Source organism: Pseudomonas sp. NPDC089734 (assembly GCF_044748865.1).
Taxonomy (GTDB): domain Bacteria; phylum Pseudomonadota; class Gammaproteobacteria; order Pseudomonadales; family Pseudomonadaceae; genus Aquipseudomonas.
The window spans coordinates 230,687-317,110 of the sequence record NZ_JBIVGV010000004.1; the positions used below are offsets into that span (position 1 = coordinate 230,687).

At 58.1% G+C, this 86,424-nt stretch carries 80 protein-coding genes, 2 tRNA genes and 3 pseudogenes (1 of these 85 running past the window's edge); 46 read left to right on the plus strand and 39 right to left on the minus strand.

All coding sequences use genetic code 11. The annotated features are described in order from the left end of the window. Positions 1 to 919, plus strand: the 3' portion of a protein-coding gene (locus ACIPY9_RS07530) for a LysR family transcriptional regulator (protein ID WP_400698821.1). Its footprint begins 50 nt before the window's first position; only the last 919 of its 969 coding nucleotides appear in the window; its start codon lies off the left edge, out of view; the stop codon is at positions 917 to 919. Between the two features lie 50 nt (positions 920 to 969). Here ACIPY9_RS07530 and ACIPY9_RS07535 read toward each other — a convergent pair whose 3' ends face one another. Next, positions 970 to 1,926 carry a LysR family transcriptional regulator gene (locus ACIPY9_RS07535; protein WP_400698824.1) on the minus strand — a complete coding sequence of 319 codons (957 nt, stop codon included), beginning with the start codon at positions 1,924 to 1,926 and terminating at the stop codon, positions 970 to 972. 294 nt (positions 1,927 to 2,220) lie between these two features. Between ACIPY9_RS07535 and ACIPY9_RS07540 the strand changes: the two genes are divergently transcribed. Together ACIPY9_RS07540 and ACIPY9_RS07545 are read left to right on the plus strand one after the other, a co-directional pair. Next, on the plus strand, positions 2,221 to 2,781 hold the full coding sequence (locus ACIPY9_RS07540) for a flavodoxin family protein (RefSeq protein WP_400698826.1): 561 nt from the start codon (positions 2,221 to 2,223) through the stop codon (positions 2,779 to 2,781). Further along, positions 2,778 to 3,077: a superoxide dismutase gene (locus ACIPY9_RS07545; protein ID WP_400698829.1), complete on the plus strand. Its 300-nt coding sequence runs from the start codon at positions 2,778 to 2,780 to the stop codon at positions 3,075 to 3,077. The genes ACIPY9_RS07540 and ACIPY9_RS07545 overlap by 4 nt, the downstream gene beginning before the upstream one ends. An 85-nt stretch (positions 3,078 to 3,162) precedes the next feature. Here ACIPY9_RS07545 and ACIPY9_RS07550 read toward each other — a convergent pair whose 3' ends face one another. Beyond that, entirely contained in the window at positions 3,163 to 3,540 is a 378-nt protein-coding gene (locus tag ACIPY9_RS07550) for a winged helix-turn-helix transcriptional regulator (RefSeq protein ID WP_400698831.1), read from the minus strand. Positions 3,541 to 3,652: 112 nt separating this feature from the next. Here ACIPY9_RS07550 and namA point away from each other — a divergent pair, with 112 nt between their 5' ends. Beyond that, positions 3,653 to 4,693 (plus strand): NADPH dehydrogenase NamA, encoded by a 1,041-nt coding sequence (namA, locus tag ACIPY9_RS07555; protein ID WP_400698834.1) that lies wholly within the window; start codon positions 3,653 to 3,655, stop codon positions 4,691 to 4,693. A gap of 53 nt (positions 4,694 to 4,746) precedes the next feature. Here the strand turns inward: namA and ACIPY9_RS07560 are convergent, their stop codons facing one another. From ACIPY9_RS07560 to ACIPY9_RS07575, 4 genes and pseudogenes are all read right to left on the minus strand, one after another. Beyond that, the gene (locus tag ACIPY9_RS07560) at positions 4,747 to 6,429 is read right to left on the minus strand and encodes a phospholipase D-like domain-containing protein (protein ID WP_400698837.1); all 1,683 of its coding nucleotides are present in this window, start codon (positions 6,427 to 6,429) and stop codon (positions 4,747 to 4,749) included. A 157-nt stretch (positions 6,430 to 6,586) separates the two neighbouring features. Continuing rightward, positions 6,587 to 7,906, minus strand: a complete 1,320-nt coding sequence (locus tag ACIPY9_RS07565; RefSeq protein ID WP_400698840.1) for a hypothetical protein — start codon at positions 7,904 to 7,906, stop codon at positions 6,587 to 6,589. A 58-nt stretch (positions 7,907 to 7,964) separates the two neighbouring features. Further along, positions 7,965 to 8,231, minus strand: a pseudogene (locus ACIPY9_RS07570) (IS3 family transposase); the annotation flags it as partial. Continuing rightward, positions 8,228 to 8,593, minus strand: a complete 366-nt coding sequence (locus ACIPY9_RS07575; RefSeq protein ID WP_400698843.1) for a hypothetical protein — start codon at positions 8,591 to 8,593, stop codon at positions 8,228 to 8,230. The pseudogene ACIPY9_RS07570 and the gene ACIPY9_RS07575, both read right to left, overlap by 4 nt. Positions 8,594 to 8,750: 157 nt before the next feature. On the opposite strand from ACIPY9_RS07575, the gene ACIPY9_RS07580 reads away from it, so the two are divergent. The 4 genes from ACIPY9_RS07580 (at position 8,751) to ACIPY9_RS07595 (ending at position 11,818) form a co-directional block, all read left to right on the plus strand. Beyond that, positions 8,751 to 10,349 (plus strand): ATP-dependent nuclease, encoded by a 1,599-nt coding sequence (locus tag ACIPY9_RS07580; protein ID WP_400698845.1) that lies wholly within the window; start codon positions 8,751 to 8,753, stop codon positions 10,347 to 10,349. Further along, positions 10,342 to 10,983: a UvrD-helicase domain-containing protein gene (locus ACIPY9_RS07585; RefSeq protein ID WP_400698848.1), complete on the plus strand. Its 642-nt coding sequence runs from the start codon at positions 10,342 to 10,344 to the stop codon at positions 10,981 to 10,983. Before ACIPY9_RS07580 ends, ACIPY9_RS07585 begins: the two co-directional genes overlap by 8 nt. A 183-nt stretch (positions 10,984 to 11,166) precedes the next feature. Further along, entirely contained in the window at positions 11,167 to 11,412 is a 246-nt protein-coding gene (locus ACIPY9_RS07590; protein ID WP_400698851.1) for a hypothetical protein, read from the plus strand. 181 nt (positions 11,413 to 11,593) lie between these two features. Beyond that, positions 11,594 to 11,818, plus strand: a complete 225-nt coding sequence (locus ACIPY9_RS07595) for a hypothetical protein (protein WP_400698853.1) — start codon at positions 11,594 to 11,596, stop codon at positions 11,816 to 11,818. A gap of 112 nt (positions 11,819 to 11,930) precedes the next feature. On the opposite strand, the pseudogene ACIPY9_RS07600 reads toward ACIPY9_RS07595, so the two are convergent. After that, positions 11,931 to 12,166: pseudogene (locus ACIPY9_RS07600) on the minus strand (IS3 family transposase); the annotation flags it as partial. A gap of 214 nt (positions 12,167 to 12,380) precedes the next feature. Between ACIPY9_RS07600 and ACIPY9_RS07605 the strand changes: the two are divergent. Then, the gene (locus ACIPY9_RS07605; protein WP_400698856.1) at positions 12,381 to 12,686 is read left to right on the plus strand and encodes a hypothetical protein; all 306 of its coding nucleotides are present in this window, start codon (positions 12,381 to 12,383) and stop codon (positions 12,684 to 12,686) included. A 38-nt stretch (positions 12,687 to 12,724) separates the two neighbouring features. On the opposite strand, the gene ACIPY9_RS07610 is transcribed toward ACIPY9_RS07605, so the two are convergent. Further along, entirely contained in the window at positions 12,725 to 13,129 is a 405-nt protein-coding gene (locus tag ACIPY9_RS07610; protein ID WP_400698859.1) for a DUF2251 domain-containing protein, read from the minus strand. Between the two features lie 229 nt (positions 13,130 to 13,358). On the opposite strand from ACIPY9_RS07610, the gene ACIPY9_RS07615 reads away from it, so the two are divergent. Continuing rightward, positions 13,359 to 14,546 (plus strand): MFS transporter, encoded by a 1,188-nt coding sequence (locus ACIPY9_RS07615; protein ID WP_400698862.1) that lies wholly within the window; start codon positions 13,359 to 13,361, stop codon positions 14,544 to 14,546. Here ACIPY9_RS07615 and ACIPY9_RS07620 read toward each other — a convergent pair. After that, positions 14,543 to 15,061: pseudogene (locus tag ACIPY9_RS07620) on the minus strand (SDR family NAD(P)-dependent oxidoreductase); the annotation flags it as partial. The gene ACIPY9_RS07615 and the pseudogene ACIPY9_RS07620 sit on opposite strands and share 4 nt — an antisense overlap. Before the next feature lie 159 nt (positions 15,062 to 15,220). Further along, on the minus strand, positions 15,221 to 16,093 hold the full coding sequence (locus ACIPY9_RS07625) for a glycoside hydrolase family protein (RefSeq protein ID WP_400698865.1): 873 nt from the start codon (positions 16,091 to 16,093) through the stop codon (positions 15,221 to 15,223). A 520-nt stretch (positions 16,094 to 16,613) separates the two neighbouring features. Here ACIPY9_RS07625 and ACIPY9_RS07630 point away from each other — a divergent pair. After that, entirely contained in the window at positions 16,614 to 16,844 is a 231-nt protein-coding gene (locus tag ACIPY9_RS07630) for a hypothetical protein (RefSeq protein WP_400698868.1), read from the plus strand. 53 nt (positions 16,845 to 16,897) lie between these two features. Beyond that, the gene (locus ACIPY9_RS07635) at positions 16,898 to 19,597 is read left to right on the plus strand and encodes a glycoside hydrolase family 3 C-terminal domain-containing protein (protein WP_400699102.1); all 2,700 of its coding nucleotides are present in this window, start codon (positions 16,898 to 16,900) and stop codon (positions 19,595 to 19,597) included. Positions 19,598 to 19,613: 16 nt separating this feature from the next. Here ACIPY9_RS07635 and ACIPY9_RS07640 read toward each other — a convergent pair whose 3' ends face one another. Next, entirely contained in the window at positions 19,614 to 20,264 is a 651-nt protein-coding gene (locus ACIPY9_RS07640) for a TetR/AcrR family transcriptional regulator (protein WP_400698870.1), read from the minus strand. A 27-nt stretch (positions 20,265 to 20,291) separates the two neighbouring features. Then, complete coding sequence (locus ACIPY9_RS07645) at positions 20,292 to 22,337, minus strand: sigma-54-dependent Fis family transcriptional regulator (RefSeq protein ID WP_400698873.1); 2,046 nt, start codon at positions 22,335 to 22,337, stop codon at positions 20,292 to 20,294. Positions 22,338 to 22,523: 186 nt separating this feature from the next. On the opposite strand from ACIPY9_RS07645, the gene ACIPY9_RS07650 reads away from it, so the two are divergent. From ACIPY9_RS07650 to ACIPY9_RS07660, 3 genes are read left to right on the plus strand one after another with little or no spacing between them, the layout of a single operon-like run. Continuing rightward, positions 22,524 to 23,546: a Gfo/Idh/MocA family oxidoreductase gene (locus ACIPY9_RS07650; RefSeq protein WP_400699105.1), complete on the plus strand. Its 1,023-nt coding sequence runs from the start codon at positions 22,524 to 22,526 to the stop codon at positions 23,544 to 23,546. Continuing rightward, the gene (locus ACIPY9_RS07655) at positions 23,543 to 24,349 is read left to right on the plus strand and encodes a TIM barrel protein (protein WP_400698876.1); all 807 of its coding nucleotides are present in this window, start codon (positions 23,543 to 23,545) and stop codon (positions 24,347 to 24,349) included. The genes ACIPY9_RS07650 and ACIPY9_RS07655 overlap by 4 nt, the downstream gene beginning before the upstream one ends. Positions 24,350 to 24,400: 51 nt before the next feature. Next, the gene (locus tag ACIPY9_RS07660) at positions 24,401 to 25,321 is read left to right on the plus strand and encodes a sugar ABC transporter substrate-binding protein (RefSeq protein ID WP_400698879.1); all 921 of its coding nucleotides are present in this window, start codon (positions 24,401 to 24,403) and stop codon (positions 25,319 to 25,321) included. Here ACIPY9_RS07660 and ACIPY9_RS07665 read toward each other — a convergent pair. After that, complete coding sequence (locus tag ACIPY9_RS07665; protein WP_400698882.1) at positions 25,314 to 25,946, minus strand: TetR/AcrR family transcriptional regulator; 633 nt, start codon at positions 25,944 to 25,946, stop codon at positions 25,314 to 25,316. The two genes, ACIPY9_RS07660 and ACIPY9_RS07665, sit on opposite strands and share 8 nt — an antisense overlap. Before the next feature lie 97 nt (positions 25,947 to 26,043). On the opposite strand from ACIPY9_RS07665, the gene ACIPY9_RS07670 reads away from it, so the two are divergent. From ACIPY9_RS07670 to ACIPY9_RS07735, 14 genes are all read left to right on the plus strand, one after another. Next, positions 26,044 to 26,775: a nitroreductase family protein gene (locus ACIPY9_RS07670; RefSeq protein WP_400698884.1), complete on the plus strand. Its 732-nt coding sequence runs from the start codon at positions 26,044 to 26,046 to the stop codon at positions 26,773 to 26,775. Positions 26,776 to 27,109: 334 nt separating this feature from the next. Then, positions 27,110 to 28,993 carry a 3-dehydroquinate synthase gene (locus ACIPY9_RS07675; RefSeq protein WP_400698887.1) on the plus strand — a complete coding sequence of 628 codons (1,884 nt, stop codon included), beginning with the start codon at positions 27,110 to 27,112 and terminating at the stop codon, positions 28,991 to 28,993. Then, complete coding sequence (locus ACIPY9_RS07680) at positions 28,990 to 29,874, plus strand: UbiA family prenyltransferase (RefSeq protein WP_400698890.1); 885 nt, start codon at positions 28,990 to 28,992, stop codon at positions 29,872 to 29,874. The genes ACIPY9_RS07675 and ACIPY9_RS07680 overlap by 4 nt, the downstream gene beginning before the upstream one ends. After that, the gene (locus ACIPY9_RS07685) at positions 29,871 to 30,629 is read left to right on the plus strand and encodes an EboA domain-containing protein (protein WP_400698893.1); all 759 of its coding nucleotides are present in this window, start codon (positions 29,871 to 29,873) and stop codon (positions 30,627 to 30,629) included. The genes ACIPY9_RS07680 and ACIPY9_RS07685 overlap by 4 nt, the downstream gene beginning before the upstream one ends. 48 nt (positions 30,630 to 30,677) lie before the next feature. Further along, complete coding sequence (locus ACIPY9_RS07690) at positions 30,678 to 31,562, plus strand: TatD family hydrolase (RefSeq protein WP_400698896.1); 885 nt, start codon at positions 30,678 to 30,680, stop codon at positions 31,560 to 31,562. Then, a complete protein-coding gene (gene eboE / locus ACIPY9_RS07695) occupies positions 31,559 to 32,785 on the plus strand; it encodes a metabolite traffic protein EboE (protein ID WP_400698899.1) in 1,227 nt (408 codons plus the stop codon). Before ACIPY9_RS07690 ends, eboE begins: the two co-directional genes overlap by 4 nt. Continuing rightward, positions 32,775 to 34,214: an alkaline phosphatase family protein gene (locus ACIPY9_RS07700; protein WP_400698902.1), complete on the plus strand. Its 1,440-nt coding sequence runs from the start codon at positions 32,775 to 32,777 to the stop codon at positions 34,212 to 34,214. The genes eboE and ACIPY9_RS07700 overlap by 11 nt, the downstream gene beginning before the upstream one ends. After that, positions 34,193 to 35,338 (plus strand): hypothetical protein, encoded by a 1,146-nt coding sequence (locus ACIPY9_RS07705; RefSeq protein ID WP_400698904.1) that lies wholly within the window; start codon positions 34,193 to 34,195, stop codon positions 35,336 to 35,338. The genes ACIPY9_RS07700 and ACIPY9_RS07705 overlap by 22 nt, the downstream gene beginning before the upstream one ends. 13 nt (positions 35,339 to 35,351) lie before the next feature. Further along, the gene (locus tag ACIPY9_RS07710) at positions 35,352 to 37,754 is read left to right on the plus strand and encodes a hypothetical protein (protein ID WP_400698906.1); all 2,403 of its coding nucleotides are present in this window, start codon (positions 35,352 to 35,354) and stop codon (positions 37,752 to 37,754) included. Between the two features lie 57 nt (positions 37,755 to 37,811). Continuing rightward, complete coding sequence (locus ACIPY9_RS07715) at positions 37,812 to 38,750, plus strand: hypothetical protein (RefSeq protein WP_400698909.1); 939 nt, start codon at positions 37,812 to 37,814, stop codon at positions 38,748 to 38,750. Between the two features lie 18 nt (positions 38,751 to 38,768). Continuing rightward, positions 38,769 to 40,061 (plus strand): hypothetical protein, encoded by a 1,293-nt coding sequence (locus ACIPY9_RS07720; protein ID WP_400698912.1) that lies wholly within the window; start codon positions 38,769 to 38,771, stop codon positions 40,059 to 40,061. Between the two features lie 3 nt (positions 40,062 to 40,064). After that, the gene (locus tag ACIPY9_RS07725; protein ID WP_400698914.1) at positions 40,065 to 41,897 is read left to right on the plus strand and encodes a hypothetical protein; all 1,833 of its coding nucleotides are present in this window, start codon (positions 40,065 to 40,067) and stop codon (positions 41,895 to 41,897) included. Between the two features lie 32 nt (positions 41,898 to 41,929). Further along, positions 41,930 to 42,991 (plus strand): hypothetical protein, encoded by a 1,062-nt coding sequence (locus ACIPY9_RS07730; protein ID WP_400698916.1) that lies wholly within the window; start codon positions 41,930 to 41,932, stop codon positions 42,989 to 42,991. A gap of 151 nt (positions 42,992 to 43,142) precedes the next feature. Further along, on the plus strand, positions 43,143 to 45,302 hold the full coding sequence (locus ACIPY9_RS07735; protein ID WP_400698919.1) for a TonB-dependent receptor family protein: 2,160 nt from the start codon (positions 43,143 to 43,145) through the stop codon (positions 45,300 to 45,302). A gap of 36 nt (positions 45,303 to 45,338) precedes the next feature. On the opposite strand, the gene ACIPY9_RS07740 is transcribed toward ACIPY9_RS07735, so the two are convergent. Continuing rightward, positions 45,339 to 45,887 (minus strand): cupin domain-containing protein, encoded by a 549-nt coding sequence (locus ACIPY9_RS07740; RefSeq protein WP_400698922.1) that lies wholly within the window; start codon positions 45,885 to 45,887, stop codon positions 45,339 to 45,341. Positions 45,888 to 46,007: 120 nt separating this feature from the next. Further along, complete coding sequence (locus tag ACIPY9_RS07745) at positions 46,008 to 46,751, minus strand: gamma-glutamyl-gamma-aminobutyrate hydrolase family protein (RefSeq protein WP_400698925.1); 744 nt, start codon at positions 46,749 to 46,751, stop codon at positions 46,008 to 46,010. Positions 46,752 to 46,878: 127 nt separating this feature from the next. On the opposite strand from ACIPY9_RS07745, the gene ACIPY9_RS07750 reads away from it, so the two are divergent. Beyond that, positions 46,879 to 47,751, plus strand: coding sequence for a LysR family transcriptional regulator (locus tag ACIPY9_RS07750; protein WP_400698927.1), 873 nt, complete (start codon positions 46,879 to 46,881; stop codon positions 47,749 to 47,751). Here ACIPY9_RS07750 and ACIPY9_RS07755 read toward each other — a convergent pair. The 5 genes from ACIPY9_RS07755 to ACIPY9_RS07775 all read right to left on the minus strand — a co-directional run bounded on the left by ACIPY9_RS07755 (position 47,731) and on the right by ACIPY9_RS07775 (position 53,059). After that, a complete protein-coding gene (locus tag ACIPY9_RS07755; protein ID WP_400698930.1) occupies positions 47,731 to 49,044 on the minus strand; it encodes a sensor histidine kinase in 1,314 nt (437 codons plus the stop codon). The two genes, ACIPY9_RS07750 and ACIPY9_RS07755, sit on opposite strands and share 21 nt — an antisense overlap. A gap of 76 nt (positions 49,045 to 49,120) precedes the next feature. After that, positions 49,121 to 51,181: a maltose alpha-D-glucosyltransferase gene (gene treS / locus ACIPY9_RS07760; RefSeq protein WP_400698933.1), complete on the minus strand. Its 2,061-nt coding sequence runs from the start codon at positions 51,179 to 51,181 to the stop codon at positions 49,121 to 49,123. Between the two features lie 113 nt (positions 51,182 to 51,294). Then, a complete protein-coding gene (locus ACIPY9_RS07765) occupies positions 51,295 to 51,870 on the minus strand; it encodes a LysR substrate-binding domain-containing protein (protein WP_400699108.1) in 576 nt (191 codons plus the stop codon). A 35-nt stretch (positions 51,871 to 51,905) separates the two neighbouring features. Continuing rightward, positions 51,906 to 52,166 carry a LysR family transcriptional regulator gene (locus ACIPY9_RS07770; protein ID WP_400698936.1) on the minus strand — a complete coding sequence of 87 codons (261 nt, stop codon included), beginning with the start codon at positions 52,164 to 52,166 and terminating at the stop codon, positions 51,906 to 51,908. Positions 52,167 to 52,453: 287 nt separating this feature from the next. Continuing rightward, on the minus strand, positions 52,454 to 53,059 hold the full coding sequence (locus ACIPY9_RS07775) for a DJ-1/PfpI family protein (RefSeq protein WP_400698939.1): 606 nt from the start codon (positions 53,057 to 53,059) through the stop codon (positions 52,454 to 52,456). Positions 53,060 to 53,159: 100 nt separating this feature from the next. Between ACIPY9_RS07775 and ftrA the strand changes: the two genes are divergently transcribed. Continuing rightward, entirely contained in the window at positions 53,160 to 54,113 is a 954-nt protein-coding gene (ftrA, locus tag ACIPY9_RS07780; RefSeq protein WP_400698942.1) for a transcriptional regulator FtrA, read from the plus strand. Between the two features lie 8 nt (positions 54,114 to 54,121). On the opposite strand, the gene ACIPY9_RS07785 is transcribed toward ftrA, so the two are convergent. The 10 genes from ACIPY9_RS07785 to ACIPY9_RS07830 are packed head-to-tail and all read right to left on the minus strand — an operon-like array spanning position 54,122 to position 66,373. After that, entirely contained in the window at positions 54,122 to 55,282 is a 1,161-nt protein-coding gene (locus ACIPY9_RS07785) for a serine hydrolase domain-containing protein (RefSeq protein ID WP_400698945.1), read from the minus strand. 3 nt (positions 55,283 to 55,285) lie between these two features. Further along, positions 55,286 to 56,440, minus strand: a complete 1,155-nt coding sequence (locus ACIPY9_RS07790; protein WP_400698948.1) for an iron-containing alcohol dehydrogenase — start codon at positions 56,438 to 56,440, stop codon at positions 55,286 to 55,288. Between the two features lie 31 nt (positions 56,441 to 56,471). Beyond that, entirely contained in the window at positions 56,472 to 57,116 is a 645-nt protein-coding gene (locus ACIPY9_RS07795; RefSeq protein ID WP_400698951.1) for a LysE family transporter, read from the minus strand. 49 nt (positions 57,117 to 57,165) lie between these two features. Beyond that, positions 57,166 to 58,950: an FAD/NAD(P)-binding protein gene (locus tag ACIPY9_RS07800; protein WP_400698954.1), complete on the minus strand. Its 1,785-nt coding sequence runs from the start codon at positions 58,948 to 58,950 to the stop codon at positions 57,166 to 57,168. A gap of 5 nt (positions 58,951 to 58,955) precedes the next feature. Further along, positions 58,956 to 60,965 (minus strand): 2,3-diaminopropionate biosynthesis protein SbnB, encoded by a 2,010-nt coding sequence (gene sbnB, locus ACIPY9_RS07805; RefSeq protein WP_400698956.1) that lies wholly within the window; start codon positions 60,963 to 60,965, stop codon positions 58,956 to 58,958. 10 nt (positions 60,966 to 60,975) lie between these two features. Next, positions 60,976 to 62,292 (minus strand): SidA/IucD/PvdA family monooxygenase, encoded by a 1,317-nt coding sequence (locus ACIPY9_RS07810; RefSeq protein ID WP_400698959.1) that lies wholly within the window; start codon positions 62,290 to 62,292, stop codon positions 60,976 to 60,978. Between the two features lie 56 nt (positions 62,293 to 62,348). After that, on the minus strand, positions 62,349 to 63,329 hold the full coding sequence (locus ACIPY9_RS07815) for an ABC transporter substrate-binding protein (protein ID WP_400698961.1): 981 nt from the start codon (positions 63,327 to 63,329) through the stop codon (positions 62,349 to 62,351). Then, positions 63,326 to 64,474: an NAD(P)/FAD-dependent oxidoreductase gene (locus ACIPY9_RS07820; protein ID WP_400698964.1), complete on the minus strand. Its 1,149-nt coding sequence runs from the start codon at positions 64,472 to 64,474 to the stop codon at positions 63,326 to 63,328. Before ACIPY9_RS07820 ends, ACIPY9_RS07815 begins: the two co-directional genes overlap by 4 nt. A 14-nt stretch (positions 64,475 to 64,488) precedes the next feature. Then, positions 64,489 to 65,988, minus strand: coding sequence for a methionine--tRNA ligase (locus tag ACIPY9_RS07825; RefSeq protein WP_400698967.1), 1,500 nt, complete (start codon positions 65,986 to 65,988; stop codon positions 64,489 to 64,491). Further along, positions 65,981 to 66,373 carry a cupin domain-containing protein gene (locus tag ACIPY9_RS07830; RefSeq protein ID WP_400698970.1) on the minus strand — a complete coding sequence of 131 codons (393 nt, stop codon included), beginning with the start codon at positions 66,371 to 66,373 and terminating at the stop codon, positions 65,981 to 65,983. The genes ACIPY9_RS07825 and ACIPY9_RS07830 overlap by 8 nt, the downstream gene beginning before the upstream one ends. Positions 66,374 to 66,970: 597 nt before the next feature. On the opposite strand from ACIPY9_RS07830, the gene ACIPY9_RS07835 reads away from it, so the two are divergent. Next, on the plus strand, positions 66,971 to 67,426 hold the full coding sequence (locus tag ACIPY9_RS07835; RefSeq protein WP_400698973.1) for an antitoxin Xre/MbcA/ParS toxin-binding domain-containing protein: 456 nt from the start codon (positions 66,971 to 66,973) through the stop codon (positions 67,424 to 67,426). Continuing rightward, entirely contained in the window at positions 67,426 to 67,986 is a 561-nt protein-coding gene (locus ACIPY9_RS07840; RefSeq protein WP_400698975.1) for an RES family NAD+ phosphorylase, read from the plus strand. The genes ACIPY9_RS07835 and ACIPY9_RS07840 overlap by 1 nt, the downstream gene beginning before the upstream one ends. Here the strand turns inward: ACIPY9_RS07840 and ACIPY9_RS07845 are convergent. Together ACIPY9_RS07845 and ACIPY9_RS07850 are read right to left on the minus strand one after the other, a co-directional pair. Beyond that, positions 67,876 to 68,859 (minus strand): MDR family oxidoreductase, encoded by a 984-nt coding sequence (locus ACIPY9_RS07845; protein WP_400698978.1) that lies wholly within the window; start codon positions 68,857 to 68,859, stop codon positions 67,876 to 67,878. The genes ACIPY9_RS07840 and ACIPY9_RS07845 overlap by 111 nt on opposite strands. A gap of 46 nt (positions 68,860 to 68,905) precedes the next feature. Continuing rightward, entirely contained in the window at positions 68,906 to 69,553 is a 648-nt protein-coding gene (locus ACIPY9_RS07850) for a TetR/AcrR family transcriptional regulator (RefSeq protein WP_400698980.1), read from the minus strand. Positions 69,554 to 69,680: 127 nt separating this feature from the next. On the opposite strand from ACIPY9_RS07850, the gene ACIPY9_RS07855 reads away from it, so the two are divergent. The 7 genes from ACIPY9_RS07855 to ACIPY9_RS07885 all read left to right on the plus strand — a co-directional run bounded on the left by ACIPY9_RS07855 (position 69,681) and on the right by ACIPY9_RS07885 (position 76,269). After that, positions 69,681 to 70,757: an NAD(P)H-dependent flavin oxidoreductase gene (locus ACIPY9_RS07855; protein WP_400698983.1), complete on the plus strand. Its 1,077-nt coding sequence runs from the start codon at positions 69,681 to 69,683 to the stop codon at positions 70,755 to 70,757. 115 nt (positions 70,758 to 70,872) lie between these two features. Beyond that, positions 70,873 to 71,640 carry a molybdate ABC transporter substrate-binding protein gene (modA, locus tag ACIPY9_RS07860; RefSeq protein ID WP_400698986.1) on the plus strand — a complete coding sequence of 256 codons (768 nt, stop codon included), beginning with the start codon at positions 70,873 to 70,875 and terminating at the stop codon, positions 71,638 to 71,640. Continuing rightward, positions 71,641 to 72,321: a molybdate ABC transporter permease subunit gene (gene modB / locus ACIPY9_RS07865; protein ID WP_400698988.1), complete on the plus strand. Its 681-nt coding sequence runs from the start codon at positions 71,641 to 71,643 to the stop codon at positions 72,319 to 72,321. A gap of 3 nt (positions 72,322 to 72,324) precedes the next feature. Beyond that, complete coding sequence (modC, locus tag ACIPY9_RS07870) at positions 72,325 to 73,413, plus strand: molybdenum ABC transporter ATP-binding protein (protein WP_400698991.1); 1,089 nt, start codon at positions 72,325 to 72,327, stop codon at positions 73,411 to 73,413. Positions 73,414 to 73,475: 62 nt separating this feature from the next. Then, positions 73,476 to 74,510 carry a DNA topoisomerase IB gene (locus tag ACIPY9_RS07875; protein WP_400698993.1) on the plus strand — a complete coding sequence of 345 codons (1,035 nt, stop codon included), beginning with the start codon at positions 73,476 to 73,478 and terminating at the stop codon, positions 74,508 to 74,510. Between the two features lie 181 nt (positions 74,511 to 74,691). Further along, positions 74,692 to 74,777 (plus strand) — tRNA-Leu (locus tag ACIPY9_RS07880). Positions 74,778 to 74,952: 175 nt separating this feature from the next. After that, positions 74,953 to 76,269 carry a DUF6161 domain-containing protein gene (locus ACIPY9_RS07885; protein WP_400698996.1) on the plus strand — a complete coding sequence of 439 codons (1,317 nt, stop codon included), beginning with the start codon at positions 74,953 to 74,955 and terminating at the stop codon, positions 76,267 to 76,269. Between the two features lie 268 nt (positions 76,270 to 76,537). Here the strand turns inward: ACIPY9_RS07885 and ACIPY9_RS07890 are convergent, their stop codons facing one another. The 3 genes from ACIPY9_RS07890 to ACIPY9_RS07900 form a co-directional block, all read right to left on the minus strand. Beyond that, the gene (locus tag ACIPY9_RS07890) at positions 76,538 to 76,963 is read right to left on the minus strand and encodes a hypothetical protein (RefSeq protein ID WP_400698999.1); all 426 of its coding nucleotides are present in this window, start codon (positions 76,961 to 76,963) and stop codon (positions 76,538 to 76,540) included. 132 nt (positions 76,964 to 77,095) lie between these two features. Beyond that, positions 77,096 to 77,287 carry a hypothetical protein gene (locus tag ACIPY9_RS07895; protein WP_400699001.1) on the minus strand — a complete coding sequence of 64 codons (192 nt, stop codon included), beginning with the start codon at positions 77,285 to 77,287 and terminating at the stop codon, positions 77,096 to 77,098. Positions 77,288 to 77,652: 365 nt separating this feature from the next. Beyond that, positions 77,653 to 77,913: a DUF1652 domain-containing protein gene (locus tag ACIPY9_RS07900; RefSeq protein ID WP_400699004.1), complete on the minus strand. Its 261-nt coding sequence runs from the start codon at positions 77,911 to 77,913 to the stop codon at positions 77,653 to 77,655. A gap of 402 nt (positions 77,914 to 78,315) precedes the next feature. On the opposite strand from ACIPY9_RS07900, the gene ACIPY9_RS07905 reads away from it, so the two are divergent. Together ACIPY9_RS07905 and ACIPY9_RS07910 are read left to right on the plus strand one after the other, a co-directional pair. Continuing rightward, positions 78,316 to 78,480 carry a hypothetical protein gene (locus ACIPY9_RS07905; RefSeq protein WP_400699006.1) on the plus strand — a complete coding sequence of 55 codons (165 nt, stop codon included), beginning with the start codon at positions 78,316 to 78,318 and terminating at the stop codon, positions 78,478 to 78,480. Between the two features lie 301 nt (positions 78,481 to 78,781). Beyond that, positions 78,782 to 78,919 (plus strand): hypothetical protein, encoded by a 138-nt coding sequence (locus tag ACIPY9_RS07910; RefSeq protein ID WP_400699009.1) that lies wholly within the window; start codon positions 78,782 to 78,784, stop codon positions 78,917 to 78,919. A gap of 52 nt (positions 78,920 to 78,971) precedes the next feature. Here the strand turns inward: ACIPY9_RS07910 and ACIPY9_RS07915 are convergent, their stop codons facing one another. Continuing rightward, entirely contained in the window at positions 78,972 to 79,160 is a 189-nt protein-coding gene (locus ACIPY9_RS07915; RefSeq protein ID WP_400699011.1) for a hypothetical protein, read from the minus strand. Positions 79,161 to 79,380: 220 nt separating this feature from the next. Between ACIPY9_RS07915 and ACIPY9_RS07920 the strand changes: the two genes are divergently transcribed. Continuing rightward, a complete protein-coding gene (locus ACIPY9_RS07920) occupies positions 79,381 to 79,590 on the plus strand; it encodes a hypothetical protein (protein WP_400699014.1) in 210 nt (69 codons plus the stop codon). A gap of 43 nt (positions 79,591 to 79,633) precedes the next feature. Here the strand turns inward: ACIPY9_RS07920 and ACIPY9_RS07925 are convergent, their stop codons facing one another. The 3 genes from ACIPY9_RS07925 to ACIPY9_RS07935 all read right to left on the minus strand — a co-directional run bounded on the left by ACIPY9_RS07925 (position 79,634) and on the right by ACIPY9_RS07935 (position 81,577). Beyond that, positions 79,634 to 79,891 carry a DUF1652 domain-containing protein gene (locus tag ACIPY9_RS07925; protein ID WP_400699017.1) on the minus strand — a complete coding sequence of 86 codons (258 nt, stop codon included), beginning with the start codon at positions 79,889 to 79,891 and terminating at the stop codon, positions 79,634 to 79,636. A 194-nt stretch (positions 79,892 to 80,085) separates the two neighbouring features. Further along, positions 80,086 to 80,159, minus strand: a tRNA-Cys gene (locus tag ACIPY9_RS07930). 203 nt (positions 80,160 to 80,362) lie between these two features. Then, a complete protein-coding gene (locus ACIPY9_RS07935) occupies positions 80,363 to 81,577 on the minus strand; it encodes an aldose 1-epimerase family protein (RefSeq protein ID WP_400699020.1) in 1,215 nt (404 codons plus the stop codon). A gap of 221 nt (positions 81,578 to 81,798) precedes the next feature. Between ACIPY9_RS07935 and ACIPY9_RS07940 the strand changes: the two genes are divergently transcribed. From ACIPY9_RS07940 to ACIPY9_RS07950, 3 genes are all read left to right on the plus strand, one after another. Continuing rightward, positions 81,799 to 82,335 (plus strand): RNA polymerase sigma factor, encoded by a 537-nt coding sequence (locus ACIPY9_RS07940; RefSeq protein ID WP_400699023.1) that lies wholly within the window; start codon positions 81,799 to 81,801, stop codon positions 82,333 to 82,335. Beyond that, on the plus strand, positions 82,332 to 83,270 hold the full coding sequence (locus ACIPY9_RS07945; protein WP_400699026.1) for a FecR family protein: 939 nt from the start codon (positions 82,332 to 82,334) through the stop codon (positions 83,268 to 83,270). The genes ACIPY9_RS07940 and ACIPY9_RS07945 overlap by 4 nt, the downstream gene beginning before the upstream one ends. Before the next feature lie 103 nt (positions 83,271 to 83,373). After that, positions 83,374 to 85,734, plus strand: coding sequence for a TonB-dependent siderophore receptor (locus tag ACIPY9_RS07950; RefSeq protein WP_400699028.1), 2,361 nt, complete (start codon positions 83,374 to 83,376; stop codon positions 85,732 to 85,734). Positions 85,735 to 86,424: the final 690 nt, after the last annotated feature.

Consider the following 86,424-nt stretch of genomic DNA (forward strand, 5'->3'; position numbering starts at 1 on the left):
GGTAACGACTGAATCCGTACTGACACTGGCCACAACGATCGACCCCGGGATTGCCCATGCCTTTCTGGTGACGGCACGTTGTGGTTGTTTCATGCAGGCAGCTCGCAGCCTGAATCTCAAATCGCACATCTTGCGCAAACACCTGGCCCAGCTTGAAGGGCAGTTGAGATTTCCGCTGTTCAGGTATCAGGGCAACGCCTTGACGCTGAGCAGGGAAGGACAGAGCCTTCAGGCACAATTGATTTCCATGAGCCATGAAAGAATATTGCCCGTGGCACAACAACCACTGGTTCGTCTGGCGGTGGCCGAATCGATCCTGCATGACATTCTGCAGCGCGAACTGATTACGCTGCTGCGACGTAATGCCAGGATACGCCTGGAAATTATTGTCCTGGACAGCGTGCAGGCCATGCAGTCGGTCAGTGCCGATGTGGCACTGTGGTTGTCGGAGCCCGACTCGGCCATGGCCGCGCCCTGTTTCGTGACAACCCCTCCCGTTCGCCTGGCATGCCTTGAATACCTGCCGCACATTGCCAAGCGTTACTCACGCGTGGCTGCACGTCCGGACAGCCTGGAAGACCTGACGGATTACATGCTTGCCCAGCGACCGCAGGAGAGGGACCTGCAAAGCCTGCGCCCCTGGCATGCCTTTGTCGAACAGCGGCTTTTCGGGGTAGTACGCGTGCCTGCTTACGACCTGATGCTGGAAACCATCCGTTGCAGTGCCTGCATTGGGCTGTTTCCTGCCTACATGACCCGTTTCGACCGGGGGCTGGTCGCATTGCCGGGCCTGTTCAGTGACAGCATGCGTCTTGAAGTCTGGATGGCAACCAGCGCGCATGCGGCCCATAGCGAACCGGTACAACTGATCGCAGACCTGATCCTCACTGCGTTTCGTGATCGTGGCGACTGGTTCTAGCCTGAAAGAGAGAGGTCGACTCCTGGACCAGCGCTGCGGTTGCGACCCGGCTAAGCGCTGAACGCGCCCAGTTCACGGTGAGAAGCATGCAGAACATCACTGTCCTGAAAGACCGCCAGCAGATGCTCCAGCGTCACCTGAACACGTGGCGCCAGAAGCGCCCTGTGCGGGTACTGCATGACCATTTCATAGGTGCCTGGCAGGTGCTCTTTCAGGAGGATGACCTTGAGCTTGCCCTGGCGTAGCGCTGCGAGCGCAAGGTGCACGCCCACCCGTGCAATTCCCAGCCCGTTGCACGCGGCATCAACCAGTGATTCTGGCGCAGACAGCGTAAGAGAGGCTGTCGCCGCGGGATCATAGGTGGTGATGCTGCCATCCCTGGACTTGAAGCTCCACGGCGTGACTCCGCCCCCGAGAAAGCGCCTCGCAATAAGTCGATGTTTCATCAACTCTTCGGGGCTGTTCGGAGTGCCGAACGCCTCCAGATAGGCGGGGGAGGCAATGAGCACCGCATTCATTTTGAAGATAGGGCGTGTCACCAGAGCCGAGTCCGGGATTGTCCCGCCCCGGATTGCAATATCGTAACCATCGCGAACGATATCGATGACGCGATCATCGAAATCGACCTCGACGGCAAGATCGGGGTAACGCGCCATCAACGCGGGGAGGGCGGGCAGCAGGTGCTCTCTGCCGAACGATGCACTAGTCGATATCCTGACGCGGCCGCTCACTGACGCTCGTTTGGCCGCCACGGTATCCACCGCAGCATCCAGTGCTTCAAGCGCAATTCGTGCCTGGCGAAGAAAGACATCGCCTTCCTCGGTCAATGTAAGGGAACGTGTCGTCCGATTCATCAACCGGACGCCCAGCGTCGCTTCCAGGCCTGCCACGTTCTTGCTTATTGCCGCGGATGTTACGCCCAGAACACGGCCGGCAGCAGCAAAACTGCCGAAGTCGACGGCGTGCACAAAAGAAATGATTGCCCGGACGCGTTGTGAAGAGTCCATTCCTGACCGCCTGATGAAGAGGGCTTCGATTGAAGCCAGACAGCGCCGATTATAAAAAGCCAGTTAAGGATCATTCAATCCGGTTCCAACTTTTGGTCATTAATGCGCCGGAAGATACAGATGAGTACGACCGGTCATTCTGATACACGAATGAGGTATTTGCCGAATGCTGCCAGTCGATGATTCTCAACTTTCAGTCATGAGTGGTTCAACCTGTCCGCAACTTTTGGGCTGGGACTGGGTGGGTGAGAATGCGCAGGCACTACTTACTTCAACCAAAGGCGCAGAATCCGAATGCTCATCACCATTATTTACGATAGCGGCTACGGCCACACCGCAAAGCAGGCTCAAGCCGTCGCGGAGGGCGTCCAGCGTGTGGCAGGCGCCAAGGCTGAGTTAGTAGCCGTCGCGGATGGCGATACTCCCTGGGACAAACTGGCTGCCAGCGACGCCATCATCTTTGGTTCACCCACCTACAACGGAACCATCAGTGCCCGGCTCAAGCAATTGATGGAAGATTCCACACGTCCCGCCTGGCTACCTCAGACATGGCGCAACAAGATTGCTGCCGGCTTCACGAATTCCGGCGCCATGCATGGCGATAAATTGAACTCGCTGGTCACCATGGCACTGTTTGCCGCCCAACACGGAATGATCTGGGTAGGCCTGGACATCTTTCCCGGCAGGACAGCAGAAGAAAAGAACCGCGTCGGCGGCTGGCTTGGAGCCATGGCTCAATCGAATGATGAGTCACCTGAGCTCTCGCCGATCAAGAGCGATCTGGAGACCGCGGCCTGCCTGGGGCAGCGTGTTGCCGAAGTGGCAGGACAGTTCAAGGCGGGGGCCCAGGCATGAAATTCCTGTGCCTCGATATTCCGCTACCGGGTTCCAGCCCGGAACAGTACCAGCCTCATCTTCTTGAAGAAGTGCGTCACGGCTGGCAACTCTACAAGTCTGGCTTTGTGAGGGACATTTACTTCCGGCAGAACCGTACCGGCGTCGCCATCATTGCGGAAAGCGAGTCGATAGCTGACGCCCGACAAGCCCTGGCCGAGTTTCCTCTTGCCAGGTTTGGCCTTATCGACTGGGAAATCATTCCGCTAGGCCCGTTTCTGGGCTGGGAGTCGCTTTTTGCTTCCAGTGAGTCTTGAGCGCTTCTGTACCGCTTTATCGTTAAAGACGCCGGCCCTATTGGAGGGCCAGCGTCTTTAACGGCATTTCATTCAGAATACTCGCTCAATCCTGAGTGACAGTGGCCGCCAGTCGCCTGAATTCCAGAATAGCGTTCTCATGCACAGCCCCCCATTCACGCATCGCACTGATCAAGGGCACAAGCGTGCTACCCAGCTCAGTAAGGGAATACTCAACCTTGGGCGGGACCTCGCGATAGATCTCACGGTGGATCACCCGATCGGTCTCAAGTTCTCTCAACTGTAGTGTCAGCATGCGTTGCGTCACTTCAGGTATGAGGCGTCTCAGCTCGTTGAATCGTTTGGTGCCAGACATCAGGTGGAACAGGATGAGCGATTTCCACTTGCCGCCTATGACATCAACGGTAAAGGTCACCGGACAGGCGAACGCCTCGATCTCACCGTGGGGAATACCCAGTTTCACCGAAACCTCCTAAGTATAATAATTGTGCCTACTGCACAAAAGTGTGCGTACTTACGTAAATCGAATGCTCAAGTTAGCATGATTCCACCTCAACACATATGGAATCCGCTTCATGAGCTTGCTGCTGTCTCCTTACGAAATCAAAGGCCTGAAACTGAGAAACCGTGTCGTCATGTCTCCAATGTGCATGCATATGGCTGCCGAAGACGGCTTCGTCACGGACTGGCATCGAGTTCACTATGGCGCACGTGCCCAGGGACAGACCGGTCTGATTTTCCCCGAAACACTGGCCGTTCACGCAGAAGGCCGAATTGCTCCTGGCGACCTTGGTATCTGGAGTGATGATCACATTGCAGGCCTGAAGGGACTCACTGATCTGCTTCACAGCTTTGGTGCCAAAGCGGGGGCTCAAATTGGTCACGGTGGCCGCAACGCCGATCTTCCAGGCATTACACGTATCGCACCATCGGCCATCCCGTTCACCGAAAGCAGCCCAGTCCCACGAGCGCTGAAAGCCTCGGAAATTCCAGGTTTGGTGAAGCTCTATGGTGATGCTGCACGACGTGCAAGCGAGGCAGGCTTTGATGTACTGGAAATCCATACCGCGCATGGCTACCTGCTCAATGAGTTTCTCTCGCCCCTGGCCAACACCCGTGAGGATGAATATGGAGGAGACGCCGAACGCCGCTATCGTTTTTTGCGCGAGATCATCGACGAGGTCAAAGTGCATTGGGGGGAGCGACCACTGTTCGTCCGTATCTCCAGCACGGATTACACCGAAGGCGGCAACACCCCAAAGTCATTCCTGGAATATGGGCGGTGGATGAAAGAGCAGGGCGTTGACCTCATCGACTGCAGCTCGGGTGGCATCAAGATGATCAAAGTCCAGACCTATCCGGGCTATCAGGTACCGGCTGCCGAGCTGCTGCGCAAAGAGCTTAATATCGCCACCGGGGCAGTAGGCCTGATTCAGAGTGGGCGTCAGGCGGAGGAAATACTGCAGAACGGTCGAGCCGACCTGATATTCGTGGGGCGGCAGATGCTACGTGATCCGTTCTGGGTGCGCAGTGCAGCCGATGATCTGAAGGAAGCCATTGAGATTCCGGTTCCGTACACGCGGTATGGATCGGTATGGCTGGATACCAGAGCCTGACGGCTGCCGGGCCCACCAGGCTATAGATGGCGTTCAGTTCTTTGCCACGTGTTTCACGGTGCAAAAAACTGGCGTCGGGCGGAGCGCTCGGTGTTCCCGAAACTGTCTCGCCACCAATCGTCTGTACGCAGAGGTTTGACAGGAGGATCGCCGGGCCGACGCCATTGCAACGACTCCCGGAATGCATGGTGACTCCATAGCCGCATGAACTCCCCCAGGTAAATATCGGCAACACGCTTGTCACCGCGCACCACGACCATGTTTTCGTCGTTTTTCAGGATGGAGGCGGCACTGAAATTGGCGGAGCCTGCGATAACGATAGGGTCGTTACCAAGCGGATCGATCAGCATGAACTTGTCATGCACATAACGGACGTTGGCATTGAGTCCTGACAGACGCTCCTTGACCCAGCCGTCGATGCTGTTGGTCCGGATGAAATTACCGATTGCAAACACGTTCTGAGGCATATTGCGTAGCTTCTGAATACTTTCTTCTTCGGTCTTTTTCTCAGGACTCTCTTTCATGGGGCGCGTTTTCTGCTCCATCAGCGCCAGACGAAAAGGCGCATTTGACGTCTGGTAAACCTTCTTGAAAATATCATTCATCCCGAATGCAAAGGTCATCATCAAGCCTTGCCTGGCCTTCATGGCATACCCGGCATAAAGATCAAGAGACTCCAGGGTCGTGCGAGGGCTGAAGATGGCTGTTGTACCTTTGCCTGGCAAAGAAGAGTCGGGCAGGGGAGTGATTGATTCTACTGCCTGGGTCAATGGGGCATGCTCAGGATCGTTCTTGAGGACAGACCAATACTCCAGGTATTTCGACGCAACTTCCGGGATCTTGATCAGGTGTGCTGCATTGGAATGACCAAAGATTCCACCTTTGGAAAAATTAGTCCCACCCGTCCAGACTGAAACGGGCTTTCCATCGTGCAATCGCACAATGAACTTATTGTGTGAAATGACGCTTTTGGGGCGGGTACGCTCAACACTGAAAGGCGTGAGCCCGGCCGCCATGACGGCATTCCGGTTTGTCTGCCCTGGCACCCCGTCACTGTTTTCCCGACCGTCATAGATGATCTGAATATCGACACCACGATCAATCGCCCGCTTCAGGGTGTCGAGAAAAGGGGAAAACGTGAACTCGTAGGCTGCAATCCGAAAGCTGTCATGATCAGGATCTGCGCTTTCTATGAAGTGAGTCATGGCCTCATAAAGGCCCCTCGACAGCCAGACAAAGGCCGGATTCTCAAGATACCCCTTTCCCGGCGCGACCTTTTCGGGCGCGCGATCACCGAATCGTCGTGCATATTCCTGCGAAGCCGCTACACCACGATTGAAATAGATCGCGTGCTCACCCGTTTCGGGATTCTCGGAAGTGATGTTGAACACGACTTCGGCATAAGTCGTGAGCACCTGCGGAGTGCCTTTGCGCGCCAGGACTCTGTAGGTGTAACGATGATCGGGTTGAACACTGTAGTCAGCCCACTGAAAACTCTGGATCGGGTGTTGCTCCGAACTGTATTCCGAACCGGCGGGGAAGCCCGGGTCCGTCTCGGCAAAAGCCTTCATGCCGTTCAGGAACATCGCCTTGCCACTGGTGTGGTCAGTTCGGTGAATGGAAAACCCCAGAAAGCCATCACACTCGGACTCAGGCAGATCCATCCCCAGCGATATCACGTAGGTGCCTGCTATGGCTTGAACCTTCAATCCACCGGATTGCTTGATGATGCGCATTTTTCTGAGTTTCCTGTGTGGAGTCAACCAACGCATTCTGCGTTGCCTCTATCTGTCCTCATCGCTGATGTTCGTCGAGTAGGGCTTGCGGGGCATCCGCAAGCCCTACCTCTGGCATCGCCCTCCCAAAGCAAGGTTCATAACACGCTCTAAGTTCTCAGACATCGTCCTCGATGATCAGGACCACATCGTAGGTGTCGTCGCCGACACCCGAAAGTGCGTTGGTCATCTGGGTGACCTTGATGCCACCGCCCCTGGCGGTTACGGTGACGCTCTGGTCCGAGGTAAGGCTATTGTAGATGGATGCCACATCAGTTACAGACTCATTGATAGATAATCCTTGGGCATTGTCTGCAGTGCGATGGACCTCGTAGGCGGTATACAGATTTGAGAAGGTGGCCGCACCATCCACAGCGCGCCCCTCACCTACATACTGAATAAAATTCAGAAGACAACCGAGCCCCTCCATGACCTTGTTGTCATTGGTCAGCTGGAATGCTGCGATATGCATCACCGGCTGATCGGGAATGATCCCGCCGCTCCCGTTTTCGTCGTAGTAGGTGATGCGGTTCACGCTGGGGATGATGTTGGTTGTCCCTTCAGGCTTGCCCAAAATGTCCGGGAGTTGGCTCTGGTCTACGTTGTCATCGTACGCATTGAAGATCCGGAGTGTGAGGACTGATGAAAGATTCACCACTGCGAAGCGGATGATGTAGGTCGTGATGAGAAAAAAATTGATCACATAAAAGATCAGGAACAGCACAATGCCGACGATCAGGCCTGTACAGGCGCAACCGATGATATCGGTCACAGTTAGTCCTGCAGCTTCGGTCATCTCCGTGTCGATACTGACATCCAGCGATATGTCGGGAATCTGTTCATTCAATTCCTCCAGCGTCTCGTTCTGAATACTCTGGTCCGCCGACTCAATCTCACTCACATCCCAGTCCGGCAAATCGTCGGATCCGATCTGCGACACACGCTTGAGCATGTTCTTCATGTAGCCGACCACAAGACTGGTCAAGGCTACTGAGGTCAGCAATTCCGCGCCATTAACCACGTAAAACCCGACACCGTGGGCCATGCTGGTGTTGAGATCAGTGTTGAAAGTGTTGACGAAGACATACTTCGAGATCGCACCGTCTGGCAGCTGGGACTTGAGAGAATCCGGCACATCGCGCGCGATCATCAAAAACTTCGTCGCACCACCGGAAACCTCATATCCTGGATTACCTTCGCTGTCATGAACCGGAATCCATTGATTCTCGTCTGCCATGGCCTCATTGAGCTGAGCCATTGACTTGCCGCCATTCATGATCAGGTCCAGGAGTGGCGTTACCTGATTCTGGCCACCAAGAATGTCGTAGACCAAGCTTGCAACCGTGCTGCTTTGGGCGCTGTTAGCGGGGTCCTGCATCAGATAGCCGCTTGGCACGCCGAAATACTTGAGACTGACCGAATTGTCGCTGCCTTGCATATCGCATCTCCTGGTTTGGCGTCATTAATGGCGCGCCTGAAAATATAGTTTGGGTTCTACCCATTTCCACGGACGGTTTGAAAAGGGCTGAAAACTTCAGATCTTGCCGCGCGACTCTACGACGCATTCTTGGGTTATGGAACCGCTCGATGCAGTCGAATAAATCCGCCCGTGCTTCATCACGGGTTCTATACGACCGATGGGCACACGCTCGCGCTTGAGCTGACGAAGAAACCTTCGCAGGCTGCGTTATCGCCACAATACCTGACGGCACTCATGCTGCAGAACTGGTGAATTGGCTGCCGCGATCGGAATGTAGAATCACTGACCACTTGCTGTACAGATCGTGTATCGGATAACAGACCAGGGCAGGTACTGCTTCAACAGCCGCAGGTACTGGTCACGGGTGCGCGGATCAATCTGTGGAAGAGATGCTATTGCAACTGTGCCGATTCGGGCGACCAGATTATCGGTCTGGCGACGGCTTTGGAGCCAGAGGGCGTAACCGTCCAGTAGAACCAGAATCGCCTCGAAGTGGCAAGCCAAGATGACGTAATCAATATGAACATCTCGACTTTGGGCATAGGTGTAGAAAGCCTGAATCGCACGCAGGTGCGCTGCGACGGTGTTGTATGCGCGATGCTTGAGTCTGAGCTGGACGTAGATAAATGGGACCAGCTGGGGCAAGGGCGCTGCTGGACCATCCTGCACAAGCAGTGGCACGCGCTAATTCGCGGACTGAACTGACGATCTTGCTCGGCAGTATTCCCTGTGTGGCGCCATCGAATACACTCTGAACACTCGCCCGGCCACCTGGACGGGGCTCCTCCAGCAAGGAAAGACGATGATCACGAAGATCAAGGTGAAAGGGTACAGAATCCATCGGGACTTTGAGCTGGAACCGAACCCAAGGATCAATCTACTTGTCGGTGGAAACGACGCGGGTAAATCCTCGTTGATGGAGGCTATCGCCCTAGCGATGACGGGGCGCATTGGGGGAAGGCCTGCCTCAGAAGAGCTCAATCCTTACTGGTTTAACACAGCGGTAGTCTCGGAGTTTTTGGACGATCTCCTGATTGGGGAGGCGGCTTGGCCCACAATTGAGATTGAGCTGTTTCTGGAAAATCGACCTGACCTCCAAGCTTTGTGCGGGGTGCATAACAGCGCAATTCCTGCACAGGCTTGCCCAGGCGTGGTGCTCCGCGTCGTACCCAACCCTGAGTACGATGCAGAGCTTCAAGCATGGACGGAAAACCCATCGATGCTGCTCCCTGTGGAGTATTACAAGATCGAGTGGCGCCATTTCGGGGATTCAGAGCTCACCCGGCGTCCACGAGATCTGTCCATTGCGATCATCGACTCACGCACGATCAGGACGTTCGGTGGCGTCGACTACCACCTTAGGCAAATATTGAATGACCACTTGGAGCCCTCCGAGAAAGCCTTGATCTCCTTGGAGTACAGGCAGGCAAAGTCAGCTATGTCAGATGGAGCCCTCGCTGCAGTTAACGAGCGTTTGGGACAGCTGGAAGCCTCACTGCACCGGCAACCTCTCAAAGTGGCCATGGATCAGACGTCCAGGACATCTTGGGAGTCGGCTGTCACTCCGCACATGGACAATGTGCCTTTTTCGATGGCGGGCCAAGGCCAGCAAGCCTCTATCAAAATCTCCCTGGCAATGGGCCGGCATGCCGACCGCACTAGGGTGGTGATGATCGAGGAGCCGGAGAATCACCTATCCCACACCAGCATGGTCACGCTTCTGAATCGCATTGAGCGGCTCGCAGGGGAAGAACAGCAGCTGTTCATCAGCACCCACAGCACTTACGTGCTCAATAGGCTAGGGCTAGATTCGCTCAAGTTGATCAATCGGGATGCTGTCACAACGATCACAGGGCTTAGCCCCGAGACCGTGGGGTATTACAAGAAGCTTCCAGGCTACGATACGCTTCGCATGGCGCTCGCTGACAAGCTGGTTCTCGTCGAGGGGCCGTCCGACGAGATCATTTTTGAAAGAATCTTTCATGATCTTTATCACGCGACACCGATGGCATGCGGCATTGATGTGCTCAGCATGCGCAGCCTCTCCCTGGCCCGATGCCTTGAGCTCTGTTCTCGACTCGGCAAACGGGTTGCAGTTCTGAGAGACAACGACGGGCAGGATCCCGCGGCACTTCGAGACGCCGTCGAGGAATGGCTTGATGGCGAGTATAGAGAGCTCTTCATCGGCGAGGTGGATGACGGGCACACATTGGAACCTCAACTGATCCGTCACAATGGAGAGGCCGCACTGCGGGACATTCTGGCCATTCGTGCTGACGCTCGCCTCGAAGTCTGGATGACCAGAGAGAAAACAGAGGCAGCCATTCGAATCGCTGAAAGTGGACAACGCATCGTTGCGCCCGCGTACATGGCAGCCGCGGCAGCTTTCATCCATGGCTAACCATCTCACTCTTGCCGTCGCAGGCTCTCGCAAGACTCAAGGTTTGGTCGAGCATTGTGCTGCTTTGGCACCTACTCGTCGCGTGCTCGTCGTGACCTTCACCCAGCGGAATCAGCATGAGCTTTCAGAACGCCTAGCTAAAGCTGTTGGCCTGCAGACCAATGTGGAAGTGATGGGATGGTACACGCTGCTCATAAGGCATTTTGCTAGGCCCTTCCTACCATTTGTCTTCCCGGGTCGCCGAGTACAAGGGTTCGACTACGAAGGGATCCCCAATCGTTTTGCAACGGGCGAGGAGCGTTTTTTCAACACAGGTGGCGCGCTGTATGCCGCTGAACTCGGGAAACTCGCCAACCTCTTGGTGGAACAAAGCCACGGAGCACTGCTGTACAGGTTGGAAAGTCTGTATGACGAAATTCTTGTGGATGAGGTTCAGGATCTCAGTGGTTGGGACTGGGAACTACTAGAAAAGCTGTTCGCGTCTCGCATCGACATCCGTATGGTTGGTGACATTCGGCAATCAGTGCTTTCGACCAGCCCCCGAAGCCGGAAGAACCGACAATATGCTTACGCTCAGGCTCTTGCTTGGTTCCTTGCCAAACAGAGACGAGGCGAGATTGAGATCGAATTTTGAAACACAACTTGGCGCTGCTCGCCAGGTATCGCGAGGTTCTCAGATACCATCTTCAACCCCGCATGGGGCTTCCCGGAGACGCAGTCGCTCAACGAGGTTACGACTGATCACGACGGTGTATTCCTGCTCGCCCAGCGCAACGTTCTTGCCTATGTCGAGAGATTCCGCCCGCAGTGTCTGCGCGTGAACGTCAGGTCAGGCACTCGGTTCGACCTGGATTACATCAACTTCAAGGTTGCCAAAGGCGCAACCTACGAGCGTGTGTTGATCATCGCAACCGGCCCTATCGCAACGTTCTTGCAGCGAGGCACGCCGCTTGCCCCTGGGCCTGCGGCGACATTCTACGTGGCGGTTACCCGGGCACAGCAAAGCGTAGCGATTGTGGTGGATCGTCCAGGGCAATCCCTCATTCCATACTGGGAACCATAAGGCAATAGGGGCAGCCAAGGGGAGGGAGTGGTGGTCGCGAGAAGTGACTATGAAACCATACCTCAACCTTGTCGACCACCTGTCCGCTTGCGTGCCACCTGGTAGCCAGAGCGTTGAAGGTCGAAGCAGGCGGAGTAGAGTAAATGGCATTCCAATCTGTGATGACAGAGGAGGGCCTGCAATGACACACAACCTTGATCTTCACTTTTTCACCAGCGAGCAGCTCAAGGTTCACGACCTTGATATCGCAACCAAGGTGCACCAAGCCACGGTCGCAAGCGTCATGCGCCGGGTAAAGCACATGAACTCTGGGCAGATACTCAACGCCTCAAGAGAAAATGGCAGGGTGATGCTCTGGCCGCAGGAAAAAATCGAAATAGTGCTTAAACATATTGGTGAGTTGTAGTGGTCAACTAATCCCGGACACGACATGTTGAACTGGTGCGGTTGAATCCAGTTGTAGCGATGCATCAAGTAATGACTGATGTCTCGGTGCGCTTCTTGAACCGTCATGTAGCCACAACTCGACGCGCGTAGAGATCCAGAACGACAGCCAGGTAATGCCATTTCCCTTGAGCCCAGATGTAGGTGATATCGCCACACCAGAATTCAAGATGTTCGGAATATCCGGCCGCTCGACCGTCGCTTGTTTGTAGGCATGTGATCCAGGTTGCTTGTTGAACCGCCCGATTTGCTCGCCATCTTCCTGCATCATCGACACGATGCTGCGGCTACCGACAGCGCTTCGACTTTCTCAGCGTTTGGAGTTCGACGTCTGAGACGGTGGGCTAAGCCCATCGCAAGGTGAGATGCTTGGGTCCGGCGAAGCGCTGCTCAAAGATCCAAAGATCGCAATCGGGGAAGGCATTATCATTAAGACATTATTTAACATAATGTACATTATGCGTAACAATGTATTTCATGATAACCTACGCCAGCCGCTACCAAACCCCATTCAAGGATGACCCATGAAACGCACCCTGGTGTTCATACTCGCCTGTATCAGCTCATCTGCTGAGTCGGCCAGCCCGGTCACGTCAATCACGAAACCTCTGAGCAAGCACATGCATACACTCAGCAATGCATTTGCATGCACAATCATGGCCGATACGGCGGGTATCAATAAAGCGCCTCAATGCCGCGACAACAATAAACCAGCGCCCACAGACACTCGTGAGTTCGATAAAGCCGCTGACAAGAAAACCCTGCGCGAATGCATGAAGCCCTACAATTTGATCGACGACGATGTCCGCAAATGCATGAAGGGATTTTGAATCAGAACCCGCCTGATGCTGACCAGACGGGTCATTAGTCAGGCAAACAACTCAAGCATCGTATCTTTCCAGTCATGCCCGTTGACGGACCAACTGGTGCTAATCGGTGGTGGGAATCCTGTGCGGCAGCAACCCTGTTTGCTCGCAAAATCATAAATGGCGTGTGGGGAGCCATTGATCAACAGCACGGCCTTCTGGTGATCCATAGACCAGCCGATTTTGATATTCACGGGCTTGCTGCGGTCGGTTACGTCGCTTACGTCATATATGTGCAATGCATCCTGAATCGGATTACCGGGCGCCTGGGTGTCCAGGGCGTAGAAATAACCGGTGCCTTCGTCGTCTTCAAACACTACGACAAAGTGGCCTTCCTGCGCCGGCGCTTCGAGCACCACCGCCTGGCCTATGTTCAGCTCACTTTCAGAAGCCAGATAAATTGGCATATGCATTGTTTCCTTATGAAGTCAGTTGAGAGACTGCGTTCATTATGTTGAGTACCCATCAGCGTCCTCTATGGGAGCGTTCGGGTGCATATGCAGGCTATTTCCGAATCACCCGCGATCATGAAATCGATATCCTTTTCATACTGACTCAAAGGCACGGGACTTGTTAGCATGCGCGCCCCAGTCATCTGGCGCGCCTTCATAGGCACGTGCCATAAAAGGACTTTCATTGAATACGTCTGCCCTGCCCCAACGCCCAGGTCCTGGCAAGATCACCTTGCTGGGTGTTCTGCAAATCCTGTCGTGGGGCGGTTCGTTCTATCTGCTCGGCGTCCTGGCAGATCCTATTGCGGCCGATACCGGCTGGCCTCATCAGTGGGTTCTGGGAGGTGCCTCGATCGGTCTTTTGGTTGCCAGCCTGCTATCGCCCTTGTGTGGTCGTTTGATTGCGCGAATCGGTGGCCGAAAGGTGCTTGCCGCCCATGGCCTGATACTCGCAGCCGGCCTGGGGCTCATGGCTGTTGCGCCGTCGCTGCCGGTGTTTCTATTGGCCTGGGTGATCCTCGGTGTGGCGATGGCGACAGGACTTTATGATGCGTTGTTCACGTCACTGGGCGCGACTTATGGGTTGCAGGCGAAGCCGATTATCGTTGGTATCACGCTGATTTCCGGGTTTTGTACGACCGTGATCTGGCCGGTGCTGGCCCTGATGGAGCACTGGATGGGATGGCGCATGACCTGCGCGGTGTTCGGCGTGACGGCGCTGGTTTTTCTTTACCCGCTCTATCGTTTTGCCCTGGACGAACATGTTCCTGCACCAGCTAAACATGCAACGGGAACCCGTGAGGGCGCGCCTCTTGCGCCGTCGATCTATTGGACCATGACAGCCTTGTTCGCCATTGCGGCGGCCTTGATGACCTGTATTTCCATCGTTCTGCTCACTGTATTGCAAGCACGTGGCCATAGCCTGTCGGTCGCCATTGGACTGGCGGCAATGATTGGACCGGCGCAGGTGCTGTGTCGGGTGATCGACCTGATGGTTAAACGCCAAGCGCCTATGTTTACGGCCCTGCTCTCCAGCGGCATGACCGCCGTCGGGCTACTGATCGTCGACTTCGCTCCCGATCTGGTCGCCTGGGGGCTGGTGTGTTACGGCGCGGGTAACGGCTTGCGGGCCATCGTCAAGAGCACTCTGCCTCTGGTCGTGGTGCGGCCAGCCGATTACGCCGTGGTATCGGGCCGCATGGCGCGACCCGCTCTACTCGCTCAGGCCATGGCCCCCATTGCCTGTGGTTACCTGATCTCGACATGGGGAAGCGAGGCCATGATCCATATGCTCACCGCCCTCGCATTGTTGGCTTTCGGCTTGTGCCTGTGGCTGGCGCGGCTGGTCAGTCGAAATCCTGTGGCAGCCTAAACAATGTCATCGACCACCCCGCCATCCACTCTCAACGCTGCGCCTGTCGTGGCCGAGGCCTGAGGCGAACAGACGTACACGATCATGTTAGCGACTTCTTCCACGGTGGCTGCGCGCTGGATGATCGAGCTGGGACGATGCTCCATCACGAAATCCTTCGTAACCGCTTCAAGCGACTTGCCGGTACGCGTCATTTCGCCTTTCATCATCTGAGCAACGCCATCGGACAGTGTCGGCCCGGGCAGAACGCTATTAACGGTTACGCCGCTTCCGGCCACTCGTTTGGCCAGACCGCGAGCCAGAGCCAGTTGAGCGGTCTTTGAAACGCCGTAATGAATCATGTCGGCCGGGATGTTGCGTGCGGACTCGGAGGAAATGAACACCACCCTCCCCCAGCCAGCCTCAACCATTGCCGGCAGCAAGGCACGACTGAGGCGAACGCCTGACATCACGTTGGTTTGCCAGTAGTCATCCCAGACGTCATCAGCGGTCTCGAAAAAATCCTCCGGCCCATAAGGCGGTGTCTGTCGACGCCCCCCCGGCGACTGCAAAAAAGTGTGGGTAACACGTTAATGACCGATCAGGCACGGATAAATGCCCATTTCGGAGAGATATATCTGCTCTTCAAACAGGCAGGCACACAACACTTATTCCAGGCAGCCCGAAGAAAAAGTTCACTCCACAAATGGCAACGAAAGATAATACTGCCCCAACTCGGTCAGCTTACCCTCGTCACCCAGCAAGCTTGAGAAATGCGGATCGTCGCTCATGCGACCGGTGAACCAGGCATATCGAAACACATCGGCGCGGCTCTCGCAGATGGCAACCATTTCGGCCATCTGTTGTTTCTGTTTTTCCAACGAGTCGATCTGAACGCCATCCTCCACTGAATGCCAGTTGGCGAATTCGGTTACCCAGAATGGCTTGCCGTACTTGGCCAGCCTGTCGAGCATGCCCGAGAGCCCGTAGTCGTACCAGTGGAAAGCCAGGTAATCGATTTGCGGGTCTCTGTTCTGGTTTTGTGCCCGATAGGCTGCATAGAAGGCGTCGAGCCAGGCGACCGGGTCGCCATAGCCGCTCAGGGTTCCCCAGTTCATGGCGGGGCCTGCCAGTTTTACATTCGTCTGGGCGGCAATCTGCTCCAGTCTCGGCCAGAACTGAGCCGCTGCCTCGGGTGTCATGTTCGCCTGATCGACAAGGTTCGGCTCATTGATGACCAGCAGGTAACGAATATCGGGGTGAGCGAGCAGATACAGCTTCAGCTGGCCGTCATCCATATTGGCATTCCAGACCATCGGGATGAAGTCCACCCCGTACAGGGAAGCGTAATCATAGGAAGCCAGTCGATCGTGCGGTTTCGGGCTCCAGTTGTACCACCAGCTTATTCCGGGAGCCAGGGCACTCAAGTCCGCAGGTGAGGCGATGTCATACGCAACACCCCGCTTTGCACTTTTTGTGGCAGACCATGCCGGTGTCGTGAATGTACACAATACCAGCACCCAAAGGACGACAACACAATGTGCTCTTGAGGCGATTTTCAAGTGCATGACCTGGTCCCGGAAAGTTTTCCTGACAAGAGAATCCCACAACTTTTACACATTACAACGCGTCATGAATCTGAATATTCAACCCATTAACAACCTTTCGACTGACACACCGACAGGCAATTAAAAAAACATAAATTCATGCCATTTAAATCCATGCATGGTCCAGCAATATTTCAACGCAAGAAGCATATCAGACCGCTAAACCTAATAACAATTAGGTTTAGCGATTGGCAACAAATCATCAAATTTCTGGTTTTTACGGCATTAAAAATACGAATAAATCATATTAATTAGCAATAAAGCACTAAAAAGCCACCTTGATCGTTCAAAAAACGTCCAAAAATGAAACGTAGCGAAAAGCCACCATTTCAGAAATGGCGCATGAAATATATTTTTCCCACGCTGAACTTTTGTCTGATTACCCAGACTTAACGTTCAGCTTAAACATCAGCCCGCTGTAACTTTGACAGCCGACTAAACACTCCTCTTCTTAATCGAGAATGAATCGATGAGCCGACTCATGCTGTCTGTTTTTAGTGCATTACTTCTTGGCGCAACCAGTGTCTGTGCCATTGCTGATGATGCCGGGACACCCTCTTCGCAACAGGACGTTCGTATCCAGGTCGAGAAACAAAGGGATCAGCTTTCCGGTGCCAGTCGCCTGAAAACGACGGTTGAACAGGAATCCTCCGCACTGCTGGAGGTGCCCATAGAAACAGAGGACGCCCCCGCTCAGGTGCAACAGCCATGAGCCTTCGCACACACGACGTCTTTATCTCCATCCCTCATCGTCAGTCAAAAAGGATGCCGTCCTTGTCAGCCTTCAAACACACCCTGGGCTTGAGTGTATTGGCCATCAGCGTTGCACAGGCCAGCGTTGTCATGGCGGCCACACCCATGACCGGCAACGAAGTGGAAGCCCGGGTCGGGGCCGTGCTGGATAACATGAGCCTCAGCGAAAAGATCAACTTCACCCGCGTGGATGACGGACGCATGATTCCTCGCCTGAGCAAATGGGGGATGGAGGGTACAGTCGCCTACGACTCGTCCATGGGCGTACACGTCAACAATGCGACATTTGGTGCCCAATACCCGGCCCAGTCGGCACTGGCTGCAACCTGGAGCATCAACCGCGCCAAGGAGTTCGGTCTGGCCATCGGCTATGAGACCCGGATCTCCGGAGGCCAGCAAATGCTGTCACCCGGCGTCAACCTGTACCGCACGCCTTATGCCGGGCGGACCGCCGAATATGTGAGCGGCGAAGACCCGTTCCTTGGCGCGGTGCTGGCCCCGGCCATTGCAAACGGTATCCAGGTGCAAGGGATACAGGCGGCGGGCAAGCACTATGTCGCGAACGAGCAGGAAGCCAACAGGCATTACGTCGATATCAAAGTCGACCAGCGCACCCTGCGCGAGCTGTATCTGCCGGGCTTCGAGTCCATGGTCAAGAATGCCAATATCGCGTCGATCATGTGTGGCTACAACAAGATCAATGGCGACTATGCCTGTGAAAACCATCATTTGATCACCGACGTACTGAAGGGCGAATGGGGTTTTCAGGGCTTTGTGATGAGCGACTTCAACTCGGTGCAGGATGCCTTCAAAGGGGCCTGGGCCGGAACCGATATCGACATGCCGTCCGGCCTGCAATTCACTGAAGCCAAGCTGTTGCCGTACCTGTGGAGCGGGCAACTGACTCAAAACGTTATCGATGACAAGGTCCGGCGCAACCTGCGAGGCCTGGTGAGCTACGGTTTCGATAAGCAATTGAACAAGGCCCAGACGCTGGATCATCCGGAATACGGCATGCGCGCGGCGTTGAACATGGCCCGCGAGTCGGTCGTTCTGCTGCGCAACGAAAAGACCACCAGCGGAACCCCGCTGCTCCCTCTGGCCCGGGACGCAAAGATCGCGGTGATCGGCGATCTGGCCTTGCAGCCCCCGGCTTCGCCGTTCGGCACCGCCAACTCGCCACCCAACAGCTACGTGACCGAGCTCAGTGGCTTGCAGCAACTGGCTTCCAGCAGCTTGAATGTCGAGTACCTGCCTGAAATGAGCCTCAACCCGAAAGCGTCCGTCTGGTATCAACCCTCCAGTGGCCAGAACAGCATCAGCAACAGCGGCGTGAAAGCGGAGTATTTCTCCAACACCGAGCTTGCTGGCTCCCCTGCCCTGACCCGCGTAGAACCGGGCGTGAACCTGAACTGGGTCACCAACACCAATACCACCGACACCGGCAGCACGACTGTTTCAGGCTTCAACCCCGCAGCCGGGGCGTTCTCGGCACGTTTCACGTCCACCATCAAACCGACCATTTCCGGTGAGCACGTCTTCAAGGTTCGTGCCGACGGTGCCTACAAGCTGTGGGTGAACGACGAACTGGTGCTGGAAAACGACGGCACACAACAGTCGTTCGACCTGGTCAATGCGCTGGTGACCTCGGGCAAGACTGCACGGCTGCAAGCTGGCAAGGAATACAGCGTCAAGCTGGAATACCGCCGCTTGCAGGGGAACTTCACGACATTCCTCGGCGGCCTGGCAGGTGTTCAGATGAGCTGGGCATCCCTGCGTCCACCGAAGGACCTGTCTCAATATGATGCCGTCGTGATCGCGGCCGGCACCAACTATGAATATGAAGGCGAGTCGATTGACCATGCCTACGAACTGCCCGAGTACCAGTCGGACCTGATCACCTACGCGACCAAGGCCAACCCCAATACCGTCGTGATCCTGCACAGCGGCGGCGGATTGGACATGCAGCCCTGGGCCAACAAGGTCGGGGCCAGCCTTCATGCCTGGTTCCCGGGCCAGCAAGGTGGTCAGGCCATTGCTGAAATTCTGTACGGCAAGGTCAACCCTTCGGGCAAGCTGCCTATCACCATCGACAAGAAGATCCAGGACAACCCCAGCTATGCGTCCTATTCAGATCCGAAGCTGTATCGCGGTGACAACGCACTGACTGAAATGACCTACAGCGAAGGCATTTACCTGGGCTACAGAGGCTACGACAAGAAGCATGCGAAGCCGCTGTATCCTTTCGGCTACGGGCTTTCCTACACCACCTTCGATTACAGCGACCTGAAACTGTCGACCAATGTCATGGCCCCCGGTAACACCATCGACGTGAAATTCACGGTCACCAACAGTGGCGACAAGGCCGGTTTCGAGGTTGCACAGCTCTACGTTCGTCCCGTGACGCCTGCGGTCGATCGCCCGGAAAAGGAACTCAAGGGGTTCACCAAGGTGTACTTGCAGCCAGGCGAGAGCAAGACGGTCAGCATCCCGATTGACTCGCGCTCGCTGGCCTACTACGTCGACGAGACCGCCAGCTGGGATGTGGATGCCGGCAAGTTCAAGATTCTGGTCGGGCCGGACTCGGAAAACCTGCCTCTCAACCGTACCTTGATCACATTGTTTCCCGAGCACCTGACCACCCGGGACAGCAACCCGCTGCCACTGCCATTGCGCAAGGCGGTACAGGTCAGCGCAACACAGGCGTTCTGACGCTCTGCATTCAGGCTCAAGGACGAGCCTGAATGTCCTTCTTCAACCGGTGCAGGTAGCGGTCGAAAACGGCCATGACATCCACGTCTTTCGGGTTTCTCAGCCACTGGATCTGCAAACCGTCCATGACCGAAAAGAGCTCCTGGGCCAGAAGTTTCACATCGGCGTCTGCCCGGATTTCTCCAGCCTCTTTCAAGGCAGTCAGATGCCCTTGTGCATGCAAATGAGTGATCTGGAATTTCTCCTGATACCAGGACCACGCCGGGTGCGCCCGAGAAAGGCTTTCTGTATTCATCACCATCGAGGCCTGGCACTCGAAGGCGTCTTCGATACTGAACCCCATGCTCATTCTCACGAACTTGAGGAAACCCTCAAGCGTCATCTCGGTGGTCAGTTCCTGAAACCGGGAAACGACCCGTTGATCCCTGCGCTCCAGCAGCGCATTCAACAAAGCCTCTTTATTGGGGAAATGGTGCAGCAAACCGACGGTTGTAATGCCGGCCAGTGTCGCAACATCGCGCATCGAGGCGCTGGAATAACCGTCCCGGGCAAAGATGACGGTGGCCGCATCCAGCAAGGCCTTTCGGCGCATCTCCCCCTTGGGTGCCCGCCGACGCTTCGGCGCAACATCTTCGGCCGGTTCGCTCCCTGATTCGTCAACTGCCATAAAAACCTGATAACACGCTCATTCAATTTATCCCAAGGGCGGCACACGATACGCTAGCCCTGCCGACATCGCCAAATCGGTCTGGCGAAAGTCATCCGCCCGGATCCCGAACCGGTTCATCTTGTTGTACAGACCTCCCCTCGACACTTTCAGATGCCTGGCAGCCAGGCGAATGTTTCCGTGAGTGTGTTTCAAGGCCCCGATAATGGCATTCATTTCCTGGGTGGGCAGATCTGCTCCCTCACTGTATTCGGGCCTGGAAGTGAGCGATGGGCGAAAGGATGCCTGCATGATTTCCAGTGGCAGATCACCCGGCTGAACCAGCTCCGTGTAGGCCAGATTGGTGGCGCGCTCAAGGGTATTTTCCAGCTCTCGCACATTTCCCGGCCAGGCGTACGCCATGAGTGCGTCCATTGCAGGAGTGGAAATGCCCGATACCGCCTTGCGCAGTGACCGGGCACACCGCTCGAGGAAATGCCGGGCCAGCAAGGGAATGTCTTCCTTGCGCATCCTGAGCGGAGGCACGGTCAGGCTCAGCACATTGAGGCGGTAATAGAGGTCTTCCCTGAAGGCCCCTTCCCCCACGGCATGGCTCAGGTTGCGATGCGTGGCCGCAATGATCCGCACATCCACCTGCCGGGACTTGCTGGCACCGACACGGGTCACCTCCCCCTCCTGTAGAACCCTCAACAGGCTGACTTGCGCATCGAATGACATGTCACCGATTTCGTCCAGAAAGATCGTGCCCCCATCGGCCAGCTCGAACTTGCCCGCCGCCCCGCCTCGCGCCGAGCCGGTGAAGGCCCCTTCCACGTGACCGAACAGTTCGCTCTGCACCAGATCCCGTGGAATGGCACCGCAATTGACTGCCACAAAAGGGCCGCTGCTGCGGTCACTGGCGTTGTGTATCGCTTGGGCGAACAGCTCCTTGCCGGTGCCGCTCTCGCCCAGGATCAAGGTGGTCGCCTCGCTGCGGCTGGCAATCCTGCCCAGGCGCAGCGCATCCTGTATGCCACGGGAGCTCCCTTGAATGGTTTCAAAGGTGTGGCGGGCCTGAGTACCCATGATCCGGCGAGTAATCTCGCGGATGCGCCGGTTCTCCCGCAACGACACGATACGGCCGCCCTGCCCGGTCAGGCACACCGAAACCAGACAGGCCAATTGAGTGCCATCGTGCAGTTGAAAGGTGCAGTCCAGGTCGCGCAACGCTTCACCCTGACGCTGCATGATGTCCTCGTTCAACTCACTGTGCCCCAGTTGCTGGAACGGACAGTCCAGCAGCTCGGGGCCTGCCCGGAACAACTGTCGGGCATAGCGATTGAGCGCCTTGATACGGCCTTTGTCATCCAGAACCACCAGCCCTTCATTGAGCACTTCAAGAACGCTGCGCTGCTCATCGAGCAACATCTGCAAGGCCATTTGCCGCGAAACAGCTTCAGCGGCCGCCTGAACGGTGCCCAGGGTGTGAAAATGAAACCAGCCCGGTTCGGCAGTCAGGGTCAGGATCGCCAGGGTGTCGCCATTGGCATTGCGGATCGGAGCTGCGGCGCAATGCATGCGACGCTGACGCAGGCCACTGGCGAAGTTCTCGTCGGCCAGCACATAGACCAGACGGTCTTCGGCTATCGCCAGCCCCGTGCAATTGGTGCCCTGCACGGACTCTGACAGGCGACTGCCCACCGGCGTGATATCCAGCCCACAGAAACTCAGGGTCGTGCCGTCAGCGTCGGTGAGGTTGATATGACCTCTGGGGTTATAGGCGAGCAAGCCGCGCATCACTTCCTGTGCGGTCTGGATCAACAAGGCATGGCCAGTGAGCTTTTCAGCCAGCACCTGCGGGGGCACAAAGCGGTATCGGCCGTCGTCGGGGTCGATGCCCCTGTCGAGACTGCGTCGCCATGAAGCCCAGATGACAGGCCGGACCCCAGGGTGAGGCTCGACCCGCCCGGCCACACATTCAGCCCAGGCCTGCTCCAGAACTGGCATCGGGCCTTCACCCAGGGCCAGCGGCCCGATGGCGGTGATGTAGTCCAGTTCGTTCTGGGGCAGTGTCAGGAAGGAATGATCAACCATGGTGGAGGCTCAACATGTTCATATCTTGGACATGTCAGTGTAGACATGTCTTTTTAATAGACACTTCCGTTTTTCAAAATCCGAACTTTTTACTTATCTATCAACATGTTGCCAAATGGCACAGGGCTTGCTCTGCCCTTGTCAGGGCGAATGACTTCGCTCGACCTCCATAACAACAAGGAACGCATGCATATGAGCAAGATCATTCGCCTGGGACTCATCGGTGCAGGACGCATGGGCAGTTTTCATGGCCAGACGGCCGCCCTGCATATTCCGGGAGCCTGCCTCGCCGCCATTGCCGATCCGACACCGGGGCAAGCCGCTCGTCTGGCCGAGAAACTGAACGCTCAACAGGTTTACACGGACCCGCAGCAGTTGCTGGACGATCCGGACATCGATGGCGTACTGATCGCAGCACCGGCCCGTAGCCATGCCGAGCTGGTGATTGCCGCCGCGCGTGCCGGCAAAGGCATCTTTTGCGAAAAGCCCATGGCTATTACGCTGGACGAAGCCGACCGCGCCATTGCCGCAGCCGCCGATGCCCGGGTGCCGCTGCAAGTGGGTTTCAACCGGCGTTTTGCCAGAAGCTTTCGCCAGGCGCATCTGGACGTGGTGGCGGGCCGGATTGGCACGCCGCAACTGCTGCGCTCGGTCACCCGTGACCCGGCGCTGAACAATCCGGCCGGTATCGGGCAATGGGTCATTTTTCTGGAAACCCTGATCCATGACTTCGATGCCCTTCTCTACCTGAATCCCGGTGCCCGTGCCATGGAAGTCAATGTCATGGCTGACGCACTGGTGGCACCGGCCTACAAGAGCAAAGGCCTGCTCGACACCACCGTGGTGACGATTCGCTTCGATAACGGCGCCATCGCCACCGCCGAGGCCAATTTCCAGGCGGTTTATGGCTACGATGTGCGCGGCGAGGTCTTTGGCAGTGCGGGCATGCTGACCATGGGTAGCGTCGCTCAGTCCGAACTGGTCCGCTATCTGGCCGATGGCATTCAGGCTGACACCCAGCGCATGGACACCGACCTGTTGCGCGATGCCTACATCGCCGAGCTCAATCACTTTGCCGAGTGCCTGCGCAGTGGTGAAAAACCGTTGGCCAGCGGTGAGGATGCCCGTGCGGCCCTGGCCATTGCCCGCGCCTGTATCGAGTCGGTTCAACAAGGCAAGACGGTTCGGGTACCAGGAGCCTCCGCATGAGCACCTGCCCTTTCAAACTGGCCATCAGCGCCGAAATGGTGTTTCTCGACCTGCCCTTCGTGCAGCGTGTCCAGCGCATTCATGAGCTGGGCTTCAGTGCCGAAATCTGGGACTGGACCACCAAGGACATCGCGGCCTTGCGCGCCACCGGCGCTGACTTCACCTCCATGACCGGCTATATCTCGGGCAACCTGACAGACCCCGAGGGCATTCAGCGCCTGCTGGACAGCGCCCGGGAATCACTGACCGTTGCCGAACGCCTGAACTGCCCCAGCCTCAACCTGCACGGCACGGGGCTGGGGGAAAAAGGCCTTCCGGTCAAACCCGTCGGCCATGTCAGTGGCCGAATGTGGTTGAGCGCCTGCAAGACCCTGGAAAAGATAGCCCGGCTGGGCGAGGACCATGGAAAAGTGTTCCTGCTGGAAAACCTCAATACACAGGTTGACCACCCCGGCACGCCTTTCGCCAAGGCCGAAGACACCCTGGCCCTGATCGAGGCCGTGGACAGCCCGCATCTGAAGATGAACCTGGACCTCTATCACGCGCAGATCGGCGAAGGAAACCTGATCGAACTGATCCAGCGGACCGGAACCGCCATCGGTGAAATCCAGGTGGCCGATGTTCCCGGACGCCAGGAGCCCGGTACGGGCGAGATCCATTACCCGGCCATTGCCAGAGCCCTGCACCGCATCGGCTACACAGGCGTCGTGGGGCTGGAAGGCTGGGCCAGCGGCGATTCAACCCTTGCACTGGAGCGTTTCCGTCAGGCGTTTACGCTGGAGGAGACTCCGCAGTACGCCTGAGGCCACTACAGAGATGAATTTCAACTCAATAAGAACAAGAGGAAAACCATCATGCCTCGCTACTCACTGCCCATGGCCTTTCTGATGCTGCTGTTCAGTCACGCCGTTCTGGCCGACTACCGGATCGGCGTCAGCATCGCCAAGGTCGACGACAACTTCATGACCTATGTACGCAACGGCCTGAACGATGCTGCAAAGAAAGAAAACGTGCAGATTCATTTCGAGGATGCCCAGGGCGACGTGGTTCGTCAGCTCAGCCAGGTCGAAGGCTTTATCAGCCAGAAGGTGGATGCGGTGATTGTGCTGCCGGTCGATACCGCCGCAGCCAGCCAGATCACCCGTGCCGCGACCACGGCCAAAGTACCGCTGGTCTACGTCAATCGCCGCCCCGATCAGCCCACACTGCCCGCCGGTGTGGTGGCCGTGGCTTCGCAGGATACCCAGGCCGGGCAGTTACAGATGCAGTATCTGGCCGAGAAAATGGGCGGCAAGGGCAATCTGGCGATCATCATGGGCGACCTGGTGCAAAACGCGACCCAGGGGCGAACCGAAGGGGTCAGGCAAGTCTTGAAGAACTACCCCGACATCAAGGTTGTCGGCGAGCAGAGTGCCTTGTGGCAGCGCGACAAGGGCATGGACCTGACCAGTAACTGGTTGCTGGCCGGCGTGAAGATCGACGCCATCGTGGCCAACAATGATGAAATGGCAATCGGTGCCGCCATGGCCTTGCAACAGGCCGGACAACGCTCAACCCCCGTGGTCGGCATCGACGGCCTGCCCGATGGCCTGGCCGCGATCAAGCGCGGGCAACTGGCGGCGTCAGTGTTCCAGGATCCTCAGGCCCAGGCCAGCCAGGCCGTCACCGCCGCGCTGCGCCTGATCAAGGGCGAACCTGTGGAAGCCGATATCTGGGTGCCGTATCAACTGATCAAACCGGATCAGGTATCGACCTTCGCGCAGCACTTCAAATAGCGTCCGGGCGTGGCTCCCGGGACAGGTAGTTTTCAAGCAGTGTGACGACTTCTGCCACGAAGCCCGGACTGCCCAGCAGGTCGGGCCGGTCGGCTGTCACGGTGTGGATGATTGCGTGGGCAGAAACACTCATCAGATAAATCGAAAGCGCCGGGTCGGGGACGTTCTTCATGAACGGCATCAGCACCTCGGCGAATTGCCTGCGAAGCTGATCCGTGTCCTCTGCCATGTGCCTCACCGTGCGTGGCAGCTCTTCATGAATGGCCTTGTGTACGGCCGGTGCGATACGGTGCTCACTGACGATCATCTCGACGAGCAAGGTCAATGCTTCGCGCAGAGAAGCCTGATGCGGCACGAGTTCCAGTGCATTGAGCAGGTCGGAATGCGTGGCCACCGCGTGACGCCGCTGCAACTCGGCAATCACGGCCTCCTTGTTCGGGAAGAACTGATACAGCGAACCGATATTGACGCCTGCACGTTCGGCAATGGCATTGGTCGTCAATGCTTGCCAACCATCGCGGGTCAAAATGTAAGCCGCAGCCTGAACAATCGCATCGACCGTGGCCCGGGAGCGTGCCTGAGCCGGGATTTTCCTGGGCTTGACGGGTGATCGGCTTTTGCTCACAGACCGCTCCAGAACATGAGTTTTTAAAATATAAGCTTTAACTTACGATTTTGAGGCATGAAAACACAACCCCACCATGCCCTTGAGTCGTTCAATCATGAAAACACCCGCCCTTGCTCCTCAATCCTGGGAACATTTCCAGTCTGCGAACCGTTTTCGCAGAGCCATCCGCAAATTCAATTCAACGCCCCTTGCAGAAGATGACGTCAAGGCGTTGCTCGCTGAAGCGACCTGCGCCCCCTCAAGCGGAAACATGCAGCCTTACGAACTGCACTGGGTCCGGGAACCGTCCTTGAAGGCGCGCATGGCAACAGCCTGCAATGGGCAGAAAGCCGCGGCATCGGCGGCAGAGTTCATTGTCTTTGTGGCAAGTCCCGCACTCGGGCTTCGTACCGCCAGGGCTCAGCTTGAGCATGTCGAACGCTCCGCAGCGCTGGGACAGGACTCAAAAGCCTACTACCGCAAACAGGTCGGGATGTTCCAGAAGATCCTGGGAATCGGGTCTTCTGCCTTGTGGTCACCGCTGGTCCTGCTTGCCGCCCTGATTCGCCCCACCTTGTCCCTGATTCCCATAGGTCACATCGGCAGCCGCCAGTGGGCCGCACGCAACGCCATCTTCGCAGCCCAGACCCTCATGCTGGGAGCGGCTGCCAAAGGAATCGACTCCTGCCCGATGGAAGGCTTTTCGGCTTCTCAGGTTGCCAGCCTGCTCAAACTGCCACGCGGGTCGGTGATTCCATTGGTGGTCGCACTGGGGTATCGCGCCGATGACGCAAGGATTGAAGAACGCTGGCGTCAACCCATGACTGATCTGGTGATTGCGCATTAAAGAAACTATTCAATAGCAGCCGGACCGTTCCATTATCGGCTGCTGTAACTTTCACAAAGTGATAACAAGTCTCATTAATAAATGTAAAACCGTTTTATTACCCTGCTATCCCTTCTTGAAAACGGTCTTGCAAAGCCCGGAACTTCCTCTGCAAATTCTGTCATTTCACATACTTGCAAAACGCTAGCACTCAACTACATTCCTATTCATTCGAGCCCTGAGCCCTCAGGTGCCCTGCCCGTCTGGTTGTATCGACAGGAGTAATGCCCGCCCCGGATGCTGTTTGAACTATCTGACAAGGACATTGAGTCATAACAACCAAGAGGGATGCTTGATGAAGCGTGGCCAGTTGTATCGTGCGCTCTCGAAAACAGGAGCGGCAGGAAGTTGGTGGCTGTCGTTACTTTGTTTTTCGGGGCTGGTAATCGCCAGTTTCCTGTTGTTTGGTCAACAGATAGAACACTTCCTGTCGGGTTTAAGCCTGACTATTCCGTCAGACCCCATCCAGAAGTTGAATCTCGCCCTGCTATTGATTGCATTGCTTGCATTCGACGTCGTATTGCCTGTGCCGTCCAGCATGGTGGCGCTGTTGGCCGTCGCCCTGCTGGGCAGTCTGGGAGGGTATTTCGTCATTTTCATCGGCCTTTGCCTGGGGGCCGGTATGGGCTATGCACTCGGCGCTGGCTACTTGCGTTTGCTCTCAAGGCGTCTGGCAGTCAGTAACCGTCGTCCGGGGCAACTGGCCTATCAGCTCAATACGCTTTCGTTGATCTGCCTTCGTGGCGTGCCGGTACTGGCCGAAACGTCCGTCGTGGCCGCGGGCATGCAGCGTTATTCGCTGCGCCAGTTCCTGGTGGTCACCACCCTGGCCAATGCCGGACTCGCCCTAGCCTACAGCGCCATAGGCACCTACCTCATGGAGCAGGATGCCCTGCTGATCACGGTCCTGGCCAGCATGGTACTCCCCGGCCTGTTCATGGCAGGACGCAGCCTGGTCAAAGGCGTGAAGAACCGGGTTTCCAAGAACACGGACCGTCCGCTGCAAGGCCGATTCGAGGTCAGTTACGACTACCCGGTGGTGTTTACCGATCACCTGTTCGACCCGGCCAATGACTGCCTGCACACACAGCTCACGGCACAACAGACAGGGCCGGTCACGGTGCTGATCTTTGCTGACGAGCAGCTTCTGAGCGCTTCACCCCACTTGCTGCCGCAAATCGACACCTACTTTGCTGCCTACCGTCACGACTTGCGTTTGCAGGCGCCCCCCATCGCGGTGCCAGCCGGAGAACTGAGCAAGACCCCGCACGTCCTTCATCAGTTGTATGAGCACATGCTGCAACAGGGGCTGGACAGGCATTGCTACGTGCTGGCAATGGGCGGTGGCGCCGTACTGGATGCGGTGGGTTATGCCTGTGCCACCTTCCATCGCGGCATGCGCCTGATCCGTATTCCTACCACAGTCTTGGCACAGAATGATGCCGGTATCGGGGTGAAGAACGGCATCAATGCCTTTGGCCAGAAGAACCTGCTCGGCGCTTTCTGCCCTGCCAATGCCGTCATCAATGACTTCCAGATGTTGCGCAGCCTGTCACACCGGGACTGTATCGCGGGGCTGGCCGAGGCCGTGAAAGTCGCTGTCATCAAGGATTCAGCCTTTTTCCAGTGGATGGAGCAACACGTCCGGGAGCTGGCGACCTTCGAGCACGGCGCCAGTCGCTACGCCATTCGACGTTGCGCAGAGCTGCACCTGGGGCATATCACCGGCGCGGGCGATCCCTTCGAGCGCGGCAACGGTCGACCGCTGGATTACGGGCACTGGTCCGCCCACAAGCTGGAAAACCTGAGCAAGCACCGCTTGCGCCATGGTGAAGCTGTTGCCGTGGGCATGGCGCTGGATGCGCTTTATGCCAATGCGACAGGCCTGTTGTCGGACACCGACACCGAACGCCTGCTGCATGTGCTCGTCCAGCTGGGTTTCTGCCTGAACCCGCCGGAACTGTTGCTCAAGGACTCGCAAGGCCGCTCGCTGATCGTCCAGGGGCTGGAAGAGTTCAGGCAGCACCTGGGCGGACAACTTTCCATACCGATGCTCACCCGTCTGGGTGAATCCACCGACCTGCACGAGATCGATTTTTCGCTGATGGAGCAGGCCTTGCAGCGCCTCTCCTCCTACAGCACTTCGTCTCTCACCTGGACCAAGAGTTGCCCGGAATGAGCCCGATTGCCTTGAAGACCTGGATGACCCTTGGCCGTGTTTCCAATCTGCCGACGGTATGGACCAACACCCTGGCCGCTGCCCTGCTGGCCAGCAGCGCCGGAGCCCTCGCCCCGCCATCGATCGCGGTCTGGGTATTGCTGCTGGCCGTCCTGTCGGTGCTCTACCTGTTCGGCATGTTTCTGAATGACCTGCTGGACGCCGACTGGGACCGGCAACACGACAATCCGCGCCCCATCACCCTCGGGCTGGTCAGCCGCCAGCAGGTCGCGTTGGCCACCGGCGTTCTGATTCTGCTGGCAGCCGTATCGGTACTCGGCCTGAGCCAGTTGATCGAAGAACCCGACTGGCTGCTGGGCAGCGCGACATTGCTGCTGGGCTTCATCCTGGCCTACAACCTGTTGCACAAGAAATACCCCCACAGCGTCTGGTTGATGGGGGCCTGCCGCTCGGCGCTTTACCTGACGGCAGCCGCAAGCCTTAGCGTGCCTTCGCAACCCATATGGTTGTGTGCATTGCTGCTGGGCGCCTACATCAGCGGCCTGACCTATCTGGCAAGACAGGAACATCGCAACCAGTTGGTCAGCCGCTTTCCGCTGATTCTGATGCTGAGCCCGCTGATCCTGGTCAGCTACGCCAGCAATGCCATGTTCTGGCTGGTACTGCTGATCTGGCTCGGCTGGCTGGGACGCAATTACTGGCGACACCTGGCCGACCCGCAGCATCGTCAGATACGAGCCTTCATCGGGGCCGGTCTGGCGGCATTGCCGCTGTTCGACGCCATGGTACTGGCGCTGGCGGAACAACCCTGGGCCAGTCTTTTCTGCGTGCTGGTGTTTTTCCTGCTCCCTCGCTTCCAACGCTGGATCAAACCGACATGAGCATGAACATGGCCCCGAACGGATGTGAGGCACTTGAGCTCAGGGAAGACATCCTGTCCGAGCAACGACAACGCTTCACTAAAAAGCTGCAACTCCCGGAAGTGAACTGGTGGGAAGACGCGCTGCAACAGGTCGCGCAACAGCCGGACGCCAATACCCTGATACGCCTGAGCAGCCAGTGCAAACGCCATCTGGTCGAACAGGACACGGCCGATAACGTCACCTGGACGAAAACCCAGAAAGCCCGGGTACTGCTGCTGGCCGAAGCCCTGAAACATCAGGCACCGGCCGAGCGGTCGCCGTTGCTGCGCCAGTTCTTTGCCTGGGGAGACGATCAGGAAAAGATTGCCATCCTCAAGGCGCTGGACTGGTTCGATGCCACCGGGCAATGCCTGGACCTGGCCCAGCAAGCCGGTCGCACCCATAACAGCCAGGTCTTTGCCGCCCTGGCGCTGGATAACCCTTTTCCATCCAGTCACTACGGGGAGCGCGCCTTTCATCAACTGGTCCTGAAAGCCTTGGGCATGGGGCTGGATGTCCAGCGTCTGCTCGGCCTGCCGGAGCGCCGCAGCAGCGGGTTCAACCAACTCGCTCTGGACGCGATGGAAGAGCAACTGGCTGCCGAACGCCCCGTGTCCACCGGGCTGGTTCATGTCATCGCCTTTGCGCTGCTGACGGGGCCTCAACACCAACGGCTTGCGCAACTCATTCAAGCGCAGCGTCTGCCCCCTGAATGGGCAGAACACTTTCGTTAACGCCTGACACGCTCCCCTTATCCCCTTTCTGTTCTGCGAGGACGTTCCATGCTGAAGTACTTCGATCCGCACATTCATATGGTCAGCCGTACAACCGACGACTATCAGAACATGGCCGCCGCCGGCATCACCGGGGTCATCGAACCTGCCTTCTGGCAGGGTCAGGCACGCACCAGCGTCGGCAGTTTTGTCGATTACTTCGACACCCTGCTCGGCTGGGAACGCTTTCGCGCCAGCATGTTCGGCATCCATCACTTCTGCACCATCGGCCTCAACCCCAAGGAGGCCAATAACCTGTCGATTGCCAATGAGGTGCTGGAAATCCTGCCCCGCTATCTGGTCAAGGACGGCGTGGTGGCGATCGGTGAAATCGGCTACGACGACATTACGCTCGAGGAGGACCGCTTTCTCTGTGCTCAACTGGAGCTGGCCAGGCAGTTCAATCTGCCTGTACTGGTCCACACCCCGCATCGCGACAAGATTGGTGGCACCAAGCGCACCCTGGCCGTGATCCGTGAAGTCGGTATTGCCGAAAACCTGGTCATCATTGACCACTTGAACGAACTGACCCTGCCTCTGGTGCTGGACAGCGACTGCTGGCGCGGCCACTCGATCTACCCCAACACCAAGATGTCGGAACAGCGCATGGTCGCGCTGCTCAAGGAATACGGCACCGAAAAAATGGTGGTCAACAGCGCCGCCGACTGGGGCATCAGTGACCCGCTCAAAGTGCCCAAGACCGGTCAGGCCATGTTGGCGGCCGGGTTCACCGAGGCTCAGGTCGAACAGGTTCTGTTCCACAACCCGGTGGACTTCTTCGCCCAGAGCGGGCAACTGGACAAGAGACTGGTCAGCACCCCGCTGCCCATCGACCAGCGTAAACAATGGCAGGAAAACTCGGCCCTGCGTGGCCAGGATCCGGTGGTCAAATGAGTGCCGCCACCGGTTGGACCGCCGCCCGGATCGGCTATTGCAGCAACGTACACCCGGCTCCCGGGCTGGCCGAGCTCTGTGCCTCGATCGAGCAGCATTTCCAGGCCGTACGCCAGCAACGGCAACTGACCGAACAGGACAGCGGACTGTGGATCAGCGCCCAGGCCGCGCAGGAGCTACAGGATGTAAAGGCGCGCAAGACCTTTCTGGAAGTATTGAAACGTTCCGGCTTGCGCCTGACCTCCCTCAACGGTTTTCCCTATGGCCAGTTTCACCAGGGCGCGGTCAAGGCCGAGGTGTATCTGCCCAGTTGGGCAGACCCCGAGCGTCTGGCCTACAGCCTGCAATTGGCGGAGATTCTGGCGCAGGCCTTGCCGGCCGATTGCGATCAGGGCGTGATCTCGACCGTGCCACTGGGTTACGCCGCGCACTGGAGTCCGGAGCATCAACAGCGTGCCGAACAGTTTCTAGGGCAATTGACGTCCTCCCTGGCGAGACTTCGCCAGGAAACCGGCAAGAAGATCGTGATCTGCCTGGAAATGGAGCCTGACTGCGTGCTTGAAAACACCACGCAGGCCATTGCGTTCTTCCAGAGTCTGCAAGCACGCGATCCCCATCATGAGCATCTGGCACTGTGCTTTGATGTCTGCCATCAGGCGGTGGTCTTCGAGCACTGCTACGAGTCCCTCGAGAAACTGTGCAAGGCCGGGATTCCGGTGGGCAAGATCCAGTTGTCCAACGCGATGATCTGTCACCTGCCCGCCAAGGGCGACACGCGCCGTGAACAGGTGCTCGATGCGCTGGGGCATTTTGTCGAGGCCACGTATCTGCATCAGGTCAAGACCCTGGACCCGCAAGGCCGGTTGAAAGCCTGGGCCGATCTGCCTGCGGCGCTTGCGAGCCCTGGGCAAGGCAAGGAGCTGCGGATTCATTTTCATGTGCCGCTGTTCAGCAAGCAGCTGTTGCTGCCTGAACTGAGTGGCAGTCAGCACGCCCTGGCCCAGACCTTCGACTTCCTGGCAGACCATCCCGATTTCCAGCCCGTGCTGGAAACGGAAACCTACAGCTGGAACGTGCTGCCTTCCACGCTACGGCCACAGACCGAACAGGCCTTGTTGACGGGTATTGCTTCCGAGTTGCAATGGGTCGAAGAGCAACTGCGCCAGCGGGGATTACTGCGGCCTCATACCCACCAGCAAAAGGCCTATGCGGATGCGAGCTGACCTGCCGCCATTGTTGCTGATCAATGTGGTGGGGTTGACGCCCGGCTTGCTGGGTGACGCCACGCCGCATATCAACGCCTTGCTTGAACACGCGCAGATGGCTCATCTGCAACCGGTCTTTCCTGCCGTGACGTCCACGGTGCAGGCGTCCATCCTGACCGGCCAGCCGCCCTCGAAGCATGGCATCGTCGGCAATGGCTGGTATTTCCGCGATCAGGCCGAGGTGCGTTTCTGGTTGCAACCCAACGACCTGATACAAGGGGAAAAGGTCTGGCACGCCCTCAAGCGTGAGCACCCCGATTTTCGCATCAGTCAGTTGTTCTGGTGGTTCAACATGTACGCCGACGTGGACGCTGCCATCACGCCACGACCTCACTACCCCGCCGACGGACGCAAGATGTTCGGCCTGTATTCTTCGCCAGCCTCCTTGCACGAAGTCATCGAGCAGCAGATTGGCGAGTTCCCGTTCCCGGGCTTCTGGGGGCCGGCCGCCGGCATCGCCTCCAGTCGCTGGATCGTGGATTGCGCCATGGCCGAATTCAGGCTCAATCGCCCGCACCTGCAACTGGTCTATCTGCCGCATCTGGATTACAGCCTGCAACGCGTAGGGCCTGACCACCCCTCGATTGCCGATGAAGTCAGGGCCATCGACCATGAGGTCGGGCGTTTGCTGAGCTTCGCCAGACAGCAAGGCGCCAGGGTCATGCTGCTTTCGGAATACGGCATAGAAGCCGTCCAGCAGTCGGTGTCCATCAATCGGGTGCTACGCTCGGAAGGCTTGCTGCAGGTGCGCCAGTCCCTCTCCTGGGAGTTGCTCGACCCCGGTGCCAGCGCAGCCTTTGCCGTGGTGGACCACCAGATCGCCCACATTTATGTGAAGCGTGCTCAAGACATCCCTGCCGTCAAAGCCCTGTTGCAACGCCAGCCAGGCATCGAGCAGGTGCTGGACAAGGCCGAGCAGCACGTCTGGCAGCTCGACCACCCGCGCAGCGGTGAGCTGGTCGCCGTTGCAGAAGCCGGTTACTGGTTCGATTACTACTACTGGTTCGATGATCGCAAGGCTCCGGATTTTGCCCGTACCGTGGACATCCACCGAAAACCCGGTTACGACCCGCTGGAGCTGTTCATCGACCCGGCCATCCGTTTCCCCAAACTGAAAGTGGCGCGCCGTCTGCTGCAGAAAAAGCTCGGCTTTCGCTACTACATGGACCTGATTCCCCTCGATACCCGACTGATTCGCGGCAGCCATGGACGCTTGCCCAGCGATGAACAGTCAGGTCCGTTACTTATTACAGATTGCGAACTGCCCTTGCCGGAGCGTCTTCCGGCAACGGCCGTGAAGCAACTGCTCCTGGAGTATTTCCGGGGGCGCCATCACCGTGATCAGGCCGATGCCAAGGAGATTTCATGCGGCGAGCCCTTTATGTAAGCGTTCTGACAGCTGTGGCAGGTCTGGCTCAGGCCCAGACCCCAGCCCCTTTCGACTGTACCAATCTGTTCAAATTCGGCGCGAATCCCGGCGCGACCTGGACAGCCTTCGAGCAAAGCCCTGAAACCATGGCCTGGAACTGGTTTGCCTGCCTGAACCAGCCGGCCGCCCAAGGCAGCATCAACCGCCTCTGGGAAACCCTCAAGCCTACCGATCAGGTCTACCTGAGCAACGGTGCACAACCCCTGCCCTATGCCGAACGCGAAAAACTGCCCATTGCAGTACAAGCCAAGGCGCTGGAAATGGGCATGAATATGCAGCGCGTCTTCCAGAACCTGGACAGCGTGCAACAGGTGGACGGGTTGATCCTGCAAATGGGCAATCAGGTGCCCGAGGCGCAACGCGGCAAGCCCGTACGCTTTCACTTGCAGATGAGTGAAGACACCTTCAATTACATCGTGCAGCAGCAGGTCTATAACGCGAACGGTCAGGCTGCCCTGACCAGTAACCTGAACTTTCCCTCGACAGCCTGGGAGTTGAAAACCTCCTGGCTGTGGATCGGTGCGGATCAGGCCTTCATGAAGCAGTTGAGCGACGATGGCTATTACATCATTCAGGCCTATTACCTGGAGGATGACGAAAAAACCTACAACGTGGGTTATGCCGCACTCAGCGGCATGCATGTCATCAACAAGTTGTCACCCAACTGGGTCTGGACCACTTTCGAGAACAAGCACAACAGCAAATACAGCGTGACCAATGCCGCCCCGGCACAACCGATGACCAACAGCACCGGCCCCACGCCGGCGGCACAACCGGTCAACAGCGCTTTCCAGGCCCAATACCCCGGGCTGGCCCAGTACGAGCTGATCGGCGTCCAGTACCAGAACAGTGGCCAGCTACTGGCCAACTCGCAGTTAGAGTCTGCCTTTCAAAGCAACTCCGACTGTCTGGCCTGCCATAGCACGGCGGCCTACTCCAAGACCAAGGGTTATTTCAACTTTGCACTCCCGGAAAAGGACGGCATCGCTTACCCGCTCAAGGAACTGCCCGACTCGGCCTATGCCGGCTACGAAAAACTGGACTTCGTCTGGTCGCTGAAACGCGCCCATTGGAAACGTTAAGGAGCATGACCCTATGAGCGTGTTGAATTTCCCTCGCATCTATCTCAACGGCCACATGTTCTGGAACCCGCCGACGGCGAATAACAACGACATGTTTCCGCTCTACGATGCGGTCAAGATGCAAATGAACTGGCCATTCCTGGCCGAGTACGGCGTCACCCCGGCCAACGCCAGCAGCACGCTGCTGCCCTGGACCATCGCGCCGATTCCCAAGGTCCCCGACTATGTATTGCAAGTACCGACCAACTCCGGCGCAAGCGGTATTCCCGGTGAGTGGAACCTGTTCGGTGACAATGGCTGCGGTACGGTGGGCTACAAGGACATCCAGTCCCTGATCATTGGTGGCGAGCTGCAGAACAACAGCTACATCAGCCAGGATGACCTGATCAACAAGAGCTACCAACTGGTGGGCAACCCCTTTGGCAGCACTGCACAGACACCCGCCCGCTTCGTTGATGTGAGCCCCTGGCAGAACACCTTTACAGCCCTGTATTTCGACAAGCTGGTGCTGGGCGACAGCCAGTGCGGGCTGACCCTCAACCGCCAGTACCGCATGCTTGATCGCTTTCTGAACTTCAACTGGGCAGCATTCGGTGGGTTGAACTATGTCACCACCACCTGGCAGAGCTGTTTCCCCAAGGAAAACCTGCAATGGGTGACAGGCAACTCGGTGCTGCTGCAGAACCTTCAGCAGCAGATGGAGCAACAAAACGCCCAAGGTTTGATGTTCCGTTTTACGACTTACCTGACTTGCTACGACAGGAACGGCATCTTCAACGACTATCCGCCTTTTATCACTCACCCCACCCCGGGCGAAGATCCGGCGAAAATAATGGCCGAGATGCAGGCCATGTATCAGAAAGGCCTGGATAACGTTGCCGATATCTTTTTCAACCCCGCTTACAGCCGAACTGCCGGCACACTGGGATTATGGTTCGAGGATGAGTTCCCGACTGCACCTGCCGGACAACGTCTGGTTCCAGCCTCACCTATCAGTGTTTACAAGACCACACCGGGCGATACGCCCCTTCCGCCAGGGGCGACAATCCAGCTCGGTGTGATTTCGGCTCAGGTGCTGCCCGATAGCAACACGCTGTCGCTGGACCTGGGAACCGGTTTTCCGTTCTATCCGGTCGACAAGAGTGCACCGGTTCTCGTTGCAGAGAAATTCCAGGCCGGAGACTTCCAGGTGGGAGTGCGTAGCAACGGGCAATTCAACCCGGTCGCGAGCTTTGGATTCGATCAGTATCAACAATCGGCCTTCGACAAACGCTCTGGCATTCTCGATCTTGCCCTGACGCCCGATGCCATCACCACGCTGCAAAGCGGGCCACTGGAGCTGCAACTGCAAGGCTCGACGCCTTCGACCGCAGCCAGCCAGCAGATGTGGACCGCCGAAGTCGTGGAGAGCGCCAGTTTCATTGATGTCGGCGATACCAAGACGCTGAACATCATGGTGCAGTATGACGGCAAGCCAGCTCAGAACACTGTGATCTGGGTAGCGGAGTACAACAACGCCTTTTCGGTGACGACCAGCGATTACTATCTGGCATTCAGTAATGCAGCCGACTTCACGCTGTTCGATAACTACCCGCCCGGCTATGAACAGAACACATCCGTCCTGCCGCAATTCCTCAATATGCCGCCAGTATTGAGTCAGGCAAGCGATGGTAGCGGTCGCCAGCTTACTGAAATCCTTCCTCCACTGATGGCAAGCGCACTGAAGGCCGCTACTGATACCGGGGTCAGCTATCAATCCTACCTGAGCAACCCGACAGCGCTGGAATTGACGCCTTGCCTGTCGCTGTCCAATGCCGTCGCCCGACAAGGCACGCTGGAAGGCAAAGGTGCCAGCTCAGTGAATTACAGCGTGACCTCGATCAAGACCGATGCCAATGGTATCGCTCAATTGACGTTCACCGCCCAGGCACCCGGCTTCCCGACCCTTCGCTTCTTCGTGCAGGAAGGCGCGCAACCGCCCGAGATTCCGTTCAGCTTCAATTACATGTCGGCCTATACCGATTTTCTGGCGCCGCTGCGGGTCCTGCCTCAGGAACCTCAGTTGCAACAGGATTTCATCGACTATTGGAACGGCATCTGCACCCAACAGGATGCTCGCGTGCTGATCTGGGAGCAGTTTATCTACCCCCGGATTCTGGAGCCCTTCTATTACCTGTACCCGATCATGAGCAAGTACATGCCGCTCAATTCCCTGTCGCGCATAGAAGGCGCGGTCGACCAGCTGATCGTCTTGATCAGCAAGCCGTATCAGGAGGAAAGCACGCTGGCGATGCCCATCACCCGTGACATGCCGCAAAGCCGTCGAGCCGTGCTGGAGCTGTGGGCGCAATCGCTGGTGAAGCTCAACTATCCGCCCATGCCGTTGAGCATGAGTGACTTCCAGAAAGGCTGTTAAGCACAGGCAGGAACGCGGGTGGTCGATCGGCCACCCGCCATTTCAAAGGAGTGTCGTATGAAGCCCAGCATTTTGATCAGGCTGTTCATGTTGTCGACCTTACTGGCGTGCAACATTTCATTCGCCCAATCTGGCAGCCCCGATATCTATCCCACCAGAGGGGTCCACAACACTGCCGGTTGCAATGAACTGAACGGCAACTGCATCGCCAAACGGCATGCGACCGACCCCAGCGACCCGTTCTTCCCGGCGTACTGGGTCAGCGACTGGACGATGTATCGGGTCATGAACAACTACCAGACCAATCCACCGCCCTACAGCGACCCGCCCAGCACCCTGAAACCTGGCGATTACAGCGTTTCCAGAGGCACGAGCTATTACGACACCACCTACATCCCGGCCGATGGCGATGGCTACGGCGCGATGATGGAGCACTACGAGAAATACTGCCTGCCGATCTTCCCGATCAAGGACAACAACTACACCTGCTCCTTTGTGTCGCTGGGCAACAAGGCGTACTTCCTGACCTACGAGCAGGACCGTCCCAAGGACATGCCGGCCTGCTGTCTGTTCTCGCCCATGAACCACCCTCCGCGTCAGGACTTCATCCAGCATCTGCCCTATAGCGTCGACCGCAGCAAGAACCTGAACGCCAGCGTTCAGGCCTATTCCATCAATGTTAAGGGGCCGGAGGGGCCGATTCTGTTCGGCTACTCATTCTTCAAGAACGCCACCCGCGATGCGACCGGGCAACCGCCCTATCGCCACCCTCAGTCCTTCTTCTTTTCAGGCGATGTCTCCACCGCCAATGCCCCTATCGTCAGCCAGAACTACACCAACTTTCGGGTGAGCAAGCCGGACCCGGCCACGACCTGGGACCAGGTGGCGAAAATGTGCCCGACAAATCCCCAGCCCTGCCAGCTGTTCAATCCGCCCAGCTCCTTGAGCAACGGCAAGAAAGCGCAATGGAACAGCATCATGCCTGACAAGCCCTGACAGACAAGGACGAATGCCATGAATACTCGATTTCCTATTGGGCTGACGCTGCTGAGTCTTGTCAGCCTGCCGACCCTGGCCCTTGAACAACCGATGCCGGATGTATCGGTGACGAGTCTGAATTGCCAGCTTCCCGGCAACGCCCCGGCCGCCAAAAGTGGCCAGGAGGCCTTCGACCTTTACAGCTGGCAGATGTTTATCGCGCTGAACTGGCCCGTAACGGATGGTCAGCGTGGCATCCCCGATTGCAACAAGAAACCGGGCGATGCGGGGTACACCGTCTGGCAGAGCTACAAGAACGTCAATGAAATATTCCCGGCGGACGGCAGCAATCCAGGCCCCTGGAACACGCCGCTGACAGGCCGGAACCTGGGCATGATCAATATCTCGGCCCTGAAAAACACCGGCGTACTCCAGGCGGTCGACCAGGCCGTGGGCGGCTGGCTGATTGATCAGCACGGTAACCCGACCTACTACGACATTTCAGCCAACGAAGTTTCGTACAACTACATCGTGGCCAACAACTTCTACAACGCCGATGTCGTGTCCAAGGCCAGCAACATCTCCTTCCCGAACGGGGTCATCGAGGTCAAGTCCAGCTGGCGAATCCTCACAGATACCGACAATGCGAGCCATTACCTGACTGTTCACTCAAAGGTCGACCTGTTCAATGCCCAGGGCCAGCGCACCGGAGCTGTAGCCGATGCCTATCTGGGGCTGGTGGGCCTGCACATCATCACCAAGGTCAATGGCTATCCGCAGTGGATCTGGTCCACCTTCGAGCAGGTCGACAATGTTCCGCCCAAGAAGCTGTCAGGAGGCCAATGGGTCGACAATCCGACTTCCGGCATCCATTACTCCTACTTCAACGCCGACGCTCAACCTGCCAGCCTCAACCAGTCACCGTGCGACTGGCAGACACAAGGCGGCAAGATGGTATGCGTGCCCAAGGCCGGCACCACCTTCCAGACGCCGAACCCGCTGAACCGGGTGACGCCGATTGCTACTTCCACCGACCTGATCAACAAGGCCTTCCAGTTCGCTCCCGGCCTGCAACAGAGCGCCTTGAAGTACTACCAGCTCGTCACGACCCAGCGCCCGTTCAATCCGAACAACCCCGGCAATCCGCTGGGTCAGCCGACACCGGCACTCTCGGCCAACGTCACGATGGAAAGTTATATCCAGGAAAACAGCAGTTGCATGACGTGCCACTCCATGGCGACACCGGTCGGCAGTCCTTACAAGGCTGACTTTTCCTACCTGTTCAAATTTGCACAGCCCGCCGCTCAAGGCGCCAAGGACGAGAAATAGATCATGAGCATTCTCAATGGACCACGCGTGAACTTCTGGGGTGGCATCAGCACGGATGTGAGTGTGCCGAACAACTCACCGACCATTCCTCAAGGTGAAGGCACGTTTAACCTGTTCGATGTGACCACTTCGACCATTGCTCCAGAGGCCCAGCCTTACACCGACGAACAATTGAACGAAAAGATCAATGCGCCCTCCAGCGATGCGCCCGCCTCCGGTTACACCAACGGGGGCTGGAATCACTATGGCCAGCATCTCGTCGAAATGGACACGCAGATCAGTTCACAGGGCAATCCGGGGGCTATCAGCAAGCAAGGTGACCTTATTGGGCAACCCGTCTATCTGCTCGGTTCACTGGACCCGGCAACCGGCCAGCGCAGTTCCTCCGGCCCGATGATGGTGGACCTGGACCCGACCTCGGTGGTCACCACCCAGATATTTGTCGGCGGTCTTCAGATCGGCGGCAACAATAATATCCAGTTACTGATCAACTGCGATGCCGTGTGCAGCAGCCTGGATGTGAAACAGCGCATCCTGGGGCCCGCAACCATGGATGCACCCGGCTCTTACGCCCTCAGCGGTACATTCCAGCTGACCTTTCCACTGGACAGCATCGTCAGTTACAACCAGAGCAGCGAAACCCTGAAATCGATCATCGAGGCCCCCGGCGCAACCGGAATCGTCCTGCGCTTCGTCATGTTCGAGATGTGCCCGACCCTGACCACCGCCCAATTGAATGCCGATTATGTAGCAAAGCGCTACACACCCAACCCAAGTATTGGCAGGGTTATCGGCACACTGGCACCGGCCTTTGCCGACGAGCCTGTCATCTGTCCGGCAGGCCGACTGCTCGTCAACCAGAACACAGGAAGTACCGGTTTTGCAGAACTAAGCGACAGCGGGCTATTGAGCATTGATATGGTGAATCTCATTCCCGAGGAGACGTTCAGGACTGATCGCACGGCCATCACCAGCCCCATAGGCCCCAATGCCGACTATGGTCCTGTCAGCTTTTGCGCTGGCACTACCCCCCTCACGACCCTGACTCAGGACAATGAATATCTGCAAAATTATTACCTGTACGGCGGTATCGTGGATTTGCCGCTTGATGCAGACACTGCACAGCAGGTCAAAACCCAGTCATTGACCATAACGGCTCCAGACGAGGTCATGAACTATAGAAATGATCCCCCCGCGAAGACGTCTCTACAAATCGCCGAGTCGCCCTACAGACTCTACACCGACCAGCGAAATATCTATCTGGAAGACCATCCTGACGGCCTGACGATTCCGTTGCAGGTCAGGTATCTGGGTGGACCTGTGCCTTCCGACACCTCTATTAAAATAGCCATTGGCGCCAGCCTTGATTGCCTGAACTATCCCCATTTGGTTTCCGTACCCGCCAATCAACATTCGGTCAATGTCACTGTCACTCTCAAACCGAATACTGAAAGCCAGGCGGGCTTCAGCGTATTGACCTATACCGCTTTGAATAAGGCGGGTAAACGTATCTCGCCGTACTTCACCAACTTCACCAACTTCCGCAAATACGCCCAGACAGACTTTGGAATTCCTCAAGGCAGCACCATTACCTGGGATCAGGTGTACCCCAACGTGCTGCGGTTTCACTATCTGGCCTTCCCTGCCATGTCTCGTTACGTGCCGCTCAACCAGCCAAACGCAATCATGGCGGCGAAGGACACCATTCTGCGGCGCATCTCTGACACCTACAAAGGCACCACCCTCTATATGCCGGTCGTTCGCTCGATGTCGCCCAGCCAGCGTGCATTGCTCAGCGCCTACCTGACAGGTACACCCTGGCAGCCGCTGCCATGAACGTCTCTCGTACTCTGACCATGGAGAGTCCCATGACCGTACCCATTGAAGTGCCTGCGCACCCGGTTGAACGTCTGTGCGCCAGCACCTTCATTGCCGAAGGCCTGCTCAACCCTCGAGGCCTGTGCACACGCCCCGATGGCAGTCTGCTGCTGATCGAAGCCGGATCAGGCCTGCCCGATGCGCCGTTCAGTGGACGTATCAGCCTGTTGCGCCCGGCTCCCGAGGCACCGGGCTCCTGGTTGCCAGCCGAAATCCTGGCCCAGGGCTTTCGCGCCATGAACATGCAGCCGCGCATGTTGCGTGATGAAATCATGGGGCTCTCGGACGTCGCCCAGGGTGACGGGCGTTATCTGGTCAGCCAGACCGATTATGTGCAGGGCTCAAAGATTCTGGACCTCCAGTATTCGCCGCCCGAACCGGTGTTCCACAGCCAGGGCAACCTGAACGCCTTGTGTTATCACCCGTCACGTCGCAGTTGGCTGGCGGTCAAGCCCGATACCAACCAATTGGTCGAGTTCACCGAGCAGGATGGTGAACAGGTGCTGGCCCAGTTGCCCGATCTGGCTCAGGGGCAGGAAGCGGTACCTGTGACCCTGGTTTACGAGCCTGCCACCGGAGCCGTGCTGATCAGCCTGTTCTCCGGGGAGTTGCGTGCCGACCCGGCGAAACAAGGCATCGACTTTGTCGACAAGGCCGGTCAGGTGATCAGAGTCTGGCCCGACAACGGCAAGATCGAGGTGCTGATCAGTGGTCTGCAACTGCCCACCGGCCTGGCCCTTCGCCCGGATGGAAGCGTGCTGGTGCTGGAGTTGTGTAACCGACTGCTGCAATCTTTGCGCCCTGAGTGGGCGGGCGAACCCGTGCATGGCGGGTTCGAGCGCTTCAGCGGCCGGTTGCTGAACTGCAACCTGCAAAGCCGGGAAATCACCGTTCTGGCGACCGGGCTCGATACGCCTTCCAACCTGTGTCTGCTGGAACAGGCCGTGATCGTCAGTGAAGGGATGGGATTGAGCGGACGCCTGTTGCCCAATCAGGTAAATGACGTGGTTCCATTGAGTGGGCGGCTGCGTCGGGTTGAGTTGCCCTGGTAACGGTCTTTCGCGAATGAATTCGCTCCTACATGCATGGACAGAAGCGGTTCATTCGCGAATACAAATCTTTTGCAAGTGACTTCAATGCCCGCACCGGCATCGAATACCTACTCTGCGACGGCACGCCCGCCGTTCTCACGAAACAAGGTTCATGCACTTGCAACACATTCCCCCTTTCCCGCTCTCGCGCCTGAGTGCTGCGAGGCTGCTTGGCTTCAGTGCCGCCCTCGCCTGCGCTACGCTCGCCAACGCTGAAAGCATCGTCAACCTGTCGAACATCGAGGTGTCTGCCGATACCCAGAGCGCTGCCGAGGTTGCGCAGGAGGAAGCGAAGAAGGTGCCCGGTGCCACCAATGTCGTGGACCTGGACAGCGTCGAGCAAGGTCGTGTGGCCAACAACGAAGACGTCTTCAAATACCAGCCGGGGATCTACGCCAAGGCCGCCAACAATGAAGGCGCGAAGATTTCCATTCGCGGCTCGGGCATCAACCGGGCACCAGGCTCCCATGCCTCCGGCCTGTTTGAAATGCTCGACGGCCTGCCGCTGACCGGCCCCGGTGGAACGCCTTATGAACTGAAAGAACCTCTCTGGCTGAGCCATGTGGACGTGCGTCGGGGCGCCAACGGTTTCGATCAAGGTTCTCTGGCGCTGGGCGGTTCGGTCAACTACCTCACCCGCACCGGCTACAACGCGCCGAAACTGCAACTGCGCTACGAAGTCGGCAGCCATGGCTACACCAAACGCCAGATCAGTTCCGGTCAGGTGCTGGGGGATCTGGACTATTACGTCAGCCTGACCGACTCGAGCTATGACGGTTTCCAGGACCAGAGCTCCGGCAACAGCAAAGGCATCGCCGCCAATGTCGGCTATCGCTTCAACCCGAATATCGAGACCCGCTTCTACTTCCGCTATCGGGAAACCGACAACGATACGCCAGGCCGTATCACCAGGGACCAGATCCGCCACGACCCGCGGGCAGCCAATACCCTCAACGTGGCCCGTGACTCCAAGCGCCTGCAACCGGGCAGTACCTGGCTGGCCAACAAGACCACCTTCTATCTGGATGACAACGCCAGGATAGAAGCCGGTCTGGTCTATCACGACTATCCGATGGACCTGCGCGAAGGCACCAACCGGCTCAAGGTGGCCTACACCGATGTCAGCGGCACCCTGAACTACATCCGTCAGGACGAGCTGGCCGGTCATCAGAGCATCACGACCATCGGCCTGCGCACCACCAAGGGCCTGCCGAACAACGGGGCATCCGAATACGTGCGGATTCCCACCGGTAACACGGCCGGTTATGCGGTCGGTGCCAAGACCCGGGATTACAGCTACCTGGGCTCGGACACCGTATTGCACATGGGCAATGACCTGGAACTGGTCCCCGATCTCTGGCTGACCACAGGCGTTGCGGCCATCTACACCCGTCGCGAGACAGAAGTCACTTACCCTGAGGTCAACGAACCGGTCAGTACCCATGACTGGGACTACGCTGCCCGCCTCGGCCTGCGTTATGACTTCACCCCGCAATTGCAGGTGTACGGCAATCTTAGCCGCTCGGTCGAACCGCCTCATGCCTGGTCGATGATCTGGGGCTCGAACAGGTTCTTCCCTGCCGGAAGCGGTGCCGCGACCGGGTTGCAGAGCGTCGGCGTCGAGCTTGATAACCAGACCGCAACCACCCTTGAACTGGGCGGACGCGGTGAAGCATGGCTCGGACGCTGGGACCTTGCGGCGTATTACTCGCAAGTGCGTCACGAACTGCTCACTGTCGAAACACAGGCCGCCACCCAGACCACGTCGCAGATCATTGCCGAATCCAATGCCAGCCCGACCATTCACCAGGGCATCGAGGCCAGTCTGGACAGTACGTTGTGGCAAGGCGGCGCTGCCGGGAAGCTGGCCTTGCGCCAGGCCTACACCTACAGCGACTTCCACTATCGCGATGACGACCGTTTCGGGGACAACCAGCTGGCGGGTATTCCCAAACACTATTACCAGGCCGAACTGCGCTACAGCCACCCCACCGGCTTTTATGTCGGCTTGAACACCGAGCATGCGTCAAGGATTGCCGTGGACTACGCCAACTCCTATTACGCAGATCAATACACACTGCTGGGTGCGACGCTGGGCTATGCATCGCCCAGGGATGACTGGCAAACCTGGCTTGACCTGCGCAACCTGACCAACAAGCGCTACGCCAGCACCGTCACGCCGGGCTATGACGACAAGGGGCTGGATGTGGCCCGTTCGACGCCGGGCGATGGCATGGGCGTTTATGCCGGGGTGTCCTGGAGCCTTCGTTAAGACGGTGTTCCCCATCACCTGATCGATGGGGAACGCCTAGAAGTTCGCAGGCGTGTTGGCACTGATGATCTCGGCCTCGTCCTGCCCGATGTTGCGGAAGCGATGGGGCAAGGTGCTGGGGAAATAGTAACCGTCGCCAGCATTGAGGATGTTGGCCTGGCCATCGATCGTCAGCTCGACTGTCCCACGGGTCACCAGCCCGCACTCCTCGCCTTCGGCATGCACGATGGGCTCGTCACCGGAACTGGCTCCCGGCGCATATTGCTCACGCAGAAAGCGCATCTGCCGGCTTGGCAAGGTGGCCCCGACCAGCAGCAGACGCAGGCCGTTACGACCGAGGTCGGGCTGGTCATTGGCACGGAACACGTATTGGTCCTGTCCCGGAGGCTGATCGAAGGTGAAGAAATCCGCCAGGGTCATGGGGATGCCTTCAAGGAGCTTCTTGAGAGAACTGACCGAAGGGCTTACCCGGTTCTGCTCGATCAACGAGATCGTGGCATTGGTCACACCGCTGCGTCTGGCGAGCTCGCGCTGGGATAACTTGTAGCTTTCGCGCACAAGCTTGAGTCGTGCTCCTGTGTCCATGGCCGCCTTGTATGAAAAATGGTCGGAGAGTAGGCGCGGCTCATGGTGCCGACACCACAACCCCCGCAAAGGCCGCGTATTAAATCACGTTTGTTTGCGTGCGGAACATGACCACGGGGTTCAACGTCGGGCGTAAGCCTGGCAAGCCTCACGAAATGCCTGAAACAGACGCAGCGACACCGGATTTTCCATGAACTGCCACTCGGGATGCCATTGCACTCCCAGCACAAAGCCGCTTGCACCCGGCATGGAAACCGCTTCGACCAGACCGTCCGGTGCCAACGCCTCGGCCCGTAAAACGGCGGCCAACCGGTCAATACCCTGACTATGCAAGCTGTTGACCTCGAAGCCGGGAGCCAGATCGAGTGCTTCGAGCACACCCCCCGGTTGCACCTGCACGGCATGCTGAGCGGCATATTGCTCTGCCAGCGAATCACTTTGCGGCTCGCGATGGTCCAGGTACCCCGACAACTCATGAACCCGCTGATGCAGGCTGCCCCCCAATGCCACGTTCAGTTCCTGAAAGCCACGGCAGATACAGAAAACCGGCACGCCCTGGGCAATCGCCTGCCTGAGCAAGGGCAAGGTGTTGCGGTCCCGGAACACATCATGCTGAGTGCCTTCAGCACTCGCAGGCCCCTGATAGTGACGGGGCTCGACATTGGAAGGCGAACCCGTGAACAGCAGGCCGTCCAGATGAGCCAGCAACTGCGAGGGTTCGGTTGGCGTGGTCAGCGCAGGCAGCACCACGGGAACCCCGGCGAAAGCCGCGGCTTCGACATATTTGTCTCCTGCCGTATGGGATGAGTATTTACCCAGTTGCTGACGGCAGGCCGTAACGCCTATCAGTGGAAGACGAGACATGATTCAGCCCCCTTGACGGTGAAACCAGGGCGCAGACAGCGAACGGCTATCGCGCAGGATGGCAACGAGTCTAAGATAGTCATCAACGCAATGGGCATGGGCATTCAGGCAATGAAAGTGTGCAGCAATGCAATATGAGATCACTCATGCCGACCTGTCACTGGTGCTGGCACTGGTGCGAGGAGGCACGCTGGCGCGGGCCGCCGAGCTGCTGCATGTCGATATATCCACGGTCTTCCGCTCCATCAGACGGCTGGAAGCGGCCCTGGGGACGGCGCTGTTCGAGAAGAACCGGCGCGGCTATATCCCCACCGACACCGCCCAGGCCATGGCTGAACAGGCCGAGCATGCAGAACTCGCGCTCAACGCTGCTCGCGTGGCCCTGCAACAAGGTGAGCAGGTTGTCAGCGGCACGGTGCGCCTGACCTGCACCGACGCCGTCCTGCACAGCCTGCTGATGCCCGCCCTCGCCCGTTTCATGCCCTCCTATCCGGCGTTGGCGCTGGAACTGGCCACCTCCAACAGCTTCGCCAATCTCAGCCGTCGCGATGCGGATATCGCCCTGCGCCTGACCAATACCCCACCCGAGCACCTGATAGGCCGACAACTGGGCTCCACCCACTATGTCCTGTGCGGGCACCCGGATTATCGAGAGGCACTGCAAGATACACCGACGTCCGTACCCTGGATCAGCCCGGATGACTCCATGCCGGATCACCCATCGGTGATCTGGCGCAGACAAGCATTCCCGGCGGTGGTACCGCGTTACCGGTGCAGCAGTATGTCGGCTGTTTCGCAACTGGTAGAAGCCGGGCTTGGCGTGGCGGCCATCCCCGACTTCATGGCCCGTCACCTGGCAGGTATCGACGTGCTGAGCCCGCCGCTGGATGGATGCAGCACCGACCTCTGGTTCCTGACGCGTCCCGATTGCCGGGCATTGCGCTCGGTACAGGTGCTGCTGGATGAGCTGACACCGCTTTTACGCAAAGCGTTGGGTTGAGACGTCAACGGATGCAGAGGCCGCCGTATTCAACCGTACTTCAAACCGGCAGCCATTCGGTTCCCGGCTGGTCAACAGCACTTGCCACTGCTGATTGATACAGATGCGTTTAACCAGCGACAGCCCCAGCCCCAAACCGTCGCCACGTTGTTCGTCGCCTCTGATGAAAGGCTGAAACATTTCCTGCTGTTTCTCGGCAGGAATCCCGATGCCGCTGTCCTCGACCACAAAGCTGTCGACGTCCAGGATCAGGCGGATAAACCCCTGATCGGTGTAGTGCCAGGCATTGCGCAGCAGGTTGCCCATCACCGAATGCAGCAATGTGGCGTTATACAAGGTGCTCGAGGTGTCCACCGGTTCGTAGATCAGTTCCAGGCCTTTTTGCCGGATGGGTTCACCCCAGAGCTCAGCCAGTTCATTGGCCGCCATCCGCAGGGTCGAACGCGGTCCCTGTTGAGGCTGATTGCTTTCGGCACGCGCCAGCAGCAGGAAGGTTTCCACCAGTTGCTGCATCGCGGTACTGGCCTTGGCAATCCGCATCACCTGCGACCGGGAGCGGGAATCCAGGCTCGGGCTTTCCAGCAGCAATTCACTGGAGCTGATCAGCACCATCAAGGGGGTCCGCAACTCGTGGCTGACATCGCTGGTAAACAGCTTTTCACGGTCCAGGGCCTGCCGTAACTGCCCCTGGGTCTTGTCGAAGGCCATGGCCAGCGTACCGACTTCGTCCTGGGCATAGTCCGGCGCCAACGCCGGAACGTTTCCGAAACATCGCTCACGCTGCCGGACCTGACTGGACAGACGGATCACAGGAGCCATGACTCGATGAGCCAGCAGACGCCCCAGGAGAATGGCCAGCAGAACGCTCAGTACAAAACTGATGAAGGCGATACCCCAGAAAATGCGTTCGCGCTTGATCGAGCTGCGCAGATCGCGCAACAACACATATTTGCGACCGCTGACCGACTCGACCATGGCGTAGTAGACATGCTTGTCGCGAGTAAGCTCATGAAAGCCCTCTGTCAGCTCCGCAAGGTCCGGCGTCATGGCCAGATCACCGACGCCGCCCTGCACATAGAACAGTGAACGCCTGTCAGGTCTGTGGCCCCAATCCTCAGCGTTGTCCATGACCAGAAGCCGGTGCAGGTCGCTGCCGAGGGTAATGATTGCCAGTCTTTTTTCGACGATATGAACGGTCGCCACGACGCCAATGGCAAAAACCCCGGCAATCACAGTGCTCATCAGTGCAAAGACCATGACGATGCGTTGCTTGAGGCTATGTTTTGTATCCATGGACGACTTGACTCGACTGCCTGATATCACCCCGGTCAGGGCCACTGATTATCAGGCAGAGGATGTAGTTATTTCGTCAAGGCATGCTACTGACCACCCGCAGCGCCAACCCTTCATAGGCATCCAGGGTGATGGTGAACTCCCCCTGATCGGTCAGGTCGCCTTCGACCCGTTCATTGATGATGTCCACCACAGGCCCCGGTGCGATATCCGGCAGGTGAAGGGTTTCGACAATGGGCTGGGAGCTGAAGTTGAGGGCCGTTATCTGCGTGCCTTTGCCGGCGGGCAATTCATGGACCATGACCAGCAGGCCGGGATGTTCTACATCCGGGATCAATATCTGACGGCTGGCAGCGATGTCATAGGCCCGACGGACAGCGAGTATCTTCTTGAGCTGCGAAGCAAATGAGTCAGGGCGTTTCAACTGACTGACCAGACTGCCGTACAGGGTTCTGGGCCGAGGCATATGCCCCGCGGAAAACTCCGCTTCCGGATCAAGGTCCACCAGATCGTAGGCCCCGCGATGAATCCAGCGGGTGTCGCCATCCTGCATCAAATGCTGAACCTGCTCGGCTGGCAACGGCAATGCACCGACCAGGTCCCAGCCGGACAAGGCGAAAACACCGGGCTGCATGGCGTTGTACATCACCAGCAACAGATGAATGTGCTGAATCTGCCGGATGTCGGCCTCACTGATGCTGTCGAGGTCACGAATCCCCAGGGCTGCGGTGATGATGCTGGCGGTGGTGCACGAAACACCATTGGTGACGAACTTGAGGTTGTAAGGGGCGTGCTCCCCCGCCAGGCGCTCATACATTTCTTCGCGGATATGTTCGCGCAGGATGTTGCCGGGAAAGGTCTGCCCCTGATAGTGATAGGTGTCGTGGGCATGCAGGGTCCAGAAATGCACCAGTTCCAGGGTCAGCTCATCGTGATTTTGCAGGGCATGGATCAATGAGGCCGGGTCGATCCCGAAGAGGTGCGTCTGGCGCAGCATCAGGCGCAGGAACTCGGTGGTGCCGGTCAGCAGCGCGTGCTGGTAGGCCGGGCGGGTAATGAAGTCATAGGACAGGTCGGCCCCGCCATGGGACATGGCTGCAATGTCGTCCAGCGTCAGGTTAAGTTCCTGGAAACTGAACCCTCCGGCCTTGCGGATCGCCCCGCCCAGCAACTGGTTGCCGGTGATCGACAAGGGGTGGCTTTCGGACCAGGCCGTGCCTTCGGCCTTGCGCTCCACCCCCAGGAAACCGTTGGCATCCAGACGTAGCACCCTGGCCCCCATGGCATCGATGGCATGCAAGGCGTCACCGATGATCATCTGTTGCGCCGCAAAACTGGGATCGAGCCAGTTGAGCGATGGCTGGCCATCCTTGAAGTAATGCAGATAGACCCAGCGTCTGGCCTTGCCGTCGACGCCCTGCACCACGGCAGTAGCGCTCCAATCGGTTTCCTTGACGCCCGGCTCGAAAAAGATGACGCGCTGCAATTGTCCGACGATGTAGTGCTTGTCCCTGAGTTGATCGACCACCTCCGGCATCAGGTTGACGGAATCCTCACCGGCCGGCACCTCCGGCAACAAAGGCCAGTCTTCCTCCCGGATCTCGACCATGTGATACAGGCCGGGGTAATCCTCGTAAGCCATTTCCGCCAGCCGGAAATCCGCTCCCTTGCCGGTGTGGGACGGAATCACATCATCGATGATGACGGCGTTGTGCGCCGCCGCAATGCGACTGAGGCTCAGCAACTGGGCTTCGGTCCCCAATTGAGGATCGATGTCGAAACTGATCCGGTCAAAATTGCCGTCGATGCTGGGCGTCCGGTTCTTTCCCTGAAGCCCGCCGGACAACTTGAGCGGCCCGTTATGAATGCCCTGTATCCCGATTTCGGACAAGGCGTGCCAAAGCGTCTCGTCTCCCAGCGCTTCCAGCACCGAGCCCCCTTCACGGGTAATGATCGAGGCCGGATAGGCCGTGAACCAGACCGAAGCGATCGCCGAGGCATCCCGGGGACGGGCATGGGCGAAAGGCCTCTGCCATAACCGGCCCTGCCCGCCATAGGCCTTGGCACGCTGCCTTGCGGTATTGAGCATCGATTGTGCAACCAGCCAGTCCAGGTACTGCTTGTCCGGTGTCGTCATAACGTTCAGTCATCCACTGCCTGAGGGTGGCTCAGAACAGCCCGCATGCGGGCTGCCCTGAATTCATTACCTGTTGTTATGAGCCTTGTGGAGCCGAAACGTTGCATTTGCCTTCAGGTCGCCAGCTGCGGAACGGCCATGACCGAAGGTTTCTTCAAGGCTTGCAACACAACATTGGCGGCGTTGGACAGCAACGAGGCCGGGCGTGCCACAACGCTGATATGGCGCATGATCATCAAGGGTAGCGGAATCTGCTCCAGATCACGGAAACGCCCCGCCAGCAACGCGCTGGGCAGGATCGAGATGCAATGCCCCCTGGCAATCAAGTCCAGCAATGTTTCCAGGCAACTGAGCTCACCCCGGTAGCCAAGGCGCAATTGGCCCGAGGCCATCTGATTGTGCAATCGCTCCATCCCTGGATGGCGCCAGGCCACATAGCGCATGGTCTGGGAAAGCTCGGCAAAGGTCCTGACAGCAGGAGACCGGCCCTTGGCGGTGACCAGTACATAATAGTCGGACCAATGATGATGCTCGACATAGTGCTCGCCCAGCATCGTATTGGGCAGGATCAGAATATCGGCCAGCTCTTTTCTCAGAGGCTCCAGCGAGGGGGTCTGTTCGTTGCCGTGCAAGACATTCAGGTGGATGTTGGGATAGGCCCGGGCGAGAAAATCCAGCGACGCATCCAGGCTGGTTTCATGGATATGTGTGAAATAGCGAATGGTTACAGAGCCGCTGGCCTCATTTTTTTTAGTTGTTCAAGTGTAGCCATGATGTTTCCAAGCGTTTGAGTGATGACCTTTCCTTCTGGTGTGAGGGTGCAGCCCGTGCGGCTGCGGATGAAAAGGCGCTTCTCGAAGAAGTCTTCGACCTCCTTGATGGCATAGCTGATATTGGACTGACTGCACCCCAGGATGGCAGCGGCCTCCGAGAACGAACCATGCAACGCAACGGTTTGAACGACTTTGAAAAAATGGGTTTTCATGTTTCCTGCACTCTGGACATGGCAATAGTGGGCGCAAGCCTGCAATTGAGCAGGTTGGTGAAGGGAATATGGAATCCCCCGCGGACGAAACTCCTGCCTGCCTTCAGGCAGGACAGGAGTTTCGTCAGGCAGAGTAAAGCGACCACCGCCTTTCTCAGGAATGACGCGGCACCTGCGCGCACGTGCCGTTATCGGCGATTTCCTTCACGACTGAATACAGGTCGGCCACAAGGGATATCGGCACCGATACTTCTGAAAAGCAGAGGAAAGCGGAATGACAGGATGGCTTAGTCGTTTTCGGTCCAGTCGAAGTCTAGTTGCAGAGCCGTGCGTTCCGCCAGTTCACGGCTGTGCAGGCGCTCAACCAGGTGCAGGCTCATATCGATCCCGGCAGAAATGCCTGCCGACGTGACAAAGGCGCCCTCATCGACCCAGCGCAGGGTGCTGAGTACGTCGATGGACGGGAACATTTCCTTGAGGTCTGCGATGTCTTCCCAGTGGGTAGTGACCTGTTTGCCTGCCAGCTTGCCGGTCTTGGCCAACATGAAGGCACCGGTGCAGACGGCGGCAACCACACGGCCCGGAACGGATTGATCGCTGATCCAGTGGATGACGTCGGGCTTTTCCAGCTCCGCCGTGACGACACCGCCCGGCACGATGAGGCAGTCCATGGCCGGATGATCGTGGATCGAGTAGTCAGGGTCGACCTTGAGCCCGGCCCTGGCACGAACCGAAGCGGTGCTTCGGCCGATGGTGAACACGTTGAACAAGGGCCGGTCGTCGCGGCTCTTGCGTGCATTCATGCGCGTAGCGGTGGTGAATACTTCATAGGGCCCAGCGAAGTCCAGGACTTCGACGTCGTCGTAGACGTAAATGCCGATATTGAGTGACATGAAAAAGGGGCTCCAGAGTACTTGGTGACAGACTTCAGATTACCCAGTAGGATCACAGCGAACTACTGTCGGTAATGCCAATATCCGGTAACATCCCGCCATGAAAAACCATCTTGTCGTCGCCCTCATCTACAACCAGCTCTGCACATTCGAATTTGGCTGTACGGTTGAAGTCTTTGCGCTGAAAAGACCCGAGCTGGGCGTGAACTGGTACGAGTTCGCCACCTTCCCGGTGGATGACGGCCCGATCACTGCGGCGGGTGGTATCACGATTGTTCCGACCCCGGGCGAAGTCCTGCTGGAGAACGCCGATACCATCATCGTGCCCGGCTGGCGCGGGGTGGAATCCGGTGTGCCGCAACGCCTCATCGAACAGTTGCAGGCAGCCCATGCCCGTGGCGCACGTATCTGCTCGATCTGCACGGGTGCCTTCGTGCTGGCTGCCGCCGGATTGCTCAACGGTCACAAGGTGACCACTCACTGGCGTTACACCGACCTGCTGGCCACCATGTATCCGGGCCTGACCATCCAGCCCAACGAACTCTATGTCGATCAAGGCAATATCGTCACGGCGGCCGGTTCTGCGGCAGGCCTGGACATGATGCTGCATCTGGTGCGCAACGATCACGGTTCCCGGGTCGCCAACATGGTGGCGCAACGCATGGTCATTCCGCCCCATCGCGAAGGCGGCCAGTCACAGTACGCTTCCCGACAACTGGTCGCGGCCAGCGACGGGCCGATTTCCAATCTGATGGACTGGATTCGCAGCGACTTGAAACGCCCGCACACGATCAAGGAAATGGCCGCACGGGCCTCGGTCAGCACCCGGACGCTGCATCGCAGTTTCATGGACAGTACCGGCCTGACGCCTTATGACTGGTTGCTTGGGGAGCGCATCGCGTACGCCAAGGAGTTGCTGGAGTCTTCGCGGATTCGTCTGAGCGAAGTCGTGGACAGGGCCGGTTTTGGCTCCGAAGAGTCCTTTCGTCGGCATTTCCGCAATCTGGTGGGCATCAGCCCCAGCAGTTACCGCAAGCAGTTTGCCAGGGCCTGATGAAGCGTTCAGGCCTGACCGGGCCTGCAACCATAGATCGCCTCGACCAGCGCATCGGCAAACTCGCCCCATGCGCCCGCCACGGCCGTATTGGTCAGAACGACCATACTGATTCCGGCGATCGGGTCGACCCAGTAATGATTGCCGTATAGGCCGCACCACGACCAGGTGCCGGTCCCCTGCGGGTGCCTGGCAAGCACGGGATCGGTCAGAACCACCGGTCCCAGGCCGAATGCCCAGCCCGCCCCCCTGCCCGGCATGACGGTATCGCCAATGGCATTGCCCAGAAGACACGCGGTGGAATCCGTACCGAGCAAGGGAAAGCCGCCCTGCCTCAGACACTCAAGCAGGCGCAGGTAGTCATCGGCAGTGCCCAGCAGCCCCGCACCACCGGAAGCATAAGCCTGCGGATCACGGGCACGAGCTGTCGACAGCCAGGCATGACCGCTGTCGAGCACCAGCACATCATCGTCGTTCATCCGCTCAGGCCCGTCCGGGCCGTCCTTGTAGGCACAGGCCAGCCTTTCTTTGCCACACAGATCAAAACCTGTCGCGCTCATGCCCAGAGGTTCCGTCACCCAGCGAGCAATCGCCTGAGGCAGCGACAGCCCCGTTGCCTGCTCAATGACCGCCCCCATCACATCCGTGGCCAGCGAGTACCCCCAGCCCTGCCCCGGCTCGAACAACAGCGGCACGCTCGCCAGTCGTTCGAGATTCTGCTGCAGCGTCAGGGGCGCACGGTCCAGTCCGTCCGACACGCCGGCCATGACATAAGCATTGCCGGGGGGCTGCTCGAAGCCGTAGCTCAGGCCGGATGAATGCGACAGCAATTGCCGCAAGGTGATCGACGGCTCACGGCCATCGACCAGTCGCGGTCGAAACTGCCCGAGCCAGTCGGTCACCGGCCCCCCCAGCGACAGCACCTCCAGTTCGCAAAGGCGCAAGGCCGTGACCGACGTCAGCAGCTTGGTCAGGGAAGCCAGTCGAAACGGGGTGTCCCGCCTGACCGGCACACGATGCTCGCGATCGGCCCAGCCTCGGGCCGATGCATACCGAATCTCGCCCTGCTGAGCCACCCGCAATACACCGCCGACAATCGTGCCCCGGTCGACAGCGTCATGCCAGGTTTCAGCCAGACGCTCGATGACCTGCGCATCGATGGACGGCATGATCTAGAGCCCCCTGACTGCGTGGCTGAAAATCTGCGAGTAGACCTGCGCCGAGTGACGAATCGGGTTGGTGTGCGAGCAACCATCCTCGAAAGACATGCGACCGATCAGTTCCGCATCCCCCTCATCGATACCAATGGCACCGAGCGTATGCGGAATGCCGATCTGCTCACGCAGCTGCAACACCCACTCCATGACACCTCGGAAGCCCGGCGTGGGCAAACGCAGATCCACCGCCAGATCGTCCATCTGCCGGACCAGTGCCGATTCGTTGGCTTTCAGCACATAAGGCAACAGAATCGCATTGAGCAGACCATGATGCTGGTCGTACAACGCCCCCAGCGTCTGCGCGATGGCATGCACGCCTCCCAGCCCCCGCTGAAAGGCTGCGGCGCCCAGGCTGGAAGCCACCAGCATGTGCTGACGGGCTTCAAGATCCTGACCGTCGGCCACGACCCTGGGCAGGTAGTGCTTGATCAACTGCATGCCCTTGACCGCAGCGGCTTCGGCCAGCGGATGATAGACCGGCGAACAGTACGCCTCCATGCAATGGGTCAGCGCATCGGCCCCCGTCGCGGCGGTCAGGTGAGTGGGCAGGTCCAGGGTCAGATTGGCATCCAGAATGGCAATGCGCGGCATCATCCGGATATGCAGGATGGTGCGTTTGACACGTGCCTCCTCATCGGTGATCACCGAGGCCCGCCCGACCTCCGATCCCGTACCGGCCGTGGTGGGCAAGGCAATCACCGGAGCAATGCCCAGAGGATCGACCCGCAGGTGGTTCTGGTCCTTGTCCTCGAAGTCCCAGAGCGGGCGGGACTGCCCCGCCATCAGGGCCACCGCCTTGGCGGCATCGAGTGCGGAGCCCCCGCCAAAGGCGATGACGCCGTCATGATCGCCTGCCTTGTAGGCCTCCAGCCCCTGGGCGACATTGCCGCCGGTAGGGTTGCCCTTCACCTGGTCGAACAGCCCGCAATGCCCCAGCGCCTCCCGGCAATCGGCCACGGCACGGTGGATCATGTCGGTGCTGCCCAGAAACGTGTCGGTAATCAGCAGCGGGCGCTTGATCCCCGTCACCCGACACGCCTCGGCCAGTTCCCTGACACGCCCTGCCCCTACTCGCATCGCCGTAGGGTAGTTCCAGTCGTTCGTCTGCATGTGTCTATTCCTTCATGAATGCGGGAGAGGTTCAGTTGACAAGGCCGGCTGGCAGCAAGCCGATCAGCAGGCGCAAGCCGAACGCAACCATGAACAGGCCGGTGATGATGTCGATGGCTTTCTTCATCCGCTGATAGCGCTGTTGAACGGCCGGAATCGAAAACAGGGTCGCCAGCAGTACGAACCAGGAAATGGCCAGGACCGCAATGATCGAGACACCGGCCGTGCGCACCCACATCGGCATGCCCGGCGTGGTGACGGTCGTGAATACGCTGGTGTAGAACGCCAGCGCCTTGGGGTTGGTCATGTTGGTCAACAGCCCGAAACGGTAGGCACGCCCCAGGCTGCCGATTCCCAGGGACTGGATGTCCCGGGGCGCGGGTTGATTGCCCGCACTGCGCAGGCTCTTGCTGCCCAGCCAGGTCAGGTAGGTTCCACCGAGCAATTGCAAGGCCGGTTGCAACCAGGGCAGTTGCTGAAAGATCAGCCCCAGACTGGTGGCTGCCAGCAAGGCCCAGATGATACTGCCCGAGGCGACGCCCAGACCGGCACAGATACCCTGTTGTCGGGACTGGCTGAACGACAGTTGCGTAATGACCAGAAAATTCGGGCCAGGGCTGATGATCAAAACGATGAAAGCACCGGCAAGCGCAGTCAACAACGTGATCTCGTACATGGAGAGATATCCTTTCAATTCAATGAGTGATGGAGGTTTCGGTTTTTCGTTAAGGCCGGACGGCCGCTGTTTTCTTCGTGCCTAAAGCGCTCATGCACGACTCGACCGCCCGGCGCGCTTCGATCAGCGCCCGGCAGGCCGGGTCTGGCGTCGGGGCGTAGTGGTTGTAGAACGTGCAGCCTTCGACGGCAGGCCCCAGCACCCAGAGCCTGTGCTGCACCTTGCCGTCAGCGCCCAGCGCCCGCCCGACGCTGTCCGTCTCAATGCCGTCGGCGGGACAGGCATGGGCCGCACGCACCATCCCCTGGCGCTGCAAGTCCCGGACAAGGGGCTGATCGTTGTGCAACAGGCCGCTACGGGGGACACGGGCCTGGATCACGCTGTCGAACACGAGGTCCGAATCGCTTGCTCGGTCCATGGGCGGTAGAACCGTGACGACTCCCGCGTCGATCAATGCCAGCAGGTCTTCATGACGCTCCTTTTGCGGGCCGCCGACCAGACGGTTGGAGAGCGCCGCCCAGGTGCCATAGAACGCTTGCGTCGAGCGTTCCGTCAGGCCCTTGCGGTCAACCAGCATGCGCAACAGGTCGCGGTAATCGCGCCAGACCTCCAGGGCCTGCTTGAGCGGGCTACGTGCAGTGCCTCGACGACTGAGCGCCAGGTCATGCTCGATCCACTCACGGAACCAGCGACTGTAATCCTCGGGATTGCCGTGCCAGCGCTGGGTGACCAGCCATTGCCCCGGCTCGAACAGCCCCCATTGCCCGGCAAGCCGGGAAAAGAGTGCCTGTCGGGCCAGAGGGTCATTCGCCTCGCGAAGCCATTGCTGAATGCCCGCCAGTTGCCGAGGCGCTTCCAGACGAACCCTGGCCTGATAGAACACCCCGCGCATTTCGTCCTCGATCAGCGGCAGAATGTCGTGCTCAAAATCCAGTTGCCCGTTCGCGCGCTGTCGCCGCAAGGCCGCAATGGCCTCCGCCGTGAAAAACAGCCGAGGCAAGATCGGCTCTGTACCGGGCTCGCCCTGTGGCCGGGCGTGAAATGCCAGCCCTGAGCGGGAAAACAGGTAGATCTTCGGCTCACGCCCTGACGGCATGTAGCGCCAGCCGGCTACCCCGTCGGCAGGTACATACCGCCCGCCTCGCCCCTGAGTCAGGGCTGCCACGGTATCCATGGCGGTAAGCCCCAGCCCCTCGATGGCCACACGCTCACCGACGACTTCCGGTTCGGTCTGCCGGACATGGCCAGTGGTGAGAAACACCGCCTCGGTCGTGAGCTGTCGGCCACAAGAGGTTCGCAACCTGAAGCCCGGACCGTCTGGCAATGCCTCGCAACGGATGACCTCTTCAGCGTAATGGCGGACCTGAACATGGGCCGGACACTGCTCAAGCAGAACGCGATAGCTGTCCTGCAAGTAGAGCCCGAGCAACTTTCGCGGCACGAAATCGCCAAACGCAACCGGACGCCCACGTCCTCTGTCACAGGTATGTCCCCGCTCATCCAGGTGCACACCCTGTGCTGTACACCATTGCAGGAAGGTCATGCCCGCCGGCTCACAGACCGGAAACGCGCTTGAAAACGCCGAGAGCTGGCCGGCCATGGTGTTGAGCATCAGATAGTCCGGCTGTTCAATACCGTGCAGGCCGCTGCCGGGTGTCCGGGGGTCGAAGAGTTCGATCAGCCAGTGCTGCGCCGGGTCCTGGCGGGTCATGCCGATCAACTGTTCCAGAATGCTCAGCCCTCTGGAGCCCATGCCGATCAGGGCGACCTTGCGTGTTTCAGGTTCATCGCCCGGAAGGCTGTCTGCACGGCAATCAATGGATAAAGACTGCATGGGCATCACCACCGGTTCGATTCGAAAAAGAAACGGGGCACAGACGTGGCCGAGCATTCGTCGATTGCCTGACGATAAACCCGCTGCCCCACCGCCAGATCCAGCACCCCGAGGCCAAAGGGCGAAAAGATCACCGGCCGGTCGGGGTTCAGTTCGATCTGGCCCAGCATCAATTGCGCCAGGGTGCCGGTGATGAACGAGCAGTCCTGATACTGCTGCACCGCAAGGTGCACGGAGGTCTGGGCCTTGAGGCAATGCTCGACGTCATCGAGGATATTGTCGGCCTGGGCAATGATCTGCGGGCCGAGGTCACGCAGCGAGATATTGAGAATGATCTGCCCAAGGCGGAGCGGATAATCCTCGATATAGGGACTTGGCGCGGTGGTGGCGAACACCACCACATCGGCCTGCAGACAGCTTTCCAGGTCCGCGGGATGACTGTTCAGTTGATGGCGGGTCGAGGCATGCTCGATCAGTGCCAGCGCAGACTCGACATGTTTGTCGAACACGCTGATCTCGGCCATTTCCCAGCCATCGCTGACAAACATGTCCAGAATCGTGCGGGCAATGAAACCCGCGCCGATAAAGGCGATTCGACGGACACTGCGCTGTTGCCGGTTCAGCCAGCGTGCCCCCAGCACAGCCGACGCCGCTGTGCGCATGGCGCTGATGCGTGAAGCTTCCAGGCAGGCGAAGGCATAACCGGTCAGCGGATCGTTGAGAATCAACACCGCCGAGGCGCGCTGCAACCCCGATTCGATATTGCCGGGGAAACTGGAAATCCATTTGATGCCACTGACCGGCTGATCACCTGACAGGCTGGCCGGCAAGGCGATGATGCGGTTGGCCGGTGCCTGGGGAAAACGCAGGAAGTAACTGTCCGGGTTGATGGAGCGTCCCGCCTCATGTTCCAGGTAGGCACGCCGCACATCATCGATGCAGGCTTGCGGGTCGGTCGCCAGAATCCGGGACACCGCCTCGCCATCCACCACATGAAAAGGCGTCTGGCGCAGTCGCTCGGCCGCCAGCCAGGTGGTCCACTCGGGCACGATCGGCATGTCGGCCAGGGTCATGTCCAGCACTTCACGGCCAAAGCGCTGCTCGACCCATTGATCGTCATAAAGCGTGTCCAGATAACGCTCTCCCCAGTCCGGCGACAGGGCCACCACCACCGCACCGGGTTCGATCCGTTCACGCCAGGCATGCACGGCGGCAATCACCGTGGCTGTGGAGCCGCCGACCAGCAGCCCCTTGGTACGTGCCAGTACACGACACATGGCCACGGTGCGCGATTCCGGCACCATTTCCAGGGCGTGAATGCCTTCGGCACTGAAGATCGGCGGTTTCTGACTGGTACCGAGCCCCGGAATGAAACGCCGGCTGGCCGGGGTGTTGAAAGTCACCGATCCGACGCTGTCCACGGCGATGATCCGGGTGGTCGGATGATGCCGCTGGAAATACTGCACGCAGCCCATCAGGGTACCGGTCGTTCCGGCGCCGACGAACAGATAATCCACATGCCCGAAGTGCCGGGCGATCGAACGGGCGGTCGTCCGTGCATGGGCTCGCGGGTTGGCCGCGTTTTCATACTGGTTGAGCCACACATAGCGCGGATCGCTGCTGAGCTTGTCCCGGATCAGGGCAATGCGCGTTCCCAGAAAGCCGCCGTTGGCATCCGGTGTATCGACCTGGATCACTTCGGCGCCATAGGTGCGCATCATGCGGATGTTGTGACTGGAGCTGTTGGGATCGACCACGCAGGTGAACCTGATCCCGCGTTCGGCACAGATCATCGCCAGAGCCACGCCCAGGTTGCCCGAGGATGACTCGATCAGGATGGTGTCCGGACCGATCAGGCCACGGCCTTGCAGATCGTCCACCAGGCCGATGGCAGTCTTGAGCTTGATTGAACCGGCCGGGTTGAGCGATTCCATTTTCAGGAAAAAGTCCTGTCCGACGCCCGAGACCTTGAGAAAAGTCTGGTCGTGAACGATATCGGAAAGAGTGTCGTACATGAGGTTCACTTCACTGTGTCAGAAGCGGAGCATCGATCGGGGTGTTGAGGCTGTGCTCGAGTGCATGGGCGATACGTTCGGCTCGCAACGCCATCAGGGAGAACGACTGACTGTCACTGATGCCATGGCTGCGCTCGGACAACCCGTTGACCCAGACGCTGACATCGCACTCGCCCCGGGTCGCGACGTTGTAGTCCCGGTCGATGACCAGACCGCCATCAATGTCCGCCTTGAGCCATGGCTGCAGATTGCTCAGCAGCGGCGGAATCAGGTATTGCTGATAGCCCGTCCCCAGCACGATCACGTCCACGTCGAGTGTCTGGGTGCGCTGGCTGAAGGTGTCGGTCAGGACCACCCGGTAACCGTCCTCGGTCTTCTCGACCTGAGAAACGACCTGGTAGGCATAGGTCTGCAAACGCTTGCGACCGGCAATGGCGTCCTCATAGATCAGCGAAAACAGCTTCTGGCTTTCGTCCGGGTCGATGCCGGCGTAGTTGGTGGAACGGCTCCAGTCCAGAAAGCGATGGCGAGCGGCATGATTCAGGCTGTGGAAGTAATCCACATGGTCCGGCGCGAACACCCGGTTGGGAAACTGGCCCAGTTGCGTCAACTTGAAACCTGCCGAGCGGTGCACCGAATGCACCTCGATGTTCCTGTCACGCCCGATCAACTCCAGTACCGACTCACTGGCACTCTGTCCGGAGCCCAGCACCAGCCAGCGTTTGGGCAGGCTGTCACCCAGGGCGTTGAGTCGTGTCAGGAATTGCGAGGTGTGGAACAGGGTCGGGCTCAGTAGCGCCTGAAACTCCACAGGCACTCTGGGTGCGCTGCCACTGGACAGCACGAGATTGCGTGTATTGAAACTGGCGTCTGGGGTCTTGACCTGAACCGCGCACAGACGCCCGTCGCGGATCACAGGCAGGATTTCAGTGACCGGGGCATTGAAGTGTGTGTGCCGGTCCACTTGCCGGGATACCCAGCCGACATAGTCCGACCACTCATGACGACTGGCCGGACGCCCCAGCAGGCCGAAGTCGAACATGCGCCCCTGACTCTTGAGGTACATGGCGAACGAAAAACGGCTGCGGGGATTGCGCGGTGTGACCAGATCACGAAAGACATGGTGATTGATATCCGTGCCCGACAGCAGAAGTTCGCGGTGCCATTGCGTGTCCTCTGCGGCTTCCAGATAACGGACATCAAGCGTCGACAAGGAACCGCCCTCTTCCCGTGCGTCCTCGAATACACAGGAAAGTGCAATGCCGGCGGGCCCAAAACCGATGCAGACAGCATCGGTATCCATCGTGTGCGGTGCTAAGTTACCCATGAAATAACCTTCCTTAGAACGGGAATGAATGGCTGTAGGCAGATAAAGGTGTTGCGTTACTCAATGACCGGTACGAGCCCTCTCTCGCCCAGCCTCCAGACACGGTTGAATGCCCCTCGGCACTCGCCTTGATCGAAGCTGACAAGGCCCAGTGGGGTGTTGAACGAGGTGCTGTTCAGGGCATTCAAGAGTTCCGACTTGCGCCATGTGTTGTTGGCCAGTACCGACAACACGTAAAACATCAGCATGCTTTCGCGGTAGTAGGTTTCCGGCCTTGCGCCGAACAGCATTTGGTGGAGTACGTGACCAGGGCACTGCGAGGTCTCGGTATCGCCACAGGCCACGCCGAAGCCGACGACATAGGTATTGCAATCCTGCGCCGCAGCGACGCCCAGATAGGGCGATGCCGCATCGTCGGTCAGCACCAGAGGCCTGGTGCTGCCGGCCTGGCGTCTTGCCTGCCAATGTTCGCGGCTGGCCTGTAGGCGACCGGCAAACACTTCGACCTGTGACTGCTCGCGCTCGAAGACCCGATGCAACCCCGCATGTGTCGCAGCCCGGGCAATGGCCTGGGCCAGGGCCTGACCATGAGCGCTGTCATCGGCGTCAATGTGCAGGGTGTGCCATTGACGGGCTTTCAGCCATGCCAGCAGGTCCCCGGCCAGTTGTCGGTCCGACGGACAAAAGCGAAAGGCGTTGTGATGCTCGAGCGTCAGGCAGTCGATGGTGGCGGCCGGGGTCAGCAAGGCAATGCCTGCCTGGCGATAGAGCGCCGCCGCACTCACGGCCGCATCGGAAGAGAAATGCCCGACCACCAGGTCCGCGTCCCATTCGATCATCTGCCGCGCCACCTCGGCCCCTCGCCTGGCGTCGGCCCCATCGTCGAGAAAGTGCCACTCCACCCTGGCCAGCCCCGGAATGAAGTTACGGGCAACCGCCAGAGCCCTGAGAAAGGTTCGGGCGTGAGGCGTGTCCTCAGGGTTGAATAACGCACTGACGCCGACCCGCAATGCACGCGGTTTCGGTAATGCCGTCATGGTTGTACCCCCGGACTGGCAGCCTGACCCCGGCTGCGCTCTGGAGACAGGGCCGCCCAGTCACGGTTCGGCTCCTGACCCGCCAGATGGCAGCGCAACTGATCAAAGGCAATCTGCGCAATGCCCGGCGCGAACTTGAAACCAAGCCCGGACATCCCGGTCGCCATGTACACCGGACTGTGTGGGTCGCAAAATCCCACCAGCGGCCGGCAATCGGGGCTGTAGCTGTCAAAGCCCGGCAGTACATCCAGTACGCAGACCTCGCCATCGGAGACAGATGTCGACAATTGCGCCACACGCTGCCCCGCATCCCTGGCATGACGCTCATCGGGCTGCTCCAGGCTTTCGGGCCATGCGCCGCTGTCCCGCAAGCCACAACCGGTCTGGACGATAGCGCGCGTCAGGGGAATTCCGTAAGTCTGGGTGACCGCATCGATGACCGGCATCGGCCAGGTGCTTTCGGTCATGACCCGTGCCAGGGGGATCGAGCGGGTTTCGAGCCCGAAATCCATTTCGGGCAACAGGCGTTGACTCCAGGCCCCGGCCGCCACGACGACCGCCCGGCAACGCAAGGTCGCACTGCCCAGCTCGATACGGACATCATGGCTGGACCGGCAGTCGATGGACTTGACCTCGCAGTGCTCCAGCAACAGCCCGTATTGGCGAACCACATTGCTCAGCAGGGCCACCGCCTGACGCACATTGCCCACGCAGGCCCGAGGCTCGAACAGGTTGATCCGCGCTTCGCCCTGGCCGTGCGGATAATGCACGCCGTCGAGTTCGTCCGTACCGATCAGGTGCATGGGATAGCGCACCCTGGCGTGTTGCCTGATCGCGCTCCAGATGTTTTCCAGTTGATCGGGAGCCGTGCGGTAGATCATTCCGGTACGGCGCAACGAGCTGGAATAGGTGGTGGCAAAGATGCCCTCTTCCATCAAACCGATGGAGTAGGCCGCCAGCTCCATCAGCAAGGGGTCGGTGTCGTACAGACGCACCAGCCCGCCGGAGTAGCCGCTGGCCCCCAGGGCACCCGCCGCACCTTTGTCGATCAGCGCCACGGATATACCGGTGCTGCTCAGTTTCGCGGCAATGCTCGCGCCCACGATACCGGCGCCAATGACGGCGACTTCATAATCGATGAACATCGAAATGTTCCTGTTCAGATGGAGTATTCAGCGGCCGAGCCAGACATGACCGTGGCATTGACCCGCGCTTCGGGCAGCCCGAATGCCGTGATCAGGCGTGCCGACATGTCGGGGATCAGTGACTTGCCGATCACCGCGATGAACGCGGCCAGGTGAATGACCGGACGCCCTTCGGCAAGTCGGGTACGGGTGATGGCAATCACATCCAGCAGCACCCGGGCCATCCCCTTCATGGAGAAATGCCCGGGGTCCGACGCCTTGCTCCATGAAAGACGCAAGGCCTCCAGCAGCCCCGCGTCCTGCCCGCAGATCCCGCTCCACCAGCAGTCGTCGCAGCGTTGTCCCGCGTCCAGCAGGGCCGGGAAGAATTCGTTGAATACCCCCTGACGCCATGCCAGGAAGTGCGCCAGACGGAAATCGCCTTCGCTTTCTTCCGGAGCGATGCTGGCCAGGTACAGGCGCGCGCTGTCTGCGCAGGCTTCACGGGCCAGGTCCCCCACCCAGATGGCATGGTTGCGGCTGGTCGAAAGGTTCAGGCCGTCAAGCTTGAGAAACTGGTTCGGCATGAAACGCTGGTTGACCCTGATGTCATCCAGGGTCGCCAACTGGGCCGGATAGACAATGGCGTGGCTGAATACACAGTCGAACCCCAGAAAATGCACCAGCGTCCCCTGCCCCGACTGCCAGTACTGGCGAAACAGCTCGGGGCGGCCAACGCGATCGGCATACTCACGGAAAGCCGCCATGTAACCCGCCAGCCCCATGAACCAGGTGTGCACGCGGCAGGAACCGTCGGTTTCAAGGTCCAGCCCGCCGTCTTCCGGGCGTGTCACGCCCCAGTCATGCAGATGCTCCAGGGTGTCGCGCAGCCAGTTGTCCAGCGGCTTGCGCCATTGGCGGCCCAGCAGCCTGTCGCGCAGGACGGGCTTGAAGGCTGCCAGCTTCATGAAGGCGCGATGCGTGCCTTTCCACTGCGAAGGCTTCCTGCACAGTTTGCAGTGCAGATCGGTCATCCGTTCGGCATCCGGTGCCTGCGCACAGTTCTCGCACTGACTGGCATCGGACTCGGCCCCGCAGTAATTGCAGTTGCCCCGGGCAAAGGCTTCATAGCCCCATACGCGACAATCCGGGCAATACGGCTCCTGCGAATCGCGAAACTCGATATAGCCTGACTTGCGGACCTTGCCGAATACCTCGCTGACGGCCTGGGCGAACCAGGGGTTGTCGTAAGGCCGCATCCAGTTGTCAGGCTTGATATTGATTGCTGCGAGCGAAGCTTCTATCCGGTCGGAATTGCGGTTGGCCAGTTCCACAGGATCGACTCCCGACTCCAGGCCTTTGCGCAGCATGTAGGACTGGTAATCGTCGGAGTAGGAAACCAGTACACAGTCGTGGCCACGCTGGCGTTGAACGCGGGTGAAGACATCGGCCGCCAGGAAAGGACCGGCAATATGCCCGATGTGCAGGTCGCCGTTGGGGGTCGGCGGCGTGATGGTCACGATGTACTTAGTCATTGAGGCACCCTGTCGTTTCGTTGTGTTGCTCGACAAAGGCACTCACGTAATTCATGTCCCACCAGACCACGTAGAAATGAAAGTCCTCATCGGAATCATTGATGACGTAATGGTTGGTGTGTTTGGGAATCGCCGCGATGTCCCCGACGGCAAACTCCATCTCACGCTCACCGACCACCAGGCGGGAACGCCCCTTGATGGCGATGAAGATTTCCTGATCGATCTGAGTGTGGGCTTCACTGCTCGTGCCGGGCCTCACGACGCACCAGCCACCGGCAAACGGCATCGGATAGCCTTCCCATGGCAGTAGACGACTGCCATCGAGCCCGTACTCGTGAACCAGGCCATCAAAGTTGGTCTTACGGTGAATCTCGAACTTTTCCATGCTCAAACCCGTGCGTTGTAGACGGGCAAAGCATGAATATGGCGAAAATTCCTGGCTATCCGGACGCTGGATAAGTCAGGGAGCAGAAATCGATTCTTTAGATGGAAAATGACGAACGACCAGCGCTGTGCAGCGCCTGACCTGGGCGATGGGCGCTATCGGAACTTCGCTTTTTCGCGTCGGAACATTAGAAGCAAGGCAGCTGGAACTGCCTTCAACTTCCGTAGGAAAACGCTTGAATGGAAAGCGTGGCAGGGTCTTGAGCATGCAAGCAGTGCGTAATGATAGTCACTATCACCGATGCTGATAATGGATTGTGTCGGATGGGTGTTACCGTTGCCGCGATGACTGAACACGTGAATGGGCCTGCGAATCCGCGTCGCAGGCCTGGCTACCTGCTCTACTTCATCACTCCTTTGGTTAGATCTTTAAGCCATCTCACATCAGTGCGATGGCTTTTTTTTGCTCCCGAAGCTTCGGCCCTGGTGCCTCTGTGACTGCCCTTCGGGCAACCCGCCGTAACAACTTTCAACTTGAGGAATGGGCTGGGTGAGATAGGTTTTTGAATGTTTCTCACGTCACAAGACAGGCATTTCAATGTCCACCCCATCTGCTCCCACCCTCCGAGACGCCGAGTACGGTGCCGAATTCTGGCTCATTGCCAATCAGGTCGGTAAACGTACCGAAAGCGAGCGCCTGATGAATATCCAGTCAGGCTTTGCCCCCGGCTGGATACGCTCGATACGCGAGGCTTTCCGGCTCAGCAGCGAGCAGCTTGAAAGACTGCTCAATGCATCGACCTCCACCCTGGAGCGCCGCCAGCGTCAGCAACAGCCTCTGGACACGGTCGCTTCGGAGCGTCTTGACCGGATTGCGATGATTGCCACCCAGGCCATGGAGCTTTTCGAGACACCGGAGCTTGCCCGTCACTGGATGCTGACAGCCAATGCAGCCCTGGATCAGCAATGCCCTCTGTATCGCTGTGAAACCGAGATCGGCGCGATGCAGGTCCGCAGGCTCCTCGCCGCCATTGCCCATGGCGGGGTCGTTTGATGGAAGTCTGGAGAATCACGGCGGCACGATTTGCCACAGACCTGAGCGGCCAGGGCGCGGCACTGTTTGGCGGGCGCTGGAATCACATGAAGCACAAGGCGCTTTACGTCGGCATGACCCCGGCGATCTGTGCACTGGAAACCTTCACTCATTGCACCGAAGTCCCGCGCTTTGCATTGAAGCTTGTGCAGATAAGGCTGCCGGACGAGCCGGAGCTCTATCAAGAGGCCGATGTGAACCTGCTCGGTGACGGCTGGGCCCGCAAGCCGGCCGATATCCGCAGCATGGACTTCGGCACTGCCTGGCTCAGACAAGGGCAGCAACTGGGACTGATCGTGCCGTCCTCGGTACTGCCCCAGGCTCGTCACATCATGGTCAACCCGTTGCATCCCGCCGCTGAGCGAATCGAGATACTGGCCGTCATGGATTTCTCCCTGACGGCCCCGCACTCAACGACGGATATCGACCACCACGCGACCACGCACCTGCCCGGCAATCAACTGCGGTGCGATATCGATGACTTCGCTCAAGCCAATCTCGCGGCTGATCAGTGGCAATAGCGATACATCCAGGTCACGGGCCAGCTGTGCCCAGGCCTCCAGGCGGTCCTCGCGAGGCCGGGTGACGCTGTCGATACCGGCCAGTGTCACGCCTCGCAGAATGAAAGGTGCAACGGAGCCCGGAAACTCCATGCCCTGCGCCAGACCGCAGGCTGCCACGATACCCCGGTAACGAATACCCGCGCAGACGTTGGCCAGCGTATGGCTACCGACCGAGTCGATGGCAGCAGCCCATTGTTCCTTCGCCAGCGGCCGCCCCGGCTCGGACAAACTGGCCCGATCGATGATCTGCGCCGCGCCCAGTTGTTTCAGGTAATCACTCTCCGCCGGGCGGCCGGTAGAGGCCACGACCCGATAACCGAGCCTTGCCAGCAGGGCGACCGCAAAACTGCCCACACCGCCATTGGCACCGGTGACCAGGACATCACCGCTGTCGGGCGTCACGCCATGTTTCTGCAAGGCGATGACCGCCAGCATTGCGGTATATCCCGCCGTCCCGATGGCCATGGCCTGGGTCGGCGTGAACGCTTCAGGCAGCGGAATCAGCCATTGACCTTTCAGCCGGGCCTTTTCAGCCAGACCACCCCAGTGCCCCTCTCCGACACCCCAGCCATTGAGCAACACCTGATCGCCTACCTTGAATTCCGGTGTATCGCTGCTTTCGACTGTCCCGACCAAGTCGATCCCCGGCACCATGGGAAAACTGCGCACGACCGGGCCTGCCCCCGTGATTGCCAGGGCATCCTTGTAATTGAGGGTGCTGCTGGAGACTCGAACCGTGACATCGCCCGGCGGAAGGTGTGTGTCATCGATGTCCGACAGGCTGGCGTGATAGCCCTTGTCGTCCTTGTTGATCAAAATGCCTTTGAACATGGAAACCTCCAATTTAGACCGATCGTCTTTAAATAGGCCCGAGCAATCACTGCGGCAGTCCGCGGAGAAAGCCGGCAATAAAGGTATTCAAGGGGATATCGCCTCTGACCAGGCGGGCACGCAATACGGCACCTTCCCATCCGATCCAGAAAAACGCTGCCAGCTCGTCACAATCCGCATTCACAGCCAGCTCACCCGCCTGCTGCGCAGCCTTCAGGCAACGAGCGAGCTTCGATTGCCAGTCCTGCAGAATCTGCTCCAACGCCTCACGAAAACCATCGGGCAGCACACTGATCTCCTGCCCCAGATTGCCCACCATGCAGCCGCGCCGGTACTCATGCCGCGCCATGCCACTTTTGGCGCTTTGCACAAAGCCCACCAGACGCTCCAGCGGAGACAGCGACTCATCCAGCAGCCAGCGGTCCAGACGACGGGCGAAGTAGTTGGCGTAACTCTCCAGCACCACCCGGCCAAAGGCTTCCTTGCTTTCAAAGTAGTGATAGAAGGAGCCCTTGGGAACACCCACTTCCTTGAGGATGTAGTCGATGCCCGTGGCCATGAACCCCTGCTCGGTCAGGACCTCAAGCCCACGGCGGATCAGGGCTTCACGGGTTTCCAGGTTCGCGCGGTCGACCTTGGGCGGACGGCCCGGGCGTCGGGGTTTATCAGCGAGTGAAGCAATGGATGTCGTCATGGCGGCAATATTAGACCGACCGTCTCAAAAGTCAAACCGGCATCCTGTGCAGCGGACGCAAGGGTTGCCAAACACGATGACAGCGCGCTCAATAGCCGTTTGACTGCCTCGACATGGAGCCTGCGGAATGAGTGTATGGCCAGATAAACGCATCCTTGATCTGTTCTCGATCCAGTTGCCGATCCTGCAAGCGCCCATGGCGGGCGCAACCGGGTCGGCCATGGCGATTGCCGTCGGCAACGCCGGCGGTCTGGCCTCCCTGCCCTGCGCAATGCTGAGCCCGGAACAGATTCGCGAGGAAGTGGCGCTGATCCGCCAGCACAGCCGTGCGCCCCTGAACCTGAACTTCTTCTGCCACACGCCTCCCGCCCCTGATCCGGAACGGGCCGAACGCTGGAAACAGGCCCTGCAACCTTACTATCAAGAGCTGGGGGCCGATTTCGAGGCACCCACGCCGGTTTCCAGCCGGGCACCCTTCGATGCGCAGAGTTGCGCACTGGTCGAAGCCCTCAAGCCTGAAGTCGTGAGCTTCCATTTCGGGCTTCCCGAGCCTGCCTTGCTGGATCGGGTCCGGGCGACCGGTGCCAGAATCATTTCCTCGGCCACGACCGTGGACGAAGCCGTATGGCTTGAGCGCAACGGTTGCGACGCAATCATTGCCATGGGCTATGAGGCCGGCGGCCATCGCGGCATGTTCCTCAGCGACCAGCTTCATACCCAGGTCGGCACTTTTGCCCTGATACCGCAAATAGCCAATGCCGTCAGCGTGCCGGTCATTGCTGCAGGAGGCATTGCCGAAGGCCGCAGTGTCGCCGCCGCCTTCATTCTGGGTGCCTCGGCAGTGCAAGTGGGCACCGCCTACCTGTTCTGCCCGGAAGCCAAAGTCAGTCCACTTCATCACCAGGCATTACGCAGCGCCAAAGACAGCCAGACGGCATTGACCAACATTTTCACGGGACGCCCGGCACGGGGCATCGTTAACCGGATCATGAGCGAAATGGGTCCCATGAGCGCCATGGCTCCAGACTTTCCTCTGGCCGGAGGTGCGCTGACCCCGCTTCGTGCCAAGGCAGAGCCTCAGGGCAATCCGGGCTTCATGAACCTGTGGGCTGGTCAGGCAGTGGGCATCAAACACGAGCTATCGGCTGCCGCCCTGACACGGCAACTGGCTGAAAACGCTTTGAAAATACTGTCCGGCCATTGAAACATTGCTTCCCTGAGGGGGTGTCATCGCTATATATTTAAATACATAGCGAATGGCCGCTAATCGTTTTCGCGTCCACCTCCCCCCCTCAGCAAGACACCCTGGAGCTGTTTCCATGCGAGTTTCCCTGCCACGCCTGCCCCTCAAATCGCTTGCCATCGCCCTCGCCGCCCTAGGCATGTCCTCGGCCTTTGCCGATGAAGTGCAAGTTGCCGTCGCCGCCAACTTCACGGCACCAATCCAGGCCATCGCCAAGGATTTCGAGAAAGATACAGGGCACAAGCTGGTTGCGGCCTTTGGTTCGACGGGCCAGTTCTATACCCAGATCAAGAACGGTGCCCCCTTCGAGGTGTTCCTGTCTGCCGACGACACGACACCCGCCAAGCTTGAGCAGGAAGGCGATATCGTCAAAGGCTCACGCTTCACTTATGCCGTCGGCACCCTGGCACTCTGGTCGGCCAAGGGCGGTTATGTCGACAGCAAAGGCGACGTGCTCAAGGCCAACCGGTATCAGCATCTGTCCATCGCCAATCCCAAGGCAGCGCCTTACGGCCTGGCTGCCACGCAAGTGCTGGGCAAGCTGGGACTGACCGATGTCACCAAAGCCAAGATCGTCGAAGGCCAGAACATTACCCAGGCCTATCAATTCGTTTCCACCGGCAATGCCGAGCTGGGTTTCGTCGCCCTGTCGCAGATCTACAAGGACGGCAAGCTCACCAACGGTTCTGCCTGGATCGTACCGGCCGAACTGCATGACCCCATCAAGCAGGACGCGGTGATCCTCAATAAAGGCAAGGACAACGCCGCCGCCAAGGCGCTGGTCGAATACCTCAAGGGGCCTCAGGCGGCCAGCATCATCAAGTCTTTCGGGTATCAACTGTAAATGCCGCTGGGAAGTGCCGATCTTGCCGCCATCTGGCTGACGCTGAAACTGGCGTCGCTGACCACCGTCATATTGCTGGTGATTGGCACTCCCATCGCCTTATGGCTGGCCAGGACCCGCTCCTGGCTCAAGGGACCGGTCGGTGCGGTGGTTGCCTTGCCACTGGTGCTGCCGCCGACGGTCATCGGTTTCTATCTGCTGCTGTTGCTGGGGCCTAACGGCTTTGTCGGTCAGCTCACGCAAAGCCTGGGGCTGGGTACTCTCACGTTCAGCTTTACCGGGCTGGTGATCGGCTCGGTCGTGTACTCGATGCCTTTTGTCGTGCAGCCGCTGCAAAACGCCTTCGTGGCCATCGGGACGCGCCCGCTGGAAGTGGCTGCAACCTTGAGGGCCGGCCCCTGGGATACCTTTTTCAATGTGGTGCTGCCACTGGCAAGACCGGGATTCATCACCGGTGCCATTCTCGGTTTTGCCCATACCGTGGGCGAATTCGGCGTGGTGCTGATGATCGGCGGCAACATCCCCGAAAAGACCCGTGTGGTGTCGGTGCAGATATTCGATCACGTCGAATCCATGGAATACCTGCAAGCCCACTGGCTGGCGGGCGCCATGCTGGTCTTTTCATTTCTGGTTCTTCTGGCGCTCTACTCAAGCGGCAAATCCAGAGCAGGTTGGAGTTGATTCATGGCATCGTCCATCGCCGTGCGCCTGCACATGGCCTTTCCTTCTTTCAACGTGAACGTCGACCTGTCCTTGCCCGGTACGGGCGTGACGGCGCTCTATGGCCCATCGGGGTCGGGCAAGACCACCTGCCTGCGTTGCATTGCCGGGCTGGAAAAAGCCCAACAGAGTTTTATCCGGGTCAATGACGAGGTCTGGCAGGATGCTGACAAAGGGATCTTTCTTGCACCGCACAAGCGTCCGATCGGCTATGTCTTTCAGGAAGCCAGCCTGTTTGAGCACCTGACCGTGCGCGGCAATCTGGAGTTCGGCCTGAAGCGCATCCACAAGAGCCAGCGCAGCGTGCAGTTGCCGCACGCAACCGAATTACTGGGCATCGATCATCTTCTCGATCGTCTGCCAGACAGACTTTCCGGCGGAGAACGCCAGCGTGTCGGCATTGCCCGCGCCCTGCTGACCAGCCCCCGCCTCATGCTGCTCGACGAACCACTGGCCGCCCTGGACAGCAAACGCAAGAGCGAGATCCTGCCCTATCTGGAGCGCCTGCATAACGAGCTGGAAATCCCCATGCTCTACGTCAGCCATTCGCAGGATGAAGTGGCGCGTCTGGCCGATCACCTCGTCCTGCTCGAAGAAGGCAATGTTCTGGCCAGCGGCCCGATAAAGGAAACCCTCGCCAGGCTTGATCTGCCTCTGGCCATGGGCGACGATGCTGGCGTGGTGATAGAAGGCACCGTCAGCGCCTATGACAGCCACTACCAGTTATTGACCGTGACGCTGCCCGGCAGCCAGCTGCCGCTGACCGTGGCCCATGCCGAACTGGCACCGGGCAAGACCTTGCGCGTCAAGGTTCAGGCCCGGGATGTCAGCCTCAATCTGCAGGCGGACAACCAGAGCAGCATTCTCAATCGACTGCCCGTGACCGTGGTCAGCGAAATGACCGCGGACAATACCGCACACATGCTGGTGCGACTGGATGCCGCCGGAACGCCCTTGCTGGCGCGTATCACCCGCTATTCCTACGACAACCTGCGGCTTTATCCAGGGCAGCAACTCTGGGCACAGATCAAGGCTGTCGCGGTACTGGCATGAAATAATGGGCACCTCATGGGGTCGGCATGGTCAGTGGAGATAACCGCCCCGGAAACGTCCCCATGCCCTGTCTACCTGCCTTGCCTGCCCTGCATTATGTCGATGACACCCTGCCCGGCTTCACCCGCCGGGTCCTGAGAGGCAAATTTGCCTACTTCGATACAAACGGCCAACGCCTCCGCGATGAGGTCGAGATCGCACGCATCAATGCCCTGGCCATACCGCCGGCCTATACCGACGTGTGGATCTGCGCCGACCCGGCCGGGCACCTGCAAGCCACGGGGCGCGACGCACGGGGTCGCAAGCAATATCGCTATCACCCCCACTGGCGAACCCTTCGCGACGAGAACAAGTATTCACGCCTGATCGATTTCGGCCATGCACTGCCCAAGGTCCGCAAACAGATCGAAACGCAGTTGGCGCAACCCGGCATCGGCCGCGAGAAAGTCATGGCGACAGTCATTTCACTGCTGGACGCGACCCTGATCCGCATCGGCAACAGCCGCTACGCCAAAGAGAACCGCTCATACGGCCTGACGACATTGCGCAACAAGCATGTGGAGGTACGCGGCACACAAGTCCTGTTCGAGTTTCGAGGCAAAAGCGGCATAGAACACCGCGTCAGCATCAAGGATCGGCGCTTGGCCACCGTGATCAAGCGCTGCATGGAATTGCCGGGGCAGCACCTCTTCCAGTATCTGGATGATGACGGAGAGCGCCATACCGTCAGTTCCTCGGATATCAATGCCTACCTGCAAACCCTCACCGGCGCAGACTTCACCGCCAAGGACTATCGAACCTGGGCAGCCAGCGCACTGGCACTGGCCACCCTGCGCAAGCTGCACTGGGAACCGGAGGCCGATGCCAAGAAACACATCGTCGACATGATCAAGGCCGTATCCCGCCAACTGGGCAATACACCTGCCATCTGCCGCAAGTGCTACATCCACCCGGCCGTGCTCGAAGGATTCCTGCTCGGCGACCTGGCAAAGCTGCCCAGAACCCGGCAACGCAAAGGGTTGCAGCGCGAGGAAGTCGCCCTGACGCACTACCTGCGCAGTCTGACGCAACGTGCCGAAAAATCAGAAGACCAGTAGCCATACCCACACACCGGCTCATTGACCAGAACCTGCAGCATCCTCACAAGCAATATTCGTAGCCCCATGATTTACAGAGACTTTTCATTTCGCACCAAAAGTAACATCTTGTGCCATCTGAAGGCCTTGCGCGCTTGCTTCATGGGGACGGGATGTATATATTCGCTGCCTTGGCGCTACCGCCCCGATGGCGAAATTGGTAGACGCAAGGGACTTAAAATCCCTCGTCCTCTGGACGTGCCGGTTCGACCCCGGCTCGGGGCACCATCTATCAATCAAGGGCTTGCATGAGGAAACTCGGCAGGCCTTTGGTGTTTTTACGGTCTGCAATCCCTGGCAGCACAGCCTGCTTCTTGATGGACTGGAATCATCCCCTTCCTGAACGCTCGATGGCATTGCTCAGTACAACTGCTGCAGACATGTTTGAAAATGGAGTTTTAACGTGGTCGATAGCGTAGATGTGTCACTGCAGGTGAACGATGACGTGCCTCGCAGGTTTTCAGTCTCTACATGTGAAAAGTGGATTCAGGACGAGACGCAAGCCTGGGGCTGGTTAAGAAACGTCGAAAGAAATATTAGTGGATTTACAAGAGAGCTTTATAGAGCCTTATTCCACGCTCCCCTTTCAGAACTAAAAACAACGCTTGCCGCAAATAATGAGAAAAGCATCATCCTGAAAATAGGTCGTGATGCCTTGCCTTACGTTAGCAGCACCAGTGCTGACGGAATACTCATAAACAATGTCCGAGAACATTATGGTCCGATTGTCGCCGCCATCGCTTTGGTGTACCTGCACCCTCAAAATCGTACAGCATTCAACAATAGCAACTACCTATTGCAGGAAATAGACAGTTACCCTTACGAGAAAAGCCTCGGCATACACATCGCTATACAGAATCAGACTACTTACGAATTCACCAGACAGTCCCACATGGACAGACTGCACTCACTATCTGAGGAGTTCGAGTCTCGCTCCCAAGAAGTCAAGAGAGCTATCGAGTTTGAGGCCACTAACGTTGAGATTGACGCAATGGCCATGAAAGACAAGGTTCACAAAGACTCGATCAAACTCAAGTCCACTTTGAGACGAAGAGCGGCCTCCTATAAAAGGTATGCCAGACGAGCTGCCGCACTGGCAGATAAAGAGTTTCAGGATGCCAAGCGGGACCTGACGAGTGCCAGGGATGCATTCAATCTCAAGATAGACCTCGACACCTCAGTCTCTTACTGGGAAAACAGAAAGACCAGTCACACCAAACAGAAAAGATGGTGGCTAGGCATCGCAACCTCATTGATGCTCCTCATGTTTTTGGGGGCCATCTTTTTTCTCGATATAAAAGAGTCAAAACATGATCTCCCACAAAACGCAACGGCTGCCAAAGTAGACACAGCAGAAAAAGCAGAAATAAAGGCAGCGATTATACCCGCAGAGCCAAACGGCACGACCGCCATTGTCAGCGCGATTGCCGAGCTGACAAAAGCGGCATTGCTCATTACCTTGATAGGCGTCGGGATAAGAATTGCCCTCAGGCAATTCAACACGCATTCACAGCTTGCACTTGAGGCCGAAGAAAGAATCACATTTACCAAGACTTACCTGGCACTCTTGAACGAAGGCAAGCTGAAGGACGAAGCGGACCGGAAACTGGTGCTGGAGTCACTCTTCAAACCTTCCCAGGCTATTGCTGGCCCTGAGGTAGGTTTTTCGACACCGATAGAACTTATCTTGAAAACCATCGGAGACAGACGTCCCACTTGAAACACATGTCCCGGATTTGATGAGAAAACTTACCCAGAGTTTCAAGCTCTGGGTAAGCCCATCAGCGGCTAAGGGCATTCACACGTGGTCGGGCCAAAAACCGGACCGCTGCATGGGTCCTTGGATGGACCAAATACCGGACATGCGGCTTGAGCGTTCAGCGAGAAACCACACAGCAGCACTACAGCCAACATCATTTTCTTCATTTTCGACCTCCTGGTCAGTGATAAAACAGTCCGTGTCTTTTTAGGTAGCGGCATACCAAGGGTCAGGCCGTCGTTCTTACAGGGTTCTTGGTGAGTTCCTGTACCAATTGCGCAGCGGTCTCTTGCAATGCAGCCGTCGTATTCGCTATCTGAGCCTGAAGCCCTGTGACTTGCGCCATTTTTTCCTGCTCAGACTCCGTTTTGCGAGCCTGAACTTGTGCCAGCATCTTTTGCTCGGCAGCAAGCTGTTTTTCGAGCTCCTTGATCCGTTGCTGAAGCATCGACGCTGTCAGACTCATTCCGCCACCACTACCTCCCCCGGCGGCTCCTGACTTCTGGCTGCCCTTGCTATCGCTTGCAGCCTCGACAACGCCCTTGTCTTCGCTTTTGCTTTTCTCGGACTCATTGGCATCATCCACGCCCGCGACAGCAGAATTGATTTTAATCTGCATAACCGCCTGACTTGACTGATTGATCGATATATTCATCCCACTCCCCCGAAATGTATCCATATTGTACATTTTTGTACAAATGTATCGGCAGGAGCCCAATAACTTTAACGCCCCACTCTTCAGGCTCTGTGCGACGAGATTGACCAGAGTTTCGCGACCTTGCCCTCCTTACAAACCCGATGTTTTCCTGCGACGCGACTGCCACCCAGCGACGACAAGCACAAGCCCTGGAATGAACAATCCCACAGCCGTATAGCCAAATGCGCCTTGACCTGATGCGCCAATGGCAGCGAATACAGCGCCCATCGCAACCAACGGTACGCCAGCGAAGTAAAACGGATTCCTGATACCCTTGCTCATGCTGTTCCTCCTGATGAACAATCATTTAAATATAAAGCTAGGCAAGGCCTGATCGCTTGCCTGAGAAAAAACGTGTTGCGAAGGAGTGAAACACGACATGAACTGAGCATCAACACCCACAACAATGGGTGAAATGCGGTTAAGGTCTGGAGAGCTCAAGAGAAACCATGGGGACTTTATGTCGCTGATCTTGCTCGCAAGCTTCAGCCGTTTTATTGGCGTATGACCAGAGCGCTACCTGTCAAATCGCAAGAGGTTTTTCTCGCCCGGATCTATTGCGCTGCTCATCACCGTCATAATTGGTCGTATTGAACGGCTTATACGGCAGTGCTGAATAAATCCGGTATCTGGCGCTGGCGATAGCCCTACCCCTGCCGCTTGACCTCTTCCTTCCCGGAAGTCAGCGCTCGTCTTGCCTCATCCTTGATCTCTCCGACCAAAGCAGCGATGGCACGGCCACCACTGAGCTTGGCCGTCGAAATTCCGGTCATTGTCAGCTCTCTGACATGGGTTTCCGGATTTTTCAGTTCGATGGTCATCAATCCGTCTGAGGCAATGGTGCATTTGCAGATGGTGGGCCTGAAGGCTACTTCCATAACGTGACGCAATTCGAGATGAGAAAGCATTTGACCGTCCTTGTGACGCTGTTGAGCGGATTAACACTTCAGTCTAGCCCAACATTTGCATTTTCCTTGCGACCATGGACCTCACACGCCTTCATGCCGACTCATATGTGCTCAGGGTTTCTGCGTCAATATAGTTATCCTTATGATTTTCAATGCATCGTGGATACTTCAACCCTCTGATTTTCAATGACTGTCTAAACTTTCACGCCATAGCCATAATGGCTTCCCATGGCCTGGAGTCCTCCCGACTGCATGAGCCGGTCAGTTTTTTTCAGAAAAGCGCTTTGTTTGTTACTCAATGATTCTGCTGCGTCGTTCACAAAAAATCTGATTGAACCAACCCGATGGAGAACTCTCAATTTCTAGACCCTGATCAATTGATCATTCCGCCTGGAGGCGATCATGAGAAACAGTTCCGATATGAAGAAAAAGGCAACGCCGCCGTCGAATCAATCAGGCGAAGTCGAGCGCGACAACGATGCGCATCGTCCAGACGGCTCCTCTGGAACAGAACATGATTCCACGGCCCAAAAGACTGCCCGGAATGAAGGCAAACACTCAAAGTGAGCCGTCAGGTTTTTATTCACGTCATGCGTGATTGATATCCGGATTGCGACTCAGGACGAATGGCAATGCACACAGAGCCTTCCTGCACTATGTTCACAGTGCCTGCATATGGCTGGTCGCAACTTGCGTCAAAAGGAATCGAGCCCTGCAAACCGACAAAGTATTCATCGTCATGAAGGAGTGCCAGATGAATCGCATTGCCTTGCTTCTACTTTCAATCCTCGTGCTCTCTCCCATTGCAGTGGCAAAGCAGGCCAATAAAGCCGTCGACCATTTGAAAAAACATTGATCGGGAGTGTTCATGAAAAAAGTCATGTTGCTGTGTATTTTCCTGACAGTATCGGGTTGTAGCTACTTTTCGTTTCAGGAAGACAATTGCACCGACAATCCGCAAGCGCTGGGTTGCGACGGTGAGCACGCCACGGGGCACAAGCGCTAAATAGCACGGTACTCCATCTGCACTGCCAACAGTTTCGACTGCTGGCAGTTCCCTATCCGCCTCTTGCCACCTGTCGACGCTGTACACGACCAGTGACTCTGGAAACGACATACGTCCAGCTCAAGAATCCCATCCCGGCAATGATAAATACGGCCGGGCTGCGAATCAGGACAAGACCGCCAATCAGCATCCCCAGGCCCAGCGCACCAATGACCCAGGCAGTCAAAACTGTCAGGCTCATATAACCCTCCTTTGTCATGAATATTGGCCGCACTCTGGTATTCCTGCGTGCTGACCGGCTTGTAAGGGTGGGTGGTTATTTGAGTGGTGCGGTTCCATATGCGATGAATCAACGGATTCTTGATAGACAACCTTCAGGATGAAACCAAGACGCCCACCCTCCTCATTTTCAAAGTTTTCACGCATAATCCGCCGAAATTGAGGGTGTGTGGATATGCAACATGCAAAGTGAGACAGGAAGAATCCTGCGCACTGATTTCTTCTCGGCAGCAGAACAGATGATCGCAAGAATCAAATCCCATTCAGGGAGAACGGACAGAATCCTTGAAGCGCTTCTCGCCCGAATCGGAAACATGCGGGTGCTGCAACTCATCACGCTTGATGAGGCGAAGGAGCTACGGCGCAGAGCAAACAGCGCGATGCTTGAATGAACAACAGATAGCCCGGCCCAGTGCCGGGCCTTTCGTTCATGCCCTACCCCAGCCGTCTCATGGACAACTCCATTTTCCCCATGAGATCCCTTTGCTCTCGCAAGGAGAGCACCAGACGAGCGATCGATCGACTGTTTGACAGCTCGGATAAAGGCATTCCCGTCACATACAACTCGATATCACCTGACTCAGGATGGGTCAGCTTTACCGAGAAGCTATTGTTCGTAGCAATGACGCATTCGCACCTGGAAGGCAAAAAAGCCGTTTCAAGGACTCGCTGAAGATCGGGGTTTGAATACATGGTGCGCTCTCTTCGGAAAGAATCGTTTCACCCAGCATAGACAAGCTTCACGTCAATCTGTTGCCGATCATCGGCACATAATAAGCTGCCGCTACACACCTGGCCGAGAGTTGCACAACGTTGCGGAAACAATGGGCACTTTCCCGCGCCCAATAAAAAACCCCGTAGACGTTAATCTACGGGGTTTTCAATAGTGGAGGCCGAGGTCGGAATCGAACCGGCATAGACGGATTTGCAATCCGCAGCATAACCATTTTGCTACTCGGCCTCAGTACGTTCGATGCTCTATAACAACATCAACCGCATTTGAACTCTTTGGAATCCAGCTTTAGCTTGATTCTCAACCCATTGAATCTTAAGGGTTTTTCTCGTTCCTGAATCAGGAATGGACGCAATTCTGGACTGATTGACCGGGCATGTCAACAACGAGAATGAAATAATTGCGAACATGCCCATTGAATCCGTCGGGAATTACTCTTTATTCAGATCCACCAAGGGTTCCTTGCGCACTTCGGTTGTGCGACCGTCCTGAATGCCCTTGATCTGGCCCAGTGCGGTGTCGACGGCGCCCTTGTCTGCCAACAGGCTGTAGTGGATCTGGAACTGACGCTGTTCTTTCGGTGCGATGGTCGGTACGAGTTTCAACGGACGCTGGTAGCGGCGGTTATAGGAAAAGCTGGTGCCCGGTTCCAGCCCGGTGACATAGCCCTGACCGCGGGTGTCGGTGTTTTTCCAGAGAGAGAATACCGGTAGCTGACGGGTATTGAAGCCAACGGATACGCCGAGGCTTCCAGCCTTGTTGTGCAGTACCGTAAGGGTATCGCCCTTGGCGTCACCATAAGGCACGACGTTATAGACGGTTTCGTCGTAATCCGGCGTAGGGCCACGGTAGGTCTGCCAGTCAGCCAGGTCGCCCTTGGCCTTTTCGTTGAAAGGCGAAACTTGCTGCACCGGGGCCTCGAAACGTGCGCCCTCTTCCAGGAATGGCGTGCTGAAGTTGCTGTGGTACAGCGCCTGGTATTCCTTCGGATAGTCGCCGTTATTGGTCAAGGTATCGTTGAGGGTGAACGCCGCGCTGCCAGGCTCGGTGACCAGTTCGGTCTGGACCGAGAAGTCGACTTTCTTGAAGGCCTGCTCCTTCAGCTCGCCCTTGAGGCGGATGGCATAAGGCGGTTTTTCGTCGATGTGCAGGGTCACTTTATTCGCCGGGATGTTTGCTGCGCGACCGTGCAAGGTCAGAAGCTCCCCCTTGTCCATGCCCGGATGGCCGACCCATTCATAGCCACAGCGAGTCACCAGTTCGTTGAAGCCTTCCAGCCAGCCCAGCCCACCGCGACCGTTCAGTTCGATGAACGCCGGATTGACGACTTCTTTTACCGGCGAGTCCCAGCCCATGCGCACATCACCGACCGAGGCGTTCAAGACGTTCATGCCCCGTGTCGGCACCACCGAGAGTTTCAGGGTGCCGTTATCGATATCGATGATGCTCACCCCCTCCTGACGACCACCGTGCAGTGTGCGCATCGTCACCGAAAACGGTTTGTCGGTCTTGATCCCGAGCTGGGCGCTGGTGATCTGTTGATTCTGTGCGGCCTTGTCGGTATCGAGCAGCACATAGTCCCAGGCAAGCGCATTGGAGGCAGAGGCGATGGCGGTAAGGCCGAAAAGCCAGGCGAGCGATTTCATGACGGGTGGTCCTTATTGGAATTATGGGAGCAACTGAACAAGATTAATCGTTTCAGCTACGCAAGAAGTCTAGTCAAAATCCCCAGAGTCGTGAAAGAGAATTGCGCAGGGCGTTTCAATAATCTGATGCGCCCTCACAATTGAAAACGTTTATCGTTCACGTCTAAACTGCGCCCTTTCCTCTGGCTGCCCTGCCCGTTATCACTCCCGAGACCCTCGCAATGACCGACTCTTCCGCGCACCTGTACACGTTTCTGGGGATTCGCCAGGAACTGGTCAGCTACGCGGCCAGGATCACCGGTGATCGCATGCAGGCCGAAGACATCGTGCAGGAGGCCTGGATTCGCTTCGCTCCACAGCAGGCCTCGACCCGAACGACCATTGAACAACCCTCGGCCTACCTGTACCGGATCGTGCGCAATCTGGCACTGGACCTCATACGCAGTCGTAGCCGCGAACAGGCACACCAGGTTTCCCCGACAGGCTGGCTACAGCCAGTACACATCAATGACCCTGCCGACCTGTGCCAGCACAGCATGACCCTTGACCGGTTATCCGGTGTCCTTGAGGCCATGCCTGAAAACAGTCGCCGCGCACTGGAGATGCACCGTTTCGGCGGCTGTACTCTGGCGCAGATCGCCGAGCAACTGGGCGTTTCCCTGACCACGGCACACCGGCTGCTGCGTGATGCCCTGGTGCGTCTGGCCCGTGAAGTGGACGATCCGGATGACCTCGACGACAAGGATCCTTCACTGTGAGCCTTGAAGACGATGCGCTGGAACAGGCCAGTGACTGGCAGATTCGCCTGCAGGAAGAGCCTGAAGCACGCGAGGCGTTCGAGCGCTGGTTACAGGCCAGCCCTGAACACCAGGCCGCCTGGCGGAAGATGGAAAGACTGTGGCATTCGCTTGGCGAGTTATCGCCCGTCGTAGAGCCTGCTGCCCTGCCCATTCCGCCTCCACGGAAACGAAGGGCCACGCATGCCTGGGCAGGCTTTGCTGTGGCTGCCGGGCTGGCAGCAGTCGCGGTACTGATGGCACCGCAGTTGACGCTCGGTCTTCGTGCCGACTACCAGACTGGCGTCGGAGAGACCCGGGCCGTTCAGCTCGCCGACGGCTCCATCATTACCCTGAGCCCGCAAAGCGCTCTGCGTCGGATCGATGGCAGTACCCGGCACGTAGAGCTGTTGCAGGGACAGGCCTACTTTCAGGTCGCGCCCGATCCGCAACATCCATTCATTGCAAAGGCTGGCCAGATGTCCGTGCGAGTGCTGGGCACGGCCTTCGATCTGGATCTCAAGGACCATTACGCCGAAGTCGCCCTGGAACACGGCCAGGTGCAGGCCGAAAACGAGCAGCCGCCGCTCAGCGAGCGTTTGATGCCCGGTCAGCGTCTGAAATTCAGTTGGCCCTCCGGCAAGATCGAGCGCTCCAGCCTTGATCCTGCCCAGGTCGCGCTCTGGCGCACTGGCTCGCTCTTCGTCGAAAACCAGACCGTTGCCGAAATCACCGACCAGCTACAGCGCTATGCCAAAGGCTGGATAGTGATCGCCGATCCGGCCTTGAAACAGCGACGCATCACCGGCGTATTCGACCTGAGTAACCCCGATCGTGCGCTCAAGGCATTGGCGCAATCCCTGGCCGTTGAAAGCCGACAAGTGACCCCGTGGGTACACATGTTAGGAAATTTCTGACTTTTTTATACGCAGGTGGAAAAAATCACGTCGGCCTACGTCTTTCATGACCAATTTGAGAAAACATCTCAAATGCAATTCAGACGTATAAAGGATCGTATCAATGTCGCGCGCCCCTGCATTGCCGACTCTGGCCCTGCTCATCATGCTGCCGATGGACACGGTTCTGGCGGCCGAAACGCCAGATAACCTGCACACGGCACACTATGCCCTCTCCGCTCAGCCACTGGCCTCGGCGCTGGCTCACTTTGCCAGGCAGAACAACCTGCAACTGAGCTTCGATGCCGCACTGGCACAAGGCAAGATGGCACCGGCAGTCAATGGCCAGTTCAGTGAGCGGGAAGCGCTGGCCCGACTGCTCAAGAGTTCGGGACTGAGCTGGACGCTGACGGAAGACCGCATCCTGCTGCTGTTCCCGCAACCGTCCAGCGGTTCGCTGGATCTCGCACCTTCTCTCATTACTTCCAATGTGTTCACCGAGCAGGCAGACGGCGCAGTACAAGGTTACCGGGCCACACGCAGTGCCACCGGCAGCAAGACCGACACGGCCCTGCGTGATATTCCGCAATCGGTCCAGGTGGTGTCGCGCAAGGTGATCGAAGACCAGCAGGCCAATAACCTCGCCGATGCCCTGACCAACGTCAGCAGTGTGCAGCGCAGCAATTCCCACGGCGGCTCCTCGGAGAGCTTCGTGATTCGCGGCTTCAAGGCCATCAACTATGCCGTCGACGGCATGCTGATCAACCCGTTGGCCTCTCGTCCCGAAGCCTTGCGGGACCTGGCCGATATCGAGCGGGTCGAAGTGCTCAAAGGCCCGGCCTCGGTGCTTTACGGTCGCGGCAACCCCGGTGGGCTGATCAACCTGGTGACCCGCAAGCCTGGCTTCACGCCAGAAGCCCGGGTCAAGGTCCAGGCGGGTTCTTATGATTTCTATCGCCTGGAAGCGAGCGCCAGCGGCCCGCTGGACGAAGCGAAGACCCTGGCGGGTGGCATGACCGTCGCCACGCAGACCGACCGAGGCTTTCGCGACACCTTCCGCGACAGCAAGCGTACCTATCTGGCACCCACCCTGCGCTGGGAACCCAATGACACGACCCGGGTCGATGGCGGCATGGAATACATTGACCAGACCAGCCCGTTCGACCGGGGCCTGATCCCGGTCAACGGCAAGATCAACATGAGTGCCGACCGTTATCTGGGAGAAGCCTGGGCCAGGGACAAGGCCAACAAGTTTGCGGTCTGGTATCGCGCCGAGCATGACGTCAATGATTGGTTGACCCTGCGCCAGATGACCCGTTGGGACAACTCACACAAGGATCGTTATGTGGTTGACCTGCGCAGCCTGGGCTCGGATGATCGCACTCTGGCCCGCCGCGCCACAGACGGTGAAGAGCGGATCAAGACCCTGGACATGCAATTCGAGGCCATCGCTCGATTCACCACCGGCGGGCTGGCTCATACCGCGCTTGCTGGCTTTGAATACATCGACGGTAAGCGCCGCAGCCGAAGCGACCGCGCCACGCTGACCTCCATCGATATTTTCAACCCTGTCTACGGTGCCACGCCCGGTCCTTTTGCATTCAATGAAAAAGCCAGTTTCGACCTGACCGCCTACAGCTTTTACCTGCAAGACCAGATCGATCTGAACGAACAATGGAAGTTGATCGTCGGTGCCCGCTACGACGATACCCGGCAAAGAAATACTACTCTTGGTACTGCTGACATCACCCGAACCGACGTCGCCCCCAGTAAAGTCTCGCCACGAGTCGGACTGGTTTACCAACCTGCCGACTGGCTCTCGCTGTACGCCAGTTACAGCACGTCATTCAGTCCGCAGAGCGCCCTTCAGCGTAATGGCAGGCCTCTGGACCCGGAAGAAGGTGTCCAGTATGAGGTCGGTGCAAAATTCGACCTGATTCCGGATCGTTTGAGCGCCACACTCTCTGCCTTTGAGATCACCCGCCAGAACGTCGCTGCAACCGATCCCGATGACGACAATTACTCGGTGCAGACCGGTGAACAACGCGTACGCGGTATCGAACTGGACGTCAGCGGCACCCCGCTGGATGGCTGGGAAATCATTGGCAACATCAGCGTACTGAATGCCGAAGTGACCAAGGACACCACCATTGAGGTCGGCAACAAGCTTGAAGGCGTACCGACCCTGAGCGGTTCACTGTGGTCCAGCTACCAGTTGCAGGAAGGCCCGTTGCGGGGCCTGGGTTTTGGTGCCGGTGTGATCGGCGTCGGCGAGCGTCAGGGCGATATCGACAACAGCTATGATGTGGGCGGCTACGCCCGGTTCGACGCCAGCCTGTTCTATGACGTGGATGAGAACATCCGGGTATCGCTCAATGGCCGCAACCTCACGGACCGCAAATACATCGAAACCGTTGCCAATACCGATGGTAACTATGCTGGCGCGCCGGCATCGGTCGTAGCCACCGTGAGCGCCCGGTTCTAAGAGCCGTAGGAGCGGATTCATCCGCGAAAGAAGCTTGCACATTCATGACATTTTCATCGTCATGGATACTGCCCTCGCGAATGAATTCGCTCCTACCTGGGCTAGTTACACAAGTCGTAGGAGCGGATTCATCCGCGAAAGAGGCCTGTACATTCATGACATTTGCATCGTCATGGATACTGCCCTCGCGAATGAATTCGCTCCTACCTGGGCTAGTTACACAAGTCGTAGGAGCGGATTCATCCGCGAAAGAGGCCCGTACATTCATGACATTTGCATCGTCATGGATACTGGCTTCGCGAATGAACTCGCGCCTACCTGGGCGAGTTACACAAGTCGTAGGAGCGGATTCATCCGCGAAAGAGGCCTGCGCATTCATGACATTTGCATCGTCATGGATACTGGCTTCGCGAATGAATTCGCTCCTACCTGGGATAGTTGCACAAGTCGTAGGAGCGGATTCATCCGCGAAAGAGGCCCGTACATTCATGACATTTGCATCGTCATGGATACTGGCTTCGCGAATGAACTCGCACCTACCTGGGCGAGTTACACAAGTCGTAGGAGCGGATTCATCCGCGAAAGAGGCCTGTACATTCATGACATTTGCATCGTCATGGATACTGGCTTCGCGAATGAATTCGCTCCTACCTGGGATAGTTGCACAAGTCGTAGGAGCGGATTCATCCG

What these genes read in the sequence shown, in the direction of transcription:
- ACIPY9_RS07680 (WP_400698890.1), top strand. Translation starts at nt 28,990, where the DNA reads ATGAGCCCGATTGCCTTGAAGACCTGGATGACCCTTGGCCGTGTTTCC.
- ACIPY9_RS07655 (WP_400698876.1), top strand. Translation starts at nt 23,543, where the DNA reads ATGAGCACCTGCCCTTTCAAACTGGCCATCAGCGCCGAAATGGTGTTT.
- ACIPY9_RS07890 (WP_400698999.1), bottom strand. Translation starts at nt 76,963, where the DNA reads ATGAATATATCGATCAATCAGTCAAGTCAGGCGGTTATGCAGATTAAA.
- ACIPY9_RS07845 (WP_400698978.1), bottom strand. Translation starts at nt 68,859, where the DNA reads ATGTTCAAAGGCATTTTGATCAACAAGGACGACAAGGGCTATCACGCC.
- ACIPY9_RS07770 (WP_400698936.1), bottom strand. Translation starts at nt 52,166, where the DNA reads ATGAAAACCCATTTTTTCAAAGTCGTTCAAACCGTTGCGTTGCATGGT.
- ACIPY9_RS07850 (WP_400698980.1), bottom strand. Translation starts at nt 69,553, where the DNA reads ATGACGACATCCATTGCTTCACTCGCTGATAAACCCCGACGCCCGGGC.
- modA (WP_400698986.1), top strand. Translation starts at nt 70,873, where the DNA reads ATGCGAGTTTCCCTGCCACGCCTGCCCCTCAAATCGCTTGCCATCGCC.
- ACIPY9_RS07560 (WP_400698837.1), bottom strand. Translation starts at nt 6,429, where the DNA reads ATGCGCATCATCAAGCAATCCGGTGGATTGAAGGTTCAAGCCATAGCA.
- ACIPY9_RS07670 (WP_400698884.1), top strand. Translation starts at nt 26,044, where the DNA reads ATGAAAACACCCGCCCTTGCTCCTCAATCCTGGGAACATTTCCAGTCT.
- ACIPY9_RS07595 (WP_400698853.1), top strand. Translation starts at nt 11,594, where the DNA reads ATGACACACAACCTTGATCTTCACTTTTTCACCAGCGAGCAGCTCAAG.
- ACIPY9_RS07610 (WP_400698859.1), bottom strand. Translation starts at nt 13,129, where the DNA reads ATGCCAATTTATCTGGCTTCTGAAAGTGAGCTGAACATAGGCCAGGCG.
- modB (WP_400698988.1), top strand. Translation starts at nt 71,641, where the DNA reads ATGCCGCTGGGAAGTGCCGATCTTGCCGCCATCTGGCTGACGCTGAAA.
- ACIPY9_RS07875 (WP_400698993.1), top strand. Translation starts at nt 73,476, where the DNA reads ATGCCCTGTCTACCTGCCTTGCCTGCCCTGCATTATGTCGATGACACC.
- ACIPY9_RS07750 (WP_400698927.1), top strand. Translation starts at nt 46,879, where the DNA reads ATGCAATATGAGATCACTCATGCCGACCTGTCACTGGTGCTGGCACTG.
- ACIPY9_RS07725 (WP_400698914.1), top strand. Translation starts at nt 40,065, where the DNA reads ATGAGCATTCTCAATGGACCACGCGTGAACTTCTGGGGTGGCATCAGC.
- ACIPY9_RS07660 (WP_400698879.1), top strand. Translation starts at nt 24,401, where the DNA reads ATGCCTCGCTACTCACTGCCCATGGCCTTTCTGATGCTGCTGTTCAGT.
- modC (WP_400698991.1), top strand. Translation starts at nt 72,325, where the DNA reads ATGGCATCGTCCATCGCCGTGCGCCTGCACATGGCCTTTCCTTCTTTC.
- ACIPY9_RS07645 (WP_400698873.1), bottom strand. Translation starts at nt 22,337, where the DNA reads ATGGTTGATCATTCCTTCCTGACACTGCCCCAGAACGAACTGGACTAC.
- ACIPY9_RS07840 (WP_400698975.1), top strand. Translation starts at nt 67,426, where the DNA reads ATGGAAGTCTGGAGAATCACGGCGGCACGATTTGCCACAGACCTGAGC.
- ACIPY9_RS07940 (WP_400699023.1), top strand. Translation starts at nt 81,799, where the DNA reads ATGACCGACTCTTCCGCGCACCTGTACACGTTTCTGGGGATTCGCCAG.
- ACIPY9_RS07830 (WP_400698970.1), bottom strand. Translation starts at nt 66,373, where the DNA reads ATGGAAAAGTTCGAGATTCACCGTAAGACCAACTTTGATGGCCTGGTT.
- ACIPY9_RS07855 (WP_400698983.1), top strand. Translation starts at nt 69,681, where the DNA reads ATGAGTGTATGGCCAGATAAACGCATCCTTGATCTGTTCTCGATCCAG.
- ACIPY9_RS07905 (WP_400699006.1), top strand. Translation starts at nt 78,316, where the DNA reads ATGAGAAACAGTTCCGATATGAAGAAAAAGGCAACGCCGCCGTCGAAT.
- ACIPY9_RS07920 (WP_400699014.1), top strand. Translation starts at nt 79,381, where the DNA reads ATGCAAAGTGAGACAGGAAGAATCCTGCGCACTGATTTCTTCTCGGCA.
- namA (WP_400698834.1), top strand. Translation starts at nt 3,653, where the DNA reads ATGAGCTTGCTGCTGTCTCCTTACGAAATCAAAGGCCTGAAACTGAGA.
- ACIPY9_RS07715 (WP_400698909.1), top strand. Translation starts at nt 37,812, where the DNA reads ATGAAGCCCAGCATTTTGATCAGGCTGTTCATGTTGTCGACCTTACTG.
- ACIPY9_RS07775 (WP_400698939.1), bottom strand. Translation starts at nt 53,059, where the DNA reads ATGTCACTCAATATCGGCATTTACGTCTACGACGACGTCGAAGTCCTG.
- ACIPY9_RS07825 (WP_400698967.1), bottom strand. Translation starts at nt 65,988, where the DNA reads ATGACTAAGTACATCGTGACCATCACGCCGCCGACCCCCAACGGCGAC.
- ACIPY9_RS07710 (WP_400698906.1), top strand. Translation starts at nt 35,352, where the DNA reads ATGAGCGTGTTGAATTTCCCTCGCATCTATCTCAACGGCCACATGTTC.
- ACIPY9_RS07950 (WP_400699028.1), top strand. Translation starts at nt 83,374, where the DNA reads ATGTCGCGCGCCCCTGCATTGCCGACTCTGGCCCTGCTCATCATGCTG.
- ACIPY9_RS07910 (WP_400699009.1), top strand. Translation starts at nt 78,782, where the DNA reads ATGAAAAAAGTCATGTTGCTGTGTATTTTCCTGACAGTATCGGGTTGT.
- ACIPY9_RS07700 (WP_400698902.1), top strand. Translation starts at nt 32,775, where the DNA reads ATGCGAGCTGACCTGCCGCCATTGTTGCTGATCAATGTGGTGGGGTTG.
- ACIPY9_RS07630 (WP_400698868.1), top strand. Translation starts at nt 16,614, where the DNA reads ATGCTGTCTGTTTTTAGTGCATTACTTCTTGGCGCAACCAGTGTCTGT.
- ACIPY9_RS07900 (WP_400699004.1), bottom strand. Translation starts at nt 77,913, where the DNA reads ATGCTTTCTCATCTCGAATTGCGTCACGTTATGGAAGTAGCCTTCAGG.
- ACIPY9_RS07795 (WP_400698951.1), bottom strand. Translation starts at nt 57,116, where the DNA reads ATGTACGAGATCACGTTGTTGACTGCGCTTGCCGGTGCTTTCATCGTT.
- ACIPY9_RS07580 (WP_400698845.1), top strand. Translation starts at nt 8,751, where the DNA reads ATGATCACGAAGATCAAGGTGAAAGGGTACAGAATCCATCGGGACTTT.
- ACIPY9_RS07625 (WP_400698865.1), bottom strand. Translation starts at nt 16,093, where the DNA reads ATGCACTTGAAAATCGCCTCAAGAGCACATTGTGTTGTCGTCCTTTGG.
- ACIPY9_RS07835 (WP_400698973.1), top strand. Translation starts at nt 66,971, where the DNA reads ATGTCCACCCCATCTGCTCCCACCCTCCGAGACGCCGAGTACGGTGCC.
- ACIPY9_RS07705 (WP_400698904.1), top strand. Translation starts at nt 34,193, where the DNA reads ATGCGGCGAGCCCTTTATGTAAGCGTTCTGACAGCTGTGGCAGGTCTG.
- ACIPY9_RS07605 (WP_400698856.1), top strand. Translation starts at nt 12,381, where the DNA reads ATGAAACGCACCCTGGTGTTCATACTCGCCTGTATCAGCTCATCTGCT.
- ACIPY9_RS07820 (WP_400698964.1), bottom strand. Translation starts at nt 64,474, where the DNA reads ATGTTCATCGATTATGAAGTCGCCGTCATTGGCGCCGGTATCGTGGGC.
- ACIPY9_RS07800 (WP_400698954.1), bottom strand. Translation starts at nt 58,950, where the DNA reads ATGCAGTCTTTATCCATTGATTGCCGTGCAGACAGCCTTCCGGGCGAT.
- ACIPY9_RS07650 (WP_400699105.1), top strand. Translation starts at nt 22,524, where the DNA reads ATGCATATGAGCAAGATCATTCGCCTGGGACTCATCGGTGCAGGACGC.
- ACIPY9_RS07565 (WP_400698840.1), bottom strand. Translation starts at nt 7,906, where the DNA reads ATGCAAGGCAGCGACAATTCGGTCAGTCTCAAGTATTTCGGCGTGCCA.
- ACIPY9_RS07755 (WP_400698930.1), bottom strand. Translation starts at nt 49,044, where the DNA reads ATGGATACAAAACATAGCCTCAAGCAACGCATCGTCATGGTCTTTGCA.
- ACIPY9_RS07585 (WP_400698848.1), top strand. Translation starts at nt 10,342, where the DNA reads ATGGCTAACCATCTCACTCTTGCCGTCGCAGGCTCTCGCAAGACTCAA.
- ACIPY9_RS07785 (WP_400698945.1), bottom strand. Translation starts at nt 55,282, where the DNA reads ATGCCGTCCATCGATGCGCAGGTCATCGAGCGTCTGGCTGAAACCTGG.
- sbnB (WP_400698956.1), bottom strand. Translation starts at nt 60,965, where the DNA reads ATGTACGACACTCTTTCCGATATCGTTCACGACCAGACTTTTCTCAAG.
- ACIPY9_RS07535 (WP_400698824.1), bottom strand. Translation starts at nt 1,926, where the DNA reads ATGGACTCTTCACAACGCGTCCGGGCAATCATTTCTTTTGTGCACGCC.
- ACIPY9_RS07640 (WP_400698870.1), bottom strand. Translation starts at nt 20,264, where the DNA reads ATGGCAGTTGACGAATCAGGGAGCGAACCGGCCGAAGATGTTGCGCCG.
- ACIPY9_RS07545 (WP_400698829.1), top strand. Translation starts at nt 2,778, where the DNA reads ATGAAATTCCTGTGCCTCGATATTCCGCTACCGGGTTCCAGCCCGGAA.
- ACIPY9_RS07915 (WP_400699011.1), bottom strand. Translation starts at nt 79,160, where the DNA reads ATGAGCCTGACAGTTTTGACTGCCTGGGTCATTGGTGCGCTGGGCCTG.
- ACIPY9_RS07740 (WP_400698922.1), bottom strand. Translation starts at nt 45,887, where the DNA reads ATGGACACAGGAGCACGACTCAAGCTTGTGCGCGAAAGCTACAAGTTA.
- ACIPY9_RS07685 (WP_400698893.1), top strand. Translation starts at nt 29,871, where the DNA reads ATGAGCATGAACATGGCCCCGAACGGATGTGAGGCACTTGAGCTCAGG.
- ACIPY9_RS07635 (WP_400699102.1), top strand. Translation starts at nt 16,898, where the DNA reads ATGCCGTCCTTGTCAGCCTTCAAACACACCCTGGGCTTGAGTGTATTG.
- ACIPY9_RS07540 (WP_400698826.1), top strand. Translation starts at nt 2,221, where the DNA reads ATGCTCATCACCATTATTTACGATAGCGGCTACGGCCACACCGCAAAG.
- treS (WP_400698933.1), bottom strand. Translation starts at nt 51,181, where the DNA reads ATGACGACACCGGACAAGCAGTACCTGGACTGGCTGGTTGCACAATCG.
- ACIPY9_RS07675 (WP_400698887.1), top strand. Translation starts at nt 27,110, where the DNA reads ATGAAGCGTGGCCAGTTGTATCGTGCGCTCTCGAAAACAGGAGCGGCA.
- ftrA (WP_400698942.1), top strand. Translation starts at nt 53,160, where the DNA reads ATGAAAAACCATCTTGTCGTCGCCCTCATCTACAACCAGCTCTGCACA.
- ACIPY9_RS07735 (WP_400698919.1), top strand. Translation starts at nt 43,143, where the DNA reads ATGCACTTGCAACACATTCCCCCTTTCCCGCTCTCGCGCCTGAGTGCT.
- ACIPY9_RS07895 (WP_400699001.1), bottom strand. Translation starts at nt 77,287, where the DNA reads ATGAGCAAGGGTATCAGGAATCCGTTTTACTTCGCTGGCGTACCGTTG.
- ACIPY9_RS07925 (WP_400699017.1), bottom strand. Translation starts at nt 79,891, where the DNA reads ATGTATTCAAACCCCGATCTTCAGCGAGTCCTTGAAACGGCTTTTTTG.
- ACIPY9_RS07720 (WP_400698912.1), top strand. Translation starts at nt 38,769, where the DNA reads ATGAATACTCGATTTCCTATTGGGCTGACGCTGCTGAGTCTTGTCAGC.
- ACIPY9_RS07790 (WP_400698948.1), bottom strand. Translation starts at nt 56,440, where the DNA reads ATGCAGACGAACGACTGGAACTACCCTACGGCGATGCGAGTAGGGGCA.
- eboE (WP_400698899.1), top strand. Translation starts at nt 31,559, where the DNA reads ATGAGTGCCGCCACCGGTTGGACCGCCGCCCGGATCGGCTATTGCAGC.
- ACIPY9_RS07810 (WP_400698959.1), bottom strand. Translation starts at nt 62,292, where the DNA reads ATGGGTAACTTAGCACCGCACACGATGGATACCGATGCTGTCTGCATC.
- ACIPY9_RS07730 (WP_400698916.1), top strand. Translation starts at nt 41,930, where the DNA reads ATGACCGTACCCATTGAAGTGCCTGCGCACCCGGTTGAACGTCTGTGC.
- ACIPY9_RS07815 (WP_400698961.1), bottom strand. Translation starts at nt 63,329, where the DNA reads ATGACGGCATTACCGAAACCGCGTGCATTGCGGGTCGGCGTCAGTGCG.
- ACIPY9_RS07745 (WP_400698925.1), bottom strand. Translation starts at nt 46,751, where the DNA reads ATGTCTCGTCTTCCACTGATAGGCGTTACGGCCTGCCGTCAGCAACTG.
- ACIPY9_RS07935 (WP_400699020.1), bottom strand. Translation starts at nt 81,577, where the DNA reads ATGAAATCGCTCGCCTGGCTTTTCGGCCTTACCGCCATCGCCTCTGCC.
- ACIPY9_RS07690 (WP_400698896.1), top strand. Translation starts at nt 30,678, where the DNA reads ATGCTGAAGTACTTCGATCCGCACATTCATATGGTCAGCCGTACAACC.